The organism is Bifidobacterium scaligerum, assembly GCF_002802865.1.
Taxonomy (GTDB): Bacteria; Actinomycetota; Actinomycetes; order Actinomycetales; family Bifidobacteriaceae; genus Bifidobacterium; species Bifidobacterium scaligerum.
Genome location: NZ_PGLQ01000001.1, coordinates 173,014 through 288,356 on the forward strand (window position 1 = coordinate 173,014; position 115,343 = coordinate 288,356).

Below are 115,343 nucleotides of genomic sequence, written 5' to 3' on the forward strand. Positions count from 1 at the left end.
GGTTCACCTATGATGGCGATCAGCTTGGTCAGGGACGTGAGAAGGTCCGCCAGTTCCTGAAGGACAATCCCGCCATCACCGAGGAGATCGAAAACAAGGTCAAGGCTGAATTTGGTCTGATTGCTCCTTCTGATCAGTTCGCGGAAGATGAGGAGGCCGCAGCGGCGGCAGCCGTAAGCGAGGCTGCCGCGGCCGATGCGGCTAAGGACGGTAAGGCTGCCGCAACCAAGCAACAAACCAAGACGGCCAAGGCGGCCGCAGCCAAAGATACGGCTGGTCGGGCCTGACGATGATTGATGCCGAGGCATTTCTGCGGGGCAGGTCCATGGTGATTGCTCCGCAGCATAGTGATGACGCTGCTTCGTCTGCTTCGTCTGCTTCGTCTGCATCGTCTGCATCGTTTATGCGCGATGGCGGTATCGGCTATGCGAACTCTGCAGTACAGCGGTCTGCGGGAGTCTGCGAGAAATCGGATATTGTGCGACAGCCGAATGTTGGCACTGGCCTGAGTGGGCCGGACGATACTGCCGATGATGAGGAAGCTTGTCGCGAGTCGGCGTTGCGGCTGCTGGATGCCGCACCTCGTTCGTCCGGCGCATTGCGCGATCGTTTGCTCGGTAAAGGATACGCGGAGGATACGGTCGCGCAGGTCGTCGAACGGTTGATTGCAGTGCGGCTGTTGGACGACGAGGAATACGCCGAATCGGTAGTGCGGATTTGCGCAGGTCGTATGATGGGACGTCGCGGGACGCTGATGGAGCTTTCACGCAAAGGCGTGGACCGTGTGTTGGCTCAACAGGTGATTGACGAGGCCGATCAACAAGGTGTGTTCGAGGATGCGGCTTGGGAACTCGGTCGTCGCGTAGCCCGTAAAACGCAAGGGCTTGACCGTCAGGTGCGTCAACGCCGTTTTTGGTCGGCTGGCGGGCGGAAAGGGCACAATCCGGAAACGCTCCGTCGAGTCGCGTCGGAGTTGCTTCGTTGAGTCGTTCTCCACGGCATATGTATAATTGTCGGCTTGAGACCTCTTGATGGCCGCGGCCGTGATCTTCATTGAGATCGGCTGAGGAACTTCCGGGCTCCGCAGAGCACGATGGCGGATAACGTCCGCCCAGGGTGACCTGAGAGATAGCGCAGCAGAGAACAGACCGCCCGTCCTCGACGGGTAAGGGTGAAACGGCGGTGTAAGAGACCACCGGGCCTCTGGTAACAGCAGGCCGCATGGCAAGCCTCATCGGGAGCAAGGCCAAGCAGATGGCGGTAAGGGCTGCTCGCCCGTGCCATCGGGTAGGCTGCTAGAGCCTGACGGCGACGTCAGGTCGAGATGGATGGCCATCCGTCTTACGGCGTTCGCGCCGCAGACGACAGAACCCGGGGTATAAGAGGTCTCACCTCATTCATCTTCATTCGGTGCATCCATCGATGCGGCATCAGTCGACGATGCCGGCGGCGATGCGTTTGAGTTCGGCCAGATGGCCTTCGAACGCAATCCGCCCGGTCGGCGTCATCGCATACCAACGCACCATGTGCCGGCTGCCGTCCGACTCGCGTTTGGATACGGACACGTACCCGCAATCGGCGAGCGTCTTCAGATGTTTGGAACAGGCGGCGTCGTTCATGCCCAGCGTGTCCCTGATTGCGGCGAACTGCATCTCATCCACCGCGGCGAGTATGCCGCAGATGCGCAACCGCATCGGCTCGTGAATCACCGGGTCGAAATGCGGCTCGACCGCTGCGTGCTTTGACCTCCTCGGTGACATGGCTATATCTTCGCCAACGCCTGGGACGCAAGACGGTCGTAACCGGACTCGCTCACCACGAAGAACGCCGACCACAACATGGTCGCCACCATGGCCCACCATGCAGTGCGGAACGGGTCCCCGCCGCTCCAGTTCAGATAGACGAGCGAACCCGCATAGGCGATGAGCGTGACGTACATCGCTGCGTGCAGCACATGCATGCGGATGTTCATCGGGCGCACGCCGAACGTAAGGAACCAGGGCCACAGCAACGGGACGCCGGTGCCGCGCCGATCGCCCGTTCCCTGCGCGTTGGCCAGCCAGCGCATCATCTGATAGACGACGATGATGCATGCCAGATCGATCGCCAGACATAGCCACACGCACCATTGGCTGTATGCGCCGTATTTCAGCATCTCATCGATCAATGGCTTGAAATAGGCGTCGATTTCCCCGGCGGGGATGCTCCGATACGAGGCCTGGCTTATCGCATCATCGTATTCGTCCTGCAGGGTCGTGAGACGATCCCATGTCCAGGAGTCGAATGCGCTGCTGATCTGGATGCCCAGCACGTCGAAGGCAACGAGCAACGCGATCGTCGGATACAGCCATCGAGGTGGAGACAGGCGTGCCGACAGCGCCGAACGGTCGCGCTCGATGCCTTCCAGGATGTGGCCTGCCTCACTGGGTGTCAGTCCGGGCGTCAGTGGGGTCGATTCGTCGGGGAGGGGGTCGGACGTGTCGTTGACGGACGATGCATGGAAGACATCGTGGGTGTCGTCTCGGATGGAACGCTTCATCGCGGTTTCCTTTCCGGTGGCCCGCGGCCTGTCATCGTTGACATCGGTCCGGTCGGGATTGGTTTGTTTTCCTTACAGGAAAGTATAAGGCTTTCCTGTAAGGAAAACAAACCAATCCATCAGGCTACGTCGTGGCATGTTTCGGAACCATGTCGGGAAAGAATGAGTTTTCTCTTGGCGAGTTGCCGAGGATTTACCCATTGTTCGTCTACAATGAAACTTACCCGCACGGTAATGATGCTGTACGGGACGCATATAGCGGGCCAAACCGCTTGAGTCATATAGGAGGTCAACATGGAAATCGTCGTTACCGGACGCCACACGCAGGTCAAGCAGAGGTTCCGTGATGTCGTCGAGACCAAGATGAATCGTGTGACCGCTATCGCCCCGGATGCGCAGCGCGCGCAGATCGTGCTGACCCATGAGGGCAACCCGCGCCAGGCCGATACCGCCAAGCGCGTGGAAATCACCGTTATCGCCGGCCGCACGGTGGTGCGCGCCGAGGCCTCCAGCACGGACGAATTCAGCGCGCTGGATATGGCTCTGGACAAGCTGACCCTGCGTCTGCGCCGCACCCGTGACCGCCGCAAGGACCATCGCCGCGGCTACACGAACCCGGTGCCGGTCGATCTGGGCGTGGTCGCTCCGGAGCCCGAGGCCGAAGAGGTCGAGGAGGAGCCGAACAACAGCCCGGAGGCCGCAGTGGCTTCCGATCTTGGTCCTGGCGAGTCCGTGGAGGTCCAGGTTGGGGACACTCCGATTGTCATCCGCCGCAAGCTGCACATCGCCGAGCCGATGAGCATTGACGAAGCGCTCTATGAGATGGAGCTGATCGGACATGACTTCTTCCTGTTCGTCAACAAGGAGACCGGTCGTCCGTCCGTCGTCTACCACCGTCATGGCTGGAGCTACGGCGTGTTCGAGATCGATACCCCGGAGAATGTCAAGAAGGACTGAATCTTCGGATAGCTCGTTGCCGATTTCAGTCGGTTGATGTTGGCCGCCTCCCGTGCAATCGGGAGGCGGCCTTTTTGCGCTGTCGGCGATTGTTGCGCATGATCCGATAGGACGGTACATATCTGTGAGGATGCAGATCGTATAAATCTTTCGTAATATGGTCGAAAAAAACAGAGAAAAATGTATGCGTGCGGTATCGTGGTGGACGGAACCACCGCAATCAGTCAAGGGAGAACCCAGTGGTCGATATTATTGACAAAGCCCTGCGTATGGGCGAAGGCCACCAGCTGAAGAAGCTGGAGAGCGTGGCCAAGGCCGTCAACGCGCTGGAGGATGAAATCTCTGCCCTCTCCGACGAGGAGCTCAAGGCGCAAACCCCAAAGTTCAAGAAGATGCTTGCCGACGGCAAGAGCCTGGACGATATCATGCCCGAGGCGTTCGCCACCGTTCGTGAGGTCTCCAAGCGCACCCTCGGCCAGCGCCACTTCGATGTGCAGCTGATGGGTGGTGCCGCCCTGCACTGGGGCAACATCGCCGAGATGAAGACCGGTGAAGGCAAGACCTTGGTGGCCACCCTGCCCACCTATCTCAATGCCTTGGAAGGCAAGGGCGTTCATGTGGTCACCGTCAACGATTACCTTGCCAGCTACCAAAGCGAGCTGATGGGCCGTATCTACCGCTTCCTGGGCATGTCGGTCGGCTGCATCATCACTGAACAGAAGCCGCCGGAACGTCGCAAGCAGTACAACGCAGACATCACCTACGGCACCAACAATGAATTCGGCTTCGACTATCTGCGCGACAACATGGCTTGGGAGAAGGCCGATCTGGTACAGCGCGGCCACCATTACGCCATCGTCGATGAGGTCGATTCCATCCTTATCGACGAGGCCCGTACCCCGTTGATCATCTCCGGTCCGGCGGAAGGCGACGTGACCCGTTGGTATCGCACCTTCGCCAAGCTGGTTCTGAAGCTTACGCGCGACGAGGATTACGACGTCGATGAGAAGAAGAAGGTTGTCGGCATTCTCGACCCGGGTATCACCAAGGTCGAAGACTTCCTGGGCATCGACAACCTGTACGAGCCGGCCAACACCGCGCTGATCGGCTACCTGAACAACGCCATCAAGGCCAAGGAACTCTTCCTGCGCGATAAGGACTACGTCGTCACTCAGGGCGAAGTGCTGATCGTCGACGAGCACACCGGCCGTATTCTGCCGGGGCGTCGTTACAACGAAGGCCTGCATCAGGCCATCGAAGCCAAGGAAGGTGTGGAGGTCAAGGCCGAGAACCAGACCTTCGCCACCATCACCCTGCAGAACTACTTCCGTATGTACGACAAGCTTGCAGGCATGACCGGTACCGCCGAGACCGAGGCCGCCGAGTTCATGAACACCTACAAGCTGGGCGTGCTGCCGATCAAGACCAATAAGCCGATGATCCGTAAGGATCAGGACGACCTCATCTTCCGTACCAAGAAGGAGAAGCTGGCCGCCATCGTCAAGGATGTGGCCAAGAGGCACGCCAAGGGCCAGCCGGTGCTGCTCGGTACTGCATCCGTGGAAAGCTCCGAGGTGGTCTCCACCCTGCTCGATGTGGCCAAGATCCCGCATCAGGTGCTCAACGCCAAGCAGCACGAGAAGGAGGCGGCCATCGTCGCTGTCGCCGGTCGTAAGGGCGCTGTGACTGTGGCCACCAACATGGCCGGTCGTGGTACCGATATTATGCTCGGCGGCAATGTCGAGTTCCTGGCGGATGCCAAGCTTAAGTCCGAAGGCTATTCTCCGGAAGACACTCCGGAAGAGTATGAGAAGCGTTGGCCGGGCACCTTGAACGAAATCAAGGCGCAGGTCAAGGATGAGCACGAGGAAGTCAAGGAACTTGGTGGTCTGTATGTGCTGGGCACCGAGCGCCACGAGTCCCGTCGTATCGACAACCAGCTGCGCGGTCGTTCCGGCCGTCAGGGTGATCCCGGCGAATCCCGCTTCTACCTGTCTCTGGAAGACGATCTGATGCGTCTGTTCAACACCCAGCTGGTGGCTCAGGTCATGGCCAAGGGCATGGAGGAGGGCCAGCCGATCGAGGCCAAGTCCGTGACCAAGGGTGTGCGCACCGCGCAGAAGGCCGTGGAATCCCGTAACTACGAGATTCGTAAGAACGTGCTCAAGTACGACGACGTGATGAACAAGCAGCGTACCGTCATCTACTCCGAGCGTCAGGCCGTGCTGAAGGGCGAGGATATTCACGAGGATATCGAGCGTTTCATCGCCGACACCATCGAGTCCTACATCAAGGGTGCCAACAACGGCTCCGACAAGCCGAAGGACTGGGATTGGGAAGGCCTGTTCAAGGCGCTCAACACCGTGGTACCCACCAAGGTGACTGTGGATGAGGCCAAGGACGCCGCCGGCAAGCTCAAGGGCGAAAAGGCCGTTGAGGCCGTGCGCGATCTCATCGTCAAGGACGCCAAGGACAAGTACGCCGAGCTGGAGAAGACCATTGGCGAGAAGGGCCTGCGTGACCTTGAGCGTCGCGTAGTGCTTGCCGTGCTCGACCGCAAGTGGCGCGAACACCTCTACGAGATGGACTATCTGAAGGACGGCATCGGCCTGCGTGGTATGGGCCAGCGTGATCCGCTGGTCGAATACCAGCGCGAAGGCTACCAGATGTACAACTCCATGATCGAAGCGATCAAGGAGGAGTCCGTTCAGCTGCTGTTCCACATCGACGTCAAGCAGGTGGCCGCCACGCAGGATCCGAATTCCACCGATGATGAGGACGCCGCCGTGGATGCCGCTGAATCCGCTACCGGCATCACCGCCGGTTCCGAGGGCACCGATTCCGCAGCCACCGTTGCCGCCGGCCCGGATGAAGACGGCGAATCCGAGGCGGAAGCCGCTGCCGGTGAGGTCGAGGAAGAAGACGAGGAGGAGAAGGCGGCGATCGCCGAATCTGCCAAGGCTTCCGAAGCCGGTGAAGTGACCTCTGCGGTTTCCGGTCCGGCACCGATCAGCCACGCTGCCGGCAAGGTTCCGGCCAACAAGCGTCCGAAGAGCGAAGAACTCAAGACCCCTTGGGCCGATGGTCGTACCTTCCCGGGTACCGGCAAGAACGCTCCGTGCCCGTGCGGCTCCGGTCGTAAGTACAAGATGTGCCACGGACAGAACGAGAAGTGATGCATCGTTGACGTATGGTTCGTTGGCTCCCCTTTGAAACAGGTTAACGAACTACAGGAAGACTGAGGGGAAGCTATGGCAAATACCGTAGCTTCCCCTCAGTCGATCTTACTGCCGTGCGCTCTTTATAAGAGGCATCAAAGTCGGTGCCTACTTCACCTCAAAACCTTGGGAAACGGCATAAATCTTCAGTCGTCGCTCCCATTCGTCCAGAAGATCCTGACTGCGGCCTCCGGGCTTCAGACAAGGGACTATCAGGCGCGCGAATTCTGCATCCAATTGACTGTAAAACGGCAGATTATCCCAATCCCGGTTCACACGGGCGGCCGACTTGGCATAGACGTCATAAATCGGCTGATTGAAATACGGGTCAATGGTGCCCCGTCTGGTCAGATCCTCCACGTATCCAGCTGCTGCGGACACGCCGCCTGGTGCACGTAATTCCACGGAAACTGGATCGAGCTGGAACCATTTCAGGAAGGTTATCGCGGCGTCCATACGCTTGGGTGGCAATCCGGCGCTGATCGCCAATGTCGAACCACCGATTTCGGCTGTGGCCACTTGGCTGGGATCGGCGAATGCCGGCGGTAATGTGACCTTCCATAGTCCCTGATCGGCTGGATACGACATCGAAAGAATCTTGCCAAGCCAATTCGCATAAGTCACTGTTAAGTATGTGCCGGACTTGGCGCGCATGTACCGGTTATCCCACATGGGTTCAGCATTCAGCACACCATCGTCAATGCATTGTTGAATGAACGTGGCTACGTTGCGTACCAAATCATTGCGCATATGGAAAACAATCGTCGAATCGTTCTCCACTGTCCAAGGTCTCACTCTTGCCGAGCGGAAGAATGAAAGATAGTGCTGCACGTCGGTGGTATCGAGCACGCCCATATATCGGTTGGGATTTCGTTCATGCAAGGCCACACCGGTCTCATAGAAAGCATCCCAAGTATCCGGTACCTCAAGCCGATATCGATCGAACAAATCAGCTCGGTAAAACATGGCGGTTTGCGATTGATCACCTGGAATACCATAGAGTTTGCCGGCATAATGAGCCGACTGCCATGCCGCTCGATCGACTTTGGGGCCGAGTTCCTGTTCCATCGCCTTGCTTGACAAATCTTGCAATGCGCCGGAAGCCGCCAACTGGGGGAGCGCGGTTCGCTCGACATTGATAATGTCCGGTACCGAACGGTGATTGATGACTCGCTCCCAATACAGCGATAGCGTATTCTCCTGCGTGCGCCCCTCAATCGGGTCGATGACAATATGCGGGTGCGTCCGCATGAATTCATTGATGCGCGGCATCGTCTCGTTGAATGCATTGGACAGCATGGTCAGCACGGTGGTGTCGCTTGATCGCCTGATCTCCGCGTAGGGGCCAAGCTTCATTGTTGAGCGTTTATGAGGATTCAGCGAATCGCGTTTCACGAACTCGGCGGTTAACGTGATTGGCTCGGGCCGTACTCCATCCGGATTGCGTATGGCACTGACCAGCGTATCTGCAGCACGCTCGGCCAGCTGCTCGCTCTTCATATCGATGGTGCTCAGCGTGGGTGTGAGTAGCGAAGACATTTGCGTGTTGTCGAAACCAATCACCGAAACATCCTCGGGAATACGCAAATTATTGCGGCGCGCAGCAGCGATGAAACCCGCCGCAAGTTCGTCATTGAACGCGAACACGGCATCCGTGGGGCGAATGAGATACTGTTCCACTGCCGCCTTGCCTCCGGCAACGCTCGGTTCGCATTCGCGCACCACTCGGTAGGTCATGTCATAACGGAAGGCTGCGGATCGAATATAACGGCGACGGTACTCGTTCGACCACGAGCTGGCCGGGCCCGCCAAATAAGTGATGGACGAGTGCCCGCTTTCCTTGAGCGCGTGTACGGCATCATCGATGGCTCGCGCCACATCCACCACAACGCTGTTTAAACCTGGGGCAGTACGATTCAACACGATGACCGGTCGGACCAGCATAATACGGCGAATATCAGGTTCGCTTAAACGGGAGGACAGCAAGGCTACGCCGTCTACGTTGCGCATCACATATGACATAGCCTTGCGCTCAACCGACGGTTTCTGATCGGTGTCCAACGTGATAAGACCATAGCCTTTGGTCTCCAAGCGTCGTTGCATCGCATTGACCGTGATGGCATAGAGCGGATTCGTCAGTGTCGGTACGATAGCCGCAATCATGCCAGTGGAGGGGAGCGATTCACCGGTCGTCTGTGCGGATTGAGTGAGGTAGCCAAGCTGCTCTGCTATACGACGAATGCGAAACTCGGTCTTGGCAGCGACTCTACCTGGTTGGCCGAGTGCTCGAGACACGGTTGAGGGGTTGACTCCGGCTTCTCGGGCGATGTCGTAAATCGTGGCTTTATGCTGTGCACGTTCCATGGTTGGCTCCCCTCCAACGGGATTTGGTGAGCAAACAACAACGTTCGACAATATTATGGCAACCTTTGGCAACAAGTGCAATGAGCTTGCCGAAGTGGACGAATATAAAACATGTCAGCGATGCGAAGCGCGTGGAAGCGGACAGTATCGCGGAAAGCAATCCACAGACAAGTTCACCTGGAGGAACCATGTCTATTTCCATCACAGCCACCACGAAAGTGACTGGCGCGACGCCCTCCAAAGCCGTGGCATACGCGGTCGAGGACATCGAACGTGACTTGAAAGCCACGGTGCTGCCGTCCGAACAGCAGGGTGCCAACATCGTACTCGTCGAAGGTCCGCATAACCCGGAAACCTACGAAGTGCGTGTAGCGGACGGCAATCTGGAAGTTCACGCCGGCGACGACTTCGGCTTCATCTACGGTCTGTATGCAGTCAGTCGTGAAGTGCTGGGCGTCAAGGATTTCTGGTTCTGGAACGATCAGCATTTCGAGCCGGTTCCGAGCATCGAAATCGCCGATGATTTTGCGTTGACCAGCAAACCGACTGCCGTCAAGTACAAGGGCTTCTTCATCAACGACGAAGTGCTGCTCGAAGACTGGAAATACGACAACGATTCGGATAAGACCTGGCGTCTTGCTTTCGAAACCGTCTACCGCCTCGGCGGCAATATGGTCATCCCAGGCTCCGGTCAGCGCGGTGAGCCGCATCTGAAGCTTGCACAAGACATGGGCTTCTATATCAATCAGCATCACGCCTGCCCGCTTGGTGCTCGCATGTTCGCAGCAGCCTACCCGGGCGTACAACCCAAGTGGCCTGAAGAGGAGCCTCGATTCGAAGCCTTGTGGCGTGAAGCCATCGAGGCACAGAAGGGCAAGCGCACCGTGTGGACCCTTGGCTTCCGCGGTCAGGGCGATCAGCCATTCTGGAACTTTGACCCGCGTTACGCCACCGATGAGGCGCGTGGCAAGCTGCTCTCTGAGATCATTCAGCGCCAGTACGACATGGTGCAGGAAGCCGACCCAGGCGCCCAGTGCGTCATCTATCTGTACGGCGAAGCCATGGAACTCTACCGTGCAGGAGTCCTGACCTACCCGAAGCAGGTGGCCAAGATCTGGGCCGACAACGGTTTCGGCCGCATGGTCTCCCGCCGTCAGGAAAACAACAATCCTCGCGTGCCCGCCATGCCCACCAACGACGGCGACAACGGCATCTACTACCACGCCAGCTTCTACGACCTGCAGGCCGCCAACCACACTACGGACATTACTAACGATCCGCGTCTTGTGGCCAAGGAGCTGGAGGACGTGATCGTCAACGGCGGTGACGATGTGTGGATCGTCAATGCCTCCAACATCAAGCCGCACGTCTACTTCCTGAACTTCATCGCCGCCATCTGGCGCGAGGGCAAGATCGACTTCGAGAAGGTCGCCAAGCAGTACATTGCCGACTACTACGGCAAGGCTAACGTGGACGCCGTCTTCGACCTATATGAGGAATACTGGAAGGCTGCCGTCCAGTACGGCCCGAACTGGGATGATCACGCCGGCGAACAGTACTTCAACCATGTGCCGCGCATGCTCATCACCCAGTGGCTGCGCGACAAGCAGGCCCCGGCACAGGATCTGCGATGGATGCACGACGGCAAGAACCTGAAAGAACAAATCGAGTTCTACCGTGGTTTGATCGCCCCTGCAGTCGAGCGTTACGCCGACTTGGCCGACAAGGTGGAACTCGCCGCCATCTCCGCCGAACTGCGCGGCGAGGAGGATGCAGCCGAACTTATCCGCGATTCCATCGGCGTGGAGGTCGGCATCTACGAGCATTCGGTGGCCGCATCCGTGCATGTATGCGATGCATTGCTCGCCGGATACGACGAAGATTGGCAACATGCGTTCTTTGACGCCGGACTTGCCTCCGAAGAGTTCACCGCAGGCGACCATGCGATGCGCGACCGCGAACACGGCAAGTGGGAGGGCTTCTGGCGCAACGACTGCCTGACCGACATCAAGCAATCCGCTTGGGTATGCGAGCAGCTCATGGGCTACTTGCGTTGCGTAGGCGATGGTCCGCACTACTACCAGTGGCTACGTGACTTCATGTATCCGGCTTGGGAGAAGGATGTGTTCGTCATTATGAACATGGAAAACCATCCGACCGACCGTGAGATCTTCGCTGCCATGAAGACCAAGTGGGGCAAGTAGCCTCTCATAATCCGTAACCATCAATGAATAATCATCGGCTTGGGTGATGCTGAGCCGAATAGAGAAAGGAAAGCTGTAATGTCACAGCAGACAGCAGCTCCTGAGGCTAAGGTGCCTCAGGGACGCAAGATCAAGCTCATCAACGCGATCGGATACGCGTTCGGTGATTTCTACGGCGGCGGCTTCGGCCAGATCGCCACATTCCTCACCTTGTTCTGGACCACATTCGCCGGACTGAAGGTGGCACAGGCCCAGTCCATCGTCGGCATCGCGACGATGCTCGCCGCGTTCTCCGCCCTCATCTTCGGCACGCTGTCCGACAACCTGTACAAGTGGAAGATCGGCCGTAGGTTTGGCCGCCGTCGCTTCCTGATCCTGTTGGGCGTGCCCGTCCTGCTGGTCACCATCCTCATGTACGTTCCGGGCCTGCCGGTGTGGGGATACTTCGTGGTGTACGCACTGTGGATTATCGCCAATCAGCTCATCATGACTCCGTACTCGGTGCTTCCCAACGAGATGACCACCGACTTCAACGGTCGTACGATGCTCTCCACCACACGAATGCTGTTCTCCGGCATCTCCACCGCTGTGATTCCGCTGGGCGCCGCCGCGTTCCTCAAGGCGCTCGGTGAGAAACAGAGCTCGTCCTACACCATTGCCATGGGCTTCTTCATCGTGCTGTTCGCCGTGTTCGTGTTTATCGCCTACAAGTCCACTTGGGAGTTAACACCGGAGGAGGCCGGATTCGATGAGGCGGCCATCGAGGCCGAGAAGAAGGAGCCGTTCAACTTCGGCAAGTGGCTCAAGGGCGTGGGTGACATTTTCGTCGGCTACTTCTCCACGCTGCGTAACAAGACCTTCCGCAAGCACATCCTCATCTACCTGCTCGGCCAATCCTTCCTGGACATCTTCGGCCAGGTGTGGCTGTTCTTCGTGCTCTACAACCTCAACAAGCCGGTCGCCTTCGGCACCGCTTTGCTGGGTATGGCCCTGATCGGCGAGCCGCTCAAGCCCGTCTTCGGTTGGATCTTCGCCAAGCTCGGCCCGCGCAAGATGTTCTCCCTGAACTTCGCCGGTGCCATCCTGGGCCTGCTGGGCCTGTGGGGTCTGTGGCAGACCGCATCCCAGAACAACACCACCGCATGGAACGTGGCACTGTATGTGGTCATGATCTGGTGGCTGATCTTCCGCGCCATGACTTGGTTCATCCCGTGGAACGTGTTCCCGTTCATCCCGGATGTCGATATGATCATGGCCGGCGAGAACCGCGGCGGTCTGTACATCGGCTTCCAGCAGTTTGCCCGCAAGATCACCGCAGGCCTGTCCGCCATGGCTTGGGGTTGGTACCTTGGTGCCAACGGCTTCGTTGAGACCGCGTTCAAGGCCGGCAAGCCGCAGCCTGAACAGGCCGTGAACGCCATCGGTACCGTGCTGGTGTGGTGGATTATCGCCGGTCTTGCCGTCGCGTGGATTATCTCCTTCACCATGAAGCTCGACAAGAAGACCGATGCCATGCTGCTCAATGAGATTGACCGTCTCAAGGCCGGCGGCCTGAAGAAGGACGTTGATCCGGAGACCAAGAAGGTCGTCGAACAACTCACCGGCATCAAGTACGAGCAGTGCTGGCCGCAAACCACTGAGTGATCTGGGTATTGTGACTTCGGTGATTGCTCGCTGAATTCAATGAATATGCCAGACGATTCCTTTCGAGAATCGTCTGGCATTTTGCAATATGGAAGTTTGCGTCTCGTGAAACGCATGGCCATTACAATGAGCGGCGTTACAAGCTAGCGGGCGCAACCGTGCGTCAAGGAGGAACAATGGCAGAGATCACATGGAAGTCGATTCTCACCAAGTTGGTCGGGGGAGACCACCTGAACGCCGAGGAATCCGAATGGTTCGTGGACGATCTGATGAAGGGCAACGCGAATCCTGCGGCAGTGGGTGCGGCGCTCGCCATGCAGCAGCAGCTGGGGCTGACCGCCGAAGAGGTGTCCGGCGCGGCCAAGGCCATGGTCTCGCACGCGATTCCGCTGAACGTGTCCGGTGAGACCACCGATATTGTGGGCACCGGCGGCGACGGCTTCGCCACCGTGAACCTTTCCACGATGGGTGCCGTGGTCGCCGCGGCGGCCGGTGTGAAGATCGTCAAGCACGGTAACCGTGCCGCATCCTCGAAGTGTGGTGCCGCCGACGTGCTTGAGGCGCTGGGTCTGCCGCTTGATCTGAAGCCGGAAGCCGTGGGTGAAGTCGGCGACGAAGTGGGCATCACCTTCGCTTTCGCCCGCACGTTCCACCCAGCCATGCGCTTCGTAGGCCCGGTTCGTGCCGCGCTCGGCATTCCTTGCGTATTCAACGTGCTGGGACCGCTGACCAACCCGGCCAAGCCGGCGCACGTGGCCATTGGCTGCGCCAACCGTGCCATGAGCCCGATTATGGCAGGTGCCTATGCGGCGGCCGGTCAGTCCGGTATGGTGTACACCTCGCATGAAGGCATGGATGAGCTCGCTCCCACCGGCCCGGTCTCCGTTTGGGAGATCCGCGACGGCAAGGTCACCGAAACCGACTTCGATCCGACGGTTGATCTTGGTCTCGCCAAGATCAATGTCGCCGATCTGAAGGGTGGCGAACCTGAAGTCAACGCCGCCGCATTCCGCGACTTCCTGGCCGGCAAGGATGTGCCGTCTCGCTCGACTGCACTGCTCAATGCCGCTTCCGCCATCGTGGCTGACGGCCACTTGGTGGGCAATGGATCGCTGGCTGAGCGCTTTGCTGAAGCCTACAAGATCGCCGAAGACGCCGTCGATTCCGGCAAGTCCGAAGCCCTGCTGAACAAGTGGATTGAAACCGCCAAGTCCAAGGAAGCTTGATTGTTTTAATTTTCCGCTGTTGCTGCGAATAATAGGTTCGTGGCCTATTCCGACCTCACCTCAAATCCATGCTCACGGGCATACGAGGTGAGGTTTTCTTGTAATTGCAGCAGTTTGCTAGGTGACGCTCCGCCCGAAACTAATGCAGGAGCGATAATCGCACGAAAGTCCGTATCCACCTGTGTCATAAATGGAAGCGGGCGCCAATCACGTTGCGATGCATCGGGCTGGGGTGATGCTGGCTGATCCAGTACTACGGCATACACATTCTGGCCAAAATATGAATCGACGTAGTTTCCGCCCGTCACGCCGTTGATGAATGTCGTCGCTGCGGACATGCTGCCAGGCGTGCGCAATGCCACCGCATCGGGATGGGATTGGAACCAATGGGCAAAGGCCAAGGCCGGTGCCTGCTTGACGCGAGGGATCGCATTGCTGACGGCAATAAGCGAACCGCCGATCTGGCAGTCGCGCCATCCCAATCCGCCGAACACCGGTGCTGGCGCGATACGCCAATTACCTTGATCGTGCGGATATGTTGCTGCGATCATACGCCCCAGCCAATTCGCGTGCACGATGGTGGCGTATTCACCATTGCCAATTGCCGGTACATACGAGTAATTGCGGGCCAATGACCAAGACTCTTGTCGGAGCACGCCGTTATTGATGCACTGTTGTATGAATTGCGCGGTGCGTTGCACACGTTCATCGCCAAAACGGAACGTGATGATATTACGTTTTTCGTCCACGGACCATGGAGTGGCATCGTTCATATGGAAAAACATCCAATATGGCTGCGAGCGCGAAGTGTCCAATAATCCCATGGTCGCCGACGGATTGCTTCTCTTCAATTCCAGACCGGTTTGATGGTATTCCTGCCATGTATGGGGAATCGATAAACCGAACCGTTCGAAGATGTCACGACGGTAGAACATAACCATGCGCGACAGGTCGCCGGGTACTCCATACAGGCCGGAGGCATAATGGGCGTTGCGCCACGTTTGCGGCACGAAGTCGCGCGACCATGCGCGTTCGATGGTGGTATTGCTGAAGTCGAGGAGCACGCCGTCGGCGGCGAACTGCGGCAAATACTGACACTCCAGATTAAGCAGATCCGGAACGTTGTGGTGATCGCGCACGCTGGCGGCAAAACGTTGCATGGTTTCCGTTTGTGATCCACCTTCCACCGGTGTGATGCGGATAGTGGGGTAGCGGCGCATGAAAGCATCGATGCGAGGCAGAGCTTCTTGCGTGGAGCTCGACAGCAATGTCAGGTCGATGATATCCGGTGAATCGTTGAGCGCCAGGTTAATGCGCTTGCGGTTCAATGGTGCGATTTTCCGCTTGAGGCTGGATCTCAGACGCAATGTGGCATAGATGCGATGATGATCTATGGGTTTTCGCTGAGGATTACGCATGGTGCCGATAAGCGTTGAGGCAAGACGTTTGGCTGCCTGTTCCGCAGGTGCCGCAATGGAAGTCAATGACGGTGTCATGCATCCGGTAGCCGGCGAGTCTCCAAAGGAGATCAGAGAAACATCTTCCGGAACCTGGATACCCCCGTCACGTGCTTCGGCGGCGAACCCCATGGTGAGAGCATCATTGAACCCAATGACGGCATCTGGTAGGCGGGAACGCATGGATTGATATGCCTCGCGGCCTCCTTCGACATCGTAGCGATGGGTCGGCAGGTTTTCGAAGCGCATATCGAACCGTGCTGCCGCAGCTGCTATCCATTGGCGTTGTCGCTCTCCAAGCCATACTTCTTTCGGTCCTGCGAGATACGTTATGGTTCGATGATTCATGTCGTTGAGTAGGCTCATCGCCTCGTTGATCGCCATTTGGCAATCCGTCTCCACTCCTGAAGCTGATGAAACCGGTCGGTCGAACGTGACTGTCGGACGGACCTGCGCTATACGAGCAATGCGAGTTTCGGCCATACGTGGCGCGACCAATACCAAACCGGCTGCTATTTCAGTGCACCGGCGAGCAAGCGCATATTCGCGTTCCGCATCGGACTGAGCATCCATCACGATGACTTGCAGACCTTGACGGTCAAGCATATGCTGCAGCGCCTGTATCAATGGGCCGAACGAAGGATTCGAGGCGTCGGACACAATGACGCCGATGAAGGAATCCCTCCTTGTCGAAGATATTGAGCGATCGTCAGGTAGTGCGTTGGTCGGAGCAGGCGGGTGGTTGCCGGCGGGATCCGGCAATCCGTAACCCAATTGAAGGGCTGCCTGCCGTACTTTCAATTCGGTTTTCAGCGACATCCTGCCTGGATGCTTCAATGCGCGCGATGCGCTGGCGGCCGTTACGCCTGCCAATGCCGCGACGTCCGCCAGAGTCACGGCTCGGGTGCGGGATGAGGAAGATGCTGATGATTCGGTTGCCGAAGACGAAGTCATAGAACAAATTATCCACAATTTTGGTAATTCATGGTAATTCTATCGCATGTGCCATCGGCTGATTGCCATACTTGCTCCTACCGGCCGATGATGACGGTCTCCTTGTCAAGGCGAAGCAGCCGAACATCGCATCCGGAATTGAATACAGAAGAGAATTGAAAGGAAGGCGTATGTCTCAGGTCAATGAGAACGCCGTTGCTCAAACGGACAAACCCGTGCGCAAAGTGAAGCTGATGAACGCCATTGGCTTTGCATTGGGAGATTTCTACGGTGGTGGTTTCGGCCAGCTCGCTGTGTTCCTGCCGGTGTTCTGGACCAAGTTTGCCGGGCTGGAAGTTGATCAGGCGCAGAACATCGTCGGCATCGCCACCATGGTCGCAGCTTTCGCCGCGCTCGCCGTGGGTGCATTGTCCGATAACCTGTACCGCTATAAGTTCGGCCGTAAGTTCGGCCGTCGCCGCTTCTTCCTCATTGCGGGCATCCCAGTGCTGCTGTGCACCTCGCTGATGTGGATCCCCGGCATGCCGCTGTGGGCGTATTTCGCGGCCTATGCACTGTGGATCATAGCCAACCAGATGATCATGACCCCGTACTCCGCATTGCCGACCGAAATGACCACTGACTTCAACGGCCGTACGATGCTGTCCACCACGCGTATGTTGTTCTCCGGCATTTCCAACGCGGTGATTCCGCTGGGCGCGGCTGCCCTGCTCGCCGCCCTCGGCGAGGAGAACGCCTATGCCTATCAGGTGGCCATGATCGGATTCCTCGTCATCTTCTGCCTGTGCCTGTTCGCGGCATGGAAGGCCACTTGGGAGCTGACGCCGGAAAAGGCCGGCTTCGACGTCGAGGCCATCGAAGCGGAGAAGCAGCAGCCGTTCAACTTCGGCGAATGGATTAAGGGCGTTGGCCAGTTGTTCGCGGACTTCCTCTCCACGTTACGCATCAAGTCCTTCCGCAAGCACGTGCTCATCTACCTGCTTGGTCAGAGCTTCCTCGATATCTTTGGTCAGACCTGGATGTTCTTCGTACTTTACGATCTCAACAAGCCCGCCGCCTTCGCCTCCGCGTTGCTCGGCCTGTCCATCATCGGCGAACCACTCAAGCCCGTGTTCGGCTGGCTGTTCGCCAAGCTTGGCCCGCGCAAGCTGTTCTCCATCGATTTCGCGGGCGCGATCCTGGGCCTTCTGGGACTGCTGTTCCTGTGGAAGAGCCAATCCACTATGGATCCGGGAACCTGGAACATCCTGCTGTACGTCATTATGATTTGGTGGCTGATCTTCCGTGCTCTGACCTGGTTCATCCCGTGGAACGTGTTCCCGTTCATCCCGGATGTTGACGAACTGGTCACCGGTAAGAACCGCACTGGCGTATTCGTGGGCTTCCAGCTGTTCCTGCGCAAGATGACTGCTGGTTTCGCGGCCTCCGCCATTGGCATCTACCTGGCTTCCACCGGTTTCGTCAAGGATGCCGAAAGTCAGCCTGTGACCGCTCAGAACGGTATTGCCACCGTGATGGTCGGCTGGGTGATTCTCGGTCTCGCCATCGCATGGATCATCTCCCTGACCTTCGCTCTCGACAAGAAGACCGACGGCATTCTCGTTGGTGAGATTCAGCGTCTCAAGGATGGCGGCAGCAAAGCCGATGTCGATCCTGAGGTCAGGAAGGTGTGCGAAAAGCTCACCGGCGTCAAGTACGAAAAGTGCTGGCCCGAAACTTCCAAGTGACATTCGGGCCGATTGCGGCTGACTCCAACGGCCGGCCCTGGGCATCCTATTGGGCCGGCCGTCCATTGTTTTCCCATAGAGACAGGTAAGACATGCATATCAACGACTTTGTGAATAACGGGCACGACGGTGTGACCATCGCCAAACGTGGCGCGATGATGATGATAGCAGCCTGCGACAACGAGAGTGAAGCGGTGCGTATGGCCTTGACGAACCTCGCCAACGACCTGCAATCCGTGAGCGGAGCTGAAATCCGCCTCGGCAGTGATACATCCGCGGCTTCGATTGTCGTCGGCACCATTGGCACCTCCCGGATAATCGATGACGCTGCACAAGCGGGTGTCATCGACCTGACGAAACTCAAGGACAGCGACGGGCGCTGGCGCTGGGAGGGTTACACTATTCAAACAGCCGAAGGCAAGGTATGGATTGCCGGCACCGACCGGCGCGGCACCATCTACGGCATCTATGATTTCGTCGAAGCATGCGGCGTCTCGCCATGGACGTGGTGGGCGGACGTGCCGGTGCATGAGTGCGATGTCATTGAAGTGGATGCGCGCGCGACAGTGACTGAATGGCCCAGTGTGCAATACCGTGGCGTATTCATCAACGACGAGGAAGAATTCTACGATTGGGCGGTGGAACACACTGCGGACGGCACCATAGGTCCTGAAACCTATCGCAAGTTCTTTGAATTGGTGCTGCGTCTCAAAGGCAATTACGTATGGCCTGCCATGCACGTGGGCGCCTTTGGCGACGACCCGCGAAATGGTGACTTGGCCGAGCGCATGGGCGTGGTCATCGGCACCACACATTGCGATATGCTCATGCGCTCCAATCAGCACGAATGGGACCCCTGGGCCAAGTCACAAGGCGAGGATATCAAGTACGACTATTCGCTGGAAGGCCACAACCGTGAGAAGATCCAGCAGTATTGGCGCGAGGGCGTGGACCGCAACCGCAATCATGAAGTCACTTGGACTGTTGGCATGCGAGGCATCCACGACACCGGTTTCGTGACTCGGGCCATCGACGGCGACATGCATCTGTCCGAAGAGCAGAAGCATCGCGCGCGCGTGGAACTGCTGGGCAAGGTGATTGCCGATCAGCGCCAGATCCTCCATGAGGAGATCGGCGAGCGCGCCGACCATGACCTGCAGCTGTTCGTGCCATACAAGGAAGTACTGCCGCTCTACGACGACGGGTTGAACCTACCCGAGGACATCATGATTCTCTGGGCCAACGATAATTACGGTTATATGCGTCGCTTCCCCTCGCTTGAGGAGCGCAAGCGCAAGGGTGGTCACGGTCTGTACTATCACTCGTCATACTGGGCACCCACGGATAGTTATCTGGCCACTTCGTCGACACCGCTGACCTTGATGGAAAACGAGCTCATGAAATCCTGGGACAACGGTATTCGCCGGATGTGGATCGACAACATCGGCGGTCTGAAGCCGATGGAACAGGAGATGGAGTACTTCCTGTATCTCGCTTGGCATGCCGGCGAGCCCGAAGCGAACACGGACATTGAGGATTACGTGGCCGCATGGTTCGACCGTACGTTCTCAGGTGGTCATGGCCATCGTGCGGCACGAATCTATACTCGCTACTACCAGCTCAACAACATGCGCAAACCCGAGAATCTGGAGGAAGGATGCTTCTCGCAGACCGCTTACGGCGATGAATACGGGCGACATGTCGATGAACTGCGCGAACTGTATGCTGAAACCAACGAGCTCTGGAAGCAATTGCCCGAGCGTGAACAGGACGCGTTCTTCGAACTTTTCGCGGTGAAAATTCACTTCTCATATCTGGTGAACGCACAGTTCTACCATGCCGATCGCAGTCTGCTGGCTGAACGTGAAGGCAAGACAGCCGCGCAAGATCGGCATCTTGCATTGTCTCGACGGTACGAGCTGCAGAAACGTGCGCTGATCGCTTATTACAACAAGCATCTGGCCAACGGCAAATGGGACCGCATGTTCACCCCGGATGATTTTCCGCCTCCTGCAACCGCATTGAATCCTGCGGCGCGTCCGGCGCTCGCCGTCGGCAAGGCGGGCCTTGGTGTGACTATCTGGGGTAGCGATGCCGGGGCTGATGCACAGGATGTGCTCGAATTCTGGCCCGATGGGCAGCTCGATAAATGGATTGAGATATATTCCACAGGCGCTGCAGGTCTGCCATTCAGCATTGAGACGAGTGAGCCGTGGATTCGGGTGACATGCACGACAGGTGTGGTCGACGCAGAGCGCCGCATCGGCGTTCACGTCGATGCGGGAGATGTAGCTCCAGATTCCCGTGGCCGCATCGTAGTACATGATTCGGCCAGCGGTGAAAGTCATGCCATCGAGGTTCGTGTGGCGAACGTAGGCCATCCGGATCAGGGATTCTTTGGCAGTGTGGAAGCGGATGGCTATGTGTCCATAGATCCATCGCGACCTGATGTTGAATCATACGGCCACCATACGTGTTGGAATCCGGTGCCGTATCTTGGACGCTTCGGCAATCCTGCGATGGAGGCAAGGTCTGGTTTGGAAGCATCGCCTGCCGATCCGAACATGGATCCAGCCTATATCGGTTATCATATCTGGCTGCATAATGATTGCGTGCCACAACTGGAACTGCACCGCATCCCTACGCTCGACTCGACCGGACGAATCCGGGTGGGCGTGCGTATCGACGACCTGCCCATCATCGAAGTGGAAACCGCAACCGTCGATGAACATATTGGCGCATGGGAGACCAGCAAACTCGACAACATCGAACGCATCCGCACGTATCTGCCCTACCTGAAGGCCGGCGAACACGTGATTCGACTGTACGTGATCGACAATTACGTGACGCTGGACAAAATCGTGCTCTATACCACTGCTCGACGCGCAAGTAACCTCGGCCCGCAATTCAGTATGGTCGTTGGTTGTGCTCCTCGATTCATGGTGGAAAGCGATCCTTGCCAAGGGGTGGTGGATTCGCTGAATCGCGATCTTGCAGCCTGCTATGGTCTTGCCGCAAGTGAAATCCCGCTGCCCAAGGTTGCCTCGATTGCTGCCAGGTATTGGAACAGTGACACTACATTCAAACGCTTCGCCACACGAGAACCCGCAATCCTAGGTGAAGCCCGTTACCCGGTGGAGCCGGACGAGGGGAAGAACATATTGCGACGTATTCCAAGCGATATGCCAGTGGAACATGATGGAGTATTGGCATTCGAGGCTGAATCGGCATTGCTGAACAATGCCAGCGCATGGCTGACCCCAGCATTGGATGGGCCGGGTGCTTGGCGTCATGTACAGGCGGAAACCGATGGTGGCACAGGACTGGCCATGCGTGCCGAGCCGAACCGGGGAGAATGGAATCCGGTCTCATGGACCATTGAGACCGCGCCGCGTATGAACTACCGTGTTGCCGTCACCACTGCCGGCAGATACCACGTATGGTTGTACGCCGAAGTGGACAGCAAGATGCAGGACATGTGCTGGATTTCCGTGGACGGCAGCGTACAGCCGGCAGCCGAACACTGTTCGGGGCATGGCTTGTGGGCGTTTGGTTTGCGCTACATCTGGCATTGGACCGAGCTCAGCAGCATCGAGCTGAGTGCGGGTATTCATGATTTGGGTCTGCTCGCCGGATCGGGTGGTGTGCGCATCGACCGTGTATATCTGACACGAGGCGATGAGTTGCCTCCGATGGACAACGAGTGGAAGTCTACCGTTTGATGGCAGGGTACAGAGTTCGCTGGCGACCGTGATACGCTCAGTTGGCAACTTTGGCAACAAGTAGCAAGAGGATACGAGAAGCCGTTATCGTGACATGCAGACACGATAACGGCTTTGAGGCCATATGAGAGGCGTGAGTAGTGCCAATGTAGGTGCGAAAGCGTCAAGGAAAAGGAGCTGACACGGTGAGTTCGTTTGCGGAATTCGGAGCTCTGGTCAAAAACCGGCATAAACCGAAAGACAAGCCAAGCGACACCAAGGTAGCATTGGGCTTTCTGGCACCATGGCTTATTGGCGCAATATGCCTGAGTCTGATTCCCATGGTATATTCCCTGGTGATTTCATTCACCAAATACAACATGATCAAGCCGCCGCAATTCGTGGGACTGATGAACTATCGGCATATGCTCGCCGATCCTCGATTCATGAACTCGCTGACGGTCACGTTGGTGTATGTGATAGTGTCAGTGCCGCTGCAGCTCATTGCCGCATTGGCTCTGGCGGTATTGCTGGATCGCGGTATGCGCGGGCTTTCCTTCTATCGTTCCGCCTTCTATCTACCGTCCATGCTCGGTGGCTCGGTAGCCGTGGCGGTGCTGTGGAAGATGGTATTCGGATCGGACGGCCTATTCAATGCGTTCCTGGGATTATTTGGCATCGATACCACTATGAGCTGGATCGCCAACCCGGACACCGCCAACTGGACGCTGATCGCGCTGCATGTCTGGCAGTTCGGCTCCCCGATGGTCATTTTCCTGGCCGGTCTGCGTCAGATTCCGCGCGAGCTCTACGAGGCGGCCAGTGTGGATGGTGCTGGCAAATGGCGTCAATTCCGATCCATCACCCTGCCGATGCTCAGCCCGATCATCTTCTTCAATCTGGTGATGAGCATCATCAATTCATTCCAGACGTTCACGCAAGCCTATGTGGTCTCGGGCGGCACTGGCGGCCCCAGCGACTCCACGCTGTTCTACACGCTGTACCTGTACCAGCAGGGCTTCGCCTCATTACGCATGGGATACGCCTCCGCACTGGCCTGGATCATGGTGGTGATCGTGGCCCTGTTGACGGGAATCAATTTCGCTCTATCAAAGTTCTGGGTGCATTACGATGACTGATGTTTCAATGATGAATGCCATATGCAATCCTCCAGAATCCATCAGAATCCATCAAGGAGAAAACCATGCGTGAGATGCGCGACCGGCAACATGAGCAGGACGCCTATGTGGAACTGGGATCCGGCGCTGGCATGAATCCTCATCGCGCTCGCAGTATCGCACGCGTAGTCGGCGCTGTGGCGAAGCAGGTCGTAGTGCTCTTACTGGCGATTATGATGCTGTATCCGATTTTGTGGATGGTCGCCAGCTCCCTGCGTCCGCAGGATGAGATTTTCACCAATATGGGGCTCGTGGTCACCAAACCGGTCTGGCAGAACTATGTGGCTGGTTGGAACGCGTTGAGCTACCCGTTTGGTCGTTACATTCTGAACTCGTTGATCATCGTGGTGTTCGCCATCATCGGCAATATTCTCACCTGCTCGATGGCAGCATATGCATTCGCGCGATTGAACTTTCGATTCCGTGGGGTACTCTTCGGCTTCATGCTGCTGATGCTTATGGTGCCGATTCATGTGATCGTGATTCCGCAGTACATCATGTGGAATTCATTGCATCTCATCAACACATTCGTACCGTTGATCCTTCCGAAGTTCCTCGCGATGGATGGCTTCTTCACCTTTCTCTTCTACCAGTTCCTGCGCGGGCTGCCGCGTGATCTGGACGAGGCCGCCAAAATCGACGGTGCCGGCCACATCCGCATCTTCTTCCAGATCCTGCTGCCGCTTATGAAACCGGCCATCGGCACCTGCGCGGTGTTCACCTTCATCTGGACGTGGAACGATTTCTTCAGCCAGCTGCTGTATTTGACCAAACCGGACATGTACACCGTGCCGATCGCGTTGCGTACGTTCATCGATGCGCAATCCCAATCCAGCTACGGCCCGATGTTCGCGATGAGCGTGGTTTCCTTGATCCCATTGTTCCTGGTATTCACGTTCGGTCAGAAGTATCTGGTCCAAGGAATCGCCACAACCGGAGGCAAATAACGTGGACGGAGCGTCATCATCGTTGCTCCTCGGTCGACGTACCTTCGTACGCCTTCCCTCGGTGCGCCTTGATGCCGCACGCGTCCACGCCATTTGCCAATGACAAGTTGCTTGCAGACGATTTGCGGGAGTTGACTATGAAGTATATGTGGAAGAAGATTGCGGCTGCGGCCTTAGTTGCGGCGACGTTGTGCAGTGCAGCTGCGTGCGGCAGCTCGGTCGGTGTATCAGACGTACCAGTCGTGCCGGCCGAGGGCGATGTGACTATTCGGCTCAACTGGTGGGGCGGTGACGCCCGTATCAAAGCCACTGAGCAGGCGGTTAAGGGTTTCGAAGCCGAGCATCCGAACATTCATGTGGACATGGAATACTCCGACTGGACCGGCTATTGGGACAAGCTCGCCGTGCAATCCGCAGGCGGCAATGCGCCCGACGTGATGCAGATGGACCAGCTTTATCTTGCATTCTACGGTTCGATGAATGCTTTGCTGGACATGGACAAAGCGTCTCAATATCTTGACTTGAGCCATATGGATGCGGACACACGTAACACGGGCAAAGTCGATGGCGTGCAGGTGGCGGCACCCGCAACCATCGCACAGTTTGGCGTCATCGTCAACAACGATATCCTCGACGAACTGGGCGTAGCCATGCCCAGCACCGATACGTGGACCTGGGATGATTTCGAGCGGGTAGCTCAGGAAGTCAGCCAAAAATCCGGCAACAAATATATTGGCTCCATTTTCATGAACAACAGTTATGGGCTGGAACTCTGGGCACGACAGCACGGGGAAAGCACATTTGATGGCAATAAGGTGAGTATTTCTCCTGAAACCTTGGCTTCGTTCCTTGAGAAACCGGCGGACTGGGCCAAGAACGGCATCGAAGGCAATGCCGAACGTTGGAGTGAAAACGTCACGGCCTCCATGAACGACACTGATTTCGGCAAAGGGCGTCAGGCGTTCATGCTTACCCAGGCCACGCAGATCACCCCATACGCTCAAGCCGCGGGCAACCCTCGCATGACGTTGGTGCCATTGCCGCAAATGAATCCGGGGGAGAAGACCATGTACTTCAAGAACGGCATGTATTGGGCGATTTCCTCTGGTTCGCAGCACCCCGCTGAAGCCGCCATGCTGGTCGACTATCTCATCAACGATTCGAAGGCCGGCGCGATTCTTGGTACTGAACGTGGCATACCCGCCAACAATGACATTCGTACCGCGCTCGCCAAGACAGCTACTGGAACAGACAAGCTTTCGTTGGACTTTGTAGACGCAATTCGTCCGACGGTGGGCAAGGCTCCGGCAGTGGTGCCTAACGGTGCATCCGAATTGGATAAAACTATCGTGCGCTACCAGCAGGATGTGGTTTTCGGCAAACGCAAACCGCTGGAAGCCGCCAAGTCAATGATCGACGAGCTGCAGGAGTCCATCGACTTCAATTCGTGAGACCATGTCCCTCTGCATCGTATCCAGAGGGAGTTGAGGGCCTACACCCGTGCACCATCATCGAAGTAACCGCCCTTGTCCCCAGGGCGATTGCTTCGATTGAGCGCCTTGACGATGAGCCCACCCAGTCCAAGCACTGTACAGATACCAAACGCGATATTGAGCAACGCGCTGAGCACCGGAATCCCATATAGCGAAGGAATCAGCACCATTACCGCAGTGCCGATCACCCCGATGATCAGCAGTGCTACCAGTAATATCGTAGACTGCTTGACCGGTCCGATTTCCGGGTTCGGGGCAGTGAAGCCACCGTCATCGTAACGGTCCATCACCGCGTTGGTGTCCAGCCAGCTTGATCCCGTAAAATCGCGCGGACCTGGTCGTGCGTCGTCGGTGAAGGCACCCATGTCGAGGTCGTTAATGGACAACAGCGCCTCTTTATCCCGACGTTTGGCCTGCTTCTCGAATTTTTTGGCTTGCCTCGATGAGGCCACATCGTTGAGGTCGGCTTCATGCTCGGCTTGGAATGCAGCCCATGCCTCGTCAAGATTGCCCAGGTCGGCGGAAGAAGATTGGGCAGACGACGTGTTGCCGGGGTCCTTGGGACTCGCGCCATCATCCGGTGTTGGTGTTGCCGGCTCGTCTGCCGCATTGGTATTGTTGAGGTCAGTCATATAGTCCACTTTAATCTGATGCCCTAAACCGCGCAGGGAGGGAACGCCAAGTGCTGTACTGGTTCTTCGTCAAAGTCTTCGGTCCGATCGCTCGTCATCGTCTCGGCCCCACGGTTTCCGGCTTGAACAACGTGCCACGTACCGGTGGCGCGATTATCGCCGCTAACCATTTGGCGGTGATCGATGATGCGCTGATTCCGATAACCTGCCCACGCATGGTGCATTTCATGGGCAAGGCTGAATATTTTGAAGGCAAGGGGTTGAAGGGCAAGTTCAAGAAGTGGTGGTTCACCTCTGTGGGCGTGTTCCCGGTGGATCGTTCCGGTGGCAATAAGTCGCTTGGTGCACTTGAGCATGCGCGCGAGATCATTGAAGCCGGCCATCTGTTCGGCATTCATATCGAGGGTACCCGTAGCCCCGACGGTCGTATGTACAAGGGGCACACTGGTGTGGCTCGACTGGCTTTGGAAACCGGTTGCCCGATCGTGCCGACCGCCATTATCGGCTCCGACAAGCTCCAGCCTATCGGCACCTCCATTCCGAAGAAGGGCAGGACCCAAGTGTTGTACGGCAAGCCGATCGCCGTGGAAAAGAAATCTGCCGAGGAAATCACCCATGATGATCTGCGTGAATTGACGGACCGCGTCTCTGCTGCGATCCAAGCCATGAGCGGTCAGGAGTACGTGGATGAGTACGCGCAGAAAATCAAGGCGCAGTTGAAGGAGAAGGCAGAGCGCCAGGCCGCGGAACACAATACCGAGGCGCACTGAGCTTCATTCGGTTTTCCGAATCTGCTCTGGGCATTCTTGGGGGTGTCCTCAGTCATCGATTGACGTACATAATGGGTTCGCACAGCCGTTGCGTGCGAACCCATTTGCATACTGTGCGGTGCGTTATACTGTGCGGTGCGTTGGCTTGATATGAGTGGTATTTGAGTAATCGACGAATGCCGGTGTGCACGGCGGCGCCTATCGCCCCGTCTTCCATCAGAAAATCGACGAATACATTTTCAGCGTAATGGCCGTGGGATTGCCGTTCGCATCGCGTAGACGGACCACCGTGCCTCCTACGGGATTCTGGGAAGCGACTGTTTTATCTTTGGATGAATCCACCGTGATCTGCGATTCGACACTTACCGTGAAGCCTAGTTTCTCCAGTGCCGCTTTGGCTGTGGACGCCTTTTGACCCACGTAGTTCTCCAACGTGATGGTCTCGGGACCCTTGGAAATGACCACATCCACGCTGTCACCCCATTTGAGCTGCGTTCCAGCCTCCTGAGAAGTGGAAATGACCTTACCGGCGGCGATTTTATCATCGTATTCTTCGGTGATATTCGCCGTAAGGTTGAGCTCCTCAAGTGCGGACTGCACCTCATCCTTGGTCATGTCTGTCACATCCGGCATCGTGACCGGCTTGGGCCCCTTGCTCAGGGTGATGGTCACTTCGCTGTTGTGCTTGAGCGTAGTACCAGGGTCGGGGGAAATAGTCAGTGCGGCACCTTCAGGAACATCCAGCGAATAATCGTCTTTGCCTGAATCGTGAGTGACCTTATCGAATCCGGCCTTCTTCAGGGCGTTCAGTGGATCCTTGCCGTTGGTGGAAGTCGCATCGAGAATGTCGGAGGGAATCGTGACCATGCGCACGCCCTTGGACACCACCACCGTAAGCTGCTGGTCGCTGCGTCTTCCGATGTGGGTGCCCACATAGGCGTCTGCGGCATCCACGGAGGCGGAGATGACATGACCTTCGGCCACGGTATCGCTGTAACCCTGCGTCATCGTATAAGGAATGCCTGCGGTTTTCAGCAGACTTTCGTATGTAGTCCAATCAGCGCCGGTCAATGCGCATTCGGTGTCGTCTGCCGCACAGCTGACATCCTCGGGCTGAGGCACGCTCCAATAGCTACCTGGACCGGCGAACCACCACCATGCGCCGCCGCCTGCCACCAAAGCAACAATCAACAGTACAGCCAGAGCGATAATGAGCGGTTTTCTGTTGTGCTTACTGGGCTGGTCCGCGGACCGTTCGTCAAGGTGAACCTCTGTCGGAATCACCGTGTCGGTCGGCTGGTCGCCGAGCGCATTCGACTGCGCGACGCCCATGACCTGTGTGCGTTCGGCTTGCGTCTCCAGCGCCGTTGTCGGGGCGGCGGGCGGTGCCGGAGGCATGGCTGACGTAGGTGCGGGGTTGTCCGCGATATGCGACGGGTGCACGGACTCGCCGATTCTGCCTACCAAAGCCGGTGCTGTTGCATCGGTGCGATCGGAGATTTCGGATTCGGCATGAAGTCGGTACTGCCATGCTTCCAGCGGCAGTTTTGCGGCAATCTGTCGCAACTCCTCGGCCGCCGTCATACCGTCGGCCGGCCGTTCCTCGACCTGACGGGCCGTCAGATGGGAAACGAATGCGGCAATGGACGGGTCTATACCCGTGCACACCGTGGATACCGGAGGCACGTCCTCATGAACGTGCTTGAATACCAGCGTGACTGGATTGTCGGAATCAAACGGCACTTTGCCGGTAAGCATCTCCCAGGCCATGATGCCCACCGAATACAAATCGCCTTGAGGCGTGGCCTGATTGTGCTCGATCATTTCGGGGGCCAGATAGGCGGCGGTACCGAGCAGCATTCCGGTGGAACTCAGCGTGGCTTGGCTGGCCGCCTTGGCCAGTCCGAAATCCGTGATCTGCACATGACCACGGTCATTGAGCAGGATGTTCTCCGGCTTGATGTCTCGGTGAACCACGCCTATGCGATGAGCGGCGGCGAGGCCATCCAATGTCTCGGCGATGACCCGTACCGTTTCGCGTACGGAGAAGGTGCCCTGCAGATTCATCTCATGTCGCAGATTGACGCCATGCACATACTCCATGACCAGAAAGTCAAGACCGTTGTATTCACCGGTATCGTATACCTGCACGATATGAGGATTGGCTATGGCCGCTGCGGAATTGGCCTCTCTGCGGAATCGCTCGACGAATTGATCACGATGAGGACCTTGAGCGAGTTGCGTGTGCATGATTTTAATCGCCACGGTGCGTCCCAAACGCTCATCGACAGCCTCATATACGGTCGCCATGCCGCCCTCGGCGATGTTGCGCACAATGCGGTAGCGTCCCTCAATCAACTGCGTGGGCTCGTTCTCACTCATGGTTGTTCTGCACGGTTCCTTTGATGATGTCTAGACATCGTTCAGTCTACATTGGCCCGGCTACGCGGATGAGGACTTTCGGATGCGGAAGGATAGGGACGACCTGTGGAAAGAACCGAGCGCAGTGACCGGAAAGAACCAAGCGGGCCGTGACGGTTGTTGTGTGTCTTCGCCCTACGAACTACTCCGTATCACGACGATAGTTTCTCGTGATTTCACACGGCTATCGCAATTCCTGAGGAATGAACTGCGCACAAGCCTCGGCGAGTCGCCGGTGTGCATCGGAATCAAGATTCAGCTCGTCGAGGGCTTGTCTGGTCTGCTGCCACAGTGTGCTGATGCGTTGTTTGGAACGGTCGATGGCGCCGGTGCTGTGGAACAGGCTGATGGCGCGAGACACTTGCAATTCATCGCGTCGCTCGGCATCGAACATGGCGATGAGCTCGTGGTTGTCCGCGTCACCGGCGGCGGCCAGCGCATCGGCCAGCAGCACGGTGCGCTTGCCTTCGCGAATATCGCCTCCGACGGGCTTGCCGGTATTGCTGCTGGAGCCGACGACATCGATCAGGTCATCCGCAAGCTGGAAGGCGAGTCCGAGCGGACGGCCGATGGCCATGGCTTGGCTACGTGCCTTGTTCGGCTCGACTCCGGAGGCCAGAAACGCGAGCAGCAACGGGGCGATGGTGGTGTAGCTGGCGGTTTTCCAGCGAAACACGTTCAATGAAGCGTCCGCCAATGCCTCAGGGTCGCTAAGCGGAGTCATCTCGACGCCAAGGTCGAGTACCTGTCCGATTTCGACCTCATGCTGCATGGTGAGGAACGCTTCGTCTATAGCGTCGGTGTTGCATAGCTGCCGGGCAGCGCGACGGGCAATCTCAATGCATACGGTGGCCAGAATGTCGCCCAGCATGAGTCCCAATCCTCGGCCGATGACATTGTTGCCTACCGCCAGTTCGAGCGCGCGGTGCGCTGAAGGCTTGCCTCGTCGCAAATCGGATTCATCGATGATGTCGTCATGCACCAAGGCTGCGGTCTGAAAGATTTCTATGGCGCAAGCCAAATCGAGCATGGCGGTGCGCTGTTCGGCCTGGGAGGGCTTCGCTGTGGCATCGAATGCGGCCATGGCCAATAATGCGCGAAGACGTTTGCCTCCCTCGCTGGAAGTCGCGGCCTGATCGATGACCTTATCCAATACCGGTTGCACGGCCGGGCTCACCACATCGGTAGCCGGGGCGGCAACCGTTTCGAGAGCAAGTTGACGGATGCGCGGTTCGATGGTTTCGCGATCGCAAGTTGTTGTCCACATGCCTAATAACTTATCCACAGGTTTTGAAGAACACAAGAACCTTGGAATGGCAAGGACGCGAAGCTCGCTCCACATAGGCCGTTTTCCCCTCGGTGCGAGGCGGCAATCGTGCATAGTGGAGAGTCAATGCCGCAGCCGGCGGCGTGGCGCGAATCGAATACGGTGCAAAAGCGCGCGACAACCAGTCAAGGAGGACGATTATGTATGCCGAACAATATGCGGCACCCTCGGTTGAGGAACAATGGCGACCGGACTATGAAGACCGGTGCACGATGGAACGTCTTGCGATGAAAGCCGAGACATTTCACAACAATCGCCTGACTCGGGGCATACGCAGGGCTAACGAGGAATGGATTTCCCAGCCGCTTGACGACTGGTTAGAAGGTCTTGGACAAGATGACATCCTCTTGAGCGCGGATGTAATGGAATCATTCGTAGTGGGCATGCAGGAAACGCTATCGATTCGTGACGCGCTCATTCTTTCTCTGGTGACTGATGAACAACATTGCCCACGAGCCCAGCTTATGGATTTCGCCACACGACCGCACGCGGCCCGCACGAAAAAGCGGATGGGACAGCTGCTGACCGAGGCCTTTGAAGATGAGACGATCAGGCCGGATGAGCGGCGATGCCGTCGGGGAGTGGCGATGCTGTTCGAGATGGTGCATGCCTATCCGTTTGCTCCCGCCTGTATTCAGCCGTTGGCGGTGATCGCATATGCCCTATGGTGGTTGGGAGATGAGGAATCAACGGTATATGCGTTGCAGTGTCTTCTGCTTGATCAGGAATGCTCGTTGGCGGCAATGGTGTTCTCGGCCAGCGAACGTGGCGTCAGACCTGCATGGTGTTCCAGAAAAAGTGCCATGCCGTTGGAATGACATGGTCGACAGTCGTGTCTGGCTTTGAGCAAAACCGGGCTGTTCCAACACGATTTCTGGTCGATACGGGAATAATCGTCCTCGGAAGGTGGTTTACTCGCATAGTTGACGATTTGCCCTTGCCAGAAGTGTGCCCATGTGGTATACGTGCCAACGGCAAGAGATCAGAAGGAGCAGTTTTGGCCACGAAGGAAACGACGGCAACCAAGCAGACGGTCGAGTCCAGCGAGGAGACCGACAGCAAGAAGAAGGCCAGCGCTTCGACATCCGCACGTAAAACCGCTGCGAAGAAGAAGTCCGCCGAAAAGACTGCGAAGAAGACGACGCGTAAGTCTGCCGCGAAGAAGACCCAGGACGATGAGGCGCTTAAGGATGTGCTCGACGAGAGCGAGGACGACCTTGACGAGGATGCTCAGGTAGATGACGAGGACCTTGACGTCGATGATCTGGACGAGGATATCGACGATGTGGATGACGTCGATGATCTGGACGAGTCCGAGGATGACGACGAAGACGTTGAGGATGACGACGAAGACGAGGATGCTCCTAAGGCGCCTGAGGCTCCCAAGGAAAAAGGCGCTTACGTGGTTTCCGATACGGATGATGACGATGAGAACATCATCCCTGCCGGTAATCCGAAGCGTCGTGTGATTGCCGCCGGCGCCACTGCCGATCCGGTCAAGGACTATCTCAAGCAGATCGGTCGCGTGAGCCTGCTGAATGCCGAACAGGAGGTGGATCTTTCCGAGCGCATCGAGGCGGGCCTCTACGCTCAGCACTTGCTGGACACGCAGTCCGAGGGCATGGAGTTCAAACGCAAGCGTGAGCTCAAGTGGGCTGCCGCCGACGGCAAGAAGGCCAAGGACCACCTGCTGGAAGCCAACCTGCGACTTGTGGTCTCGCTGGCCAAGCGTTACACGGGCCGCGGCATGCTGTTCCTCGACCTGATCCAGGAAGGCAATCTGGGTCTTATCCGCGCCGTGGAGAAGTTCGATTGGAAGAAGGGCTTCAAGTTCTCCACATACGCAACCTGGTGGATTCGTCAGGCCATCACCCGAGCCATGGCTGATCAGGCACGCACCATTCGTGTGCCCGTGCACATGGTGGAAGTCATCAACAAGCTTTCCCGCGTGCAGCGCCAGATGCTGCAGGATCTGGGCCGTGAACCCACGCCGGATGAGCTGGCTCGCGAGCTGGATATGCCGGTAGAGAAGGTGCAGGAAGTGCAGAAGTATGGTCGTGAGCCCATCTCCCTGCATACCCCGCTTGGCGAGGACGGCGATTCCGAGTTCGGCGATCTCATCGAAGACACCGATGCCATCGCCCCGTCCGATGCTGTGGCTTTCTCCCTGCTGCAGGAACAGTTCAAGCAGGTGTTGGAAACCCTGTCTCCGCGTGAGGCCGGTGTCATTAAGATGCGGTACGGCCTTGAGGATGGCCAGCCCAAGACTCTGGACGATATTGGTCGAGTGTATGGCGTAACCCGTGAACGTATCCGTCAGATCGAATCCAAGACCATGTCTAAGCTGCGTCACCCGTCTCGCTCGCAGACGCTGCGTGACTTCTTGGATCAGTGATCGGCTGCTTGGCTCTCCTCCCTCAAGAGGGGAGCCAAGATGGTATTAGAGAGAATATAAGGATTTATGGCCACAGAAGAATACGGCGCGAAGGATCTTGCCGTCCTCGAAGGTCTGGACGCGGTACGTAAGCGTCCGGGCATGTATATCGGCACCACCGACTCGCAGGGTCTTATGCACTGCCTGTGGGAAATCATCGACAATTCGGTGGATGAAGCCCTAGCCGGATATTGCAACAATATCGTCGTCACCCTGCACACCGACGGCTCAGTGGAAGTCGCGGATAACGGACGTGGCATTCCGGTTGATAAGGAGCCCAAAACCGGTTTGTCCGGTGTGGAAGTGGTGCTCACCAAGCTGCATGCCGGTGCCAAATTCGGCAATTCCTCATACAATGCCGTTGGCGGCTTGCATGGCGTGGGCTCCTCGGTGGTCAACGCTTTGAGCTCCCGATTGGATGTCGAGGTGGATCGAGATGGCAAGACCCACCATATGGCATTCCACCAAGGTCATCCCGGTGTGTATACGGATGCCGACCCCTCCAATCCATCACCTGATGCTCCGTTCAAGCGCACGCGTAAGAACCGGCCCACCGAACTGGAAATCATTGGTTCGGTAAGTCCCAAAACCACAGGTACGCGTATCCGTTATTGGTACGATCCGGAGATTTTTAACAAGACGGCTGCTTTCTCATATGAGCAGCTTGTCGATCGTGTGCGCCAGACCAGTTTCTTGGTTCCTGGATTGAAGATCACGATTGTAGATGAGAATGTGCCACAAGCGGCGCATGACGGTTCCGACAGTACGTCTGCTATGGACGCTGCACAGGACGCCGGATCCTCATCGACCATGCAGGGCGAGTCGATTCCGATCGAGACGCAGGTCGAGCCCGGAACATCGGAGGAATCGGATGATCCGCTTGCCGGTTTTGTTGCTGTGGGCGATGATTTTCGTTCCGTATCCCCGGTCTCGGCATCCCCCGTCGAAGAGGATTTCACCCCTGCTGCCGAAGCCCCTATGGTCGATGGCGCGTTTGGCGAGCAGCCGGCCCATCCTCGCACTGTGGAATTCCTGCATACCGGTGGTGTGAAGGATTTCGTGGACTTCCTTTCTCATGGCGAGCCAGTTTCCGATATCTGGCACATCCAGGGTGAAGGCGTCTACAAAGAGGAGACCCAGGCGGTAGGCGCTGGCGGCGAATTACATGCTCAGGAAATCGAGCGCACCTGTGGCATCGACATCGCCCTTCGATGGGTGAACGGATACGATACGGTGATTCGTAGCTTCGTGAACATCGTGGAAACGCCCGGCGGTGGTACTCACGTGGATGGTTTTATGAATGCCATCACCAAGCAGATTCGCAAAGCCGTGGAAGACAACGCCCGTAAGCTGAAGGTGAATCTCAAGGATTCCGCCATCAGGGTGGAACGCGATGACATTCAAGCTGGTCTGGTAGCTGTGGTCACTGCCCGTGTAGCTGAGCCACAGTTCCAAGGTCAGACCAAGGACGTGCTTGGCACCGCGCAGGTCAAGCCGATCGTCACCAGACTTACCGACAAGCAATTCGGCGAGATGATCACCGGCTCCAAGCGCGGATACAAGGACCAGTCAGCCCGTGTACTGGAGAAGATCGTGGGCGAGATGCACGCCCGTATCCAGTCGCGTAAGGCCAAAGAAGTTACGCGTCGCAAGAACGCGCTCGAATCCGCATCCATGCCGGCCAAGCTTTCCGATTGCCAGCCAGGCAATGATGATGTGGCCGAACTGTTCATTGTGGAGGGTGATTCCGCACTCGGTACGGCCAAGGCCGCGCGTAATGCCGGATTCCAAGCGTTGCTGCCGATTCGAGGCAAGATCCTCAATGTACAGAAGGCGTCCATAACGCAGATGCTGGCCAACAAGGAATGCGCCGCCATCATTCAGGTGGTGGGCGCCGGTTCCGGCCAAAGCTTCGACATTGAGCAGTCGCGCTATCACAAGATCATTATGATGACCGATGCCGATGTGGATGGCGCCCATATTCGCATTCTCTTGCTCACGCTGTTCTACCGGTATATGCGCCCTCTGATCGAGCACGGATACGTGTATGCGGCCGTGCCTCCACTGCACCGCATCGCGCTGACCGGATCGCGCAAAGGGGAATACATTTATACGTATTCCGATGATGAGTTGGCGGGCAAACTGGCCGAATTGGATCGCAAGCATATCGGCTACGCGGACGACATTCAGCGCTATAAGGGCTTGGGTGAGATGGATGCCGACCAGCTGGCGGATACCACCATGGATCCGCGCACACGCATGCTTCGCCGTATCCGTATGGAAGACGCCGCCCAAGCCAGTGAGATTTTCTCGTTGCTGATGGGCGACGAGGTACCTCCACGCAAGCAGTTCATCGTAGACAACGCAGACGATTTCGATCGCTCAAAGATCGATACGTGATGATTGATGCGTAATGCGGGCGGGGGGCGAATCATGCATGGGGCATGGTCCGCCCCCGCCGATAGCTATCGTCCACAAGTCACGTCGCTGCCGGGCACCTCGCCGTCAATCAGATAATCATCCACGATATCGGCCACGCAGGAGTTCGTATACTCATAGGCGGTATGTCCCTCGCCCTTGTAGGTGAGCAGTACGCCGGACTGCAGCAGTTTCGCCAGATTCACTGCGGACTGATAAGGCGTGGCGGGGTCTCCCGTAGTGCCCACCACGAGAATCGGTGCGGCTCCGGGTGCGGAATAATCCAGTTGCTTGATTTGGGAACGATCCTGTTGCAAGGCTTCGCAACCGATATTGCCGTATGCCATGAATCGGCCGAAAGTAGGAGACTTTTCATTGAGCTCCTTGGCGATGGCCGTCTGCCTGTTCATATCCGAGGTGGGCGGGTCGTCCAGGCAGTTAACCGCCAGATTGGCTTCCATCGAATTGTCGGTATAGATGCCATCTTCATTGCGCCCAAGATAGGCATCCGCCAAGAGCAGCATGGTGTCCGCTTTGCCGGTGTCTTTGAGCTCTTGGAAGGCTTGGGTGAGGTATGGCCAATTATCTTGGGAGTAGAGCGGCATGATAACGCCGTACATCATTGTGATGCCGTTCACCGTTTGGCTTGTGGAGGTGGCCAGGGGTCGGTGTCTGCCCGTGCCAGCCATGACTGAATGATCGCGGTCGCGTCGCTCGTCTTCATGCCGGTGAACGGACAGGAATCATCGTTGTCGATGCAATCGTCAAGATATGTGGTCAGTGCATTTTCGAAGCCTACAGCTTGTTCCACAATGGAGGTGGTGGCATCCTCCTGTGGATCAATAGCGCCATCGAGCACCAGTCGTCCAGTTTGTTTCGGGAACATGGCGTCGTATGTGGAACCGATGTAGGTGCCGTAGGAGAAGCCAAGATAATCAAGTTGGTCCTCGCCCATAAGCGCACGCATCAGATCCAGATCGTGGGCTACGGACTGCGTGTCCACGTGGTCGATGATGGTGCCGCTGTGCTCCCGGCATGAATTGGCGAACGTGTTCGCGAGCTTACGGCTGGAATCAAGGTTGTCTGAGGTAATCGGATCGGCGAGAAAATACCGATTCAGCAATTGGGAATCGTCACCGCAGCTGATGGGTGCGGAATCGGCTACGCCTCGTGGATCAAAGCCGATGATGTCATAGTCTTCGCGCAGATCATCGGTGGCGGTGTACTCGATGAAGTCCTTCAGCCAGTCCGCACCCGAAGCGCCCGGGCCGCCGGGATTGATGAACAGATATCCTTTGGAATCATCGCCTTCGGCGTAGTGAACGGCCAAATGCAATTTGATGGTTTCGGACGAGGGATCGGACCAGTTGGACGGCGCTTTGACCGTGGTACAGGCATCACCTTGATCGCATGATGTCCATGTATATTGCTGCGTATAGTACGAGTCGAACGCGGCGCTGACGGAATCAGGGCGTGCGGAGGGCTGTGGATTGGATCGTCTTGCATGGGGCCCGTAACCGTCGTGACGGCTGTTGCCTGCGGTCTGGACCAAAGCGGCAACGCCTCGACCGATGCCGACCAGAATACCGATGTTGAGTGCGATGGCCACAATCACCGTGATAAGTATCACCAACCATGTCGGCATCTTCTTACGCGGCGGTGTAAGAGGGGCCGGCGCAATGTGCGGCTCGGACCCGGACGGTTGTCCGTAATATGGGGGAGCGGGGTACGGGGCAGACGATTGTCCATAGCGTTGTTCATCTGGACTGTGCTGTTGCGAATCGAATGGCGGATATGGAGGCTGCTGCGGCTGCTGTGGCGTGCTCATGCACCCAGTCTAGCGTTCCATGCCGCAATTACCCAGTCCGGATTGGTCATGCCCAACCCAAGCCACCAGACCAACAGCAGCACGAACGAGACGGTCAGCAGCGGCAGACGTTCGCGAAATAGCCTGACGAGCGCAAGCATCAGCACTAAGGCCAGCAACGGGATGAAGGTGAGTGACAGCCATCGAAGCCAAGTCATGCCATAGGTGTTGATATACAGGCCAAGACGCATTGCCGCGGAAACAAGCATCACGCCGGTTACGCTGATAAGACCGATTTGCAGGACCAACAGGGGCTTCGTGCGTGGGGCGAATGTAAGCACCACCCCGAAGCCGGCGAGATTGAGCGCGGCCACGCACAGGAGCTGGAAGAAGCCTTGTCGTGCGTATGAGGCATAGGTATATCCGGCAGGCAGTCCGGCTCCTGCAAATAGGAAAGTGAACTGGACCGAGCAGAATACGACGTACAGGGCAAGTACCAGTCCCAACACGGTGATGGTGATGATCGGGTCGAATGCTTTGCGCGCCTCTGCCTCGCGCAGTGCATGGAGTTCCGGCTCCTTGGTGCGGGTTTCCACACTGGCGAGCAATGAGAACAGGAACGGCGCAGGAATCAGCACCACGGCGGTATGCACCAGCAATTGGGTGAAGTCGATGCGGTCAAAGAGATGAGTTATTCCGTAGGAGAATACCTCATCAGCCTGCATGAGCAGCGGTATCAGCAGACAGAACATCGGCAGGCTGATGAGCAGGGCAATGCCGATTTTGCGCACGAGGGTACGGATGCCTTGCTTGGAGCCCGCGCCGGAGATGGCCATATCAATGTATCGTGAACAGGTTTCGACCAATACCGGCCAATGAGTGAACAGGTTGACGGTCCACCCCATTATCCAATTGGCCATAAGCCCGGCTGGTCGCTGAGGATGATATGCGGTACCGGACAATTGCAGAAAGAGCATGAGCAGCGCCGGCAACACCGTGTATCCGGTAATGGCCGCATACCAGAAGTTCGCCGTGAGTGCTGTGCCATTGATCCATAGGTAGGCGAGCGAGGCGTTGTGGGCGAACATCCATCCGATGCAACAGGCTGTGGCAGCACCTGTGAACCACCACATCGGATTGCGCCAAGCCCGTTTGACGAATAGCGCGAACCCGATGACGAGGATAATCAAGCAGAGCGTCGTCCATGGGAACCATGCCGAGAATGCTGGGCTGTAGAGGAATTGCGGAACGTCGATGACAAGTCGATCAAAGGCAAACGGTATGGCCAGTGACGCGGCTGCCAGCGCGGTGGCGCGGCCTGGGGCGAGTTTGGAACTTGTCAATGAGGGGGAAGAGGTCTGGCGCAAGGAGATCGTGCAACTTGCGGTAGTTGGCTTGGGCTTGGGGACTGGTGATGTGCTTGGTGTAGTCATATCTGCATCATAATATATCGAAAAACAATATGAGAATATCGAAAAACAATCTTTTACCGTTTGTACATATCGTAAATCGATATGCAGTACGGCGGTGTGGGTCGATGTTGGCGGTCGGCGATATGTATGTTCGTCCGCGTGTTGTTAATGACCATTGGGTAATCTGATGACATCGTTATCACAGCGTAGTTTGCGATTGATAGGAAAACCAAGGAGTATCACTATGGCCAGTCTGTTGCTTGCCGTGATTTATATTGCGTTCATCAGTTTGGGGTTGCCTGATGCGCTGCTCGGCGCGGCTTGGCCCACCATGAGCCAGGATCTTTCCGTGCCGGTCTCTTGGGCGGGCGGCATCTCGGCGACGATTTCCATGTTCACCATCATCTCTGCGTTGCTTTCGGATCGTATGACGCTTCGCTTTGGTGCGGGGCGCGTCACCGCCGTTTCCGTGGCGTTGACTGCCATGGCGTTGGCCGGGTTTTCCGTCGCTCCTAACTATTGGGTGTTGATGCTCATCGCCATTCCTTATGGTTTGGGGGCAGGCGGTGTGGATGCAGCGCTCAACAACTACGTGGCCGTGCATTATGAAAGCCGTCATATGAGCTGGTTGCACTGCATGTGGGGCGTGGGTGCCTCGATCGGCCCGTACATTATGGGATTCGCGCTCTCGGGTGGCCAAGGTTGGCCGTGGGGGTATCGGTACATCGCCATTCTGCAAGTTGTCCTGACGGTAATGCTGGTACTCAGTCTGCCGCTGTGGAAGTCTCGTAGGCGTACGGCGGTGGAGATTGAGGCCGATGGGGCGAGTGCCGTGAATCACGAGGAAGGTACCGAACGCAAGCCGCTGGGGGTTGCCGGCGTACTCGCCATTCGAGGCGCCAAAGAGATTCTCATCATGTTCTTCTGCTATTGCGCCATCGAAACCACGGCGGGATTGTGGGCTTCCAGTTATATGGTGCTTCATGGTGGCGTCGATAGGATCACGGCGGCCAGTTGGGCCAGCTTGTTCTATGTAGGTATCACCGTGGGCCGTGCGCTCTCCGGATTCCTGACCATGAAATTCGCTGACCCGGCGATGATCCGTCTCGGCCAGACACTGGTGCTTGCCGGCATCGTTGTCATGCTGGTTCCGTTGCCGCATCATCTTGGTGTCGTCATAGGTCTGGTGGTGGTGGGCCTTGGCTGTGCGCCGATCTACCCATGTGTCATCCACTCCACGCCTGATTATTTCGGCGAAGAGAATTCCCAAGCCATTGTCGGTGTGCAGATGGCTTGTGCGTATATGGGTTCGCTGATAATGCCTCCGGTGTTCGGTGTCATCGCGCAGTATGCCACCATCGCGCTGTATCCGTGGTATCTGCTGCTGTTCCTGGTGCTGATGACGGTTATGCACGAGCGGTTGCGCAAGTTGCGCGGCTGATTTGCGCGTGTGGCTTCGTGCGGCTTTGCGCTGTTTTGCGTCGCTCCGGTGGGCTGCGGCTTTGCAAGTTCATGAGGCTTTGATGGCCTGATGCGGCATGGTTGTTGCGGCGGATCCCAGCTTTGGGCCCGCCGCCTACTATGCTTGACGCCCATGGAGAATAGTGAAGATCATGAACAGATGCCCGAGCCGGTGCGGGACCGATTGAACGTATTGAAGAAAGCGCCCGGTTCGGTGATTGTTGTAGGGTCGATGAACGCCGATTACACAGTGACTGCCAAGCGGCTGCCGAAGCCGGGTGAAACCGTCAACGGCGGACCTATGAAGGTGCTGCCGGGCGGCAAGGGGGCGAATCAAGCTTCCGCCGCGGCGAAGCTGGGCGTGTCCGTGCGACTGCTCGGTGCCGTGGGCGATGACGCAAATGCTGATTTTCTGCTCAGCAAGCTGGATGAGGCCGGTGTCGATACCGCTGACATTCTGCATGTCGAAGGTCCTAGCGGCACCACGCTGATTACGGTCAGCGCCGAAGGGGAGAACACCATCGTGTATTCGCCGGGCTCCAATGCCAAGGCGAGTGCTGGATACGTGCAATCGCATCGTGCAACCATTGCGGAATGCGCGGTGCTTGGCCTGTGCCTGGAAAGTCCGATCTCTACGGTGATCGCCGCAGCGCAAACTGCGCACGACGCCGGCGTGACGGTGTTGCTCAACGATTCGCCGTTCATGGATGAGCTGCCGCATGAGCTGGTGGAGGCCACCGATATCCTGCTTGTCAACCAGCATGAAGTGGCTCAGCTGCTTGGTCTTCCGGATGATGATGTAGCTGAGTTCGACTGGTATGAGGTTGTTTCTCGATTCACTGACTATGGGTTCGATCGCGCCATCGTCACTCTTGGCGCGTCCGGATCCATCGTTATCGAGGATGGTCGTTGGCATCGTGTGTCGGCCGTGCAGGTGAACGCTGTGGACACCACCGGCTGCGGTGACTCCTTCATGGGTACCGTGCTTGCCAGTCTCGCCGCCGGATATACATTGCTGCAATCCGCGCAAATCGGCTCCTATGTTTCCGCATATGCCGCCACCAAACTTGGTGCGCAGTCGGCGTATGGTACTGCGGAGGAGGTCATCAGCTATTTCAGCTGATATTTTTCGCTTCGTCGCGGATTTGGCTCCCCTCTCAGAGGGGAGTTTTTCGTATTCGCCCTTGTGATTGCAAGGCGTTTCCTCCATTGTTCGCCTAGTCCGCTATAATCGAACATATGTACGAAAATCTGCGTTTGTTTGCCGAGCCTACCCGTTTGTGGTTCGAACATGTCTTCGGCAAGCCTACCGACGCGCAGAGTCAGGCGTGGCCCGCCATCCGTTCCGGTGACAATGTACTGGTCATTGCGCCTACAGGTTCCGGCAAGACACTCGCTGCGTTTCTTTCGGCCATCGATCGGCTGATGACCGAGCCTCGTCCGACTCGCAGCCGCAAGGGCGTGCGCGTGTTGTACATATCTCCATTGAAGGCTTTGGCTGTGGATGTCGCCAAGAATCTCGAACAGCCGTTGGCGGGCATTACTGCGCAATGTGAAGCGAGCGGAGTCCGGGCTCCTGCCGTCACTATCGCCATCCGGTCCGGGGATACTACTGCGCAAGAGCGTCGTCGCATTGCCTCGCACCCGCCGGATATACTCGTCACCACTCCCGAATCCTTGTATCTGCTGCTGACCTCGAAAGCCGGGCGGATCCTGTCTACGGTAGACACGGTGATCATCGATGAGATTCATGCTGTCGCAGGTACCAAACGCGGGGCGCATCTGGCTGTCAGCCTGGAGCGATTGGAATCATTGGTGGCTGAATCATGCCGACGCGAGGCGCTGGATGTTTTGGCAAGTGACGATCGCCTTGCCGGGGAGGAGTGCGACTCTGCCGGAAACATAGCAGACAGCAGGCACTGCCATCTGCAACGTATCGGGTTGTCGGCCACGGTAAACCCACCCGAGGAGGCCGCACGATTCCTTGGCGGAGATCGTCCGGTTACCATCGTCAATCCGGGCGGACGTCCTGCAATGGATTTACGCATGGTCGAGCCGTTGGAGAACATGCGCGATGTGCAGTCCGTCAATGTCATGAGGCGGGCGGGTGGGATAGATACCGAACAATCCACCGCTCATATCAGTGGCGTCACACCAGCCATGCAACGGCTTGCCGAACGCAAGGGACTTGTCGAACCGGCTTCGGATTCCTCCGCGATTGTCGGCGCGCGCGGCGACCGTACGTCTGGTTCCATCTGGCCGGTTGTGGAGCGCAGTATATTGGATGATATTCTCGCTCATCGCACCACGCTGGTGTTTGTGAATTCGCGTGGTGTAGCCGAAAAACTCACAGCGCGCCTCAACGATATGTATGCGGAAAGTCGGCACGGAGCCGTGGGGCATGCGACAGATAACGGTACCGGCTCAGGTGAATGTGACGGCGATAAGCTGGGCATCGCATCCCCAGAAGGCCGGGAACGCTTCGCGGAGCATTATGACGCCGTGGTCGGTTCCACCACCATGCTCGTCGGCTCGCATGAAGGCGATGACGTCATTGCCATGGCCCATCATGGTTCGGTTTCCAAAGATCGACGCAAGATGATCGAGGAACGGCTCAAACGAGGTGAGTTGCGTTGCGTGGTGGCCACGTCCAGTCTCGAACTCGGCATCGATATGGGCTCGGTGGATCTGGTGATTCAGGTGGATACGCCATTGTCCATTTCCTCAGGGCTTCAGCGTGTAGGGCGTGCCGACCATCAGGTGGGCGGGGTATCGCATGCGCTGTTCTACCCGTTAACCAGAATGCAGATCGTCACCAGCGCAGCCGGGCTGGAATCGATGACTGCAGGGCGTCTTGAGTCACTCGTCATTCCTCGTAATCCACTGGACATTCTGGCTCAGCAGACGGTTGCGGCAGCGGCCATGCATAATCTCAATGCCGACGATTGGTATGCCACGGTGCGTCATGCCGCACCGTTTACGGCGTTGCCGCGCGATATGTTTGACGCTGTAATCGGCATGATGTCCGGCGCATACAACACGGAGGATTTCTCCGCGTTCCGGCCACGATTGATGTGGAACAGGGAAGAAGGCGTCATTTCGGCACGTCCCGGAGCGCAGAAGATCGCGGTGACCTCCGGAGGCACGATTCCCGACCGAGGTTTGTATACCGTGGTGCTTCCCGAGGCGGATGCCGGCAAAGGACAACGCCGCGTAGGCGAACTGGACGAGGAGATGGTCTATGAGTCGCGTGTGGGAGACGTCATTACGCTTGGCACCTCCACATGGCAGATTCAGGAGATCACACGTGACCGCGTGGTAGTGACTCCGGCTCCTGGCCGAACCGCACGTCTGCCCTTCTGGCACGGCGAGGGCGCTGGACGTGATTACGGCTTCAGTCTTGCCATAGGACGATTCTTGCGTGAAACCGCAGATGGTCTTGATAAGAACGGTGGATTCCATACCGCAATCGAACAGCGTCTGCGCAACGATGGCCTTGACGGCAACTCCATTGCCAATCTCGCTCGCCTGCTCTCCGAGCAGCAGGCCATCACCGGCATGGTGCCTGATGATCGCGTTCTTGTAGTGGAACGTACGCGTGATGAGGACGGTGGTTGGCGCATTGTGCTCCTGAGTCCTTTCGGACGACGAGTGCATGAACCATGGGCCATGGCCATCAGCCGTAGGCTCAGCACGCGATATGGATTCGATGGTCAGGCATACGCCGCAGACGATGGCATCGTGATTCAGCTGCCGGACGGCGAAGGGCATATTCCCGCCACTGATCTGTTCTTTTTTGATCCTGAAGACCTCAGAACGGATGTGGAACGGCAAGTAGGGGAGTCCGTGCTGTTCGCCTCCCGCTTCCGAGAGTGTGCCGCACGATCGTTGTTCATGCCGCGCTCTGATCCCGGACGTCGCGTACCGCTTTGGCAACAACGTTTACGTGCCGCACAATTGCTGCAGTCCGCTCGCCGTGCCAAGAACTTCCCATTGTTGATGGAAACCGCACGCGAATGCCTTCAGGACGTCTACGACATGCCGGCCCTGAACGACGTGATGACCAGACTGCAGACCGGAAGCATCGTGGTCAAGGACGTGGAAACCGAATCGCCTTCACCGTTCGCCGAGAACATCCTCTTTGGATTCGTGGGCGCGGTGATGTACCAGTATGATCAGCCGCAGGCCGAACGCAACAGCCAACTGCTGTCGCTCGACCCTCAGGTACTTGAGCGGTTGCTTGGCACCACTGATATGGCCCAGATATTGGCCCCTGATGCCATCCGCGAAGTCGAACAGGAACTGGGTGAGCGCACTTTCTGGAATGAACTTGCAGTCGATGATGTGACCGGTCGTGTGACTCGATATGCCAAAACTCATGGTCCCTTTGTTGCCGAACAGCTCATTACCGACCTCGGCATCAATGCCACGGACGCCGTGCATGCCTTGGACGACCTTGCTGCCCGGGGAGAGCTATTGCATGGCCATTTCGTCGATGCTGGCGAGCAATCTACCGCACATGCTATCGGACAGCCTGTTGAGCAGTGGTTGCACAAGGAGGTGTTCCGACGTATCCGTTCGCGTTCGCTGTCCAAGGCGCGAAAAGCCATCAAACCGGTGGAGCCGAACGTATACCAGACGTTTCTGCTCGATCGGCAAGGCGTAGGGCCGGTGGGCGGAGAGCGATATGAAGGTGTGGACGGGCTTATGCGCGTCATCGAGCAATTGGAGGGTGTAGCATTGCCGGCCTCGCTCTGGGAATCGGCTGTGTTCCCAGCGCGTGTACGAGATTACCGGCCGGCGTTGCTGGATGAATTACTCGCATCGGGCGACGTGGTATGGATCGGTTCCAAAACGGGTGCCTCCGGTGCGTTGGAAGCCGGAGAAGTGGCATTTCATCCGTCGGACTCCATATTGCTCACCGGCTTACATGCGGTGCGGAAGTCTGATGCTTCTGCTTCGGCATCATCGACCACCATGCCTGAATCGATTCTCAGGGCTTTACGATCCGGAGGCGCATTCCATGCTCGTCAGCTTATGGACGCTGCGAAACGCATTTGGAACGAGACCGCTGAACCAGATATCAATCTGAATACAGGAGAGATCGTTCCGCAAGAATGGAGCGAACAGCAGTACAAGGATGCTCTATGGAGTCTCGTCTGGCAAGGGATGGTCACCAATTCGAGTTTTGTTCCGCTCCGCGCCGTAATAGCGGCAGGGCAGGGGAGCCGTCGTAAGACTACGGTCGTGCGCAGACGCGGAAGGATTGCGCCGATTCGGCGTACGGTCACAGACACGACGTTGTCCGGTTTATGGTCGTTGGTGGCTGCGGACGTCTCAGAGATCGATAACGCCGATGCGGCCGGCATGCGTGTTGACAATGAGCTGTACGACGCCGCGATCGACGGATCAGTAAGGGGGATACAGCCCAGCGTCGTACAGGTCCATCTCCACCACTCCGGGGGCAAATAAATTTACCTTCATTACTTACAAAATCAATCATAGCAACGGTTCCCGCTTTCTTCCAATAGACACGCAAGCAGTGTTGCTCCTTATCGTCATCTTCATGCGGCTGATGGTCGAAACGACCTGTGACGAGTGATCGAATCAGCCTAAACCTCAATGATTGCAAGGCCTAAGGCACTAGAGGTGCATTTTTAGGTGCAATGGCTCACTGAGAGCGTATTCGGCCACTTGGTGGCATTTTTGGTGGCATTTTTCCGAGGCCGTTATGCCATGCCATCGATCTTGGATTCAGCACAAGGAGCATCATCATGTCCGCGAGGACGAAGAAGGACAGTATGGGGCCGTCGCCGGGACGGCGGAGCAGGTTCGGCACCGTGACGCCGCGCTACGATACCGCAGGCAATCTCGTCGCCTGGCAGGTGCGGTACCCGGACCCGAAACGACCGGGCAAGAAGGTCCAGCGCCAGTTCAAGCCGGACATGGAGCACGAGGCGCACCAGTGGCTCGAAGAGGAACGGCATCTGGTGGAACTGGATCGCAAGAACATCCAGGAATGGGTCCATCCGTCAGAACGCCGCCGCAGGAAGCGCGCGAGCCTTATCTCGTTCGAGGATTACGTGACCCGGTGGGCGGAAGGATACCGGCTGCCGAACGGCGAGAGGATAGCCGGCGGCACGCGCCGGAACCTGTATCTCGACATCGCGCACTTCATGCCGGGCTTCAAGGGCAAGCTTCTGACCGAGATCACGCCGAAGGACATCAAACGCTGGTACGATGCGCCGCACCCTGAGGGGCAATGGGCGTTCCGTCGCTCATGCATGCGCCTGAAGGCGGCGTTCGCCAGCGCCACGAAGATGAGTATGGACGGCTCCCCGCCGCTGATCCGTGACAACCCGTTCATTCTGCCCATACCGCCGGCGCCGCGATCCGCCAGGGAGGACGTTCCGCCGGTCACGCCGCTGGAACTCAAGCTGATCGCGGAGAATATGCCCGACTACACGAGACTGGCGGTGATACTCGCCACGCTCGTCGGAGGCCTCCGTTGCGGCGAGCTGTGCGGCCTGCAGGTCAAGGACATCGACCTGAAGGCCAAACGCCTGACCGTGCGCCATTCCGTCAACAGGGGCTATGCGGATCGCGGTTCGACACGCATCGCCAGGACCAAGACCGACTCCAGCCGGCGCACCGTGCCCATCCCCGACGGGCTCGTTCCCCTGATTCACGACCATCTGCTCAGGCACTGCGAATGGACGGACCCGGAAGCCATGGTCTTCCGTCCCAGACGAGCCTCGGTGATGAGCCAGACCACTTTGGAGGCCCAGTTCCGCAAAGCCAGGGAGAAAGCCGGCCGCCCCGACCTGACCTTCCAATCCCTGAGGGCGAGTCACGCGACCCTGCTCATGCTCAAGGGCGGCACCCTGCGGGAAGTCATGGACGAACTCGGTCACGTCAGCGAGAAGGTCGCCATCAAGCACTACCAGCGCATCGTCGCCCGACACCGCAACCAGATCGTCAACCAACTCGCCGAAGACTTCATCAAAGCAGCGCAATGACCACATGCAGACGAATACGGATTGAGACGCCCTGTTGCCCGGTGTATACAGAACTATTCCCAATCTGGAATAGTTCTGTATACAATAGGAATATGGCTATCAGAACGAATCGGACGCTGCTCACACGGCGGGAAGCCGCCCGTAGGCTCGGAGTGAGCGAGCGACGGGTCAGCGCGCTTCGCGCTGCTGGCCGGCTTGAATCTCTTTCCGTGGGAGGCGGCTCGCTGATTACGGAGGATTCCGTACGTCGCCAAGCACAGTGGCAGGGTGCGGATGGGCGTCCTTATTCACCAGACATGGCGTTCGGGGCGCTATACATGCTCAGCGGGCTCGACGCGCCATGGCTGGGCCGGCAGCAGCGATACCGGCTCAGGGGATACCTGAGGCAGATGGATGCGGAGAATCTGACCCGTCTCGCGCGCAGGCGTGCGACGACGGTCGAATACTGGTGCAGGGATTCCAACCTCGCCAAGGTCGAAACCCTCATCCGTCCCTCCGCCGCCACCGGAGCATTGGCCGCCTCGTTCCAATTGACCGCCACAGACGTGGTGGAAGGCTACGTCACCGCCGATGCTCTGAACGACGCCATTCGGCAATGCCGGTTGAAGCAAGGCGCGACTCCGGTCCGGGTACGGCTCCATGTCACCGACGGTCTTCCCGCCGGTGAGGGCCCTATGCCTCTCGGCGTATGTGCGGCCGACCTGGCCGAATCCAACGACCCGAGAGAACGCCGCGCCGGTCTGGAAACCCTTCAACAGCTGATCGACGAATATCATCGCAAGGAGCATCAGGCATGATTCCGACAACCCGCATCCCCAACACGGGCCATCCATGGAGCACCGTGTACGCGGTCGCCGCGGCGAACATCCCGGAATCATGGCTGCTCACGGGCGGGCTCATGGTCCAACTGCACGCCATCATGGGAGGATTGACAGCGCGCCCCACCACCGACGCCGACCTGCTCGCCGACCTCATGGCCGACCGACGCGGCATCGCTAGGCTGCGCAGCATCCTCGCCGCCCGCGGGTTCGAGACGCAACCGGGCACGCTGACCGGATACACGACACGCATGAGTGCGCCGAACGGTGACGTCGTGGATCTGTTGGTCGCCGATCACCTGCCCAAGTTCCTCGGGACTGACGCGACCATCGCCGGTACGCCGGTGCTGTCCATGCCGGGCGGCGCTCAGGCCGTGGAACGCAGCATGCAGGTCGGACTCATCGACGACCAAAGCGGCACCGAAGTCACAATCCGTATCCCGGACCTGCTCGGCGCGCTGATACTCAAGAGCGCGGCCTACAGCGCCGACCACGCCGGCTACGGTGACCGCCACCTCTACGACGCCGCCATGCTTGCGTCGCTCATCCCTGACCCTGACGCTGAACTCATGCGCCTGCACAGCAACACCGATCGCAGACGCATCAAACTCCTGCACGACAAGCTCACCGAGGATTCACCTTACTGGGACAACCTTGATGAATCACATCGTCAGGATGGACTGGACGCTATCGAAACACTCGCCACCTGGTGACGGGCATCCTGTCAGCAAGTTGCATATACGGGGCATGACATCCTGAATCACGTAGTTTGAAAAACGTCCTGTTCCCTCGCGACAGAGCACGGCCAAATACTCGACATTCAAAGATGAAGTATTGAGCGTCTGCGTGCATATCGCTGACGCGATATTGGTCTAATGCGATCGAGCGTGCTTCATTTGGCATCTGCCTGCTGTAAGACCTCAAGAATCGTCAGTCATTACGGTTCTTATTTTTTCTGCTTCTCTTTTCGTTTTATGCGGATAGAGCTTATCGACACAGACAATGAATGGCCTCAAAGAGACCATTTGCATGTGTATGTCATCTCAAGATGACATGCACATGGCGAACTCCTCCTCTCCGGCATCATTTGACTTCAATCTCCCGAAAGGCGCACACACGGTGCGCCTTTTTGCTATCAAGGGGGATTTCATGCCCAGGAATAGGCGTCCCAAGAAAAACCAAACAGCAAGGCCTCGAAGCGCATGGGGAACGGTCATACCACGTTTTGACGAGAACGGAGGAATCATTGCCTGGCAAGTTCGCTACCCGAACCCGCTTGCCCCGGGGAAACGAGTGCAACGGCAGTTCAAACCTTGGCAAGAACTAGATGCCAGAACATGGCTCGAAGAAGAGAAACATCTGGTAGATCTGCACAATAAGGGCATAGCTGAATGGAAGCACCCGACTCAACGGAAAAAAGACAAGCTGCAGGAGTTCAGGGAACAGGAACAGCGTCATATCCTGTTCCGCGATTATGTGGCGCAATGGGAATCAAACTACAAGCTCCCGAATGGCGGAGAGATAGCCGGAGGAACACGCAGGAACCTCAAATTAGACATCCGGCATTTCATCACGGATTTTGAGTCGCTCCGCCTCTCGGAAATCACACCCTTGAAAATCAAGGCATGGTATGACAAACCGCATCCAGAAGGGCAATGGGCCTTTCGCCGTTCCTGCATGCGCTTCAAGGCGATTCTCGAATCCGCGACAAAGCCCGGGCTGGACGGAACGGCACCATTGCTCCAATTCAATCCATTCATTTTCCCCATACCGCCTGCGCCGCGATCGTCGCGTATCGATGTGTCTCCGGTGACTCCTCGTGAACTGATGCTACTGGCGGAGGCCATGCCGGAATACACAAGGTTGTCGGTCTTCCTCTCGACCTTGGTCGGAGGGCTGCGATGCGGGGAATTATGCGGTCTTCGTGTCAAAGATATAGATCTTGATGGTCAGACGTTGCATGTCCGACACTCCGTAAACCGCGGCAGTATGGATCGTGGAGAAATCCGGTATAGCAGAACGAAAACGGAGTCGAGCATAAGGAACGTGCATATACCAGATGCCCTCATGTCGATGATTCGTCAGCATCTTCATGACTACTGCGACATGCGCCTGCCGGATTCACCGGTATTCGTCCCACGAAGGGCGAGGATAATGTCCCAAACCACTTTGGAGGAGCAATTCGCCAAAGCTCGCGTGAAAGCAGGGCGGCCTGATCTGACATTTCAGGGACTGCGGGCAAGCCACGCGACATTGCTGATGCTGCGAGGGGGAACACTTCGTGAAGTCATGAACGAGCTGGGACACACCAGTGAGAAAGTCGCCATACGGTATTATCAGCTCACCGTAGTGGAGCATCAGAGCCAGATCGTCGACCGTCTGGCTCAGGAATTCATGGACGAATAACCATCCATCAAGAAAGTAGCGAGCAGGCGTGGGCGTCCGATTGATTTGACGGACCCCACGTCTACACGAACACGACCATTGATGAGGTCAGAATCCGATGGCTCCAGGGAATGTCATGCGATAGATGACAAAACATTGATGGTGGGTCAACGAACCTCGTGATTATGCGATACTGCACATCACGGAAAGGACAGTCATGAAAGTAATTGCCTCTGTGTTGATTCTCGTATCGTTGGTGACGTCAGGCGCTCCTCCTGCAGGAGCTGGTTCCACAAGCCAATGGGAATCCGTCTCCACGGCAAGCACCCGTATCTATCCGGGTTGCCCGCCGCCACTATACTGGATCTGCCATATCGGAAGCTGATTCGAGGGGAATTCTGACGTGGAGCTGCCAGGTCCCGTCTTCAGTGGAAATTCTCGAATTGCCGCCCAAAGACCGTATACGCTCGATATGCAGCTTCAAACCATTGCGTGATGCCGGCTTATCGGGAAACAGGTTATCGTCCGACACATCGTTGACCTGATCGATATGGATGGATGAATCGTGGAAGTTGACGGAGATGTAGTATTCCCCGTTCGGCTTTGCGTGGGCGGCGGTATTCGTATATAGCTCCTGCAGCAACGACACTATTTCGCGTGAGCAATCATCATTGATGCTTTCCGGAAGGTTCGAAGACAAACGTGTCTTTCCTGAAAAACCAAGCTTCGCCAAGGTTCTGTCTCCTTGTTCCGCAATGGTTTGAATCTGACTTGCACAAGATGCATTCATGTCGTTCATGTGTTCTGCATCATCGCCATTCATTAAGTTGATAGCGCTTCGAACTTCTCCCAATGTCTTGACGAGCATTGTGCGAAGTTCCGTGACTTCCGTTTCGGTGAAGACGTTTTCGTGATTCAGAGATTTCCTGTCCAGCAATATTGCCATATAGGTGAGGTTTCCGGTAACGGAATCATGAATCTGGCTGGCGGCGATGTTCTCCTTTCGGATCATTGCAAGATGCTGCTGCATTTTCTCGACCCTCAGTTTATCCTGTTCGGCCTGATTCGCCAGATTACTCCATGAAACGGCTCGCCCGGCGAAGAAAACCAAAAACATGATGAACAGCAGCATGACGTATTCACTGACCGGGGTGCCGGTCTCGTCGAATCTCCACATGCGCACTGCGGATACCGCCAGCGGGTAAATCGCCCCGTATGGAGGTTGGACATATAGCCCCGCATAGGCCAATGCCAGCCAGATTCCCCACAGGAAACTCGGCCCACTATCATCCGGTATAAGGCAGCATATAAGAAAGGAAACCACGACTATATTGGCACCCAGCATCGGTCGAAATGCCATTAACGCAAGTGCGCCTATATGAATAATGACCAGCAGGCCGGTCACTGCGCTGTTTGGCGGATAGGACCAGGTTTCCGCCAGCGTAAGGATAATGCTGATCGCAGGAAGAAGATAGCGGATGTATGTGGAATTTCGACTTATATAAGCGATGAATGCTCCGCGCCTGTCTTTCATTCTTCCTTCATTTCAAGCCAACGGATTACTGCTTGCGTTCGGTTTTTGGCACCTATTTTCTCGACTACCCGTTTGATGTATGTCTTTACGGTCGGTTCCCCTATACTGAGTTTTGCTCCTATTTCCTTTGATGTATATCCTAGCGCGCACAGATTCATGACCTCTTCCTCTCTTCTGGTGAGGTTTTTGTATCGATGCTCCGGATTGTCCTCTCTGGACAGTCTTGCATAGGCTTCCTGTGCGGTTTCCGATGACTCGTATTTCACATGAGGTGATTGTCCGTTAGCCAACAGGCACAGGGCTTGGCAGACGTCACGCACCTGCGCCTTATCCATCAAGCACGCAGCCCCGTTTTCCAAGGCCTGCACATAATATCGTTCCAAGGAGAAAGCGGTTATGCCGATCAGCACAATCTGCGGTGTTTTGGAACGGATGGCCCGACATACCTCATAACCGGTCATGTCTTCCAGGGACATGTCCACCAGCAGAACGTCAGGCTGCGTTTTCTTATCTAGGCATTTGTCTATGGCCGTTTTGCCTTTCGCCGCCGTCCAATATATTTCGGCGAACGGCAGCAGCTGCTTAACCATAAGTTTCATCATGCCAAGCGTGAGTTTGTCGTTATCGACAATGGCGATTCTGATTCGTTTCCCTAGATACATTGCTCAATCATCCGTGATACGGCCAAGTGTGGTGGCGTCGTAAGCGTTTGGTTTCAAGTCGGCGACATTGGTGGCCTTGGTCTCTTGTGCCGGACAAGACCACCAATGCGTACTGGTACTAGTTGCTCAGGAATCGGTTGGGTGTAGCATGAAGACTCCTCTCACGAAACGCTGCTGCTCATAGTACGCTTCGTGCTCCGTTCGCTGAGCGCAGGTGCTCAGCAACCCGGAAAACGACTCCCTGCAGTCTGTGCAGTTCGGAGTCGCGGCTGGTCATACCCCATTGCGCCGCATACGCCTCCATCCAGATCTCCAATGCTTCGGCAAGGTTCACCGCGTCGTCATGCTGAATCGCCTCACCCGATTGCACAGTGCCAATGACCCCGGTCTCGGACGCGAGTCGGAGGCCAACTCGGTTCAGAAGTCGCTGCCCCTCGATGGCTACGCGAAATGCAGCGGCATCCCCGTTGGTCCAAGGTCCTGAGGTCGCGGCGATTGCGGAGATTCGACGGGCACTGGTCTGTAGAAGGTGATCTGCGGTTTCGCCGAGCGTGACGTGATGTTTCAGATAGCGGAGCAGTATCCGTCGGGATTCCGCAAGTGACGGTGCCCGGCTTCCGTCCTGAAGGGTGCGGACCACGTCGTCCGGTCGTTCGTCTTCCGGTAGCAGTCCCTGGATGGTTTGCAGGACCCCAGTGTTGACGCCGTCCTGTCCGTCATCAAGTTCCAGCCAAGTGATCAGGTGGTTCCATTGGAAGCAGGCCGCATGGCTTGCACGAGCAAGGATATCAAGCAGTTCTCCGCTGGCGTCATGGTATTCGAGTCGGGAGATGCGGCTGAGCATGTCGGCCTCGTTCGGGATTCGTCCCGGGTTCCAAGCTTCCTGTGCGCCGATGATCATGCCGGGGATGGCCATGCGCGGGTCGTTGACGTGGCCGAGGTCGCCCCAGTCGGTGACGAGCATGCCTGCCGCTTGGTATTGCGTGCCGTAGCGGGCCATGCGGGTGATGTTGTTCCACGCGTCGTCGATGCGCGGCAGGAGCGCGTTCCAGCACCATACGGCCGGGCAGACGATCTGCCGGGCGCCGGATTCGGCGACGGTGCGGATCTTCCCGTCGTCGACCTGCGGGTCGTACTGCCAGTTGAGCAGGGTGACGGTTTCGGGGAGTCGTTCCAGGATCTCGGGGTGTTCGAGGGCGATGTCGCCCCACATCATCGGCTGCTTGCCTTGGGTTTCGAGGTGGCGGCACAGGCGGGTGACGTAGTCGGCGTACATGGCGGCGACGCCGATCCTCCCGGCGAGGGGTTTGGATCGGCCCCTGCCGAGGTCGAAGGTCTCGTCGGCGCAGATGTTGAACCTGTCCGACCGGAAGAGCTGCAGGTAGTCGTCGATGAGCCGGCACGAGAGGTCGAAGGCGCGGTCGTCGCCGATGTTGAGCGTGTGGTGGCGCATGCGGTCGATGAATCCGAACGGCTCGTCGGCGGTTTCGGGGAACTCTCCGAGATCGCGGAATGTGTGTGTGCGCAGGGCCATGTAGAGATGCCCGAACGTGGAGACGGACGGGACCAGCTCGATGCCCCGTTCGGCGCAATAGTCGTCGAATGCGAGGATGTCGCGCGGGGTGAGCGGGCTGGAGCCGCGCCAGGTCTCGCTCATCCCGTCGAAGCGGAAGGTGTGTTCGACGTAGAGCTGGAGCTGGTTGTACTTGTAGAGGCAGAGTTTGTCGGCCCAGGTCTTGAGCCAGTCGAGGGTGGGGACGCGCCCGCGGGTGACGTCGAGGTAGTAGCCGCGCGTTTCGAAGGCGGGCTGGTCCTCGATGTGCAGGCGGGGCAGGGCGGCGCCGCATTGGCGGATGAGCTGGCGCAGGGTCTGCACGCCGTTGCGCACGCCCTCGAAGTCCGCTCCCCTGACGGTCACGCCGTCCTTGGCGATGTCGAGCGTGTACGCGCCGGACGGACGCGCATCGAGATCGTCCAGTGTCGTCAATGTGATGAATCCAGGCCAACGGTCACCCGTGGTGATGTCCCATTCCAATCCCGTAACCGCATGGATGTCGTCGGCAAGTTGCGTTGCGAGTACCTGCCGTTCGTCTCCGAACGCACGTGGCTCGTTGACTCGGCCGCACATCGGCAGCAGTGAGACGCCCGCCTTGTGTTGTACGGTCTGCGGCGTGGGAATGATGGTCCATCCCTTCAGGGTTGCTTGATCGCTCATGGAAGTCCTTTCTCAGTGGTTCACCTTTGATTGCGGTATATTGCGTTTTGGGTTCCGAGATGACGCGCGGCGCCGGAACCACTCGCGGAAATGGTCCCGGCGCCGCACGCATTGTTCATCGCTCCGTTTGTGTTATTTGACGGCTCCAGTGGTGACGCCCTTCATGATGTTGCGTTGAATGATCATGAAGAAGATCACGACGGGCAGGGAGAAGATGACGGATGCGGCCATCTGCCCGCCGAAGTCGGTGCCCATGGTGGGCGTGGAGAACGAGGAGAGCCATACGGGCAGCGTGTACTTGGACTGGTCCTTCATGAACGTGTAGGCGGTCATGTAGTCGTTCCAGGCGTTGATGAACGCGAACACGGACGTGGACACGATGCCGGGCGCGGCCAGGGGGAAGGTGATCTTCCACAGGATCTGCCAGTCGTTGGCTCCCTCGACGGCCGCGGACTCGAAGATGTCCTTCGGGATGTTCAGGAAGAAGCCGCGCATGTTCCAGATCGCGAACGGCAGGACCATGGCGATGTACGCGAGGATCAGGCCGCTGTACTTGTTGAGCAGGCCGAACTGGTTGAAGATGATGAACTGCGGGATGATGCCGCCCGAGGTCATCTGGATGGCCAGCACGAACACCATGATCGCCTTGCGGCCGCGGAACCGGTAGAGGGTCAGGGCCGCGCACGCGAAGAACGCGAGGACGATCGACAGGACGATCGACACGGCGGTCACGATCACGCTGTTCTTCAGGTTCGTCAGAAACGAGGTCTGGGTGACGGCCACCATGAAGTTGTCAATCGACAGCTTCGCGGGCCAGAACACGGGAGTGGCGGTCATGATCTGGTTGCGCGGCTTGATCGACGTGACGAACATCCAGTAGACCGGGAAGATCCACACGATGCAGAACACGACGGCCAATACGATCGTGCCGATGCGGCGCAGCTCGGCCGATGCGCTGCGCTTGGCGCGCGGCGCGATGCCGTGGTTTGCGGTTGCCCTATTCATGGTCACAGGTCCTCCCCGGATTTGAGCAGGTAGCGGATGTACACGCTCGTCAGGGCGAGCAGGATGAGCGTGACCAGCACGCTCGCGGCGGCGCCGGTGCCGATGTCGAACGACACGAACGCCTTCTTGTAGGTGAAGATGCCGATCGTCGCGGTCGTCTCGCGGGGGCCTCCCTGGGAGACGAGCCAGATCTGGTTGAACACGTTGAAGTCCCAGATCACCGACAGCATCGTGATGACCATCAGGCTCGGCTTGATCAGCGGCACGGTGATCTGCCAGTAGCAGCGCAGCTTCGAACAGCCGTCCAGCTGGGCCGCTTCAAGGCAGGACTTGTCCACCTGCGTGGTCGCCGCGTACAGGTTGATCGCGATGTACGGGACGGCCTGCCAGACGACCAGCAGCCAGATCTCCAGGAACGCGAGCCACGTGTTGTCGGTCCACGACAGGTTCGTCACGTCGCCGAACAAATGGGTCTGGGTCAGCAGCCAGTTGACCACGCCGTACCCCGGCTGGAACAGCCACTTCCACACCACCGACGAGGCCACGTTCGGCATGGCCCACGCGAAGATCAGCACGAACGTGACCAGCCAGCGCATCACCGGCCCCAGCTTGGTCATCAGCTGGGCCACGCCCATGCCGATCAGCACGCTGCCGGCCACGAGGGCGGCCGCGAACCCGAACGTGCGGGCCAGCGACTTGTAGAACTCCGGGTCGGTCAGCACGTTCTCGTACTGGTCGAACCCGACGATGTTGAACGAGCCCGTGAACAGGGTCTTCTGGTTGAAGTCCGTGAACGACGTGAAGACTAGGAAGACCAACGGCACCACGACCAGCGCGACGATGATCACGCCGGCGGGCGTCAGCAGCCACAGGGGCGTCAGATTGCGACGCCGCTTCACCACGGGGACGGCGGCCGCCGTCGATTGCGCATTGCTCATCACGCTTCCCCTACTTCTTCGCGTACAGGGAGTCCGCATGCTCGTCGAACGACTTGGCCGCGGCCTTGGCCGTGGTCGCGCCGGTGGCGATGTCTCCGAAGCAGTTCAGGGAGCTGTCGTTCTCGATGGTCTGCCATTGCGGGGACGCCGGTGTGGCCTTGGTGTCCTTCGCCGATTCGAAGAAGCCGGTCAGGTAGGACGGGAAGTCCGCGGACTTCATGACCTCGTCGAGGCCTTCGACGTAGTTGGGCATCCATCCGTCCTTGGCGAACACGTAGTCCTTCTGGATCTCGGGGCTCGCGGCGATCTTGATCCACTTGAGCGCCAGCTCCTGGCGCTTGCTCTTCTGCGCGACGCCCCACACCGATCCGGCCATCATCGCAGGCTGGAGCTTGCCGCTGGCGCCGGGCATGGGGAACGATCCCAGATCGTCGGTCGTGAGGTCGGGGTTGTACTGCTGGATGGTGCGGATGCCGGCGCTGTTGTTCAGGATCGCACCGGTCTTGCCTTCGGCCAGCAGCTGGCTGAAATCGGGGTTGCCGGTGTCCAGCGAGCGGGACGCCTCGGAGGACCACTTGTGCTGGAATTCCAGCCATTGGTCGATGCCCTTGAGCGAGGCGTCGCTCGACAAGGTGCTCTTCCAGGTTCCGTCCGACTGCTGTTCGGCGAAATCGCCGCCGGCATCCCAGATCCACCGCGCCGCCGACTTCCAATCACGCCCCGGCATATAGAACGGGGAGAAATCCTTGTCGGTGTTCGCATCCCGGAGCTTCTGGAGATCGGTCTCAAGCTCCTCGTACGTGCTCGGAGGATTGTCGATTCCGGCCGCGGACCACATCTTCTTGTTGTAGATCACGGCGCCGGCGGCTCCCAGCGCGGGGATGCCATACAGTCTGCCGTCGATGGTGGCGGGCTCCTCAAGGCCGGACAGCCAGGTGTGCCCCTGCCTCATGTCGTCGGCCTTGTCCGTCAGATCCAGAAGGCCGCCGCTCACGGCGAACCCTGCGACCTGCGTGTTGCCCAGATCGATCACGTCCGGCGGCGTGTCCGTGGACAGCGCGGTCGTCACCTTCGTGTTGATGTCGGCCCACACCTGGGTCTGCACATCGACCTTGACGCCCGTCTCCTTGGTGAACCGCTCGTTGATCGCCTTGATGGTGTCCTCGCTCTGGTCGCCCTGCATGATCCACACCGTCAGCTTGCCGCCTGCGGATGCATCCTGCTGCGAGCCGCCGGACGGGGCTCCCATCGAGCATCCCGACAGGGTGAGCGCCGACGCGGCCGCCAAGGCGATGGCCGCTGAAATCCTCTTCGTTCTCATGATGGTTTCCTTTTCCTGGAATGCCTGCCCGACGCCGTCGTTCGGAGGAATGGCGCGACGTGCCGCTGCGCACGACGGTCCCGGGTCCGTATCCGCCCGCGCTGCCGTGCGCGGGCGATGCCGCTACGGACGCCGTTGCCGACGTCCGTAGCGATACCGAGGAACATGACGCCACACCACTTCTGGGCATCGCGCCGCAGCAAGACCGGATATTTTGTTAGCAAGCCTTGCGTAATTCCTGTAGTTGGTTTCAACCTCCTTGAGAGCCAAGGATATGACGCCTTAACCTTTTTTGCAAGTCAGTCGAACAAAATAATGGATGTGGTGCACCCCGTCTGTTGGAGATTGGGGAATCTGGTTTCGGCGCGCCGATGGTCCGTCGGCACCGGGGTCTGGTCAGCAGGCGATGAGGGACGCTCCGAGCGCGCCGATCGGAATCGACGCATCGGCGAGCCGCAGGCGTTCCGTCAGCCGCAGACCCGCGATGAATCCGCTGGAGGCCTCCCTGTTGCGCAGTTCCCCGCGCAGCGCATCAAGCAACGGGGACCCGGCGCGGGAAACACCGCCTCCGATGACGATGACCGAAGGATCCGCGGCCTGGGCGACGATCTGCACGACGTCGGCGAGGGCATGCAGCGCGATGCCAAGAACCCGTTCCGCTTCGCCATCGCCGCCGTCGGCCCTCGCGAGGATGTCGGGCAGCGGAGGATCCGCGACGGGCCACATGCGCCGCAGGCCCCCTCCCGAGCATGCGGTCTCCAGGCATCCGCGCTGACCGCATTTGCACGCCATGCGGTTGGGGTCCACCGGCAGGTGGCCGATCTCCCCGAGGGCGCCGGTGTCGCCGCGTTCGACGAGACCGGCGCGAACGAAGCCGGCCGCCAGCCCCGTCCCCAGGTTGACGAACGCCATCCTGCCGTGCTTGAGCCGGTCGGGCAGCGTTCCATAGGCCCCCAGCGCCGCGGCGTTCACATCGTTGTCCACCCACACGGGAAGGCCGAGCATGCCGGATGCGCGACCTCCCAGCTCCAGGTTCTCAATTCCGAGATTGACCACGTTCTCCACGCGCCCGGTGTCGCGGTGCACCAGCCCGGGGATGCCGATGCCCACCGATCTCACCTCATCGAACCGCATTCCGGCCACCTGCCGCACGATGGCTACCGCATCCTCCACGACCTCGTCACCGCCTTTCCGGGCTGCCTTGCGCGCGGATGCGAGAACCGTGCCGGCCGCATCGGTCAGCACCGCCTCGATCTTCGTTCCGCCGACATCCACGCCGACGCGCAGGTTCTCTGTTTCCGGCGTACCACTGGCATTCATCGTCATGACGATCTCCGTTCCCGAGGGCGGACTCCTGTTTCGTCCGCCCGCCATTATGTTCGGAATCCTTACATATTGGATTCGGGAAGCGATGATACACCACGCCACGCGCGCTTGGCGGCGGGACGCACGTGGCGTCAGGACGAGGCCGCCGCGGACAGCCCGCGCCTGCCCACGATCTCGCGCAGCACGGAGACCGCCTGCCCCCGCAGAGTGGCGTCGTCACCGAGCTCACACCGACGCACCCGCATACTGCTCTGGTAGTCGTTCCGCGACAAGGAGTTGACGGTCTCGTCGCATGCATTGAGCAGCGTCTCGCCGACGATGTCGGGAGGTCCGTAGACGGCGATGTCATGAAGATTCAACAGGCTCGCCGGCATGGCCAGAGCTCCGCCGAGCCTCGCACCAGCTTCGGCCAGGATGTCCGCGCGCCGATTCGGGTCCTGACGAATGCGGTCGCGCAACGCGATGGCGGAGACGTAGGTCTCCAGGCAGCCGCGCTTGCCGCAGGTACATGCCGGACCGTTCGGGTCGATCACAACATGGCCGATCTCGCCGGCCGCATGGTCGTCGCCATCCACGAACTCGTCGTTGAGCAGCACCGACGCGCCGATGCCCCGGGTGATCTGCACGAGCAGGCAGTTGGGATTGCCGTGCCCGAGGAAGCGGTCGGCGAGCAGTGCGGCGTTCGCGTCGTTGTCCACTCGGACCGGCAACGAGAACTCGCCTTCGAGCATGTCGCGAAGCTCCACGTCGTCCCAGCCGAGATTGGAGCTGGAGATCACCCTCCCCGCACCGGAGACCACGCCGGGGACTGCGACGCCGATGCCGACAAGCCCCGAACCGGCAAGCCGGATCATCTGACCGACGAGCGAAAGCACGTCGTCGAGATCGACCCGGTCGCCATCATCAAGCACACGTTCGCGACGTTCCACGATTCTGGCCCGCAAATCCATCACGGCGCCGGTCATCACATACGGGCGCGACAGATCGATGCACACCAGACGAAGCACGTCCGTATCGATGGCCAGCAAGGTGCCCGGCTTGCCGCGGCCATCCCGTTTCCCCGACCCCAGTTCACGTAGCAGGCCGTCGTCGATCATCTCGCCGGTCACATCCGTGGCAGTGGCGCGCGAGAGCCCCGTCTCCTTGCACAGGTCGGCGCGCGACAGTTGCCGGTCGGGGAACAGCAGCCGGAACAACAGTCTGCGGTTGTTGGCCCTTGCGTCGCTGGGATTGGATTTAGCGTACATGGGAGCCCTCCTCGGGTGAGACGATTGCGGAAATGCGGAATCACATTATCGGGACGGACATCCCGGCGTCATCCTCGAACGGCTTTCAGAATAACACCCATCAGGGGACTGACAATATGAAAACCCCGGTGTTTTGACAAGTTTCCCATCTCTGTACATAATCATGTTCGACATCCAAACAAAATAGTTGCGGCATACGGCCAAAGACGGTCGAGCACGGAAAGAAGACCAACATGAATAACACCACACGCGTAGCCATAGCCACGGCCGCCATCGGAGCCCTGCTCATCCCGCTCGCGGGATGCGGCAACACAATCGCAAGCTCGGGCAAGACCGAACTGACGGTATGGTCGTGGGACGCCAGCATCGATCGCGCCGCCAAAATCTTCATGAAGGCCAATCCCGACATCACGGTGAAGGTGAGCAACGTCGGCAGCACCGAGGAGACCTACACCGCGCTCAACAACGCGGCCCAGGCCGGCAACGGCCTGCCCGACGTCACCCTGATCGAATACCTCGCCATCCCGCAGTTCGTGCACTCGGACACACTCATGGACCTGAGCAAGGTCTACGACACCGTCAAGCTCAAGAAGACGTTCACCCCCGGCACATGGAGCTCCGTGAACATCAACGGCGGCGTGTACGCGATGCCTGCCGACTCGGGCCCGATGGCCTACTTCTACGACAAGGACGTGTTCGACAAGGCCGGCATCAGCGAACCGCCGACCACGTGGGACGAGTTCTACGAGGACGCGAAGAAGATTCGCGCCACCGGCTCCTACATCATCTCCGACTCCGGCGACGCGGGCCTGTTCAACGCGATGATGTGGGCCATGGGCGGCCACGCCTACAAACTCAACGACGACAAACTGACCATCAATATCACCAAGGACAAGGGCGCCCAGCGGTTCATGAACCTCTGGCAGAAGATGCGCGACGAAGACCTCATCGACGTCCACACGAAGACCTGGACCGACGACTGGATGAAATCCCTGGGAGACGGCTCCACCGCCAGCCTCATCAGCGGCGCATGGATGGCCAACAACCTCCTGCAGGGCGTGCCCCAAGCCACCGGCAAATTCCGCGTAGCCCTCCTGCCCACCATCGACGGAATGCCCATCAACGGCGAATACGGCGGCAGCGGACTGGCCATCACCAAGAAGATCCCCGACGGCAAACTCGACGCCGCCAAGAAGTTCGTCGAATACGTCACCACCAACAACGAAGGCATCGACGCCCGCGTATCCAACGGCAGCTTCCCCGCCACCACCAAGACCCTCAACCAGAAGGACTTCCTCGCCAAGACCACGCTCAGGAACGCCGACGGCAGCGACAACGAGTTCTTCGGCGGCCAGAAATACAACGAGGTCTTCTCCCGGGCCGCCAAGGACGTCACCGGCAAATGGGAGTTCCTACCCTTCGAGCCCTACGCCCGCTCCATCTACAACGACAATATGGGATCATTCTTCTCCGGCAAGGAGACTTTCAAGGCTGCCGCCGACAAGTGGCAAAAGGCTTTAAAGAACTATGCCGCAGATCAAGGATTTAGCGTTCAATGATGGAATAGAGTGGCTGACAGGAGGCGTTTGTTCTTGCCAGCCACTTGTGCTTGTTTTTTACGCTTTATCGGCTGTCCATACGAGCAGGGCTCCGGCGAGGGAGACGACGATGACGCCGAACACGGCCGTAAGAGTGATGGTTTGGTGCAGGATCAGCGCGGCGATGACCACACTCATGGCTGGGTCGATGGAGAACAGCGTGCCAACCACGCGCGCCGACGTGATGCGCCCGGACAGCGTGTCCATCGTGTAGGGAATCGCCACTCCCAGCACTGCCGACGCGGCGATGACGCCCCATTGGGCGGGCATCGCATGCGCGGCGTGGCTGACCGATACCGGCAGCGTGGTGAGAGCGGCGACCGTGACCGACAGGGCGAGCCCGTCCAGTCCGGTGCCCTTGCCGACCTTGTCGGCGAACAGCGTGTACAGGCCGAAGCAGCAGGCCGAACCCAAGGCGAACAGGTAGCCGGCCGGGTTGAAGTAGCCTCCCGGCGTGAACGAGATCAATCCCACACCCACCAGCGCGACCACCGCGCACAGTCCCTCGCGCCAGTGATGAGATCCGGCCAGGGCGACCACGCATGGGCCGAGGAATTCCAGGGTGACGGCCACGCCCATCGGGATGCGGTCGATGGCCGAGTACAGGCAGACGTTCATCGCCGCCATCGCCAGCCCGTAGACCACGATGCCCAACCATTCGCCTTTCGACCGGCCCGCGAGTTTCGGACGGATGAGCGCGAGCATGACGACCGCGGCGACAAGCATACGCATCGAACTGACCGGAATCGGACCCAACGCATCGAACAACGACGCCGACAGGGACGAAGAGGTCTGGATGCCCAACGAGCCGACTGTCACCATGCCTGTTGCGAGCAGTATTTTGTCTCGGGTATTTATAGATTTCATCGTTTGATTCGGCTGAGAATATCCTGTTCGGTCAGCAGCATGGATGCCTCGATATTATCGTCGCCTAGGAAGAACTGCGGCAATTCCGGAGCGTTACCGTGTTCTCCTAAAGCCGGGGAAATTGAAATTGCGTCATATTGTGCAATACGTTCACGAATACGATGACGTATCTGCATCGGGTTCTTACCAATATGGTCAAAAGTAGATCGCGATTGAATTACCAGCGTGAAAGCACTTCCCAGATTGCGACTACGGCGTTTAACGTGATGTGGGGTACTGAAATTGATAAAGAAATCAACACCTCCATACCAAAAATCCCAATTGGGATCGTTTGGATTGGTAGGTGCGGAAGCAGGCCAAGGTGTCTGATCCGCTGTTAGTAGTTCCTTGAGAATAGCGGAAGCTAAATTCTTATCTTCTTCAAGATTATTGGTACCCGCTCCTTCAATCCAAAGAACAATTGTCTGATTCGAATTTTTCATGATTGATTGAACTGCCGCATTGAACAACAGTGCTATTTGCTGATATCCTGCTGAAACATCAGCAAGACCAAACAATAAATCATTGTGTCGGAACGCCAATGGTGCAAAAATACACGGGAACCCCTTGCTTTGAACAGCTTCGTCAAATTCCCGTAGATATTTCATCGCTTTTGCTGGTGCTGTGTGGATATCAAAAAGCGCACTTTTGTCGGAAGAATCAGTAGTCATATCCCCTCCTGTAAATGAAACTGATTTACGTCAAATGATGCCAGGTGTGTCTTCTTGATAGTTCGTTTTGGGATGCTATGTCATCTATAGATGACATCCGCGCCGCTTGTGGAGAGAATGCTCCAGGCGGGGCTGTTCGACATACTCTCCGCAATCGGCGCGGGAACGCGGCCCCGGGCCATGCGCTGTGCGCATGACCGTGCTGTCTGGCCGCTCGCATGCTCGCGGCGGTGGGCCGCGCGGAATCTGACGAAGGGTTTGCGGCCACCACCAGCATGCCATGCGCTCCGTCTGCGTTCCCTGCGCCGTGTCCCGCGCCGCTCCCGTGCCTGCGCTGCGACGGCGAACCAGCATGCCGTCTTCGCTACGGCCCGGATCGTCGCGGTCCACGCCTCCGGTCTCTCCGCCTGCGCGCATGGCAGGCGGGTGGTGTCCGAAATGGAAACCACACGGAAAGGACCGATGGACATGAACGACATGGTGGATACCCGCACGGCGGGAACCGGACTGGCGAAGCGCGTACGCGACGGGTTCCTTCAGGACCGGCGTGAACTTGGACCGGCGGAAGCGGCCGACAAGTGGTTCGCGCCCCTGATGGACAGGTGGAACGGCCTGTTGTCGCGCGACGAGGGCGGTTTCTCCCATGAGGAGCGCGTCACGCTGGCGGTGCTGATGACCGAGTGCCTGAGCATGCGGGACGCGCTGATACTCGCATCTTTGCGCGAAATGAGCGGCGGCGAACTGCACATGCTGTACGCCCAGCCGCATTCGATGGAGTCGGCGGCCGTGGTCATGCGCGAACTGTCACGGGCGTTCAAGGACGCCGCCTATCAGCCGGACACGAGACGCGGGGAACGCGCGACGGCGTTGCTGGAATCGGTGACGGCCGACGCCCCGGACGGATACAAGGCACAGCCGATGGCGTCGTGCGCGTACCTGCTGTGGATGGCCGACCGTTCGACCGCCGCCGCGGTGCGCGCGCTCAAGGCCTTGGCCTTGGACGACGACTGCTCGCTGGCATCCCTCGTGCTCGCGGCCAGCGAACACGGCATCCGCCCCGCGTGGACGGAACGCCGCCGCCACTGAGCGTCGGCCGTGGATTCATCTGGCTGGGGCTTCCGATTCCGGAAGCCCCAGCCAATCCCCAATCATCTGTTTTTCAAGGAGACAATCATGGAAACCGCAATCATCGAACGTCCCGTATCGGCCGACGAGGGCATGGAGGAATCGAACATCGTCATGCTGGACGTGGGACTTATCGATCCGAACCCCGCGAACCCGCGCCGTGACGTGGGCGATGTGTCGGAACTCGCGGATTCGATACGCGCGCAGGGCATCCGGCAGAACCTGCTCGTCACTCCCACGCCGCAGGGACGCTACCTGCTCGTCATCGGGCATCGCCTCCTCGCCGCCGCCAAACTCGCCGGATTGAGCTGGGTGCCCGCCGTGGTGGCCGATTTGTCGGAACGGGAGCAACGCGAGCTCATGCTCGTGGAGAACAGCCAGCGCGCCGACCTGACCGTCATCGAGGAGGCCGACGGCTATCAGGGGCTTCTCGATTTGGGCGTGGGCGTGGACGAGGCGGCGCAACGCACCGGCCGTTCCACGTCATTGGTGCGCCGACGCCTGAAGATAGCCGCCATCGGCGAGAACGTGCGAAGCAAGGCCGGAACAGCCCAGCTGAGTATCGACGACTGGGAGACCATCGCCGACTTCGACCGGCATCCAGACCTTCAGGAACGGCTCGCCGAGGCGGCAGGCGGCAAGAACTGGAACATGGCCGTCAAGCACGCCCGGCAGGAGCGAACATGGCGCGAATGGCTCGACACGGCACGAGCCGAATTGGAACGCATGGGCATCGACGCGGCCGACGAACAGCCGAACGCGGACAACTGGTATGACTCGCCAAAGGGATTGCGTCGCACCACGATGCTGACCACGGGCGACATTGCCAAGGCCATCGACGCATGGCGCGACTCCCATGACGGAGCCACGCCCGTCGTGGGAGTGCGGGCCGAAGGCGCGTCATGGGCGCGCGGCATCGCCCTGTACGAAACCGTGGACGAGGAGGCCGAGACCGCGGCCCGCGAGGCGCGTGAGGCGCGTTGGCGCGAGGAACGGGAACGCGAGGAACGCGAGACGGCACCGGCCAAGGAGTTCGCGCGGGCAAGCCGTGATTTGCGCATCGCGTTCGTGACGCATCTCATGGAACTGAAATCCCAGCCGAAGGGCATCGGCAAAGCCGTCGCCCTGCTGTCCGCGAGATTCGCGCTCGATACGCTCACCGAGGGATTCGACCAATGGAACAGTCATGCCGAGGACGTCTGGGAGCAAATCACCGGCATCGGCACGGCGGGCGACGACGCCGATGATGCAAAGCCGGAGGACGAGGCCGAAGACCCGTTACGCGAGTCCGTCACCGCGATGATTGCCGGCGACCCGCAACGGGCCGCGTTCGGACTGCTCTACGCCTTGGCCGAAGAGCGCGTCAGCTGGGAAACGTGGCGTGACGCGGCGACCATCGCGGAACACGCCGCACCGTTGTACGAGGCGTTGGAAACACTCGGCTACCGCACCTCGGACACGGAAGCCGAAGCCCTCAACGGCTCCCTCGTACCAATCGATGACGACGACAATGGCGAGGATACCGGCATAGGGCAGGACAGCGAACCGGACGACGATGGGGCGTCGCAAGCCGACGACGCATCCGGCGAGCCGGACGACGCCGAATAAGCGACGGACGGGGCGGAACCGGAATACGGGTTCCGCCCCCGTCCGGGCGCGAATGGCGAAACGTGACGGCGCATGCGCGCCCGCGCCTTCCGGAGCCAAGCGGCGGCGGGTGACGTTCAGCCGTGGCGGGAGGAGCGTCGTCGGAGCCGCGCGTCGCACCAATCCATGAGCATGCTCGCAAGCACGGCCGTGAGAAACGTGGCGACGATCAACGCGAACGAGCCGTCCAATGCCGGAGCGTCCGAGCCGGCGAGGAAATGCATGAGCAGGAACGCCAGCATGAGCAATCCCGACAGCATGGCGAACGCCGTGAACACGGAGTTCACGAGGAACACCACGAGCCGCAACGGGTGCGCGAACAGGGCAAGGCACGAGGCCACGCCACGCATCAGCATGCGTATCACGCCCGTCGCCAGCGACAGGCCAAGCATCACCAGCAGCATCGGCATCGCCGTCACCTCCCGTATGTAGCCAATGTCATCCAGCGTAGCCGCCAGGACGCGGGAAACCGAATCGCAATCCCTCCGGGTCCAATCCAATCGAACCGGATTCTCCGGCGTCACCGGCATCGGCCGCATTCGCCGTTGCGGCGTTGTCTTCCGTCAGGGCAATCTCCGGTGTATCGACGGCGGATGCCGGTCGGCCGTCGGATTCGAGGGACGAATCCTCGTCATCATGGATTTCGCCGTGACTATCGGCGGGATTGGCCTGCCCGTAGTCGGGCGTGACGGCATGGAACGCCATGCCCGTCTCCCTTGGCTCCATCCTGAGCGTGCGCACGAGCTGGGCGCGAGGCATGTGATGGTCGTCGCAGAACGATTGGGCGGCGTCACGGAATCGTTCCGCGGCCCAGCGCATATCGTCCAGCAGGATACCCAAACGCGACAGTTCGCCGCGTTTGCGCCGAAGCGCCTCCAACTCGGCATCCAATGCGTTGTCGGCGATGGCGCGCATCGCCCGGTTGCGTTCCCTCGGCTTCGCCATGACGGTCTCCTCACGGTGATTGTTCTTCACTGCCCCGCATCGTAGAACGACGCCGGCAATGATGCCGGCGGACACGAAACGGAACCGGCGTCGGCATGCGAAACGTGACCTGAAGTCCGCCGCGCATGGCGTGGCGCCAAGGCGAAACTGACCGGTGCGCAACCATCCCCTCCCCGGAGGGGCGGTTGGTGTGTAGCAAGCATCGCCGGTGTACGTACACCGGCGCGGCCCCGCGAGGCTCGGGGCCGATCGCGGGACACCCGTGGAACCCGATATGAGGAGGCGCCGATGGGTTGGAAAGGCAACCGTTCCAGGACGATCCGCAAGGCGGTCACGTTCAGCGAGGAGGAATGGCGGTGGGTGGCGGACTCGCTCAAAGTGGAGAACCGTCAGCGCATCCAGGCCGGGCTCAGGCCCGTGGGATGGATGGCGTTCGCCCGCAACAGGATCAGATGCGCCCACCGCGTCAACATCACCGTGCCCGCGAACCTGCATGACGTGAGCGCCCAACTGGCGAGGATCGGCAACAACGTCAACCAGATCGCCCGTCACGCGAACACCACGCGGGAGACGGACCTGGCCATGCTCTCGCGCGTGTTCGACGAGCTGCGCCAGGCGGAACGGCTGGTCGCGGGCCTGCGCATCCGGGTGGAGACCGACGTTGACCCCAAAGGGGTGCCCGAATGGCTGTAGTCAAGATCGGCAAGATCAAAAGCACGCTTGCCCGCAGCATCGCCTACGTGACGAACCCGGCCAAGACCGACGGCTACCGGTGGGCCTCGACCACCGTCGGCGATGACATCACGGACGCCGAGTCCATCGCCCGAGGCTTCGAATGTGCGTTGGACGCCACGAAAGGCGGCTCACGCCGGCAGGGGGCCGTGTTGGCGCTGCATGTGATCCAATCGTTCGATCCCACCGACCAGGTCACGCCCCGATTGGCGCATCTGATCGGGGAACGGTTCGTCCGGGAGATCACCGGAGGCACGCACGACTACGTGATTGCCACCCACACCGACAGATCCCACATGCACAACCACATCCTCATCTGCCCGGCAGACCGGATCACGGGCAAGGCCCTGCGTCTGAGGAAAGGAACCCTGGGCGAATGGCGGAAGATCAGCGACCGGCTGTGCCGCGAATACGGGCTGCACACCCTCATGCCGGAACGGTCCGGGCGCGTGGCCCCGTCGATCGGGGAACTCCATCTGAGCGCCAGAGGCGGCAACATCAAGGACCGGTTGCGCACCAGCATCGACACGGCCTGCATGAACGCCCATGACTTCGCGGGCTTCCGCCGCGAACTCGCGACGCTCGGCGTCAACGCGACCGTGCGCGGCGGACGCATCACCTACACGCCATGCGGGCAGACCCGCGGAATCCGAGACCGGCGACTGGGCGTGGCATACAACATGCTCGCCATCATGGGCAAGATCCACCGGCGCACGCTCAGCGAGATCACCTTCCACGAGGCCATGATCGCCCGTCGGACGGATACGGCGGTGACCGTTCGGGTGCCCGGCACGCACGGACGCCTGCGCCTGTCCATACCGTGCGACCGGCTCGTGCGTGACGGAAGGATCTGGCACGCCTACCTGTCCGACGACGTCAGACAGGTGCTCACCGACGAGAACGGCGGCTATGCACGTTCAACGGACTGCGAGGGCCTGTACGCATGGTTCGCGCGGCCCACGCTGCGACTGGAGGACTACTGCCGTCAACGGTTCGACGGCCGGGACCTGACCGGCGTGAACGGGCGCGCGCTGCGTCAGGCAATCGCCTGCGACCGGCTCGCCGACAGCCTGCGCGAGCTCAAGGTGCTCGCCCAGGTCATCGACGAAGGCGACGGCCGGCTGGCGACGCTCGGCCGACTCACCGACTCCGTCGAACTCAACGCGAAGCACATGCGCGCCCTGATCGCGCTCATCGCCGACAACCATGATCAGGGAGCCGACGCCACGGGACTGGAGGCCCAGCTCGCCATCGAGGAGCAGGAGACCCGTGGCCTGGCCTCCGACGCCCTCGCCCTGCGCCGGCTCATCGCCCGCACCACGCCAACCGCCGAACGCTCCGACGGCGCACGGCGCGCGCAACGCCGCGATGGCGGGCATCGTGTCCGCCGCAGGAACCGGTGAGCCGGCGGAAGCTGGAACGCAACGAACCACGACGGATGACGGGAGAATCCTATGGCGGCCGAGGACCAGGCACAGGAACTCATGATGCGCGTCAGCGAGCAAGGCACGCGCGTCATCATCGACGTGACCAAATACGGGCTCGACAAGGCGCTGCACCTGCTCGGCATCGGCGTGCATGCCACCGGCGAGACATTACGGCGTATCAGGACCACCGGCAAGGTGGACGGCAAGACCCTGCATCGCACCGGCGAGCCGATCAACGTGCAGGAAGTCACCGGACGATACGCCCGACAGCTCGAACACGACCTGAAAAAGGCCGGCATCACCTTCCACATCGAGCACGACCGCGACACCGGCCGCACCTTCCTCCACTTCCAAGGCAAGGACGCCGACGAGGTCAACCACGTCGTCTCACGCATCGTCGAACGCCTCAACCGGGAACTCGCCCGGCAGGAGACCGCCACGATTCCCGAACCCGGCGACGCCGATCCCGCACGGCCGGCCACGGAGACAATGCCGGCACCGGAACGAGAGGAGCCGAATCCGTTCCTCGAACCCTCCGACGACGCGCTGCGCCTCGCCTTCGACGCCGAATCGCCATCGAACGGCCGGTTTGACTTCCGCACGGTGCCCTGGGACCGTGACGCTGCGATCATCACCGACCAGCTCGACCGGCTCCACATACCCCACCACACGCAACGGGTCGCCGACGACACGGTGCGCTTCACCTACCCGGCCGGCCAGGCCAGACGGATCGCCGACACTATCGAAACCCTGACCGCACGCTCACGGGGCCTGGACTGGAACCGCATGGACATCCCCGCCCCGGACGGCGGCGTGCGCCGCCCCAAAACCAAGCAGCAGACCTTGAACGACATCCGCACGCGGGCCGGCAAACGCATCGAAGGGCAACGCCGCACCGCGCCCTCGAAGCAACGCACCCGCACCCGGTGAACGGATGCGCGACGACCATGACCGGAAAGGAGCATCGTCATGCCCGAGCTTTCAGCCAACGCGCGTTGGCTCATGGACAACCTCATCGACAACGACCGGCAGGCCCTGGCGGACATCGCACGACGCGGCGAGCAATACGCGGCCGCCGGCATGCCGCAGGACAATCGGCTGGGCCAGGTCGCCCGCATGGTCGTCGATGACGCGATCCGACGCCACAACCAGGCATGGCCCGACGCCTCGATCAGCTTCCCTGCGCCGGACCTCGATCAGGCCTCCGACGAGATCGCCCAACGCATCCGCACGCAGGCCGCACCATCATGGAACACGCCCGACGCCATGCAGACGCCGACGCGATGGCAGCCCGAGCAGCCCGGGAACGCGCAGGTCCCGGTCCCGGAGCCGAGGCGGAACGAGACGGCTGTCGGCCGGCCCGGCGGCGAGCAGACGGCGCAACCCGCGGCCGGTGGAAGAACAAGGGAGATCTGGCCGCGCGTGAACTTCCCCAACAGCTACGTGCACCTGTACCGGATGACCTCCAAGGACGGGCGCATGTTCGACAAGATGCGCGTGGCGATACCGCAGGGCACCAGCATCCGCGGCGTGGACCTGACCGGATGGCAGCTCGACCGCTTCCTGACCGACCATGCGAGGGACGCCAAACTGAACGGGCGCGACGTGACCGTCAGCTTCAAACCCGGCGAACCGGTGGAACTGTGGCGTGGCAAAGGCGAGCAACGCGAGACCATGCGCATCGACGACGCATGGCAGCTGTGCCGCGCCGTCAAAGCGCAACGCATGGCCTATGCGAGGCAGCACGCCGAAAACAAACCGGTCACCGCCACCACCGGCACCCCAGCCGGCGAGGAACCACCAGCAGCACCCGGCCCGGAAAACCCCGAACCGGCGGCCGCGCAATCCCGGCCGGCCGGCAAGAGCCGGACGCTCGACGCCATCAAGGACAGGGCCGAACGCCGCGCGCAAACACCATCCACCGCGCAGGCAAGAACGCAGACGCAAACACAGACAAGGAGCCGATGATGGCGGAAGACGATCTGACGATCAACGTATGGGTAGGCAACCTCGGCCGATACAACGAGGGCACGCTCATCGGCGGATGGCTGCGCCTGCCCACGGACGAGCAGCGGATCGACCGGTTCCTCACCGAACAGGTAGGACTGACGCTCGACGCGCAGCAAGCCTATGAGATCGGACGCCAAGGAGGCGTCACCTATGAGGAATACGGCATCTTCGACCACGAATACACGGGCCTGCTCGCCGCACTCGACTACCGGCCCGGCGAATACGAAGACCTCCACGCCCTGAACACGCTCGCGCAAGCCGCCCGGATCTTCGCGCAAGACCAGCCCGAAGCATTGGAGGCTGTACGGCTGGCGGCCGATATGAACGGCGTGCACGACCCGATCGGACTGGCGAACCTGCTCGTCCAATCCGAGGACATCGAATACATGACCTACGACCCGCCGCAAGGCATCACGCAGGAGAACACGCCCGACCTGGACGAGATGTACGGCTGGCATTGCGTCAACCAAAGCACGGAACTCGCGAAACTCCTTGACGGACCATACGGCATGTACTTCGACGTGGCGAAATACGGGCGCGACGCCGTCATCAACGACAACGTCACCCTCGCCGACCACGGGTTCCTGATCGACGCCACCATCCCCGACACCAAACGGTATTCCGGCACGGAACTCAAGCAGATCATCGACGCCTACACCGACGACGAGCCCGGTCTCGACGCCACGACGCAGTCGACCCCCGACGCGATGCGGATGATCGAGCGCTGGGGAGACACGCACGACAACGTGATGCGATCGGACGGCACGGAGCGCATCACCGAACGCATCATGCAGGCCAACGACACCGATGGCGACACCCTGCGCCGACAGGTCCAAGGCCTCGTCAAACCGGTGGCCGACCAGCTGGACGGCGACATGCCCTCAGGCTCGGCCACGTTCGCCCGACTCGTCGCCGAACACGCAGCAGAACACGCCAATCCCGACCAGATGCCGGCACGGGAACCGTTCCGGCTCGAATCACTGCTCGAACCCAGCGAACGCATCATGGAATACACGCTCGCCGGCACGGCGACGAACTGGGGAGCACCCGTCTACCAGTGCATCATGCCCGCCGATTCCACCGACATCAGCGCCGGATTGGAGGACACCCTCCAACGCATCATCGCCGACCGGACCGGGCGCGGCGACGCCGCCTCGATACTCGCCGAAACCATGGGCGCCAGACCCGCCGGCGAACTCGACCCCGCCGACGGCATCACCCCGATCGACCAGGGATACGCGCTGCCCGCACCCATCACCTCCTTCAACCCCAAATCGGCGAAAGAGGAAGAGCCGAACATGTCGAAAGGCAGGGACGCGGTGCTCGACGGCATACGCCAACGGGCCAGCCAGCGCGCCGACGACCCCACAGCCCATCCGTCCACGCCGGACCGGACGAAGACCCGCAACCGATAAGCCGCCGAGGAGACCAGCATGACCAACATGGACACCGCCTACCGGCAACTGCAGGACGAACTCAAACGCCTCGGCTACGAGCTGCGCATGGAAGGCTTCGGCATCCTTCAGCCCCAAGGCTCCTACGGGGACATCGAACCACCGTACCGGCTCGTCACCCTGCGTGAGATCCCCATCGAACCGTTGCCCGAATGGTCGGCCGACGTGCACCCGCACGACATCACCTACCGGTTCGACGCCGCGCGATACCAGCACGACCGCGAACAACGGGACACCGTTGACGTGCGCGACTACGAAACATGGACGCGCACCGTATGCGACGAACAACACGTGCAGGGCCGCGTGCTCATCGACATGGACAAAACGGCGGAGGAACGCATCGCCGACCTCGCCACCGCAATCCACTACATCCAATCCGCGAACCCCGCCTGCCGCTCCTACCCGGTGGACCGCAAGACCCGACGCAACGAACTGCCCGACCGCACCCGCATCAGTCAGCCGATCGACGACTACCGGGACCCGTGGAGCATCCGGGTCATGGCCGCACGGGAACAGGCCCTCGACACGCTCTCCTCCAAACACGTTCGGGTGGCCAAGGCCCGCGCAGAATCCGACGCGCTCACCGGCGGCGGCCGCGACGCCCGCGCCATCGGTCGAGACGCCATCAACGCCGTCCAAGGCAAAGCCCCGAACATCGACAAACCCATCAGAAAACGCAGACCAGGCCGATGAGCGACGCCCGACATCCGCAGGCCTATGCGCGCGGCATCCTCACCGATGACGCCAGATTCCACACCGACGGCGACGGCAGGACGACGGCAACCCTGACCGTGAACGCCGGCACCATGGACACGCCGCTCATCATCCGCGTGCACGCGGCCGGAGACCATGCGGCATACCTGCGCGAACAGGGCGCGCTGCAGGGACGACGGCTCATCGTCCACGGCATCATCCACGAAGAGGAAAACGCCGACGAAGTGTACATCCTGGCCGACGAGATGGCCCTGCACACCAGCGTCAAGGACACGCTCCCGTGAACACGGCGCGAACAATCACGATCATCGATGCAGGCGAGGAAACCGTTGGCATTCCAATCACACGCGGGAACTCGGCCATCTACGATGCGGAAACACCCGTGGGACGCATCCTTGCCGCGATGTGCGACGGAGGCGACACCATCGAGAACCGCCAAGGTCTCACGCGCATCACCAGCGCCGCCGACGCGGGAAACAGACAGCCGGCACTCGGACGCGATAAGCCTTTGCAAGCGGACACCGCCGTCATGCAGCCCGCGGCCGACGATCCGCCATGGACTAGGGAACAGACGCTCACGAACATTCGCGTCCGCGCCGAACACCGCATCAACAGTCGGATTTCGCAAGCGGCCGACGTCCCCGCAGGTGATGACATGCGACGAACCATAACGCAGCACCGCGGCGGCACGGAAAGAGACAGGGGAAACCAATGAAACGCCTGCAAGCCATACTGCCCGCGGCCATGGGACTGTTCACGCTGTTCTGGCTGGGCGACAAGATCGGCTACCAGATACGCACCGACCTGGATGAAGGCACGAGCGTGATCGACCTGATGAACAGATTCTGGCTCGACCTGTACCATCCATTCCACCTATCCACGAACCATACCGATTTGCTGTGCGGACTCGCCGCAATGGGAGTCGGCCTGCTGATTTGGGCATACAAGTACACGGCGCGCCTGAACCTGCGCAGCGGCGAGGAACACGGTTCCGCCCACTGGGGCACTCCGAAGGACATCAAACCGTTCATCGACCCCGTGGAATCCCGCAACATTCGATTCACCGCGACCGAACGGCTCTCCATAGACACGCGACGCACCCTGCGCAACCTCAACGCGCTCCTGCTCGGCTCATCAGGCTCCGGAAAAACCCGCTACTACGTCAAACCCAACCTATTGTCCGTGGACATGAACTGGGCCGTCACCGACCCCAAAGGCGAACTCAAACGTGACACGGAACACGCCATGCGCGATCGCGGATACCAAGTCAACACGCTCGACCTCATCCACCTCGACCGGTCCGACCGGTTCAATCCCATGCGCTACATCGATCCCGAAGAGCCCCAATCCGCGATCCTGCGCCTGACCGACAACCTTGTCACCAACGCCGCCGGAGACCGCAAAACCGGAGACAGCTTCTGGCAGGACGCCGAAAAAGCACTCCTATGCGCCCTCATTGCATGGACCTACTACACCGAGAATAAGCCCACCCTCAATCAGGTCACCGACACCCTCGACCGCATGGGAGCCAGCGAACAGGACGAAGACAAGGAATACATCATCGACGCGCTCTTCGCTGAAACCCAAACCGAAATCCACCGCATGCGCGAACACCCCGACGACTACGACGAGGAAACCCGGAACATGCTCGACGGGCTCGCATTCGCATGCGCCCAATACAACACGTTCCTCAAAGGCGCCGGCGAAACCAAGAAAAGCATCATCATCACCACCGGCGTCCACCTCGCACCCCTCCAAGTGCATGAGGTACGCCGGATCCTCGACGGCGACGACATCCGGCTCGAAACCCTCGACCAAGGCAAACGCATCATCTACCTCGAACTGCCCGACACCAACGCCACGTTCTCCTTCATCGCCAGCGTCTTCTACCAATGCCTCTTCGAAACGCTTGTGCGAAAAGCCGACGCCAAACCCGACGGCGTGCTCGACCGCGACGTGCACTGCATGCTCGACGAATTCGCCAACATCGGCAAAATCCCCAACTTCGTAAGGCTCATCGCCACCATACGAAGCCGACGCATCAGCTGCAGCATCATCCTCCAGACCGTAAGCCAAGGCAAAAGCCTCTACCGAGATGACTGGGAAACCATTGCCGGCAACTGCGACAGCCAGCTCTTCCTCGGCGGCAACGAACCCAGCACCACCAAATACATCAGCGACCGACTCGGAGACCAGACCATCGACGTCATCGAAACCAGCGAAACCAAAGGCCTCAACGGCAGCTGGACGCGCAGCACCCGTAAGAACGCCCGAAAACTCCTCACCCCGGACGAACTTGGACGCATACCTGCCAACCAGTGCATCTACCTACTCAGAGGCATACCGCCGTTCCTTAGCAATAAGGTTTGTCATCTATAGATGACAAACCCCTCTTTTCACAGGCAGCGTTTTGAATAAAGTGCCAGTATAAATGTGAGGTTCATCACAAAGACGTTGATGAATCCTCAGCGTCTGGTGAAGCCTCGTCAGACGTACACCCTTAAAAGAGAAAGAGTCATCATGAACACCGTCAAGCGCAAGCTTCTTGGCGTTTTCATACCGATGCTGGCTATGGCCTGCTTCGCAACACCGGCAATCGCCGGCAACGTGAGCAGCAGCAGCTGGAGCGGATATGCCAAGAACTGGTCTACCTTCGATACCCCTAACCGGCAGAAGCAGAATAGCTCAGCTTCCTTCGTGCGAGCTGATAATGTATCTGGGAATCGTACCATTAGGGTATGGGCCCTTGGATACAGCAATGATGACGTGTCATCCAGCGTTGAATTCCTGCGCAGCAATAAGAGTGCTCTTGTATCAAATAACGCTTTCAAGAACGGCCCCAAGCAAATTCATTTGCGTATGCAGAATGTAGAGAACTACATCTCTGCAACGTCTGCGTATGGTGTCTGGAGTCCGGACTCTAACTGATAACGACTAATAACGATGTGGGTGGTGCCACATATTCGGCGTCACCCACATCGTCATTAGAACGATATGGGAGCAGGGAGTAAAGCATGAATAGATTTGTATTCCGTCGGCAGTTGGCGCGAAACGTGTGCAGTGTTCGTTCGCTGGTTGTCGTGGCTATGTCTGTAATGCTGATGGCGGTGCAGTATTGGACCACGTACCACGCGGGGTATCGAATCAGGGAAAGTGCGCCATCGCTCCTGAAGGATGTGATGCTATTCAACCAGTATGGTTCGGCATCCACATTGTATCTGTATTTGCTGCCGTTCTTCGCGGCCCTGATGGGTGGGAGCGTGTGGGCGGTGGAGGAGCGTAGCGGTCGCCTGCTGAACATGCTTCCGCGCGAGGGACGTTCCGCGCTTTTGCATACAAGCATGCTGTCCGGTTTTGTGCTGGGTGGCTTGGGTGGGGTGTTGCCGTTGATCGTCAACCTGTTGGTTTCGGCTGTTCGGACACCACAGTTGTCGTTCATCGAAGGTACATCGGCGGATGAGAATGGCATGATGCTGCCTAAATATGTACTGATTGATTCGTCGTCGTGGGCGTATCCGTTGTACAGGATGAGTCAGCCGTTGCTGATTGCGGTGATCCTGTTGTTGGTGTTTGTCTTGTCGGGTGCGTTCGCCCTGTTGGCGTTGGGCTCGTCCCTGTTCATCCGTCGCAGGCATGTGGAGCTGCTGGTCCCGTTCGTGGCGAGTCTGGTGTGGTGGATGCTGCCCGCGCTGACCGGTGGCCTGGTTCCCGACGAGTGGAGCCAGATCATCTTCCTGAATTTCTCGCATTGGGATGCGCCTGGCACCGCGTGGCGCAATTACTTGGGGATGCTCCTGATGACGGTCGGGATGACGGTCTGCTCGCTGGTGCTCGCGCGGGTGAAGGAGGCCCGCGATGTGCTCTGATCTGTTCCATCCGTTCCGGACCGCGCCACGGGTGATGCGCATCGCAGTGGGGCTGGTGTCCCTGATCGGCGCCGTATGCGCCGTGAGTCTGCTATACGGGGGCTTGGCCCCATCCCTGCACGACGATTACATCGGGTTCATGCGTGTGGGCGCCACTTTGTGCTCGTTGCCGCCGTGTCTGATCGCGGTGGGCGCGGGCAGTGCGAGGTATGGCGCGTTCGAACGGGTGCGCCGCGATCCGAGGAACGAGTTGCGGCACAACCTCGCGTGGCTGACTCTGATGGGCCTGTTGACAGGGGCGTGCTCGGGTGTGGTGTTCGCACTGACCGAGTTCGTCCTGCTCGGCCGGCCGTTCGAGCCGGGCTCGCTGTCGCTGACGGCGATGCTGACAGTGCAGACGGTGATGATGTGCGTGGCCGTGTCGCTGCTGGTGCTGCTGCTGGCGAACTGCGGGCTGCCGTTCTCGCGGACGCTGCCGGTGCTGATTGCCATCCTGCTGTTGGCGAATTGGATGCTGCTGCCGTTGACGGGCGAGGTGACCCGGTACGTGTACTACTTCTGGTATCCGATCAGTCCTTATTGGCCGGATGTGCTCGTCGGGCAGGTGGCGCCGTTCGTCGGCTGGTGTCTGCTGCTCGTCGTCGCGAACGTCGTCGCCTTTGGACACATGGACAGGTTGGAGGCGTGACATGAACGATAGTGGTCGGATGAAGTGGCAGATGGCCCGGTTCCTGCAGTCGCTACATCGGCGCAACGGGTTGCGCGCGATGCTGCTCGTCATCTACGCGGTGGTCGTGTACCGGTTCCTGATCAGCGGTATGGATCCGGGCGTGTTCATCGGCATGTTCCGCTCGTCGGATTCGCCGTTCACTCCGGGGCTGGCGTACAACATGTATGCACTGGCGTACGCTCTGTTCGGTATGGCGATCCCGTTGGAGCAGTTCTCGGAATGGCTCGCCGTGCCCGAGTGCATGGTGTACGTCAGACGCGGCCGGGGACCGGGACGGTTCCTCGCCTACCTGCTCATGATCACCGTGTACTGCGTCGTCTACACCCTGATCCAAGCCGTGGCCCAGCGGATCATGTTCCCGGACGAAGACCCGGTCGCGTTCGCAGGTTCGGCCGTGTGCGCGGCGTGCGTGCTGCTGGCTGCGATGCTGACCGCGAACCTTGGCTACTTGTCGGGGTCGCGCATCGCTGGCTACTTCGTCGTGGTCGTACTGCTGGGACTGCTCATGTCGTTCTCGGAACCGCAGCAGTGGCTGCTCGCCGTCGGTCCGCTTCACGTACCGAACTGGATGCCCGCGGCCATCCTGACGATCCTCATATGCGCCGCGGCGAACCTGATCGCGTTCAATCGGATGCAGATTCTCTGAAGAGGTCGGGATGACGTCGCCAATCGGAAAACCAACCACTTTGTTACCAGCGAAAGGGGAACATCATGTACGTGCAGGTCAGGAACCTCACCAAGACGCTCAAGGGCAGGACCGTCCTCAAAGACGTGAACGCCGACTTCGAACGGGGACGGATATACGGCGTGGTCGGCGCCAACGGCTCCGGCAAGACCATGCTGTTGCGGGCCGTATGCGGATTCATCCGTCCCGACCGCGGGACCGTGACCATCAACGGCAAAACGGTCGAATTCAACCGCAAGCTCCCCGACATGGTCGGTGTGATTATCGAGAACCCCGGATTCATGCCCTCCGAAACCGCAGACGCCAACCTGCGCTATCTCGCCGGCATCAACCATACCTACGACGAGCGGGAGACCACACGGCTGCTGACGTTGTTCGGACTGAACGACCACAGGCACGAGAAGGTCAAGTCGTTCTCCCTGGGCATGCGCCAGAAGCTCGCCATCGTCCAGGCCCTCATGGAGCATCAGCATCTCATCCTGCTCGACGAGCCCACCAACGGCCTTGACGAACACTCCGTGGATATCTTCCTCAATGAGATGAAACGTCAGCGCGACATGGGACGGACCGCCATCATCGCCTCCCACCACAGCGATGAACTCAACCAAATCGCCGACCACCTCTACACCATGACCGACGGCAAACTCGGATGAGCAGTACTATCCCAGCCGGTCGGGGAATGAGGGGGTTGCCGATTGCCCAGGCACGTCCCAAGTGGGATTGCCTCGCGTGACTGGCTGGGATAAACCTTCCGCTGATGGTGCGGGTTGTCGGTTCGATGATTGGGAATCCGATCCTGGATGCGTGGAACCATCCGAACGGCCCGCCTCGGATATTTCCTCGTTCTCTACTACAGCCGTCATGGAATCCCGGACGATTTGCATGACTTCGTTGAGGTCCTGGATGGTTCTGTTATAGACATCAAGATCCTGATGGTCGCGCATCATGAGTCGTGCATGGGTGATCTGCTCATTGAGTCGTGCGCGGGTGTTGTCGTCTCTGACCTTGTTCGCGGATTCTTTGTAGAACCTATCGGCGTCTTCAATGGTTTGGCTCAGTGCGTTCTGTGCGTTGTCGATCTGTTGTTGTTCCTGTGATGCCTTGACCGTGTCAACTGTGTCATGCAGGTTCCTGATCTGGGTTCTGAGCTGGTTATTCGCTCTCCCTATTTCTGCACGAGTGCGATCGAGACGGTCGGCCGTCAGACTCGGATCGCAATTTTCTGTTGAGATCGATGGTTGATATTGCATGATTTTGCCAAGCAGTTCCAAAGACTTGGGATCCCGCACGTCTTTATCCTGGAACTTCGCATATGGTTCCGCCTGTTTCAATGCCTTGTTCCATTCAATCCGCACTATGTCAGATTGCTTGATTGCGTGATTGCATGACGTGAGCGCCGCCTGATGGTCGTAGTTCTTCTTCGCCATGACAAGGCCTGCGGCTGATCCTGCTGCGATGACCAGAACGAGCATGATGCCGGCGATGTGGGTAAAAGGGATATGCCGATGGACGGCCACCTCATCCGTGCTGTCAGCCGATGAATCTTCTGCCAAGGACACATCATCCTTGGCATGTTCCCCTACCCCCATTGGTGTGTCTATCGTCGTTCCCTTCTGTTTGTCAAGCTTGGATACGGGAGTGCTGTTGTTCCGTGCATCGCGAGGCAGCTCATCATCGATGATGGGTGTGATGGGAAGCAGCCGGTGCTTGGGTTTTCCGTCTGTCAACGGTTCCGGTGGAGCCCCAGCGGTTTCAGGGTCTGCAATGGCATGCGCAGCCCACTGGTCGAGTTCCGGCCATGTACTGGGATGATTGCGGATTTGCATGAGGAGATCCCAGTTGGCGGAATCGCTCATAAGATCGGAAAGCTCGCAAGGGTCAAGCTTGGGATTGATGCGGCGCATGCTTCCTTCCTTCCCTCGGGATTAGTGGATGTAAGTGATGCTGGGATTGTTGGCCTGCTCCTTGGTAAGGGTCCTGAGCCATGCGTATGGAAGGCCGCCGCCGGATTCGCTGACGACGATGCTGCCGTCGTCCTTGATTTCCTCGACGATGGCGACGTGTCCGTAATCGGCGCTTGCGCCGAGATAGCCTTTGGCGAAGCTCGCCACGTCGCCGAGCTGTATGCCGCCGCCCGTCGGGTATCCGAATTTTCTGGCGCTTGACGCCCACATCCAGCCGTCGCCCATGTAACCGTCCACAGGTTTGCCGATCTGCAATCGGCGGGCGGCCGCCCACCATGTGCATTGACCGGTTGCATAGGTGGTGATCTTGCCCACGGGCGTGCCGGTCGCCGCCACATCCACGTTCAGCGTGCCAGACTGCATGACCAACGGTGGCGTGAGCTTGCCGATGGTTCGTCCTGCCGTGGCCGAACAGCCGCCTCCCGCATCAATCGCCGGCTTCACGTTGTCGAGATACCGTTTGGTGATGTTGGGAATATCCGGGTACCTCATGAGGTTGCCTTCGCCCGCGTTATGGGCGATGACCAAAGCCGTCAGGTCGTCAAGCTCAGAGAACGGCATGCCCGGGTGCTTGGCCTTGAGTTGTTTGACGCCTTCCAAGCGGTTTTTCAGATACATGCCGCCGTAATGGGCATGGACCATGGGCTCGGTGATGCCTTCAGGTGGCGTCTGGTCGGCGCCTTCGGGATGCACGCCGCGCCATACGCTCCTGTTCATCTGCAGCAATCCCCAGGTTCCTCCGTTGCTGTCGTCGGCATACGCATCCGGTCGGAAACCGGATTCCTGCTTCATGATCGCCGCGATGAAATCAGCGCTCAATCCGCTCGATCGAGCCGCCTCGCTCACCCATGGCTTCGCCTCGTCCGGAACCTCGATCACACTGGCTTCACAACCGCCGTCATCTCCAACGGCAACGGTGGGGATGAACCACAACAGCAGACTGAAGACCATCAGCACCGCCACCGCGCCCAGCAGAAACGGGACACCGACCGCAGCTGATGCCGATGCTGCGATCCCGGCTTTCACCGCCGTTACGGCCCGAGAAACCGTCTGCGTGACTTGTCTCGCAATCTGCGTCGAGGCTCTGGCAGCGGATTTGGCCCCTTGGACGCCCGATCGTACGGTCTTGCCGGAGCGCCTCGCACGTCTGACACGAGCCGAAGCCGTTCTTCCCGCCGCGGCACGCGCCGTCGAACCTCTTGCCGCATGTCTTGTGCGAATAATACCGGTCACGCCGTCGCATATCCGGCTTACGGGGGCCATTGGTGATAATGGGTTGTCGTCCTCGCTGGTCTCCGTCTGTGTCGATTGCGATTCAAGCACGGATCGTGTCGCATTCACACCACGTTCCAAAACGCTGACGGTTGTTGTGCCGATCGGGTGCGATGCTTCGGATTCACTGTTCCTGATGATAGTTTGTGGCTGTTTTAGCCCGGCCAGCACGGGCCCATGGGAGAGTCCGCTGACATGACGGACTTTCAAGCCATGAATCGTGCCGTTCGGTCGAACGAGATTGCGTGTGGCGTGGAATGAGTCGGAGGTGACGGGTCTCATTCGGGTTTCCGATCCTCGAATTTCGTGGTATACAACCGATAAAGCAGACTATCGGCATCGATACGCCCATCGAACGGTATGAACGCAGTGCCGCTCTTAGCCATGCCCTGACCGGGCTGCACCCCGGTGAAGAACGCCCGCTGCTCATCGGACAGCTTCAGCAGCTCGCACAAGGCGTCGGCATCCGTGGCGGTCTGGTTCAGCAGCAACAGGAAGTCGCTGTTCGCGAGCATCAGACGCGCATCCTGGTTGGCCAGCAGCTCCTCGATGTTCTGCGTGATGCCGGTGGGGCACAAACCCCATTTACGGGCGCGCTTGTACAGGCGCAGGAAGTATTCGGCCGCATACCGGTTCGAGAACAGCAGATGGAACTCGTCCACCCACAGCCAGGTGCGCCGGCCGAGACGGCGATTCCTGACGACCCGGTTCCATATCTGATCCAGGACGACGAGCATACCGAATGTGCGCAACTCCGCTCCCAGACCGGAAACGTCATAGACCAGTAACCGGCTGGACGTATTCACATCAGTGGCATGGGCGAAGGCGTTCAGACTGCCGGTCGCGTAGATCTCCAATGCTCGCGCGGCATCATGGGCACCTGGCTCATTCAAAGCCGCGAGACGGTCATGCAGGGTGACGAGCGTGGGCATGCCCAGTTCTGGATGCTCCCGCACCTCGCGATACATGCCGATGACCGTACGGTCGATCAGACTGCGCTGCATGCGGTCGATGCCGTCCTGTCCGCCGATCAGCACACCGAGCATGTTCAGCACGCTCGCGCATTTCGACCGTATCGGATCACCCTCGGAATCATCCTCATACTCGATATCCAAAGCGTTGATATGCGCGCGCGACGCTTCCCCGATCTCGACTCGCTCGCCGCCAAGACCGGTGCACAACGGCGTGAACTCACGTTCCGGGTCGATGACGATCAGATCATCGTCCGGACGGGTCAGATAGATCTGGGTTATCTCGTTCTTCGCCGCCTGGCTCTTGCCCGAACCGGTCGTACCCAGAACGAATCCGTTGCCGTTCATGCCTTTCGTACGGTCGATGACCACGGGATTGCCGGTGCGGGCGTTCGCCCCATGGAACACCCCGCCCGGCTCGAACAGCTCCTGCGACGTGAACGGCACCAGAATCGCCGCGCTCGACGTGGTCAGCGTGCGACGCATCGGCGGCAGAGGATTCCCCAACGGCAGCACGGCGTTCAGCCCCTCCACCTGCATGTAGGCCAAGGTCTCGGCCACACACGACTGCCCATCGATCGCGGCCGTCACGTCACGAACCGTCTGATCCAGTTGCTCGCGACTGCCCGCCGACACGTCCACAATCATCAGGGAATCCACCAGCCGGTCGCCGTTATGCTCCAGATCATCACGCAGCTCACCCGCCTGAGTCATGGATTCCTGAAGATCATGAGGCAGCATGTCCTCGGGCAGATGCTGTTTGCGGTTCTTGCGCCGCTCGTCGATGGCCTGCATATCCATTTCGGCGATCGTCCGGTTCACGAGCTTCAACCCCTCGGCCTTGCCCCGCGGGGACAGATGGATGCCGACCGTGATATCCGCCTTGATGTCCGTGATGGACGACACTAGTTGATCGCTCAGATAATCCGGGAAGTCACGCACCAACAGACACTGATGCCACACCTCCGCAGTGCCCGAGCTCAACCGGAGCCGACGGCGATCCGACACATCCACGGCGAACGGGGCCACATAATCCTTCGTGGACATGCCATGCGATTTCAGGAAACCATCCTCGGTGAACGAGAACCGGACACCGTGCCGCAGCATCCCGTGCAATACCGCCAGACGCGACTGCCGATCCAAACGGACACCGACACAGCCGCCCACCGACCGCAGTTGCGCCGTGGCACGCAACGCGGCACGGTTCAGCAGCGTGACCGCCCGTTCCCCGTCCCGCTCACGCAACGTCAACGTCAGATACTTGTCCGTCACCGCGCCCTGCGAACGCCCGGCGAGACGCCGACGCACATTGCGGTTGAAGTCCCCGCGCAATCCATCCAACGCATCGCTCCGAAGCGACATGGCGATACTGCGCGTCACCTCCTCGGGATCCAGCATGCGCGTGGCGACCGTGATCTGAACGCCCATATTCTCACCGACCGAATTCAGGAAACGCCCCCACCGGTCCACGACATCCAGCTGCTGATCCTGGGTCGCGACCTGATAATTGATGTCGCTGATCCGCAACGACACGCTCCACCGGTCGCCGCCAAGGAACACGATGCCATTGGACAGCATCGAATCATAACCAAGCAACTCCTTCGACGAACGAGGCATGCGACGATTCCCGGACCGCCTGTTCCCGACCTTTCCATGTCGCTTACCGTTGCCTTTGACCGCCTTGCCGCCACTGATGTCAGACATGACGACGTACCTTCCTTCCCCTGATTCGTCTACGGGCCTTCTCTTTCAACGACGGTTTGCCGGGAAACCTCGCGGGAACATAGGGTTCGAGCAGGTAGACCTTCGGACCGAAACGCTGGCGCAGCATGTATCCCAGATACCGTTCAGGCTTCAGCCCTTTCGGACGCCACCAACCCCACAGCGCGAACGGCAGGCAAACCGCAAACAGCAGATACGACCCCAGATCGGACAACCCCAACGACCAGAACAATGCAGCCTCGCCTCCTCCCAGGACGAGCATGCATGTGGCGGCCGCCAGTTGACGCCAGCTCAGCCCCCACATCACCTTCGCCTCGACATTGGCGATCTCCTTATACACGCGCATCTGCAACATGAAAGAATCCTTTCCGATTGGGCCCGGTTGTGATAGGCGGCTACTCGCCGCCGGCTATAGCCCGACTGACACGCTGACTCACCGCGATCACGAAGAACAGCAGGATGCCAGCCATCATGAGATTGCCGAAGTTGCCCGTCACCCACGCCACCATGCCCTCGTCCGCAGAATCCGGGATCTTCACGGCATCGACCACGATCCGCTGATAGAACACCAGACAGATGAACACGCACACCGCATTCACCGACGTGCGCGCATACGACTTGAAGAAACCCACGCCGATCGGCTTGGTGTCCTCATGCACCAGAAACGCGAATGGCAACGACTGGAACGCCGTCAACGCATACAATTCGATGAACCGCACATACAGCACCACCGTGAACACCACCGACGCCAACTGGGACAACAGCCACGGGATCACCAGCAGAAAGAACAACGCCGCCTGTCCCATCACCCCGGCATCGCGAATCTGGTCACGCATCAGATCACCCAGCTGACCGCCGTCGCCCGTCGCCTCATACGACATCTGAGAAGACACGCCCTGCATGAGGAACTGCGTGACCTGATTAAACATCCGAATGAATAGGCTGGCGTTCTGCACGGCGATGAACACCAACGCGATCTTGAACATGGTGCCGGCCACGATCTTCACACCCAGATCACGGTCCGACTCGATGCGCGTCGAGTTACGCGCCAGCTCCAACGTGAACATGACCGCAAGCACCACCGACGTCAGAGGCTTGACGGCGACTCCATGCACGTTCACCGCCAACTGGTAAAGAGCGGGATTCCACGTCTCCGGCGCCTGAGACAACAGCCCGGCCGTAATCGAACCGGCACCTCCGCCGCCGATCATGTTGAGCATGGCTACGATGAAGTCCTCCACGGCAGGCCCCGAATCAGCTCAGCCCAGAGCCACCGCGTTGAAAATCTGCGCGGCCGCGATGATCATGCCTCCACCCACGATCTGCCACAGTCCCGATTGCGTCTGCGGCCCGTTGTGATCCTTCAGCCCGCCACCGAATGTGACGGCGCCCCACACCAGCCACAGTCCGCCGCCGATAGTGGCGAACCTGACGAACAACTGAAGCACCTGATTCAACAAATCCACGACGGCCTCCTCTGACGACAATCAAGGAGCCCGACAGGCAACGGCCTCCGTTGACACCCATCGTCAGGGAAAACCGGCGGGATAGCGGCGGACAGTCTTTCTGAATAGTTCAGAACATGGGGATGTCCCCGAAGATGCGACTATGCATCCCATAGCAGGGATTTCCGAAGGTTGTTTTGATAAGTCGATAACTATTTTTATCGGAAAGATACTGAGAGTTTATCGTTGATGTGGCTGCTAAATGTCTTACGCGTCCTTCGTGAGAGCATTGATAGATGAAAACGGCAGCCTATGAATCGATAGGCTGCCGTGCCGATAGTGTCCGCCGACGATGATGAGAATTGTGGAATCTACGGATCACGTAATTCCAATGATTTTTTGCGCTTTATCGTTCTTTGAAGTAGGTGAAGAGGTGTCGTTCCTTGATGTGGAGGGTGGTGATGGTGGTGGCGAGTAGGTAGGCGGCGCCTGTGGTGATGGTGGTTTGTATGGCGTTGAGGGTGATGACGGTTCGGTCGGTGGCGTCGATGAGGAGTCTGGCGGCGGTCATGTCGATGGGCAGGCTGATGGCGGTGGCGAGCAGGATGGTGATGCCGGTTTCGATGATGATCTGCGTGGCGAGTGCGGGTTTGGGGACGCCGCAGTGCAGTGCGGAGGCGATTTCGAGCCGGCGGCCGCGTATGAGCAGGTATCCGATAATGAGGGCGATGAGCGCGCCGCAGGCGGGCAGGATGCGTGTGGAGCGTTGCCGGTAGAGGGTTTGTCCGTCGAAGCCGTCGCCTTTGGTGGTGTTGAGCTGGCCGAGGGTGGGTGCATCGTCGCCGGTGGTTTTCGCGTTCGGGGTGAGGGTGGACCAGAGGGCGTTGCGGGTCTGGCTGGTTTGCGGCCAGGTCTTGGCCCAGCAGGCGTCGAACGTGCCGGTGGCGGGTGTTTCCTCCATTAGCGCGTACGCGTATCCGGGGGTGCGTCCGTCGTCGGGGTATTGGTAGACGCCCTTGACGTGTGCGGTGCGTCCGTCCGCGAGGCCGATCGTGCCGCCGGTGGTGGTGCCGAGCGTTTCGGCGACTTGCTGGGAGGCGATCAGTCCGGTCGTGTTCGCGTCCTGTTTCGTGTCGAGGAGTTTGGCCAGTCCGGGGGTAATCTGGTAGAGGGGCGTGGTGGTGTCGGGCAGGGCCGCGAGGGTGAGCGGGTCGGCTGCGCGGATCGCTCCGGCGGCCTGGACGCCTGTGAGGCTGGTGAGGCGTTCGCAGGATGCCGCGTCGATGCCGTCGGGCGCGTTGAGTACGAGGATGTCGGCCCCGGATTGCCGGTATGCGTTTGCCTGGTCGAGGATAGCCGAGCCGGTGGCGATGTCCATGACGCCCATGCCGGCGGCGGTCAGGGCCAGGGCGAGGACGGCCGGGGCGAGGCGGGCGGCGCCGCTGGTGATGGAGCGCCATGCCTCGGAGATGACGGAGGTTGCTTTCATCGTGGTGTGGTTCATTGGTAGTTCTTCAAATCGATGATGTCGGTGCATGCGTCGCGCGTGTTCGGGTCGTGGGTGGAGACCACGACGATCGTGTCGTTACGGGCGATGCGAGAGAGGGATTCGCTGACCGTGGCCGCGGTGTGCATGTCGAGCTGGGCGGTGGGTTCGTCCACGAGCATGAGCGAGGGTTGGGCGGCGAACGCGCGGGCGAGCATGAGGCGCTGGGCCTCGCCGCCGGACAGTTCCGCGAACCTGCGGTCGGCGACCTGGGTCAGGTTGAACCGGTCCATGAGCGTGCGCGCCTGTACCTCGGCCTCGCGACGCGAAAGCCCTTTGGCGAGCAGGGGCAGGCTGACGTGGTCGATCGCGGTGCGTTGGGCCACGCCGTGCGGGTTCTGGAAGATCCAGCGCATCGAGTCGATGCCTTGTCGGGTCACTTGGCCTTCGGCGGGCGTGGTCCAGCCGGCGATGATGCCGAGCAGCGTGGACTTGCCCGCGCCGCTCCGCCCGGTCAACGCGTACACGTGCCCGGGCACGAGGCTTGCGGTCAGATCGTGGAACAGGAGCGGGCCGTCGGCGTACCGGTGGCCGACGTGGTCGAGGTCAACGCGCATCGCACGCCGCCTGTCCCGGATCGGCCTTGATGCGCGCGGGCGCCTTGCCGTCGATTGTGACCAGCGTGCGGCCCAACGAGCTGCCGGCCACGTGCGCCTTGACGCTCGTGCCGTCGGTCGCCACCACGCACCCGTCGCTGCCCTTGAGCCCGATGAGCGCGGCCGCGGGCACCGAGTACACGCCGATCGGCTTCTTGAGCTTGTAGGTCACGGTCACGCTCGTGACGTCCTCGCCGTCCTTGCGCGCGCCCGTGTACGTGGACCATCCGGCCATCGCCTGCAACGCGGCCTGGTCCGACACGATGCCGTCGTCGCCGATGGGATAGTCCTTGCCGTTGATCTCGACCACGCGATCGCCCTGGATGCGGCCGTCCGGCAGGGACGCGGCCTTGACCGACGCGACCCCGGCCGTGGCTTGGAACGCGGGCGAATCAGTCGAATCGCCGGTCACGGTCGAACCCAGCGACGCCGCGCACGACACGCTCATCGCCTGTGCGGGCAGCCACACCGCCAACGCGCGGGAGAACGCGCCCTGCTGGACCCTGGCCGTCGCCGCGGCCGTGCCGGCGTTCGCCGCGTACAGGCGACGCCACGCGTCCCACGTGGCCCAGTCGAACACGCCCGACCGGGAGCCCCCGTAGCCGAGCGCGGCCAGCTCGTCCTGCAACGCCGTCACGTCGTCGCCCTTGTCCCCGTACGCCAGATCACGATACAAGGGCGTGTCCGTGTGCAGGCTCACCAGAGGAGTGCCGTCCACGTCGTACTCGTGCGAGCCCGAACGCACCACGCCGTCCGCGGGACACGACGCGAACGTGACCCTGCCCGACACCGGGAACGCGACCCCGCCGGCCGGCGACGCCGTCACGTCCACGTTCAGGGAACGCGCGTCGTCGAACTCCTCAGACCCCAACGCGAGACTCCCCGCATCCGGGGAAGTTGACAGGGACGGCGGCGTCGCCATCCGCTCCAACCCCACGGCCAATCCCATGCCGGCAGCCAGGCACGCGACCATGCACGCCGCCACGAACCCCACGCCGTTCACCCGACGACGTGTGCGGGCACTACTATTCTTTCCGGATCGAAACACGAGCAACCCCCTCTTTACTTGCTCGGGTTCGCCAGGCACTGGGAGAACGCGTCCGACGACGTGTCCAGCTTCGACGACCCCTCGGGCTTGCCCATCTCGGTCAGGTAATCCTGCTTCGTGAACGAATCAGGCACCAGCTTGCGCCGCTTGAGGCAACCCACGACCAGTTCGATCTCGTCCGCGTTCGACGGGTTCTGCACCATACGCTCGTACAGGTCGCGGATCTGCAGGTTCGTGCCCTTCGCGCACGCCATGCTGTCCTCGTTCGCCTTGGCCGAATCATAAGTGTCGTCCGTGTTCATGTGCTCCTGCATCAACCCGGTGGACTGGTCCGTGTCGAACTCCACGTCATCGCCCTTGGCGGCCATGCACTCCCGGTACTTCTCGTTCGCCTCCCGGTAATCCGACTCGCTGATCCTGCCCGCCTTGACCGCGCGTTCCAACACACCGCGCTCGAAATCGCTCGACGCAGACTGCAACGCCTGCTTCAACTCCGCCTCATACGACGACGATCCGGAAGACGACGAAGACGAGGAGGAAGCCCCGTCCGACGCGCCGGCATTCCCGGAACCCGGCATCGAACACGCCCCCAAACCCAACACCACCGACAACACGCCGGCAGCCGCAACCACGCGCAACGTATCTTTTGACATATGTATTCCTTTCAAAACTATGGCGCATAAAAAGGAAAGTGCTGGCGTTCCATACGAATTGCTATCGAATGGAACGCCAGCACGGTATGAAAGTTACTTCAGCATGCCGCGGGCGTACCAAGAAGATCCCGCGGTGGAGGACGCATAAGCGTATCCGTGCTTCCAGCCGTTGTAGTAAACAACCTTCTTACCGTTCACGATGCGGCCGACTTCAGCTCGGGCATAGCCGCTGTTCCCTGCTGTGTTGTACGCGTTGGCCCAAGTGAGATTCTTTGCCGCATTGATGTAGGAGCCGTTGCCGACCACTGCCATCGCCGGCGCTGTGACACCAGCGAATCCAGTCAAGGCAAGTGCTGCACCAAGCACACCGGACATGACTCTTTTCTTCATGTTCATCATGTTGTTTCCTTTCTCTTGTGAAGGAGGCCGCGACGGGGAAGTCCGTCCAGCCGGAGTCAAAACTACGACGTGCATGGCTGGCGAGATTATGTTTTGACCTGCCACTGACTGAACCTGACCGATTCCTGACCAGGTTGGACGCGAATGCTATGGTGTGCGCATTGTTTCGCGAAGGGAGCGGGCCGTATGAAGGTTCTGATTGTCGAAGACAACGCCAATCTCGCTGATGTGGTACGGATGGGACTCTCCATGGAAGGCATGGAGGCAAAAGCTGTTTACGATGGCCGGGATGCTCTGGAGGAGCTGGATTCCGGGGAGTGGGACATGCTGATACTTGATCGCGATCTCCCTGGACTGCATGGTGACGAAATCGCTAAGAGACTAAGCGAACGGCGTGATCCCATACACATTCTCATGCTGACTGCAGCATCCCAAACCGAGGACATAGTCCAAGGACTTGATCTTGGTGCAGATGACTATTTGACGAAACCATTTGAATATGCCGAACTGCTGGCCAGAGTTAATGCAGTGCGTCGGCGTTTGGGCATGGCAAATGACATGGTTTACAACCGAGATGACTTTTCGGCAGACTTCAGAACGGGGTCCATCACTGTTCACGGCGCGGAACTAAAGTTTGGGAAACGAGAACTTGCCGTATTAAAAACCCTGATCGAAGCGCGCGGCGCGGTGATTAGCGCAGAACGCCTATATCGTGAGATTTGGCAAGACGATCACGCTCATACAAGAGGAATCGTCAAGACCACAATCTATGCGATTCGCACGAAAATCGGAATCACTGATTTCATTGAGACCGTTCCCGGACAAGGATATCGCATATCATGAAAAAGCCTAAATATCCTTCGTTGAATGGGAACCATTCCAGCCATCCGAAACTGCATTTACCGTTTCAGTGGTCTACAAGAAGAAGATTGGTCACCACGATCGTCATCGTGTTCTTCATGCTTACCGGAGTGGTGACCGCCATGACGTATTATGTCGTGAACCGGCAACTGGAAACGGTGACCGTAAATAAATCTTTTACTCAGGCAGAAGATGCCGATGAACAACATAGTTTGAATTCGCAGGCCATTCCTTCTGAAGTCGATAAGGATTACGTTTCCGCCGGGTATGACTCCAGCAAGGATGCTTTAACGCTAACTATGGAACAAGGAGACAAAAAATCCCGGGATCTGATATTGGCGGTAAGCATAGCCCCCATCATTGTTTTTGGCCTATTATCTGGAGGAATAACTTGGATTATCGCCACTAGGACACAACGAAGAATCAATAGTGTGGCCTCTCAGATTACCGCGTCCGATGCTGGATTGGAAAGGCAACCTATCGTTATTCCATATGAAAACGACGAGGCGTACACTATTGCATCCGCATACAACCTCATGTTAAAGGATCTCAACAGTGCAATCAGTCGGGAAAAGGAATTTATCGCCGATGCGTCACATGAGTTAAAAAATCCACTTGCGGCCACTTCGGCCGCATTGGAGATTCCGTTGCACAACCAGCTTTTCGATGAGCGTTGCAGGCCTTTCGTCGAAAAGGCTTTGGCTTCAAATCATGCTGGGGTTGAAATCGTCAATCATCTACTCGAATTGTCGAAAGTGCAGCAACTAGACCGAGCCAATCTTAGCCGAGTTAATGTAGCTGAGATCATTCGCAATACTCTTCAAGAAAATATGGAACTTATCGGAGATAGAGTTCAAGTGCATACTAATCTGGAAAATGCATATCTCCTAGCCGATGGTCTGCTAATTAAGCAGATGGTTGCAAACCTTATTACGAATGCCATTCAGCATAATCGTGCGGCTCAACCACATGTATGGATAAACTTAGCCAATGACAGGCAATACGAAGGCGAGTCCTGCATTGCGATAGACATATCCAATACCGGCATGGATCTTTCCGATACAAGGGTAGATGATTTCCTGTCACCTTTTAACAGGGGGGAGGATAATAGGATAAATACGCATGTGGGATCTGCATCACCTCATCACGGGTTGGGTTTATCCATAGTGCAAGAGATTGTTGCTATGCATCATGGCCATTTGAGTCTGCAAGCGCGGCCGGGAGGTGGATTGAGAATCATAGTTCTTTTACCTGACACGCTATAAGAATCGTAGCATTAAACATCTCCTGCATTAGAAATATTGGTTCATTTACACTGAAAATGATGAATGATATTTGAGGGAAATGTCAGATAATCGTTATGTCTCATCCAAACGTGTATCGGTCGGTCTATTGGAAATAAAATCAGCTTCCAATTTTTAAAAGGTGACGGGAATGTTGCTGTACATGCCCGTCACCCCTATGCATTGCCCCTGTTGCCGGGACATGTGCAGTCTACCAGTTGAGGGTAAACTTCCAAGCCGCCAATACCGCTAACCCCGCTTCCCCGGGTTATGCTGTAGTAAAACCCTTTACTAAAGTTTGCGGGGAGGATGTCATGGCCACGCTCAAGGAGGTTGCGGAACGGGCCGGGGTGTCACAGAGCACGGTGTCGCGCTTGCTGAACGACCCGTCGTTCTCCATCAAGGAGGAGACGCGACGGCGCGTGCTGCGAGTGTGCGAGGAGCTGGGATACCGCAACGTGTTCCGTCCCGCGATCGCGGTGCTGGATGCGCCTCCGTCCGGGGAGGAGCTACAGGATGCGTACTTCGCCGATCTGCGGAAGGTTCTTGCGGAGTGTGCGGAGTCGATGGAATTGGACCAGCCCACGTTCATCCGGTCCATACACGAGCTGACGGAACGCGCGGCGGAGTTCGATGGGTTCATCACCGTGGGTGCCACGGTGTTTCCCGAAGCGGACCTGCGCGCCCTGCATGCAGTGCTCCCGCATGGCGTGTGCATCGACACGAATCCGGCGCCGCACCTGTTTGACTCCGTACGGCCCGATCTGTCGCAGACGATGCTGGATGCCTTGGACGCGATGATCGCGGCGGGCCGCAGACGCATCGCGTTTCTCGGTGGCGTGGGCAGCATCATGGGCACGCATGACTATCCCGAGGATATCCGCGAACTGTCGTTCCGCCAGTGGGCTGCGCACTTGGGATTGGAAACGGACGGATTGGTGTATTCGTCCGGCACGTTCACCGTGGAGAACGGTTATCGTCTCGCGGAGCAACTGGTGGCCGATCATCGTGAGGCCGGCAGCATGCCCGATGGTCTGATCGTGGCCGCCGACGTGCTCGCGGTGGGGGCGTTGCAGGCGTTGAACGCACTGCGCGTGGCGGTTCCCGACGAGTTGGCCGTGGTGAGTGTGAACAACCAGTCAATCGCCCGGTACACGTCGCCGTCGCTGAGTTCGTATGCGATCGATCAAAGGGAGTTGGCCCGTATGGCGTTCTCCACCTTGATTGATGGGTTGAAGCATGAGCGGCGGGTGCGTCGTCACATCCTGCTGACGACCGAGCTGGTGCCGCGCGCAAGCTTCGTTCCTCAGGCGTAAGACGTCGTCTCGAAGACGGGCGGCACCGGCGTCGATTTTGCTGGAAGGAATTTACTTCACCTGGCGGCCGGCGCACCAGACGTGTTGGGCGGTCCAGTCGGTGGGGTCGAGGAGGTTGAGGTCGGCGGCGTATCCGGGGGCGATGAGGCCGAGCGGGGCTCCGGTGACGGGGTTGGCCCGGTCGAATCCGAAGGCGCGTGCCGGGGTAAGGGTGGCGGCCTCGACGGCGGCGACGGGACTGAAGCCGAGTTCGTTGACCGCGCGCTGGACCGCGACCTCTAGGGTGAGCGTGGAGCCGGCGATGGCGCCGTTGGACACGAGGCGGGCGTGGCCGTCGATGACGTTCACGTCGAGTTCGCCGAGCTTGTACGCGCCGTCGGGGCAGTCGGTGGCGGCCATCGCGTCGGTGACGAACGCGATGCGGTGGGGCGCCAGGCCGAAGCCGAGCTTGACCATCGGGTTCTGGACGTGGAAGCCGTCGTTGATGAGCTCGATGGTGACGCGCGGGTCCTCGACGGCGGCCGGGATGGGGCCGGGTTCGCGATGGTGCAGGCCGTTCATCGCGTTGAACATGTGGGTCATGATGCCGGCGCCCGCGTCGAAGCCGGCCTGGGCGGTCTCGTAGTCGGCGTCGCAGTGGCCGACCGCTGGCACCACGCCGGCGGAAGCGAACTGGCGGATGGCGCCGATGCCGTGCTCCAGTTCGGGGGCGATGGTGATCTGGCGGATGCAGCCGAGCTTGCCAGTGGCGGGGTCGGCGCCCGAGGCGTCGAGCATCTCGTCCACGAGTTCGGGCACCGGGTCCTTGAGGCAGTTCGGGTCGTGCGCACCCTTGCGCTTCAGGGCGAGGAACGGGCCTTCGAGGTGGCAGCCGAGGATGTCGGGGCGGGTGGCCATCTTCTCGCGCACGGTGCGGATGTTGCGGCAGATCACGTCCATCGGGTTGGTGATGAGCGAAAGCACCTGGCGGGTGGTGCCGTGCACCGCGTGGCCGGCGCGGGCCACGTCGATGCCGTCGGGGCCGTCGTCGAAGCTCTTCTCCCAGGCGCCGTGGGCGTGGATGTCCACGTAGCCGGGGGTGAGGATGCGGTCGGCCGCGTCGATCACCTCGCCGGAGCGGGAGGCCGGGTCGATGCCGACCGTGCGGCAGGCGTGCTCGAACGCCTCCTCGCCGGTGCCGTCCGCGGCCGCAGCGCCCGTGGCCACGATCACGCCACGCGCGTCCGAAACCACCCAGTAGCCCGACTGCTCGCCGCGGGCGTCCACCTTGCGCGCCCCGCGGATCGCGACCGGGCGAGCCTCGCCTTCCAACGCCGCCGTCACGTGCGCGACGATCTCGTTTCTGTCCTGTGCCATGATTTCCTTCCTGTATGCGTTCGGGCTCCCTCTTTGCGGAGAAAGAAGGAGCCCGAGTTCGGTTCGGTTACTGTCAGATGCCCTGCCAGGCGGGCTTGTGGGCGAAGGCGTAGCGGTAGTAGTCCTTGTGACGCAGGCGGCTGGCGGCCTCCTCGTCGATGATGATCGTGGCGTGCGGGTGCAGCTGCAGCGCGGAGGCCGGGCAGAACGCACTCACGCCGCCCTCGACGGTCTCCTCGATGGCCTCGGCCTTGCCCGCGCCGAACGCGAGCAGCACGAGGTGGCGGGCCTTGAGGACCGTGCCGATGCCCTGCGTGATGCAGTGGGTCGGCACCTGGTTGATGTCGTTGTCGAAGAAGCGCGCGTTGTCGATGCGGGTCTGCTCGGCGAGCGTCTTGACGCGCGTGCCGGATGCGAGCGAGGAGCCGGGCTCGTTGAAGCCGATGTGGCCGTCGGTGCCGATGCCGAGGATCTGCACGTCGATGCCGCCCGCGGCCTCGATGGCCGCGTCGTAGGCCGGGCCGGCGGCGGCGATCTTGTCGCCGTCTTCGAGCGGCGCGCCGTTCAGCACGTCGCCGGGCACGTGGACCTTGGCCGGGTCGAGGCCGAGCGGTTCGACGACCGTGCGGTGGATGGTGGAGTGGTAGGACTCCGGGTGGGTCAGCGGCAGGCCCAGGTACTCGTCGAGCGCGAAGCCGCGCACCTGGGAGACGTCGATGGATTCGTCCTTCACGATCTTGGCGAGGGCGCGGTAGGCGGCCAGCGGGCTGGAACCGGTGGCCAGGCCCAGCACCGCGTCCGGCTTGGCCTTGATGAGGTCCGCGACGCAGCGGCCGTAGATCTCGCCGGCCTCCTCCTCGTTCTTGACGATGATCACTTCAGCCATGATTGATTGCCTCTTTTCTGTGGGTGTGTTTTGGGGAATATGCACGGGCGGCGGCATGGTGGTGCATGCCGCCGCCCGTTGCCGGTCAGATGAGTTCGAGGTTCACGTCGAGGGTGAGCGGCCTGCCTGCGGGCAGCTGGTAGGCCGTGTGGACGGGGGCTCCCCAGGAGTCGTCTCCGCCGACGCCCATCTGCGCCGCGAGCAGACGCAGGTAGTTGTGGCGCGGGGCGGGCAGGTCCTCATGGCGGCGCGCGGCTTCGATCATGTAGGTGTTCCATGGCAGCAGGCTGGCCGTGAAGTGACGGTCGCCGCGCTGGCTGACGCGCAATCCGTGGCCTTGGATGTCGGTGGCTTCGAGCCAGCGGACGTCCTCGTGGCTTCCGGTTTCCTGCACCATGAGATACGGCGCCATGCTCGCCTCTGAGGTGGTGTCCCAGATGCCGAGCTTGCCGCCCTGCTTGCGGTCGCGGTAGGTTTCCTCGGGGCCGGGCCCGTAGTAGCGCAGCTGCGTGTATTCGCCGGGCAGTTCCCATTCGACACCGAACGCGGGCAGGCTGGCGGCGTTGGTGACACCGCCGGGGTATTCGACGGTCAGTCGCATGCGCATGTCGGACGTGATGCGGTAGGCGACCGTCACGGGCGTGTGGCCCGGGTCGGCGAGCTCGTACCGGTATTCGGCCGTGAGTCCTCCGTCGTCGGATTGCGTGATGCTCGTATCGGTCACGATGGCGTAGCGACCGGCCGCGAACCATGCTGCACGGTCGAATCCGGAACGGTTACCGCGGTCGTTGTCGGTCAGAGGGCGGAAGGTGACGAGTTCAGGGCGTCGCATGACCATTTCCCGTCCGTCCCGCGTCCAGGAGACGATGCCTCCCTGGGTGCGAGACAGGAGGATTTCCTCGTCGTCGCGGCGGATGCCCGCGTTCCACCGGCCGAGCGTGACCGTCGCGCGGCCGTCGTCGTCGTAATCGGTCTCGGTGATGTCCCGTTCGGGGTTGAGGGTGTCGGTAAGCTGGCCGAACGCGAGCTCGTAGCCGGCCGGCGCCCATGCGGTGGCTTCGGTGAGCAGGAGATCGACCTCGTAGGTGACCTCGCGCGTATTCCCGTCCGTGTCGATGTCCGGGAAGGCGATGTCATGGCGTTGGGTGTCTCCGGCGGCCACGTCGAACCGGTAGTCGGCGTGCCAGATCTCGCGCCCGTCTTCGAGGAGCCGTGCGGCGAACACGTAGCCGTCGGTGCCGATGAACAGGTTGCGGTTCTCGATGGTCACGCCGTGCCCGTCGGGGGTGAGCTTGATCGGCGAATACAGCTGCTTGACTTCCTGCGCCTTGGGGCTGGGCGTGCGGTCGGCGAACACGATGCCGTTGCCCACGAATTCGTAGTCGGTCGGCCGGTCGCCCCATTCTCCGCCGACGCTGAGTCGTTCGCTCCCGTCGGGCAGGCGCTGGACGAGCCCCTGGTCGATGTAGTCCCAGATGAACCCGCCGGAGTAGCGCTCGTACTGTTCGAGGTCGATGAACTCGCTCAGGCCGCCGCACGAGTTGCCCATGGCGTGCATGTACTCGCAGCTGACGAACGGCTTGTTCGCCGCGCCGCGCTCGTCGCCGTGTTCGAGCCAGTCGCGGATCTCGTCCGGCTTGGCGTACATACGGCTTTCGAAATCGCTGATCTCATCGTAGGCGTGGTTCCAGTTGACGCCTTCGTAGTGGACGGGACGGCCCGGGTCGAGCCGATGCGCGTGCATGCTCATGGCCTTGAGGACTTCGCCCGCGTAGGATTCGTTGCCCAGCGACCAGACGAGTACGCTGGGATGGTTGCGGTCGCGCATGATCATGCTGTCCAGCCGGTCGATGCATGCACCCAGCCAGGCCTCGTCGTCACCGGGGACGGAGGTGCCCACGGGGATGTCGCCGGGGCTGTTCCAGCTGCCGTGGGTCTCCAGGTTGGTCTCGTCGATCAGATAGATGCCGTATTCGTCGCACAGCTCGTACCAGCGTGACTGGTTCGGGTAGTGCGAGGTGCGCACCGCGTTGATGTTGTGGCGCTTCATGAAGCGGATGTCCCACAGCATGTCCTCTTCGGTGACGGCACGGCCGCGCCGGCAGTCGAACTCGTGGCGGTCCACGCCGCGGAACACGAGGCGCTTGCCGTTGAGCTTGAGGACGCCGTCCTCGATGGCCACATGCCGGAAGCCGATGCGGGTGCGCGCGGTCTCCAGAACCTTGCCGTCCGCGTCGAGCAGGGTGACGGACAGTTCGTACAGGTCCGGGCGTTCGGCGCTCCAGGGTGCGGCGTCGTCGATCTCGGCTTCGGCGTGCAGCGTTCCGGCCGCTTCCGTGGCGGTGCGCCAGACGATGGTGCCGTTCTTGTCTCGCAACGCGAGGTCGGCCGTCGCGGCGTTCGTGGCGCCGTCGATCAGCACGTCCAGCGAGAGCGATCCGATTGACGTGGCAGGCTCCCAATCGGCTTCGGCGTGGATGTCGGAGACGTGGGCGGCGGGTCTCGCGTTGAGCTCGACGGAGCGGAACAGGCCGTGCAGCCGCCAGAAGTCCTGGTCCTCCAGCCAGCTCGCGCTCGAATACTCGTAGCAGGCGACCGCCAGCACGTTGCCGTCCTTCCTGACGACGTCCGTCACGTCGAACTCGCTGGGCGTGAAGGAGTCCTCGGCGTAGCCGACGAACGCGCCGTTGAGCCACACGTAGATGGCGGTGGCCGCGCCCTGGAAGGTGAGCGTCACCGTGCGGCCCTCGCGGATGGCCTGGGCGACCGCGCCCTCCGCGGCGAACTTGCGTCGGTAGACCGCCACATGGCCATGCTCGGGGATGGCCGGGGCCTTCGGGTCCTCGTGGCCGTCCCACGGGTACTGCACGTTCACATACTGCGGGTCGAGAAGCCCCGCGGTCTCCAGATGCGAGGGCACCCGCACGCGGGGGAACGACGAGTCGTCGAAGCCCGGCGCGGCGAACAGCGGCGACACGTCGCTGATCCAATCCGGCCCGTCGCTCGTCCCGTCGGGGAAGCTGTTCGCCGGCGCCGTCTCGACGCGGACCCGCCATTCGCCGTCAAGGCTCTGCGTGAGATCCGTGCCCTCGCCGCCGGAGGGGGCGTGCGACCAGCACGCATGGTCGGAATGGGCGTCGAGCCGGTGGACCGCGTACACGCGCGGGTCGGCGAGCCATGCCGTCGTCGGCATGGACGGGGAGACGATCGGATCGCCGTTCTTCCGCTGATCGTCGGTTGTGTTCATGATGTCCTCGCTTTCGCATCGGATTGCGTCGCGTCGTTGCCGCCGCAGTGCGGGAGCCTTCGAATGTGACTCCTTGCACAACGATGATAAAGATATTTACTAATTTACGCAACTTCTTGCGCATGCCTCGACGGTGACTGCGAGAACCTGTGCAAATCCATTGATTGCAATGATAATTCGGCTGCTACGGTGTCTTTTCGCCCGTGCGTCGCGTCGAATCGACGAATGCGATTCGTTGGCGTTGCTTGCGACACGCGGTAAAGTTTTTACTTTTTCGAGAAAGTTCTATACTCGCGTCTTGCGGGATCGGAGCTGTTCCCGCGCACGGATTCTTTACAGGTCGCAAGGAGGCCACCACACCATGAGCGGATCCACCACACAGCGCACGGCGACGCCCGGACAACCGCAGGCAGCGCCCGCGAGGAACATGGGCCAGAAGATCGCATACGCGTTCGGCAATCTGGGACAGGCCGCGTTCTACAACACGATGAGCACGTTCTTCATCACGTTCGTGACCACCGCGCTGTTCATCGACGTGGACAAGACGCTGGCCGCGCGCCTCATCGCGGTGATCACCGGACTCGTGGTGGTCATCCGCATCGCGGAGATCTTCCTCGACCCGCTGCTCGGCAACCTCGTGGACAACACGAACACCCGCTGGGGCCGGTTCCGCCCCTGGCAGTTCATCGGCGGCCTCGTGCCCGGCATCCTGCTGATCATGGTGTTCACCGGCCTGTTCGGCCTCGTGGACGTGAACACCGGCGTGTTCATGGTCCTGTTCGTCATCGTGTTCATCCTGCTGGACGTGATCTACTCGCTGCGCGACATCTCCTACTGGGGCATGATCCCCGCGATCTCCTCCGACTCGCACGAACGCAGCACGTACACCGCGCTCGGCGCGTTCACCGGATCCATCGGCTACAACGGCGTCACCGTCATCGTCGTGCCCGTCGTCAGCTGGTTCACCTGGAAGTTCACCGGCCAATGGGAGCAGGGCCGCACCGGCTGGGCCGCGTTCGCCATCATCATCGCCGTGCTCGGCCTGCTGACCGCGTGGAGCGTCGCGTTCGGCACCCGCGAGAACCAGGGCGAGCTGCGCGCCAAGGCCGAGGCCAACGGCAACCCCATCGAGGCGTTCAAGGCCATCGCCCAGAACGACCAGCTCCTGTGGGTCGCCCTGAGCTACCTGCTGTACTCCGTGGCCAACGTCGCCACCACCGGCGTGCTCTTCTACCAGTTCAAATACGTGCTCGGCGCGCCGGACAGCTTCTCCATCGCCGGCGTCATCCCGGTCATCACCGGACTGGTCACCACGCCCCTCTACCCGGTGCTCAACCGCCGCATCCCGCGCCGCTGGCTGTACACCGCCGGCATGGCGTTCATGATCGCCGGCTACACGCTGTTCATCATCGCGCCCATGAACCTGCCCGTCGTCATCGTCGCGCTCGTCCTCTTCTACCTGCCCGCGCAGACCATCCAGATGACCGCCATCCTGAGCATGACCGACTCCATCGAATACGGACAGCTCAAGACCGGCAAGCGCAACGAGGCCGTCACCCTCTCCGTGCGCCCGATGCTCGACAAGATCGCCGGCGCGCTGTCCAACGGCATCGTGGGCTTCGTGGCCGTCGCCGCCGGCATGGTCGGCAACGCCACCGCCGCCGACATGACCGCCGCGAACATCCGCACGTTCAAGACCTGCGCCTACTACCTGCCGCTCGCCGGCATCGTCGCCAGCCTCGTCGTCTTCCTCCTGACCGTCAAGATCGACGAGAACATGCACGACCACATCGTCGAACAGCTCGAAGAACGACTCGCCTCCGAGGAAACCGACAAGCAGTAAGCAATCAAGGCAGCAAGGGAACGGCCCGGCGCTAACGGTTTGAACCGTTGGCGCCGGGCCGTTGCCATGCCCGCCGGGGAGAGAAGAAGGAAGAGAACCGGCGGGGTTCCGGCCGGATTGTCGTCCGGCCGGAAGAATCATCGCGGCAGAAAGCGGTCCCTGCCGCTTCGGTCAGACCACGGATTGCCCGCCGGGAACCGAATCCACGGTTTCGACGGCATCCGCGTCGGCGTCCTCGGCATCGACGGGTTGCATCGTGCCGGAGTGACGGCCGGCGGCGTTGTTCCCGCGCCTGAACCTGCGGGCGGCGACCAGTCCCACGCCGACGGCGAGCAGCGTGATCGCCGCGGCGATCACGCCCTGGATGGCGGCGCCGGTGTGGGCGAGCCCGGTCCGGTAGCCGTTCCAGTCGTCGGTGTTGCTGACCACCTCGGTATCGGGGCAGACGAGCCTGCCGTCGATCGTGACCGCGTCATCGGGTGCGGACGTCTCGTCCTTGCCGTCGAACGGATCCGGGTCGGAGACGACGCATTCGATCAGAGGCGTGCCGGTGACCGTGGCACGGTCGGTGTGATGGTCGGTCACGCCCTTGAGGACGCCCTTGACCTCGACGCTCTCGCCGGGCTTGAGGATGCGGCTGTCCCAATCGGCGGGGTATTCGAGATCGGTCACCCGGCCGTCGCCGGCGACCAGTTGGTCCTTGAGGTTCAGGTCCTTGGTGCGGTACCATGCGCCCTGCTTGGTGTCGGGGTCGGCGGTGCTGGTGTTGGTGATGGTGAACACGATGCGCGTGTCGCCCTGCATGGCCAGCGCGTCCTTGACCTGGTCGCGGTCGCCGGCCGGCCAGCCGGAGGCCTCGTCCCATTTCTCGATCTTCAGGCTCGGTGTCATGTCGGGCGTGTGCGTCTCGACCTGGTTGGAAGGCCGTTTGGTGCCGTTGAGGGTTTCGTCGAACCGGTTGGCGATGTGTTCTCCGGTCTTGACGCGCTTGCACTGGATGAACGCGGTCCATGCCTGCTCGCTTTCGTCGTCGCCGCTGACGAGGTCGAGCATGCGCTGGGTCGCAGTAACGGTGACCACGCCCTTGTCGTCCTGCGCGAGGGTGAACAGTTCGCCGCCGTATGCGCCGGCATCGAAGCCGCTGCCGGCGATCTTCACGCCTTTATGGGCGATCACCTTGCCCTGTTCGGTCAGGTCGCGCATGGCGTACACGGCCCATTGGCCGGTGTACTGGTCATGCTCGGTGTCGAGCGGGTCGGCGATGCTCCAGTCGGTGACCTTCTGGTAGGCGCGGTGAGCGGGCAGCACGGAGCTGTCGAGACGGTAGAGGAACAGGCTGTTGAGGTACACGCTCCGCTTGTCGATGGATTCGCCGTCCACCTTCACGACCACGTCCTTGGACGGGTTGACGGGTTTGAGGGGGGTGGCGACCTCGTTGGTGTCCTTGCGGGTGTCGTTGACGACCTGCGTGGCCTTGTTCTTCACGATATGTCCGTCGGTGACCTTGATGACGGTCATCGGCAGGCTCACCTCATAGCTCGTGCCCAGCATCGACTGGTCGATGGCCGGCTCCTTCAACGGGTCGTGGTCCTTCTTTTCGGCGTACTCCTTGAGGTTCTTGGGCTGGGGGTCGCCCTTGATGGTCTCGCCGGTGGCCGGCACCTTCGTGTCCACGGTCTTGGCGTACACGTAGGCGACGCCGTCGATCGCCGCGATGTTGAACTTCGCGGTCACATCCTTGCCGGTCGCGGTGTCGGTGACCTCGATGCGCTTGTCGTCAAGGGAGAGATATTCGTCGTCCCAGTCATCGGTCATGCCGAGCCTCCAGACCTTGTAGGCCTGGTTGGTTTGCTTGGCGTCGATAATCACGCGGTAGTAGATCCGGTCGCCCAGCAGCGCGGTCTTGCCGTCGATGCTGATGGACGGGTCGGCCTGGGTGTCCTTCTTCACCGGCGTGAAGTCGGGCGGCTCGTTCCACACCCTGTTGCTCGGGGTGACCATGTTGTTCAGTGTCAATGCCCACTGGTTGCCGATCTTGGTGTCCGTGGGCGCGTCCTTGGCGACCGTGCCCTCGAAGCGGACGATGATGCGCGGGTTCGCGCCGTTGCGCCAGTTGGTCTTCACATACCCGTCGGAGAACACGAGGCGCACCGCGTGCTGTCCGTCGTTCCACTGGGTCTCGTACTCGGTTTTCGGGATGAACCTGCCGGTGGACAGGTCGGTGACCTCCAGGGTCTGCTTGTCCACTTCAAGATGCTCGTCGTAGGTGTCGGTGACCGCCACCTCGCTGACGGAGTACGCGAGATTGCCGGGCAGGTGGGGCTGCGTCTCCAGACGGTATTCCACGCGCTGGCCCGGGTAGACGACCCTGCCGTCCACGGACGCCTGGTCGCCTCCCTGCGAGGATTCGCCGACCACGTCCTTGACGACGGGCGGTATGTAGCCGCAGATCTTCGGTTCGTTCGTGGGGATGGTGTGCGTGTTGACGGTCTGGGATCCCTTGTTCGTCAGCGCCTTGCCATCCGGCGTGGTGCAGAACGACAGTTCGTCGCTCGACTGCTTGCCGAAGTCGTCGCGCACCTGGCCCGCGCCCTTGCCGTTGGCATAGGACGCCTTGCCGGGAATGAGCAGCGTGACCTGCTTCGCGGTCTTCAGCCCCTTCAATCCCTCGCGGTAGGCCTGGCCTGCGGTGGCGGTCACCGTGGTGCCTTCCATCGTGATCGCCCACTGGTCGGTGACGTCCCTGCCGTGGTTGGCGATGTCGGTGACGCTGGACTCGCGATCGGTGCCGGCATCGGCCTCGTACACCTTGATCTTCGACTTGTCGTCGGCGTCGAACAGGTAGTCGGCGGCCGACCAGTCGTCCGTGAGCGTCAGAGCCTCCGGGGCTTGGATGAGGTTCTTGGCGATGGTGCCGTTGACCACCGAGGCGACCCGGTCCCCGTCCAGAAGCGTCATATCGTCGGCGCCGGTCTGGTTGGTCTCCTTCGGGTCGATGACCGCCTCCCACTGGCCCTTCGCGTTCAGGCGGATCCAGCTCTTGTCGGGATTCGGCCGCCACGTATCGAACTGTTTCGTTCCGGCGTCGGCCTCGGGCTCGTGGTTCCACTTGCCCCACGCATGGTCCCTGACCTGCTGGAAGTCGGAGGGCTTCGACACGGTCACGTCGAAGCTGAATTCGTAGACATGGTCCATGGGCATCTCGCCCTTGTCCGCCGAACGCGCGGCCGACACCGTGTTCGACGCCTTGTCCCAGTTGATCTCGAACTCGCCGGAAACGTCGCGGTTGCCGTCGGTCCTGTCGATGAGCCTGTAGTTGTCCACGGAGTATTCGACGCCGTTGGGTTCGATCACGTCGCGGAAACGCATCTCGTAGCCGCCGCGGCCGGTGCCGTACGTGATGGTGGTGCGGTTCGTCATCCGGTCGGCGCTCACGCCGTCCTCGATCTTCTTGACCGGGGGCTCGGGCGGCATCGGGCTCACCTTCCAGGATTCGGCCGGATCGCGGTCCGCGGTGTCCACGGCCGCCTGCATGCGGCCCTGCTTGGGCACCTGAATGTCGATCCAGTACGAGCCCTCGGCCCAGTATTTCATGCCGAAATCCTTCGGCGAGGCGAGATTGTCGAGCTGGGTGTCCCCATTGCTGGAGAAGCTGATCGGCTTGCTCACGCTCTTCGCGGGCAGGTAGGGGCCGTTCTCGTAATGGATGATCGCGGTGCCGTTCAACGTCTCCTTGATCGCGGAACCGCCATTGTCTGCATGGATGACGTCGCCGATCGGGTCGGTGGAGCCGACCTGCATGTCGGTCTTCTGCTTGTGGCTGGTGGTCACGTTCAGCTTGTAATCGACCGGCGGCTGGTTCTGCGCCAGCACGATCACGCGGAACGAGGCGTTCGGGTTGGAGTTGATCGACTCCTGCGCCAGCGAGTCAACGCTGCGCGTGCCGAGCTTGTCCTTCCACGTGGTCGAGGTCGAATACTTCTGACCCTGATACGTGTAGTCGCCCTTCGCCTCGGCCTTCCACTGCGCCTCCCAACGGTTCTTCGCGTTCGAGCTCACATAGCTGCCGTTGAACGAACCATCCGCCAATCGCACATAGCCCACAGCCACCAGACGGCAATCCGCGTTCCCCTCACCCGTATAGGAGCGTTGGCACTCATCGATCGCGTCGCTCAAAGTCTTGTTCATGTTCACGAACTGGTTCTGCCCGTTCGCCAGATCGGACGACAGACGCACCTTCGCGTCACTCAACGCCGTCTTCATGCCATCCAGCGTGGCCGGCCACGAATCCTTGTAGATCCAATGCACATCGGCCGTCTGCGTCGGACCACCGCCCGAACCGCCGCCATCCTCGCCGGAACCACCGCCACCGTTATCGGCCAACGCGACCGGAACCAGACAGGCCAGCAACGCCGCGGCGGCAGTGATCGACGCCACCACGCCGGCGCCCTTCTTCCCGAACCTCATACGAAATCCTTTCCCACATACGACAGAAGCGCCCCTCTCCGGGAAAGGGAGGAGACGGGGACTCCAGAACCCGCCTCCTCCCGGGTCCCTGGAAGAAAAGCACGCCCGCAAGTCCGACGGCCGGCCGCCGGACCCCGAACGCACCATCAGCATCGCCCCGCTTCAGGTGGTCCTGCGGCGGACAGGCATTGTCCCGGTCGAACCACCTCATCGTGGATCTGGGCTGTTGTGTCGCTCAGGTTATGATCTGATTGCGAAACGCGGCGGTATGCACACAGGTTACGCTGTATAATAGTCATGTATTTCAATTAAAAATTGATTATTGTGAGTTTTAGAGAATGGCAATGCGATGATTCGTTTGAAAAGACTTGTTCTGGACGACATGAGGAACATATCGCATGGCGTCCTGGATTTCGATGATCTGCCAGCCGGCGGCAGCGTCACGGGCATTTACGGGCAGAACGGGTCGGGCAAGACCACCGTCATCGACGCCATCGGGATACTGCGCGCGCTGTTGTCCGGGAATATGCTGCCGGATACCGCCGGTGATGTCGTCAGCGCCAGCGCCGGTTCGGCGACCGTGACGGCGACGTTCCTCGTCGGCGATAAGCAGAAGCCGAGCTATCTTGAGTACAGGGTGTCCATGCGCAAGGCGAACCCGGATTCGACGCGGGCGCGCGTCGTCGCCGAATCGGTGCGTATCGGCGACGATCCCTCGCGCTTGGGCCGTGAGGTGCTGGGGCATCGCATGGAGGATTCCGAGGCGGACGGGTTCGTGTCGACCCCCATCTATGTGTGGCGTTCCATCGAGGCGGTCGCTTCGGTGAAGACCGTGGTCTCGCGTACCGCGGACCGCGCGTACATGGAGGGGCGTTCGTTCCTGTTCTCCCGGTGCGCCACGCTCGACGACCGGCCGGACGCCGAGTTCCTGATCGACTGGGCGATGGCCCGCGTGCGGGAGGCGGCCGGCGTGTCCTCCAGATCACTGGAGTACATCAACGAGCGTTTCGGCGAGTTCGTTCGCCTACGCGAGGCCTTGTGCGGCTATGCGACCAACGACATCTTCGTGTCCACCACCCGTCGCGGCTCCTATGCCGCGTTCGCGATCATCCCGATCATGGAGGAGAACCCGGAAGGTCGCAACACGGAGTTCGCGTTCGACCTGCTGCAGCCCAATCCATTGACCCCCGGCCAGGCGAAACGGCTCGGGCAGACCGTGGAGTCCTTCGACCGCATCCTGCCCACCATCGTGCCCGGCCTGCACGTCCTCCTGAAAACCGGCACCGCGCCTTCCGGCAAGGACGGCGAGGACCGGGTCACCGCGGAGCTGTTCTCCCGCCGCGGCGACGTCACGGTTCCCTTCCGCTGCGAGAGCGAGGGCATCATACGCATCACCGCGCTGCTCGGCTATCTCAAGCACGCGTACAACGACGAGAACGCGCTGGTCGCCGTGGACGAGTTCGACTCCGGCGTGTTCGAGCTGCTGCTCGGCGACATGCTGGACCAGCTGGCGGACGGGTGCGCGGGGCAACTGGTGTTCACCGCCCATAACCTGCGGGCGTTGGAGGTGCTGCCGAACAGCTGCATCCGTACGACGGTGACCGATCCCGATAATCGGTTCGCGACCATCCCGCGCAAGTCCTCCACGAACAACCAGCGCAAACGGTATCTGACGGCCAGCGAGCTCGGATGGAGCGGACCGGACATCTACGATTCGCCCATCCCGCGCATGTTCGGCAACAGCCTCTACGCCGCCGGCCACCCCGACGAGGACGACGACATCGACGACGATCTGGCCGCGCTCAACGCCGCCGGGACGGAGGCGGACCGTGGCTAAACGCAAGATCGTCCTGCTGGTCGTGGAGGGCGCGAGCGACGCCAGCCTGCTCGTGCCGGCGTTCTCGGCGTTGATCGAGAACCGCCTGTTCCAAGGTCAGGAATTCCATTGCGACGTGCTGACCGCGCCGAACCACCGTGAGGAATTCCACCGGCGCAACGGGTTCTACCCCGCGGACAAACCCGCGCAAACCGTGCGCGAACTCGTCGAGTATTATCTCAAGGACCATGATCGCACATGGGGCCAGCTCGGCCACGTCCTCCAGATCTGCGACCTGGACGGCGCGTTTACGCCTGACGACAGCGTGCGGGAGGACCCGTCAGTGGAAGAAACCCTGTATTCGACGACCGATATCGTCACCGCGAACCGCGACGCTCTGATCGCCGACCGAACGACCAAGCGAAACGGCGTGGACGCCCTGCTCAAACTCGACGGATTCAGGAAGAAGCAGGGCAGTCGCACCGTCTTGATTCCATACCGTCTGTTCTATGTCAGCCGCAACCTCGAACACGCGTTCCGCGGCAGGACCGACAACCTGGACGCACAGCACAAGCAAAGCGGCGCCATCAAACTGGCCGACCGCTTCACGCAGAACCCGAACCTGTTCTCGACGACCCTTCAATCCCTGCGACGCATACACGGCAACCCGACCACCTGGGAGGAATCCTGGCAATACGCCATGCAGGACTTCCACTCGCTCGAACGTGGCAGCAACCTCGCATTCGTGGAACCATACCTTGCAGGCGAACTACAATAGGTCATCCGTAGCTGGATAGCCTGGAGTCGCATTAGCAATCCTAGGACCATCCGGCTGCGGACGCGAATTATGGTTAAGAATATAGACTTAGAGTATTTGTAACATAACGCAGAGGTCGTCTATAACATTGTATTTCGCATCTATTTCTGCTTCGACAAATGCGAGCATGATGTAGATAATGAGGACTACATGGAACGCGGATTCGCAGTCGATAAGACATTGTCGATGAATTGCAGATGATTACGTACAAGGAAGTATACAATATGACAATACATGAAAAGCATATCTCCACACCTTATAAAAGTCCGCTATATCGCAGTAATGAATATCATATTTCGGTTGGTAATCCGGGAATCGACCTAGATAGTATATATACTGACAACAAGGTTGAAAACGCTGAATTTTTACGATGGCTTGGATACGAGTCTTTCTGGCTTATTATTGGAATAATATTATCCTCTATTTCAGCCATAGCCCGTCATTGTAAGGAATTATCTTTAAATGAGTTGGCAGAAAAATCTTCTTGGAACAAGACGGAATCTATACTAAAAGCTTTCCCCTGTTTTGCAGAAGATGCAGGCCTGTCTATTATCCTCGCTCTATTGGCGATAGTTGCGGGTCTTTCCGTGGGTATCGCAGTTGAGGATCTTTCAAAAAACCATATGTTTAGATTCAGATCTATGGGTAGAACGCTCATACGATTCAGTAATCTTTCCGTCTGCTTTCTCGGCCTGTCATCCGCTAGTCTGATTCTCCGGTATGGGAAAGGACTTGGTGTTCTTCTTATTTTCGGTTTATTGTTTTGTTTCACTATGCTTTACGGCATAGGCGATATATCTGTGAATTATCGTACTCGATTGAAGGAATTATCCAATAGATTGCACGAAGCGGAAAAAGAGCTATGCAATGTCGCCAATAGGAAAAGAAAGCGCTATGTGTTTCGCAGTGTAGGAAGATGGAATAGGACTCTTAATGGTGTCGGATTGTCGTTTGTGATTCTGGTCTATGTTTGCTCATCCGTGCATCAGCATAAGTTATTGTTGGCCAATTTGGTGATTTCTTTTACATTGGTTGTATTTTACTGGTTGTCAGTTTACGTTCTAGGAAGTATCCTTTATGATTCAATAAAGGTGTTTGAAGGATTGACGAAAGAAATTCGTCCACTAAAAATACTTTATTGTATTGCATTGTCGGTTTTCTCATTTATTGCATCAATGTATTTAAGTATGATTTTTATTCTTACGTCTCATCAATGCCTGTTTTATGTAAGCTGTGTTTTATTGTTTATCCTATTGCTTTGTATCTGCTATTTTTCTTTATCGTCAAAAAATAGGCGGTTCCTGTTTATTGAAACAAGAACCGCAAAACTAAAGAAAAACGTCAGTTTAACTCGGCGACTTATTGACCTAATGCAATCTGAGGAACAATTGGTTTAATTGGGTTAATTTTCTATATTTATCAAAGTGATTATCGTCCGGGTCATGTATATTTTTTAACGTTTTAATGACGCAGATAGCGAAAGCGCAAATGATAGCGATGGCGGCGAGGATTGCCAGTCGCGTTTCACGACGTTCCCTGGCCGCCATGTCGGCCTGCCGGTTGGCCAAGGCTTCGGCTTCGGCGGCGACGCCGCTGGCGGCGATGGCCGCGATGTGCGCGCTCATCTGGTCTTCGAGCATGGAATCCTCGCTCGTGCCGTCGAAGGGCTCCTCGTTTTCGTTGTGGTTGTCGTTCATGGTTCTGCTCCGTTCCTGATTGTTGGATTGTTTGCTTTCCTGATTGTTGGCTTGCTTGATTGCTTGCATGTCAGCTTGCCTGCATGCAGTCAAGTTTGATTGTTTGCTTGATTGTCTGCATGCGGGCTTGTCTGCTTGTCAGCTTTCGTTTTGCCCGGCGAGGATGGACATGCGGGCGGCGATGAGCGCGTGGCGCGCGATCGCCAGGTAGAGCTGGTGTCCCTCGCCGTCGTTCCAGAACCGGTCGAACTGTTCGGTCGGCATCATGCTGGCGGGGTCGAACCCGTTCCACACGCCGCCGCAGAACACCTTCGCCGCCGCGTTCACCTCCTCGTCGGACGGCATGCCCGGATGCCCCTCGGCGGCGTCCGCGGCCGCGCGCATCTGCGCGCCGAACACGCGGGCCTGCAACGGCGAGAGCGTGTACGCCAGTCCCGCCGTGGAGCCCGCGGGGAATCCCGTGTTCACACCGAGGGTGATGACGTGCGCCTCCTCGCCGATGCTGATCCGGTCGCCGAGCACGGAGACCTCCATCGAATAGTCCATAGTGTCTCCTTTCCGCAGACGCGCCGGCTTGCCGGATCGCGTCTGCATGTTTGACTGCCTGAACGTTTGGTTGTTGGCTTGTTTGCTTGCTGGATTGCTTGATTGCTGGATTGTCTGACGGGTCACGGCTCGTCGTCGCCGTCGAGTCGGTCGAGCTCGCGTTCGATGGCGTCGCGCAGGAGCTGCTGCATGGGCAGTCCGTGCGCGGCGGCCGTGGTCTTGAGCCGGGTCTTGAGCGACACGGGTATGCGCAATGAGAGCATGACCAGCGGTTCGCCCGTGGTCTTGGAGGTCTTGTTCTGCTGACGCAGCACGTCGTCGAACGGCACCGGCCGTGCCAGTGGCTGGTAGTTGCCCTGCATGGTCTCACTCCTGCTTTCCGGCGATCTGCTGGAGTTCGGTGACGAGGTCCCGGTATTCGCCCAGCTGGTGCGGGTTGGTGCCGAGCGAACGCTTGTAGTACTGGGCCTTCGGCACGATCGTGTCGAACCGGGGCGTGTCCATGGCGTTGAGCGCGTCCATGGTGTCGCGGAACGCCTTCGTGTTGCGTTCGGCCTTGACCAGCAGCAGCGCGGCTGGCGTGCTCATCCTGGCCATGTCCAGGGTGCTCCATGCCTGCTGGAGGTCCATGGGCGAGTCCGACGCCGGCACGATCACGAAATCGGCGGCCTTGATGGCCATGTCCAGGGTCGGCCCCTGCGGCGGAGCGTCGATGATCGCCCATTCGTCCGGGTCCGCTCCCGAGGCGAGCTGACGGAGCGTGGCCTGGTTGGCCGGAAGCACGTCGAACGTCAGCGGGTCCGCGGTCTGTTCAGCGGCGGCGGCCCACAGGCTCGCGCTGGACTGCGGGTCCGCGTCGTACACGACGGCACTGCCGCCCCTGGAAACGATGACCGAGGCGATGTAGATGCTGGACGTGGTCTTCGCGACCCCGCCCTTGGCGTTGGCTATGGCGATGCGCATTCGTTCTTCTCCTTTGCGACTGCCAGCGATCACGCGAACCTGATCAGTCGGCCGCCTGATTGTCTGCTTGTCTGATTGCTTGGATTCCTGCTTGTTTGAACGTTTGATTGCCTGACGGCTCATGCGGGGCGGGGCGATCGGCCGTCCTACCCCGTGCGCGCAGGCGTCGTTGCTGGCGTTCGGCGCTGGCCTCGTCGGTGGCTTCGTCGAACACGTTCCGGTGGGCGCGTATCCAGTCCGTGAGCAGCCGCCAGCGTTGCGGCCACGGCAGGCCGCGGTCCCGGCAGGGGACGCCGTCGGCTTCGGCCATGCGCGCGATCCTGCGCCGGTCGGTGCACACCTTGCCGCCGTACACGCCCCATTCGAGTCCGCCGCTGGCCGCGTAGGCCAGGCATTCGGCGCGTACCGGGCATCGTTCGCACACGGCCTTGGCGACCGAGTGGAACGCCTTCGCGTCGCCGGGACGGTGCTCGAACTCCAGCGACCACAGGTAGTCGGACCATGGTTGCGGGAAGTCGCGGCATTCGCCGGCCTTCTTCCACGCCTCAAGACGCTGCCCGTCCCCGCTCATGGCCGCACCGCCTCCTCCGGCACAACGGCTTTCGCCTTGCGGTGCCCGGCGACGTCGTGGGTGGCGTGGTTGCGTTTGTCGTACGCGCATACCGGGCACGCCTCCTGCGAGATGGCGCCTTCGATGTGTTCCTGGCACAGCGAGGTGCGCAGCAGCGCCGCCCCGTAGATCGGCACGCGGCTTGCGGACGACGAGCTGACCGGTATCGCCCGGTTGGGGTCCTTGACGACCGGCAGCGGGGCGTCTGGCGCCCGCTTGCCCGTCGGATCGGGATGGGTGAGCATTTCCAGTCGCAGCTGCACGTAGTTCGCGGCGAACCTGGCGCCGCTGGTGAGCCGAGGAAGCCAGTAGCGGTTGCGGTACGCCCAGTCCATCGTCGCGACGATCTCGCCGTACGGACGATCGATCAGCAGCGAGTGGACGGCTTTGCGGTCGGCCATGGTCGCCGGAACATCGAACCTCTGGTCCACGGCGAGCATGCGCCGGCGGATGCCGTCGAGCACGCGCACCTCCTGGCCTGCGCGTTCCGTGACCGGCTCGGGCAGCTTGCCGGGTTCGGGCACCCATAGCGGGTTCCTGCAGCCCCTGGGAGGCAGGGCCTTGCCCCAATCGGTCGCCGGAACGGGTTCGGTCTTCGTGGGGGCTTGTTCGGCGTTGAGGGGAGCATCTCCGAAGGGGATGAGGGGAGAATTGTTTATCACTTGTCTATTGGGTGACTTTCTGTCCAAGATTCCGGGACAATTTGTCCTCGGCTCCACGCCCTTCGGTTCGGGTGACAATCCGTCGGGTGACAAATTGTCCTTGTCTGGATTCGATTTTCCGTCGCCTTCCGCCAGCGCGTCCAGATTCCTGGGCTTCTCCTCGATGTTCTCGGCGGCGTGGTCGCCGTCCATGACGACGTCCCACACGCGCGAGCGGTGTCCCTTGGCGATCGGCTTGCGCGTGCGCGGGTTGCGCGCCGACATCTCCTGGTCGCCGGGCCTGATGTAGCCCTTGCGCTCCAACTCCTGCAACGAACGGATCACGGTGCGCTCACAGCACCCGCAGTTGAACGCGATGGTCTCCACGCTCGGCCACGCGGCGGCGCCATCGTCGTAGTAGGCGCGGCGGGCCAGGTACACCAGCACGAACTTGGTGATGCCCTTGACGTCGTCGCGCTCCCATGCCCAGTTCTCGGCTCTGCTGCTCATCGTTCGACCTTCCCGCCGTCATGCTCCGGGTCCTCTTCGCGGCGTTCGCGCAGCCTCGCGCCGATGTCGTCGCCCAGACGGGCGGCGCGGCACAACGCATACGAGAGAACGCCGCCGGACACGCACACGGCGGCAACGATCAGCCACCACATGGTTCGGCCGGTATCGGGGAAACGGTCCGCGGACGCGCGCCTCAGCGGCGCGAGCCCCGGGACGGGTGGGCGAGCATGGACAGCACATGCGCCTTCGCGATGCGCAGATCGACTTTGCCGCCGGCCCGCGTCGTCCGCCGCGCGGCGTCGCGCTGGCGATTAGGCTCGAAGACGGATGCCGGGCGAATGCCGGCGGTATTGGTAGAATCGGTCATGGCGATGACCCTCCTTCGGGGAATCGGAACGACGGGCGTCTGATCTTGGCGGATATGCGCGCCCGCGGCTCCATGGTTGTTGCCGTTCAATCCCCGCGCCGGGTTCCAGCCGGTCCGGGGATTCTCGTTTCGGGTTTCCACCCGCCATCCGTGAGATAGGCGTCGATGCCGAGCACATACCCGGGGGACAGGTTTCGGTGAATGGCCAGCCAGATCAGGTCGGACTGCTGCCACGGTATCGAGCCGTTGACCTTTCCCGCGACCGAGGATTTGGACGTACCCATCTCCCTCGCGAGGTCTCGGCAGCTCAGACCCGCCGCCGTCATATAGCGACGCATCGGAGAATCCATTATTTTTGCCGTCAGTCCATTCACAATAGACAATATATCAAGAAACTTGCACAGCAGCAAATCATTGTTGTAGGATTATGTCCATCGATATTGGACAACTCCAATCTGAAAGGACTTGATATGGCAAAAATCGAACCATTGCCCGAATCCAATGGACTCGGCGACTACCTGCAGAGGGTATTCATCTGGAACGTCAACATGCAGCTGACCGGCCGCGGGATGACCCAGCAGTCACTTTGCGCGGCGCTGGGGCTGAAGAGGGGCGCCGTGTCCGCGAAGATGACCGGCAAGACTTCCTGGACCATCCAGGACATCGCCGCAGTGGCGGAATTCCTCAACGTCCCCCCGCTCTCCCTGCTGGATGCGTCGATGTACGAGCAGATGATGCGCGGAATGAGCAGTAACGGAGGTGCATCTTTGGTGGCAGTGGCCACCGCCGGGTTTCCTGTGCGAGCAACTGAAGGCCAAGCTGGCGGCCTGAAACCGTTGGAAACAAAAGACTCCGGGCCACGATACCTCGTGGAACCCGGAGCCGGTGAGTACCCCCAGTAAGACACGGCGGTATCGGGTTGGAAACATCGACAGTTTCTCCGATACCCACACAGGTACGAGCTGAGTGTGTCTTTGCCATGGTGGAAGCGCTGTTGGACCGTTATGGCATTATCGCTCAGCCATTGGTTGACCAGGAGAACGTTTCAGGGGGATATTCGGCGCTGTACCCGGTGCTGAGGCGAATGGAAGAACACGGCAAACTCGTGCGTGGCATGTTCGTCCGTGGATTTGGAGCGGCGCAGTTCGCTGAGCGTGAGACCGTGGATGCTTTACGACATCCATCGGAACATCATGGTCGATCGGCGGTGACATTAAGCGTACTTGATCC

The 115,343-nt window shown here is 59.8% G+C and carries 94 protein-coding genes, 1 other RNA gene and 1 pseudogene (2 of these 96 only partly in view); 50 read left to right on the forward strand and 46 right to left on the reverse strand.

The window, feature by feature from the left end; all coding sequences use genetic code 11:
* From recA to rnpB, 3 genes are all read left to right on the forward strand, one after another.
* Nucleotides 1-287: the 3' portion of a recombinase RecA gene (recA, locus tag CUU80_RS00685; RefSeq protein WP_100495444.1), read on the forward strand. It extends 919 nt beyond the left edge of the window; only the last 287 of its 1,206 coding nucleotides appear in the window; its start codon lies off the left edge, out of view; it ends in the stop codon at nt 285-287.
* A 2-nt stretch (nt 288-289) separates the two neighbouring features.
* Nucleotides 290-985, forward strand: coding sequence for a regulatory protein RecX (locus CUU80_RS00690; RefSeq protein WP_100495445.1), 696 nt, complete (start codon nt 290-292; stop codon nt 983-985).
* Nucleotides 986-1,019: 34 nt separating this feature from the next.
* Nucleotides 1,020-1,395: RNase P RNA component class A (rnpB, locus tag CUU80_RS00695), an RNA gene on the forward strand.
* Between the two features lie 35 nt (nt 1,396-1,430).
* Here the strand turns inward: rnpB and CUU80_RS00700 are convergent.
* Nucleotides 1,431-1,760 (reverse strand): transcriptional regulator, encoded by a 330-nt coding sequence (locus CUU80_RS00700; protein WP_165775768.1) that lies wholly within the window; start codon nt 1,758-1,760, stop codon nt 1,431-1,433.
* Nucleotides 1,761-1,762: 2 nt separating this feature from the next.
* The gene (locus CUU80_RS00705) at nt 1,763-2,539 is read right to left on the reverse strand and encodes a hypothetical protein (protein WP_100495446.1); all 777 of its coding nucleotides are present in this window, start codon (nt 2,537-2,539) and stop codon (nt 1,763-1,765) included.
* 294 nt (nt 2,540-2,833) lie between these two features.
* Between CUU80_RS00705 and hpf the strand changes: the two genes are divergently transcribed.
* Together hpf and secA are read left to right on the forward strand one after the other, a co-directional pair.
* Nucleotides 2,834-3,496, forward strand: coding sequence for a ribosome hibernation-promoting factor, HPF/YfiA family (gene hpf / locus CUU80_RS00710; RefSeq protein WP_100495447.1), 663 nt, complete (start codon nt 2,834-2,836; stop codon nt 3,494-3,496).
* A 239-nt stretch (nt 3,497-3,735) separates the two neighbouring features.
* Nucleotides 3,736-6,672, forward strand: coding sequence for a preprotein translocase subunit SecA (secA, locus tag CUU80_RS00715; protein ID WP_100495448.1), 2,937 nt, complete (start codon nt 3,736-3,738; stop codon nt 6,670-6,672).
* Between the two features lie 150 nt (nt 6,673-6,822).
* Here the strand turns inward: secA and CUU80_RS00720 are convergent, their stop codons facing one another.
* Nucleotides 6,823-9,078: an extracellular solute-binding protein gene (locus tag CUU80_RS00720; protein WP_100495449.1), complete on the reverse strand. Its 2,256-nt coding sequence runs from the start codon at nt 9,076-9,078 to the stop codon at nt 6,823-6,825.
* Nucleotides 9,079-9,266: 188 nt separating this feature from the next.
* On the opposite strand from CUU80_RS00720, the gene CUU80_RS00725 reads away from it, so the two are divergent.
* From CUU80_RS00725 to trpD, 3 genes are all read left to right on the forward strand, one after another.
* A complete protein-coding gene (locus CUU80_RS00725; protein ID WP_165775769.1) occupies nt 9,267-11,282 on the forward strand; it encodes a glycosyl hydrolase 115 family protein in 2,016 nt (671 codons plus the stop codon).
* 78 nt (nt 11,283-11,360) lie between these two features.
* Nucleotides 11,361-12,926: an MFS transporter gene (locus CUU80_RS00730; RefSeq protein WP_100495451.1), complete on the forward strand. Its 1,566-nt coding sequence runs from the start codon at nt 11,361-11,363 to the stop codon at nt 12,924-12,926.
* Between the two features lie 176 nt (nt 12,927-13,102).
* Nucleotides 13,103-14,152: an anthranilate phosphoribosyltransferase gene (trpD, locus tag CUU80_RS00735; protein WP_100495452.1), complete on the forward strand. Its 1,050-nt coding sequence runs from the start codon at nt 13,103-13,105 to the stop codon at nt 14,150-14,152.
* Nucleotides 14,153-14,196: 44 nt separating this feature from the next.
* Here the strand turns inward: trpD and CUU80_RS00740 are convergent, their stop codons facing one another.
* The gene (locus CUU80_RS00740; RefSeq protein ID WP_100495453.1) at nt 14,197-16,563 is read right to left on the reverse strand and encodes an extracellular solute-binding protein; all 2,367 of its coding nucleotides are present in this window, start codon (nt 16,561-16,563) and stop codon (nt 14,197-14,199) included.
* A 170-nt stretch (nt 16,564-16,733) separates the two neighbouring features.
* Here CUU80_RS00740 and CUU80_RS00745 point away from each other — a divergent pair, with 170 nt between their 5' ends.
* From CUU80_RS00745 to CUU80_RS00765, 5 genes are all read left to right on the forward strand, one after another.
* Complete coding sequence (locus CUU80_RS00745; RefSeq protein WP_100495454.1) at nt 16,734-18,290, forward strand: MFS transporter; 1,557 nt, start codon at nt 16,734-16,736, stop codon at nt 18,288-18,290.
* Between the two features lie 92 nt (nt 18,291-18,382).
* Nucleotides 18,383-22,012, forward strand: a complete 3,630-nt coding sequence (locus tag CUU80_RS00750) for a glycosyl hydrolase 115 family protein (RefSeq protein ID WP_100495455.1) — start codon at nt 18,383-18,385, stop codon at nt 22,010-22,012.
* Between the two features lie 185 nt (nt 22,013-22,197).
* Entirely contained in the window at nt 22,198-23,130 is a 933-nt protein-coding gene (locus CUU80_RS00755; RefSeq protein ID WP_100495456.1) for a carbohydrate ABC transporter permease, read from the forward strand.
* A 65-nt stretch (nt 23,131-23,195) separates the two neighbouring features.
* Nucleotides 23,196-24,116 (forward strand): carbohydrate ABC transporter permease, encoded by a 921-nt coding sequence (locus CUU80_RS00760; RefSeq protein ID WP_243388579.1) that lies wholly within the window; start codon nt 23,196-23,198, stop codon nt 24,114-24,116.
* A gap of 137 nt (nt 24,117-24,253) precedes the next feature.
* On the forward strand, nt 24,254-25,567 hold the full coding sequence (locus CUU80_RS00765; protein WP_165775770.1) for an ABC transporter substrate-binding protein: 1,314 nt from the start codon (nt 24,254-24,256) through the stop codon (nt 25,565-25,567).
* Between the two features lie 41 nt (nt 25,568-25,608).
* On the opposite strand, the gene CUU80_RS00770 is transcribed toward CUU80_RS00765, so the two are convergent.
* The gene (locus CUU80_RS00770) at nt 25,609-26,241 is read right to left on the reverse strand and encodes a hypothetical protein (protein WP_100495458.1); all 633 of its coding nucleotides are present in this window, start codon (nt 26,239-26,241) and stop codon (nt 25,609-25,611) included.
* A 50-nt stretch (nt 26,242-26,291) separates the two neighbouring features.
* Here CUU80_RS00770 and CUU80_RS00775 point away from each other — a divergent pair, with 50 nt between their 5' ends.
* Complete coding sequence (locus tag CUU80_RS00775) at nt 26,292-27,011, forward strand: lysophospholipid acyltransferase family protein (RefSeq protein ID WP_100495459.1); 720 nt, start codon at nt 26,292-26,294, stop codon at nt 27,009-27,011.
* 216 nt (nt 27,012-27,227) lie between these two features.
* Here CUU80_RS00775 and CUU80_RS00780 read toward each other — a convergent pair whose 3' ends face one another.
* Nucleotides 27,228-29,393, reverse strand: coding sequence for a protein kinase domain-containing protein (locus tag CUU80_RS00780; RefSeq protein ID WP_100495460.1), 2,166 nt, complete (start codon nt 29,391-29,393; stop codon nt 27,228-27,230).
* 223 nt (nt 29,394-29,616) lie between these two features.
* The gene (locus CUU80_RS00785; protein WP_100495461.1) at nt 29,617-30,699 is read right to left on the reverse strand and encodes a polyprenyl synthetase family protein; all 1,083 of its coding nucleotides are present in this window, start codon (nt 30,697-30,699) and stop codon (nt 29,617-29,619) included.
* A gap of 200 nt (nt 30,700-30,899) precedes the next feature.
* Between CUU80_RS00785 and CUU80_RS00790 the strand changes: the two genes are divergently transcribed.
* From CUU80_RS00790 to CUU80_RS00800, 3 genes are all read left to right on the forward strand, one after another.
* Nucleotides 30,900-31,577, forward strand: a complete 678-nt coding sequence (locus tag CUU80_RS00790; RefSeq protein WP_100495462.1) for a DUF4192 domain-containing protein — start codon at nt 30,900-30,902, stop codon at nt 31,575-31,577.
* 179 nt (nt 31,578-31,756) lie between these two features.
* The gene (locus CUU80_RS00795) at nt 31,757-33,154 is read left to right on the forward strand and encodes an RNA polymerase sigma factor (RefSeq protein WP_100495463.1); all 1,398 of its coding nucleotides are present in this window, start codon (nt 31,757-31,759) and stop codon (nt 33,152-33,154) included.
* Nucleotides 33,155-33,220: 66 nt separating this feature from the next.
* Complete coding sequence (locus tag CUU80_RS00800) at nt 33,221-35,593, forward strand: DNA gyrase/topoisomerase IV subunit B (protein WP_100495464.1); 2,373 nt, start codon at nt 33,221-33,223, stop codon at nt 35,591-35,593.
* 65 nt (nt 35,594-35,658) lie between these two features.
* Here the strand turns inward: CUU80_RS00800 and CUU80_RS00805 are convergent, their stop codons facing one another.
* From CUU80_RS00805 to CUU80_RS00815, 3 genes are all read right to left on the reverse strand, one after another.
* A complete protein-coding gene (locus CUU80_RS00805; RefSeq protein WP_165775771.1) occupies nt 35,659-36,234 on the reverse strand; it encodes an alpha/beta hydrolase in 576 nt (191 codons plus the stop codon).
* 11 nt (nt 36,235-36,245) lie between these two features.
* Complete coding sequence (locus CUU80_RS00810) at nt 36,246-37,256, reverse strand: alpha/beta fold hydrolase (protein WP_165775772.1); 1,011 nt, start codon at nt 37,254-37,256, stop codon at nt 36,246-36,248.
* 179 nt (nt 37,257-37,435) lie between these two features.
* Nucleotides 37,436-38,851, reverse strand: coding sequence for a DUF4153 domain-containing protein (locus tag CUU80_RS00815; RefSeq protein WP_100495467.1), 1,416 nt, complete (start codon nt 38,849-38,851; stop codon nt 37,436-37,438).
* Nucleotides 38,852-39,074: 223 nt separating this feature from the next.
* On the opposite strand from CUU80_RS00815, the gene CUU80_RS00820 reads away from it, so the two are divergent.
* The 7 genes and pseudogenes from CUU80_RS00820 to CUU80_RS00850 all read left to right on the forward strand — a co-directional run bounded on the left by CUU80_RS00820 (nt 39,075) and on the right by CUU80_RS00850 (nt 50,534).
* Entirely contained in the window at nt 39,075-40,271 is a 1,197-nt protein-coding gene (locus CUU80_RS00820) for an MFS transporter (protein WP_165775773.1), read from the forward strand.
* 180 nt (nt 40,272-40,451) lie between these two features.
* Nucleotides 40,452-41,414, forward strand: coding sequence for a ribokinase (locus CUU80_RS00825; protein WP_100495468.1), 963 nt, complete (start codon nt 40,452-40,454; stop codon nt 41,412-41,414).
* Nucleotides 41,415-41,530: 116 nt separating this feature from the next.
* A pseudogene (locus tag CUU80_RS00830) lies at nt 41,531-45,655 on the forward strand (Lhr family ATP-dependent helicase); the annotation flags it as partial.
* A gap of 410 nt (nt 45,656-46,065) precedes the next feature.
* Entirely contained in the window at nt 46,066-47,310 is a 1,245-nt protein-coding gene (locus CUU80_RS00835) for a tyrosine-type recombinase/integrase (RefSeq protein WP_100495469.1), read from the forward strand.
* A gap of 92 nt (nt 47,311-47,402) precedes the next feature.
* Nucleotides 47,403-48,107, forward strand: coding sequence for a helix-turn-helix domain-containing protein (locus tag CUU80_RS10910; protein WP_243388580.1), 705 nt, complete (start codon nt 47,403-47,405; stop codon nt 48,105-48,107).
* Nucleotides 48,104-48,841: a hypothetical protein gene (locus tag CUU80_RS10915; protein ID WP_243388581.1), complete on the forward strand. Its 738-nt coding sequence runs from the start codon at nt 48,104-48,106 to the stop codon at nt 48,839-48,841. Before CUU80_RS10910 ends, CUU80_RS10915 begins: the two co-directional genes overlap by 4 nt.
* Before the next feature lie 346 nt (nt 48,842-49,187).
* Complete coding sequence (locus CUU80_RS00850; protein ID WP_243388582.1) at nt 49,188-50,534, forward strand: tyrosine-type recombinase/integrase; 1,347 nt, start codon at nt 49,188-49,190, stop codon at nt 50,532-50,534.
* Between the two features lie 334 nt (nt 50,535-50,868).
* On the opposite strand, the gene CUU80_RS00855 is transcribed toward CUU80_RS00850, so the two are convergent.
* From CUU80_RS00855 to CUU80_RS00895, 8 genes are all read right to left on the reverse strand, one after another.
* Complete coding sequence (locus CUU80_RS00855) at nt 50,869-52,047, reverse strand: sensor histidine kinase (RefSeq protein ID WP_243388583.1); 1,179 nt, start codon at nt 52,045-52,047, stop codon at nt 50,869-50,871.
* Nucleotides 52,044-52,709, reverse strand: a complete 666-nt coding sequence (locus tag CUU80_RS00860) for a response regulator transcription factor (protein WP_033889832.1) — start codon at nt 52,707-52,709, stop codon at nt 52,044-52,046. The genes CUU80_RS00855 and CUU80_RS00860 overlap by 4 nt, the downstream gene beginning before the upstream one ends.
* Before the next feature lie 178 nt (nt 52,710-52,887).
* Entirely contained in the window at nt 52,888-54,924 is a 2,037-nt protein-coding gene (locus CUU80_RS00865; protein ID WP_100495471.1) for a beta-N-acetylhexosaminidase, read from the reverse strand.
* Between the two features lie 132 nt (nt 54,925-55,056).
* Entirely contained in the window at nt 55,057-55,929 is an 873-nt protein-coding gene (locus CUU80_RS00870; RefSeq protein WP_100495472.1) for a carbohydrate ABC transporter permease, read from the reverse strand.
* 2 nt (nt 55,930-55,931) lie between these two features.
* Nucleotides 55,932-56,867 carry a carbohydrate ABC transporter permease gene (locus CUU80_RS00875; RefSeq protein WP_164514759.1) on the reverse strand — a complete coding sequence of 312 codons (936 nt, stop codon included), beginning with the start codon at nt 56,865-56,867 and terminating at the stop codon, nt 55,932-55,934.
* A gap of 10 nt (nt 56,868-56,877) precedes the next feature.
* Entirely contained in the window at nt 56,878-58,188 is a 1,311-nt protein-coding gene (locus tag CUU80_RS00880; RefSeq protein ID WP_207760057.1) for a sugar ABC transporter substrate-binding protein, read from the reverse strand.
* Between the two features lie 396 nt (nt 58,189-58,584).
* A complete protein-coding gene (locus tag CUU80_RS00890) occupies nt 58,585-59,514 on the reverse strand; it encodes an ROK family protein (protein ID WP_094667170.1) in 930 nt (309 codons plus the stop codon).
* A gap of 131 nt (nt 59,515-59,645) precedes the next feature.
* Nucleotides 59,646-60,761: an ROK family protein gene (locus tag CUU80_RS00895; protein WP_094729296.1), complete on the reverse strand. Its 1,116-nt coding sequence runs from the start codon at nt 60,759-60,761 to the stop codon at nt 59,646-59,648.
* Between the two features lie 233 nt (nt 60,762-60,994).
* On the opposite strand from CUU80_RS00895, the gene CUU80_RS00900 reads away from it, so the two are divergent.
* Nucleotides 60,995-62,320, forward strand: a complete 1,326-nt coding sequence (locus CUU80_RS00900) for an ABC transporter substrate-binding protein (protein ID WP_100495474.1) — start codon at nt 60,995-60,997, stop codon at nt 62,318-62,320.
* 57 nt (nt 62,321-62,377) lie between these two features.
* Here the strand turns inward: CUU80_RS00900 and CUU80_RS00905 are convergent, their stop codons facing one another.
* Entirely contained in the window at nt 62,378-63,226 is an 849-nt protein-coding gene (locus CUU80_RS00905) for an EamA family transporter (RefSeq protein ID WP_100495475.1), read from the reverse strand.
* A complete protein-coding gene (locus CUU80_RS00910; protein ID WP_100495476.1) occupies nt 63,223-63,936 on the reverse strand; it encodes a YqcI/YcgG family protein in 714 nt (237 codons plus the stop codon). Before CUU80_RS00910 ends, CUU80_RS00905 begins: the two co-directional genes overlap by 4 nt.
* 468 nt (nt 63,937-64,404) lie before the next feature.
* Between CUU80_RS00910 and CUU80_RS00915 the strand changes: the two genes are divergently transcribed.
* Entirely contained in the window at nt 64,405-65,022 is a 618-nt protein-coding gene (locus tag CUU80_RS00915) for a DUF4192 family protein (RefSeq protein ID WP_133119377.1), read from the forward strand.
* Between the two features lie 87 nt (nt 65,023-65,109).
* A complete protein-coding gene (locus CUU80_RS00920; RefSeq protein WP_100495478.1) occupies nt 65,110-66,669 on the forward strand; it encodes a ParB/RepB/Spo0J family partition protein in 1,560 nt (519 codons plus the stop codon).
* 116 nt (nt 66,670-66,785) lie between these two features.
* On the opposite strand, the gene CUU80_RS00925 is transcribed toward CUU80_RS00920, so the two are convergent.
* Both CUU80_RS00925 and CUU80_RS00930 read right to left on the reverse strand, forming a co-directional pair.
* Nucleotides 66,786-67,118, reverse strand: coding sequence for a hypothetical protein (locus tag CUU80_RS00925; protein ID WP_055427651.1), 333 nt, complete (start codon nt 67,116-67,118; stop codon nt 66,786-66,788).
* A 28-nt stretch (nt 67,119-67,146) separates the two neighbouring features.
* The gene (locus CUU80_RS00930) at nt 67,147-67,653 is read right to left on the reverse strand and encodes a hypothetical protein (RefSeq protein ID WP_133119378.1); all 507 of its coding nucleotides are present in this window, start codon (nt 67,651-67,653) and stop codon (nt 67,147-67,149) included.
* A gap of 288 nt (nt 67,654-67,941) precedes the next feature.
* Between CUU80_RS00930 and CUU80_RS00935 the strand changes: the two genes are divergently transcribed.
* The 14 genes from CUU80_RS00935 to CUU80_RS01000 all read left to right on the forward strand — a co-directional run bounded on the left by CUU80_RS00935 (nt 67,942) and on the right by CUU80_RS01000 (nt 79,924).
* Nucleotides 67,942-68,346, forward strand: coding sequence for a MobC family plasmid mobilization relaxosome protein (locus CUU80_RS00935; protein ID WP_055427653.1), 405 nt, complete (start codon nt 67,942-67,944; stop codon nt 68,344-68,346).
* Entirely contained in the window at nt 68,337-69,788 is a 1,452-nt protein-coding gene (locus CUU80_RS00940; protein WP_055427654.1) for a relaxase/mobilization nuclease domain-containing protein, read from the forward strand. The genes CUU80_RS00935 and CUU80_RS00940 overlap by 10 nt, the downstream gene beginning before the upstream one ends.
* A gap of 51 nt (nt 69,789-69,839) precedes the next feature.
* Nucleotides 69,840-70,742, forward strand: a complete 903-nt coding sequence (locus CUU80_RS00945; RefSeq protein WP_100495480.1) for a PcfB family protein — start codon at nt 69,840-69,842, stop codon at nt 70,740-70,742.
* Nucleotides 70,743-70,781: 39 nt separating this feature from the next.
* A complete protein-coding gene (locus CUU80_RS10920; RefSeq protein ID WP_239519409.1) occupies nt 70,782-71,780 on the forward strand; it encodes a hypothetical protein in 999 nt (332 codons plus the stop codon).
* Nucleotides 71,777-73,237 carry an antirestriction protein ArdA gene (locus tag CUU80_RS00955; protein ID WP_100495481.1) on the forward strand — a complete coding sequence of 487 codons (1,461 nt, stop codon included), beginning with the start codon at nt 71,777-71,779 and terminating at the stop codon, nt 73,235-73,237. The genes CUU80_RS10920 and CUU80_RS00955 overlap by 4 nt, the downstream gene beginning before the upstream one ends.
* An 18-nt stretch (nt 73,238-73,255) precedes the next feature.
* A complete protein-coding gene (locus tag CUU80_RS00960; protein ID WP_100495482.1) occupies nt 73,256-73,969 on the forward strand; it encodes a hypothetical protein in 714 nt (237 codons plus the stop codon).
* Nucleotides 73,966-74,274, forward strand: coding sequence for a hypothetical protein (locus CUU80_RS00965; protein WP_100495483.1), 309 nt, complete (start codon nt 73,966-73,968; stop codon nt 74,272-74,274). Before CUU80_RS00960 ends, CUU80_RS00965 begins: the two co-directional genes overlap by 4 nt.
* Nucleotides 74,271-74,705: a hypothetical protein gene (locus CUU80_RS00970; protein WP_100495484.1), complete on the forward strand. Its 435-nt coding sequence runs from the start codon at nt 74,271-74,273 to the stop codon at nt 74,703-74,705. Before CUU80_RS00965 ends, CUU80_RS00970 begins: the two co-directional genes overlap by 4 nt.
* Nucleotides 74,702-76,369: a VirD4-like conjugal transfer protein, CD1115 family gene (locus tag CUU80_RS00975; protein ID WP_100495485.1), complete on the forward strand. Its 1,668-nt coding sequence runs from the start codon at nt 74,702-74,704 to the stop codon at nt 76,367-76,369. Before CUU80_RS00970 ends, CUU80_RS00975 begins: the two co-directional genes overlap by 4 nt.
* 141 nt (nt 76,370-76,510) lie before the next feature.
* Nucleotides 76,511-76,918: a DUF2712 domain-containing protein gene (locus tag CUU80_RS00980; RefSeq protein ID WP_174514764.1), complete on the forward strand. Its 408-nt coding sequence runs from the start codon at nt 76,511-76,513 to the stop codon at nt 76,916-76,918.
* 86 nt (nt 76,919-77,004) lie between these two features.
* Nucleotides 77,005-77,856: an ABC transporter permease gene (locus CUU80_RS00985; protein WP_133119379.1), complete on the forward strand. Its 852-nt coding sequence runs from the start codon at nt 77,005-77,007 to the stop codon at nt 77,854-77,856.
* Nucleotides 77,846-78,544, forward strand: a complete 699-nt coding sequence (locus CUU80_RS00990) for a hypothetical protein (RefSeq protein WP_100495487.1) — start codon at nt 77,846-77,848, stop codon at nt 78,542-78,544. Before CUU80_RS00985 ends, CUU80_RS00990 begins: the two co-directional genes overlap by 11 nt.
* Before the next feature lies 1 nt (nt 78,545).
* Complete coding sequence (locus tag CUU80_RS00995; protein ID WP_100495488.1) at nt 78,546-79,232, forward strand: hypothetical protein; 687 nt, start codon at nt 78,546-78,548, stop codon at nt 79,230-79,232.
* A 65-nt stretch (nt 79,233-79,297) separates the two neighbouring features.
* Nucleotides 79,298-79,924, forward strand: a complete 627-nt coding sequence (locus CUU80_RS01000; protein ID WP_055427673.1) for an ABC transporter ATP-binding protein — start codon at nt 79,298-79,300, stop codon at nt 79,922-79,924.
* 6 nt (nt 79,925-79,930) lie between these two features.
* On the opposite strand, the gene CUU80_RS01005 is transcribed toward CUU80_RS01000, so the two are convergent.
* From CUU80_RS01005 to CUU80_RS01055, 11 genes are all read right to left on the reverse strand, one after another.
* Entirely contained in the window at nt 79,931-80,830 is a 900-nt protein-coding gene (locus CUU80_RS01005; protein WP_243388612.1) for a hypothetical protein, read from the reverse strand.
* A gap of 366 nt (nt 80,831-81,196) precedes the next feature.
* The gene (locus CUU80_RS10925) at nt 81,197-82,186 is read right to left on the reverse strand and encodes a CHAP domain-containing protein (protein ID WP_243388584.1); all 990 of its coding nucleotides are present in this window, start codon (nt 82,184-82,186) and stop codon (nt 81,197-81,199) included.
* 599 nt (nt 82,187-82,785) lie between these two features.
* A complete protein-coding gene (locus CUU80_RS01015; RefSeq protein WP_100495490.1) occupies nt 82,786-85,182 on the reverse strand; it encodes a VirB4-like conjugal transfer ATPase, CD1110 family in 2,397 nt (798 codons plus the stop codon).
* Nucleotides 85,175-85,555, reverse strand: coding sequence for a PrgI family protein (locus tag CUU80_RS01020; protein ID WP_100495491.1), 381 nt, complete (start codon nt 85,553-85,555; stop codon nt 85,175-85,177). The genes CUU80_RS01015 and CUU80_RS01020 overlap by 8 nt, the downstream gene beginning before the upstream one ends.
* A gap of 40 nt (nt 85,556-85,595) precedes the next feature.
* Entirely contained in the window at nt 85,596-86,441 is an 846-nt protein-coding gene (locus tag CUU80_RS01025; protein ID WP_100495492.1) for a VirB6/TrbL-like conjugal transfer protein, CD1112 family, read from the reverse strand.
* 18 nt (nt 86,442-86,459) lie between these two features.
* A complete protein-coding gene (locus CUU80_RS01030) occupies nt 86,460-86,666 on the reverse strand; it encodes a hypothetical protein (RefSeq protein ID WP_025263185.1) in 207 nt (68 codons plus the stop codon).
* Between the two features lie 385 nt (nt 86,667-87,051).
* Complete coding sequence (locus CUU80_RS01035) at nt 87,052-88,134, reverse strand: hypothetical protein (RefSeq protein WP_239519406.1); 1,083 nt, start codon at nt 88,132-88,134, stop codon at nt 87,052-87,054.
* 11 nt (nt 88,135-88,145) lie between these two features.
* The gene (locus CUU80_RS01040) at nt 88,146-88,748 is read right to left on the reverse strand and encodes an ATP-binding cassette domain-containing protein (RefSeq protein ID WP_100495494.1); all 603 of its coding nucleotides are present in this window, start codon (nt 88,746-88,748) and stop codon (nt 88,146-88,148) included.
* The gene (locus CUU80_RS01045; RefSeq protein WP_240811846.1) at nt 88,738-89,781 is read right to left on the reverse strand and encodes a peptidoglycan-binding domain-containing protein; all 1,044 of its coding nucleotides are present in this window, start codon (nt 89,779-89,781) and stop codon (nt 88,738-88,740) included. Before CUU80_RS01045 ends, CUU80_RS01040 begins: the two co-directional genes overlap by 11 nt.
* 68 nt (nt 89,782-89,849) lie before the next feature.
* Nucleotides 89,850-90,488, reverse strand: coding sequence for a hypothetical protein (locus tag CUU80_RS01050; RefSeq protein ID WP_239519405.1), 639 nt, complete (start codon nt 90,486-90,488; stop codon nt 89,850-89,852).
* Between the two features lie 93 nt (nt 90,489-90,581).
* Complete coding sequence (locus CUU80_RS01055; protein WP_100495495.1) at nt 90,582-90,887, reverse strand: hypothetical protein; 306 nt, start codon at nt 90,885-90,887, stop codon at nt 90,582-90,584.
* A 186-nt stretch (nt 90,888-91,073) separates the two neighbouring features.
* Here CUU80_RS01055 and CUU80_RS01060 point away from each other — a divergent pair, with 186 nt between their 5' ends.
* The 3 genes from CUU80_RS01060 (at nt 91,074) to CUU80_RS01070 (ending at nt 94,347) form a co-directional block, all read left to right on the forward strand.
* A complete protein-coding gene (locus CUU80_RS01060; RefSeq protein WP_100495496.1) occupies nt 91,074-91,730 on the forward strand; it encodes a response regulator transcription factor in 657 nt (218 codons plus the stop codon).
* Nucleotides 91,727-93,013: a sensor histidine kinase gene (locus CUU80_RS01065; protein WP_100495497.1), complete on the forward strand. Its 1,287-nt coding sequence runs from the start codon at nt 91,727-91,729 to the stop codon at nt 93,011-93,013. Before CUU80_RS01060 ends, CUU80_RS01065 begins: the two co-directional genes overlap by 4 nt.
* 332 nt (nt 93,014-93,345) lie before the next feature.
* On the forward strand, nt 93,346-94,347 hold the full coding sequence (locus CUU80_RS01070) for a LacI family DNA-binding transcriptional regulator (RefSeq protein ID WP_100495498.1): 1,002 nt from the start codon (nt 93,346-93,348) through the stop codon (nt 94,345-94,347).
* 51 nt (nt 94,348-94,398) lie between these two features.
* Here the strand turns inward: CUU80_RS01070 and nagA are convergent, their stop codons facing one another.
* The 3 genes from nagA to lacZ form a co-directional block, all read right to left on the reverse strand.
* Nucleotides 94,399-95,703, reverse strand: coding sequence for an N-acetylglucosamine-6-phosphate deacetylase (gene nagA, locus CUU80_RS01075; protein ID WP_100495499.1), 1,305 nt, complete (start codon nt 95,701-95,703; stop codon nt 94,399-94,401).
* A 73-nt stretch (nt 95,704-95,776) separates the two neighbouring features.
* Nucleotides 95,777-96,589 (reverse strand): glucosamine-6-phosphate deaminase, encoded by an 813-nt coding sequence (gene nagB / locus CUU80_RS01080; protein ID WP_100495500.1) that lies wholly within the window; start codon nt 96,587-96,589, stop codon nt 95,777-95,779.
* 85 nt (nt 96,590-96,674) lie between these two features.
* Nucleotides 96,675-99,836, reverse strand: a complete 3,162-nt coding sequence (gene lacZ, locus CUU80_RS01085) for a beta-galactosidase, LacZ type (RefSeq protein ID WP_100495501.1) — start codon at nt 99,834-99,836, stop codon at nt 96,675-96,677.
* Nucleotides 99,837-100,197: 361 nt separating this feature from the next.
* Here lacZ and CUU80_RS01090 point away from each other — a divergent pair, with 361 nt between their 5' ends.
* Nucleotides 100,198-101,679 (forward strand): glycoside-pentoside-hexuronide (GPH):cation symporter, encoded by a 1,482-nt coding sequence (locus CUU80_RS01090; RefSeq protein ID WP_043164844.1) that lies wholly within the window; start codon nt 100,198-100,200, stop codon nt 101,677-101,679.
* 171 nt (nt 101,680-101,850) lie between these two features.
* On the opposite strand, the gene CUU80_RS01095 is transcribed toward CUU80_RS01090, so the two are convergent.
* Complete coding sequence (locus CUU80_RS01095; RefSeq protein ID WP_100495502.1) at nt 101,851-106,146, reverse strand: LPXTG cell wall anchor domain-containing protein; 4,296 nt, start codon at nt 106,144-106,146, stop codon at nt 101,851-101,853.
* A gap of 349 nt (nt 106,147-106,495) precedes the next feature.
* On the opposite strand from CUU80_RS01095, the gene CUU80_RS01100 reads away from it, so the two are divergent.
* From CUU80_RS01100 to CUU80_RS01110, 3 genes are all read left to right on the forward strand, one after another.
* Nucleotides 106,496-107,983 carry an AAA family ATPase gene (locus CUU80_RS01100; RefSeq protein WP_100495503.1) on the forward strand — a complete coding sequence of 496 codons (1,488 nt, stop codon included), beginning with the start codon at nt 106,496-106,498 and terminating at the stop codon, nt 107,981-107,983.
* Nucleotides 107,976-108,740 carry a hypothetical protein gene (locus tag CUU80_RS01105; RefSeq protein WP_100495504.1) on the forward strand — a complete coding sequence of 255 codons (765 nt, stop codon included), beginning with the start codon at nt 107,976-107,978 and terminating at the stop codon, nt 108,738-108,740. The genes CUU80_RS01100 and CUU80_RS01105 overlap by 8 nt, the downstream gene beginning before the upstream one ends.
* Before the next feature lie 263 nt (nt 108,741-109,003).
* A complete protein-coding gene (locus tag CUU80_RS01110) occupies nt 109,004-110,176 on the forward strand; it encodes a hypothetical protein (protein ID WP_100495932.1) in 1,173 nt (390 codons plus the stop codon).
* Here CUU80_RS01110 and CUU80_RS01115 read toward each other — a convergent pair.
* From CUU80_RS01115 to CUU80_RS01140, 9 genes are all read right to left on the reverse strand, one after another.
* Complete coding sequence (locus tag CUU80_RS01115; protein ID WP_243388585.1) at nt 110,147-110,545, reverse strand: hypothetical protein; 399 nt, start codon at nt 110,543-110,545, stop codon at nt 110,147-110,149. The two genes, CUU80_RS01110 and CUU80_RS01115, sit on opposite strands and share 30 nt — an antisense overlap.
* Before the next feature lie 69 nt (nt 110,546-110,614).
* The gene (locus tag CUU80_RS01120) at nt 110,615-111,022 is read right to left on the reverse strand and encodes a transcriptional regulator (RefSeq protein WP_100495505.1); all 408 of its coding nucleotides are present in this window, start codon (nt 111,020-111,022) and stop codon (nt 110,615-110,617) included.
* Nucleotides 111,023-111,144: 122 nt separating this feature from the next.
* The gene (locus tag CUU80_RS10930; protein WP_033892026.1) at nt 111,145-111,384 is read right to left on the reverse strand and encodes a hypothetical protein; all 240 of its coding nucleotides are present in this window, start codon (nt 111,382-111,384) and stop codon (nt 111,145-111,147) included.
* 4 nt (nt 111,385-111,388) lie between these two features.
* Nucleotides 111,389-111,985 (reverse strand): AAA family ATPase, encoded by a 597-nt coding sequence (locus tag CUU80_RS01125; RefSeq protein WP_165775774.1) that lies wholly within the window; start codon nt 111,983-111,985, stop codon nt 111,389-111,391.
* 43 nt (nt 111,986-112,028) lie between these two features.
* Complete coding sequence (locus CUU80_RS01130) at nt 112,029-112,556, reverse strand: WhiB family transcriptional regulator (protein WP_094667183.1); 528 nt, start codon at nt 112,554-112,556, stop codon at nt 112,029-112,031.
* Nucleotides 112,553-113,746, reverse strand: coding sequence for a helix-turn-helix domain-containing protein (locus CUU80_RS01135; RefSeq protein WP_100495506.1), 1,194 nt, complete (start codon nt 113,744-113,746; stop codon nt 112,553-112,555). The genes CUU80_RS01130 and CUU80_RS01135 overlap by 4 nt, the downstream gene beginning before the upstream one ends.
* Complete coding sequence (locus CUU80_RS10720; protein WP_165775775.1) at nt 113,743-113,898, reverse strand: hypothetical protein; 156 nt, start codon at nt 113,896-113,898, stop codon at nt 113,743-113,745. The genes CUU80_RS01135 and CUU80_RS10720 overlap by 4 nt, the downstream gene beginning before the upstream one ends.
* Before the next feature lie 41 nt (nt 113,899-113,939).
* The gene (locus tag CUU80_RS10725) at nt 113,940-114,113 is read right to left on the reverse strand and encodes a hypothetical protein (RefSeq protein WP_165775776.1); all 174 of its coding nucleotides are present in this window, start codon (nt 114,111-114,113) and stop codon (nt 113,940-113,942) included.
* 86 nt (nt 114,114-114,199) lie between these two features.
* Nucleotides 114,200-114,397, reverse strand: a complete 198-nt coding sequence (locus CUU80_RS01140) for a helix-turn-helix domain-containing protein (RefSeq protein ID WP_243388586.1) — start codon at nt 114,395-114,397, stop codon at nt 114,200-114,202.
* Between the two features lie 186 nt (nt 114,398-114,583).
* Between CUU80_RS01140 and CUU80_RS01145 the strand changes: the two genes are divergently transcribed.
* Together CUU80_RS01145 and CUU80_RS01150 are read left to right on the forward strand one after the other, a co-directional pair.
* Complete coding sequence (locus CUU80_RS01145) at nt 114,584-115,015, forward strand: helix-turn-helix domain-containing protein (RefSeq protein ID WP_100495507.1); 432 nt, start codon at nt 114,584-114,586, stop codon at nt 115,013-115,015.
* A gap of 77 nt (nt 115,016-115,092) precedes the next feature.
* A protein-coding gene (locus CUU80_RS01150; RefSeq protein WP_100495508.1) for an Lhr family helicase crosses the window boundary here: on the forward strand, nt 115,093-115,343 show its 5' portion. It continues 397 nt past the right edge of the window; only the first 251 of its 648 coding nucleotides appear in the window; it begins with the start codon at nt 115,093-115,095; its stop codon lies beyond the right edge, outside the window.

What these genes read in the sequence shown, in the direction of transcription:
- CUU80_RS00960 (WP_100495482.1), top strand. Translation starts at nt 73,256, where the DNA reads ATGACCAACATGGACACCGCCTACCGGCAACTGCAGGACGAACTCAAA.
- CUU80_RS00805 (WP_165775771.1), bottom strand. Translation starts at nt 36,234, where the DNA reads ATGATGTACGGCGTTATCATGCCGCTCTACTCCCAAGATAATTGGCCA.
- CUU80_RS00910 (WP_100495476.1), bottom strand. Translation starts at nt 63,936, where the DNA reads ATGACTACTGATTCTTCCGACAAAAGTGCGCTTTTTGATATCCACACA.
- CUU80_RS00930 (WP_133119378.1), bottom strand. Translation starts at nt 67,653, where the DNA reads ATGGCGAAGCCGAGGGAACGCAACCGGGCGATGCGCGCCATCGCCGAC.
- CUU80_RS00890 (WP_094667170.1), bottom strand. Translation starts at nt 59,514, where the DNA reads ATGACGATGAATGCCAGTGGTACGCCGGAAACAGAGAACCTGCGCGTC.
- CUU80_RS00925 (WP_055427651.1), bottom strand. Translation starts at nt 67,118, where the DNA reads ATGCCGATGCTGCTGGTGATGCTTGGCCTGTCGCTGGCGACGGGCGTG.
- CUU80_RS01125 (WP_165775774.1), bottom strand. Translation starts at nt 111,985, where the DNA reads ATGCGCATCGCCATAGCCAACGCCAAGGGCGGGGTCGCGAAGACCACG.
- CUU80_RS00825 (WP_100495468.1), top strand. Translation starts at nt 40,452, where the DNA reads ATGCCCGAGCCGGTGCGGGACCGATTGAACGTATTGAAGAAAGCGCCC.
- CUU80_RS00850 (WP_243388582.1), top strand. Translation starts at nt 49,188, where the DNA reads ATGGCGAACTCCTCCTCTCCGGCATCATTTGACTTCAATCTCCCGAAA.
- CUU80_RS01020 (WP_100495491.1), bottom strand. Translation starts at nt 85,555, where the DNA reads ATGTTGCAGATGCGCGTGTATAAGGAGATCGCCAATGTCGAGGCGAAG.
- CUU80_RS00955 (WP_100495481.1), top strand. Translation starts at nt 71,777, where the DNA reads ATGATGGCGGAAGACGATCTGACGATCAACGTATGGGTAGGCAACCTC.
- CUU80_RS00725 (WP_165775769.1), top strand. Translation starts at nt 9,267, where the DNA reads ATGTCTATTTCCATCACAGCCACCACGAAAGTGACTGGCGCGACGCCC.
- CUU80_RS00780 (WP_100495460.1), bottom strand. Translation starts at nt 29,393, where the DNA reads ATGAGTGAGAACGAGCCCACGCAGTTGATTGAGGGACGCTACCGCATT.
- CUU80_RS00800 (WP_100495464.1), top strand. Translation starts at nt 33,221, where the DNA reads ATGGCCACAGAAGAATACGGCGCGAAGGATCTTGCCGTCCTCGAAGGT.
- CUU80_RS00750 (WP_100495455.1), top strand. Translation starts at nt 18,383, where the DNA reads ATGCATATCAACGACTTTGTGAATAACGGGCACGACGGTGTGACCATC.
- CUU80_RS01135 (WP_100495506.1), bottom strand. Translation starts at nt 113,746, where the DNA reads ATGAGCAGCAGAGCCGAGAACTGGGCATGGGAGCGCGACGACGTCAAG.
- CUU80_RS01145 (WP_100495507.1), top strand. Translation starts at nt 114,584, where the DNA reads ATGGCAAAAATCGAACCATTGCCCGAATCCAATGGACTCGGCGACTAC.
- CUU80_RS01130 (WP_094667183.1), bottom strand. Translation starts at nt 112,556, where the DNA reads ATGAGCGGGGACGGGCAGCGTCTTGAGGCGTGGAAGAAGGCCGGCGAA.
- CUU80_RS00860 (WP_033889832.1), bottom strand. Translation starts at nt 52,709, where the DNA reads ATGTATCTAGGGAAACGAATCAGAATCGCCATTGTCGATAACGACAAA.
- CUU80_RS10930 (WP_033892026.1), bottom strand. Translation starts at nt 111,384, where the DNA reads ATGCAGGGCAACTACCAGCCACTGGCACGGCCGGTGCCGTTCGACGAC.
- CUU80_RS00815 (WP_100495467.1), bottom strand. Translation starts at nt 38,851, where the DNA reads ATGACTACACCAAGCACATCACCAGTCCCCAAGCCCAAGCCAACTACC.
- CUU80_RS01110 (WP_100495932.1), top strand. Translation starts at nt 109,004, where the DNA reads ATGACAATACATGAAAAGCATATCTCCACACCTTATAAAAGTCCGCTA.
- CUU80_RS01140 (WP_243388586.1), bottom strand. Translation starts at nt 114,397, where the DNA reads ATGGGTACGTCCAAATCCTCGGTCGCGGGAAAGGTCAACGGCTCGATA.
- CUU80_RS00740 (WP_100495453.1), bottom strand. Translation starts at nt 16,563, where the DNA reads ATGACTTCGTCTTCGGCAACCGAATCATCAGCATCTTCCTCATCCCGC.
- CUU80_RS00920 (WP_100495478.1), top strand. Translation starts at nt 65,110, where the DNA reads ATGGAAACCGCAATCATCGAACGTCCCGTATCGGCCGACGAGGGCATG.
- CUU80_RS10915 (WP_243388581.1), top strand. Translation starts at nt 48,104, where the DNA reads ATGATTCCGACAACCCGCATCCCCAACACGGGCCATCCATGGAGCACC.
- CUU80_RS01100 (WP_100495503.1), top strand. Translation starts at nt 106,496, where the DNA reads ATGATTCGTTTGAAAAGACTTGTTCTGGACGACATGAGGAACATATCG.
- CUU80_RS00810 (WP_165775772.1), bottom strand. Translation starts at nt 37,256, where the DNA reads ATGCCGACATGGTTGGTGATACTTATCACGGTGATTGTGGCCATCGCA.
- CUU80_RS01040 (WP_100495494.1), bottom strand. Translation starts at nt 88,748, where the DNA reads ATGCGCGTTGACCTCGACCACGTCGGCCACCGGTACGCCGACGGCCCG.
- CUU80_RS00965 (WP_100495483.1), top strand. Translation starts at nt 73,966, where the DNA reads ATGAGCGACGCCCGACATCCGCAGGCCTATGCGCGCGGCATCCTCACC.
- CUU80_RS00900 (WP_100495474.1), top strand. Translation starts at nt 60,995, where the DNA reads ATGAATAACACCACACGCGTAGCCATAGCCACGGCCGCCATCGGAGCC.
- CUU80_RS00865 (WP_100495471.1), bottom strand. Translation starts at nt 54,924, where the DNA reads ATGAGCGATCAAGCAACCCTGAAGGGATGGACCATCATTCCCACGCCG.
- CUU80_RS00940 (WP_055427654.1), top strand. Translation starts at nt 68,337, where the DNA reads ATGGCTGTAGTCAAGATCGGCAAGATCAAAAGCACGCTTGCCCGCAGC.
- CUU80_RS00905 (WP_100495475.1), bottom strand. Translation starts at nt 63,226, where the DNA reads ATGAAATCTATAAATACCCGAGACAAAATACTGCTCGCAACAGGCATG.
- CUU80_RS00870 (WP_100495472.1), bottom strand. Translation starts at nt 55,929, where the DNA reads ATGAATAGGGCAACCGCAAACCACGGCATCGCGCCGCGCGCCAAGCGC.
- CUU80_RS01095 (WP_100495502.1), bottom strand. Translation starts at nt 106,146, where the DNA reads ATGAGGTTCGGGAAGAAGGGCGCCGGCGTGGTGGCGTCGATCACTGCC.
- CUU80_RS00730 (WP_100495451.1), top strand. Translation starts at nt 11,361, where the DNA reads ATGTCACAGCAGACAGCAGCTCCTGAGGCTAAGGTGCCTCAGGGACGC.
- CUU80_RS00995 (WP_100495488.1), top strand. Translation starts at nt 78,546, where the DNA reads ATGAACGATAGTGGTCGGATGAAGTGGCAGATGGCCCGGTTCCTGCAG.
- CUU80_RS00785 (WP_100495461.1), bottom strand. Translation starts at nt 30,699, where the DNA reads ATGTGGACAACAACTTGCGATCGCGAAACCATCGAACCGCGCATCCGT.
- CUU80_RS10925 (WP_243388584.1), bottom strand. Translation starts at nt 82,186, where the DNA reads ATGGTCTTCAGTCTGCTGTTGTGGTTCATCCCCACCGTTGCCGTTGGA.
- CUU80_RS01120 (WP_100495505.1), bottom strand. Translation starts at nt 111,022, where the DNA reads ATGGACTATTCGATGGAGGTCTCCGTGCTCGGCGACCGGATCAGCATC.
- CUU80_RS00935 (WP_055427653.1), top strand. Translation starts at nt 67,942, where the DNA reads ATGGGTTGGAAAGGCAACCGTTCCAGGACGATCCGCAAGGCGGTCACG.
- CUU80_RS00915 (WP_133119377.1), top strand. Translation starts at nt 64,405, where the DNA reads ATGAACGACATGGTGGATACCCGCACGGCGGGAACCGGACTGGCGAAG.
- CUU80_RS01000 (WP_055427673.1), top strand. Translation starts at nt 79,298, where the DNA reads ATGTACGTGCAGGTCAGGAACCTCACCAAGACGCTCAAGGGCAGGACC.
- CUU80_RS00975 (WP_100495485.1), top strand. Translation starts at nt 74,702, where the DNA reads ATGAAACGCCTGCAAGCCATACTGCCCGCGGCCATGGGACTGTTCACG.
- CUU80_RS00760 (WP_243388579.1), top strand. Translation starts at nt 23,196, where the DNA reads ATGCGTGAGATGCGCGACCGGCAACATGAGCAGGACGCCTATGTGGAA.
- trpD (WP_100495452.1), top strand. Translation starts at nt 13,103, where the DNA reads ATGGCAGAGATCACATGGAAGTCGATTCTCACCAAGTTGGTCGGGGGA.
- CUU80_RS01070 (WP_100495498.1), top strand. Translation starts at nt 93,346, where the DNA reads ATGGCCACGCTCAAGGAGGTTGCGGAACGGGCCGGGGTGTCACAGAGC.
- CUU80_RS10720 (WP_165775775.1), bottom strand. Translation starts at nt 113,898, where the DNA reads ATGTGGTGGCTGATCGTTGCCGCCGTGTGCGTGTCCGGCGGCGTTCTC.
- CUU80_RS01060 (WP_100495496.1), top strand. Translation starts at nt 91,074, where the DNA reads ATGAAGGTTCTGATTGTCGAAGACAACGCCAATCTCGCTGATGTGGTA.
- lacZ (WP_100495501.1), bottom strand. Translation starts at nt 99,836, where the DNA reads ATGAACACAACCGACGATCAGCGGAAGAACGGCGATCCGATCGTCTCC.
- CUU80_RS10725 (WP_165775776.1), bottom strand. Translation starts at nt 114,113, where the DNA reads ATGACCGATTCTACCAATACCGCCGGCATTCGCCCGGCATCCGTCTTC.
- CUU80_RS10910 (WP_243388580.1), top strand. Translation starts at nt 47,403, where the DNA reads ATGGCTATCAGAACGAATCGGACGCTGCTCACACGGCGGGAAGCCGCC.
- CUU80_RS00705 (WP_100495446.1), bottom strand. Translation starts at nt 2,539, where the DNA reads ATGAAGCGTTCCATCCGAGACGACACCCACGATGTCTTCCATGCATCG.
- nagA (WP_100495499.1), bottom strand. Translation starts at nt 95,703, where the DNA reads ATGGCACAGGACAGAAACGAGATCGTCGCGCACGTGACGGCGGCGTTG.
- CUU80_RS00880 (WP_207760057.1), bottom strand. Translation starts at nt 58,188, where the DNA reads ATGAGAACGAAGAGGATTTCAGCGGCCATCGCCTTGGCGGCCGCGTCG.
- CUU80_RS01035 (WP_239519406.1), bottom strand. Translation starts at nt 88,134, where the DNA reads ATGAAAGCAACCTCCGTCATCTCCGAGGCATGGCGCTCCATCACCAGC.
- CUU80_RS01015 (WP_100495490.1), bottom strand. Translation starts at nt 85,182, where the DNA reads ATGTCTGACATCAGTGGCGGCAAGGCGGTCAAAGGCAACGGTAAGCGA.
- CUU80_RS00835 (WP_100495469.1), top strand. Translation starts at nt 46,066, where the DNA reads ATGTCCGCGAGGACGAAGAAGGACAGTATGGGGCCGTCGCCGGGACGG.
- CUU80_RS00790 (WP_100495462.1), top strand. Translation starts at nt 30,900, where the DNA reads ATGTATGCCGAACAATATGCGGCACCCTCGGTTGAGGAACAATGGCGA.
- CUU80_RS01090 (WP_043164844.1), top strand. Translation starts at nt 100,198, where the DNA reads ATGAGCGGATCCACCACACAGCGCACGGCGACGCCCGGACAACCGCAG.
- CUU80_RS10920 (WP_239519409.1), top strand. Translation starts at nt 70,782, where the DNA reads ATGCCCGAGCTTTCAGCCAACGCGCGTTGGCTCATGGACAACCTCATC.
- CUU80_RS01115 (WP_243388585.1), bottom strand. Translation starts at nt 110,545, where the DNA reads ATGCAAGCAATCAAGCAAGCCAACAATCAGGAAAGCAAACAATCCAAC.
- CUU80_RS00765 (WP_165775770.1), top strand. Translation starts at nt 24,254, where the DNA reads ATGAAGTATATGTGGAAGAAGATTGCGGCTGCGGCCTTAGTTGCGGCG.
- CUU80_RS01050 (WP_239519405.1), bottom strand. Translation starts at nt 90,488, where the DNA reads ATGTCAAAAGATACGTTGCGCGTGGTTGCGGCTGCCGGCGTGTTGTCG.
- CUU80_RS00745 (WP_100495454.1), top strand. Translation starts at nt 16,734, where the DNA reads ATGTCTCAGGTCAATGAGAACGCCGTTGCTCAAACGGACAAACCCGTG.
- CUU80_RS00985 (WP_133119379.1), top strand. Translation starts at nt 77,005, where the DNA reads ATGAATAGATTTGTATTCCGTCGGCAGTTGGCGCGAAACGTGTGCAGT.
- CUU80_RS00770 (WP_100495458.1), bottom strand. Translation starts at nt 26,241, where the DNA reads ATGACTGACCTCAACAATACCAATGCGGCAGACGAGCCGGCAACACCA.
- CUU80_RS00690 (WP_100495445.1), top strand. Translation starts at nt 290, where the DNA reads ATGATTGATGCCGAGGCATTTCTGCGGGGCAGGTCCATGGTGATTGCT.
- nagB (WP_100495500.1), bottom strand. Translation starts at nt 96,589, where the DNA reads ATGGCTGAAGTGATCATCGTCAAGAACGAGGAGGAGGCCGGCGAGATC.
- CUU80_RS00700 (WP_165775768.1), bottom strand. Translation starts at nt 1,760, where the DNA reads ATGTCACCGAGGAGGTCAAAGCACGCAGCGGTCGAGCCGCATTTCGAC.
- CUU80_RS00855 (WP_243388583.1), bottom strand. Translation starts at nt 52,047, where the DNA reads ATGAAAGACAGGCGCGGAGCATTCATCGCTTATATAAGTCGAAATTCC.
- CUU80_RS00980 (WP_174514764.1), top strand. Translation starts at nt 76,511, where the DNA reads ATGAACACCGTCAAGCGCAAGCTTCTTGGCGTTTTCATACCGATGCTG.
- CUU80_RS01065 (WP_100495497.1), top strand. Translation starts at nt 91,727, where the DNA reads ATGAAAAAGCCTAAATATCCTTCGTTGAATGGGAACCATTCCAGCCAT.
- CUU80_RS00945 (WP_100495480.1), top strand. Translation starts at nt 69,840, where the DNA reads ATGGCGGCCGAGGACCAGGCACAGGAACTCATGATGCGCGTCAGCGAG.
- CUU80_RS00875 (WP_164514759.1), bottom strand. Translation starts at nt 56,867, where the DNA reads ATGAGCAATGCGCAATCGACGGCGGCCGCCGTCCCCGTGGTGAAGCGG.
- CUU80_RS00720 (WP_100495449.1), bottom strand. Translation starts at nt 9,078, where the DNA reads ATGGAACGTGCACAGCATAAAGCCACGATTTACGACATCGCCCGAGAA.
- CUU80_RS00990 (WP_100495487.1), top strand. Translation starts at nt 77,846, where the DNA reads ATGTGCTCTGATCTGTTCCATCCGTTCCGGACCGCGCCACGGGTGATG.
- CUU80_RS00895 (WP_094729296.1), bottom strand. Translation starts at nt 60,761, where the DNA reads ATGTACGCTAAATCCAATCCCAGCGACGCAAGGGCCAACAACCGCAGA.
- CUU80_RS00820 (WP_165775773.1), top strand. Translation starts at nt 39,075, where the DNA reads ATGGCCAGTCTGTTGCTTGCCGTGATTTATATTGCGTTCATCAGTTTG.
- CUU80_RS01055 (WP_100495495.1), bottom strand. Translation starts at nt 90,887, where the DNA reads ATGATGAACATGAAGAAAAGAGTCATGTCCGGTGTGCTTGGTGCAGCA.
- hpf (WP_100495447.1), top strand. Translation starts at nt 2,834, where the DNA reads ATGGAAATCGTCGTTACCGGACGCCACACGCAGGTCAAGCAGAGGTTC.